Annotated in this window: 106 protein-coding genes, 5 tRNA genes and 1 other RNA gene (2 of these 112 only partly in view); 77 read left to right on the top strand and 35 right to left on the bottom strand. The window is 68.9% G+C overall.

Annotation, left to right across the window (positions count from 1 at the left end; all coding sequences use genetic code 11):
- Positions 1-833, top strand: partial view of an NAD(+) diphosphatase gene (nudC, locus tag CCK91_RS08660; protein WP_086473646.1) — the 3' portion only. It extends 106 nt beyond the left edge of the window; only the last 833 of its 939 coding nucleotides appear in the window; the start codon falls outside the window, past its left edge; its stop codon occupies positions 831-833.
- A 25-nt stretch (positions 834-858) separates the two neighbouring features.
- A complete protein-coding gene (locus CCK91_RS08655; RefSeq protein WP_086473645.1) occupies positions 859-2592 on the top strand; it encodes an ATP-dependent helicase in 1734 nt (577 codons plus the stop codon).
- Here CCK91_RS08655 and CCK91_RS08650 read toward each other — a convergent pair.
- Together CCK91_RS08650 and CCK91_RS08645 are read right to left on the bottom strand one after the other, a co-directional pair.
- Complete coding sequence (locus CCK91_RS08650) at positions 2480-3349, bottom strand: TOMM precursor leader peptide-binding protein (RefSeq protein WP_086473644.1); 870 nt, start codon at positions 3347-3349, stop codon at positions 2480-2482. The genes CCK91_RS08655 and CCK91_RS08650 overlap by 113 nt on opposite strands.
- Positions 3350-3436: 87 nt before the next feature.
- Positions 3437-4789, bottom strand: a complete 1353-nt coding sequence (locus tag CCK91_RS08645; RefSeq protein WP_086473835.1) for a zinc-dependent metalloprotease — start codon at positions 4787-4789, stop codon at positions 3437-3439.
- Positions 4790-4954: 165 nt separating this feature from the next.
- Here CCK91_RS08645 and CCK91_RS08640 point away from each other — a divergent pair, with 165 nt between their 5' ends.
- The 3 genes from CCK91_RS08640 to CCK91_RS08630 all read left to right on the top strand — a co-directional run bounded on the left by CCK91_RS08640 (position 4955) and on the right by CCK91_RS08630 (position 9299).
- On the top strand, positions 4955-6085 hold the full coding sequence (locus tag CCK91_RS08640; protein ID WP_086473643.1) for a YlbL family protein: 1131 nt from the start codon (positions 4955-4957) through the stop codon (positions 6083-6085).
- A 71-nt stretch (positions 6086-6156) separates the two neighbouring features.
- Positions 6157-9081 (top strand): UPF0182 family membrane protein, encoded by a 2925-nt coding sequence (locus CCK91_RS08635; protein ID WP_119863549.1) that lies wholly within the window; start codon positions 6157-6159, stop codon positions 9079-9081.
- A 144-nt stretch (positions 9082-9225) separates the two neighbouring features.
- Positions 9226-9299, top strand: a tRNA-Met gene (locus CCK91_RS08630).
- A gap of 83 nt (positions 9300-9382) precedes the next feature.
- Here CCK91_RS08630 and ald read toward each other — a convergent pair.
- The gene (gene ald, locus CCK91_RS08625; RefSeq protein WP_086473642.1) at positions 9383-10486 is read right to left on the bottom strand and encodes an alanine dehydrogenase; all 1104 of its coding nucleotides are present in this window, start codon (positions 10484-10486) and stop codon (positions 9383-9385) included.
- A 169-nt stretch (positions 10487-10655) separates the two neighbouring features.
- On the opposite strand from ald, the gene CCK91_RS08620 reads away from it, so the two are divergent.
- The 4 genes from CCK91_RS08620 (at position 10656) to CCK91_RS08605 (ending at position 14869) form a co-directional block, all read left to right on the top strand.
- A complete protein-coding gene (locus CCK91_RS08620; protein WP_079705560.1) occupies positions 10656-11138 on the top strand; it encodes an Lrp/AsnC family transcriptional regulator in 483 nt (160 codons plus the stop codon).
- 397 nt (positions 11139-11535) lie between these two features.
- Positions 11536-12897 carry a quaternary amine ABC transporter ATP-binding protein gene (locus CCK91_RS08615; protein WP_086473641.1) on the top strand — a complete coding sequence of 454 codons (1362 nt, stop codon included), beginning with the start codon at positions 11536-11538 and terminating at the stop codon, positions 12895-12897.
- Positions 12894-13901: an ABC transporter permease gene (locus CCK91_RS08610; protein ID WP_086473640.1), complete on the top strand. Its 1008-nt coding sequence runs from the start codon at positions 12894-12896 to the stop codon at positions 13899-13901. Before CCK91_RS08615 ends, CCK91_RS08610 begins: the two co-directional genes overlap by 4 nt.
- Positions 13902-13972: 71 nt before the next feature.
- On the top strand, positions 13973-14869 hold the full coding sequence (locus CCK91_RS08605; protein ID WP_079705563.1) for a glycine betaine ABC transporter substrate-binding protein: 897 nt from the start codon (positions 13973-13975) through the stop codon (positions 14867-14869).
- 62 nt (positions 14870-14931) lie between these two features.
- Here the strand turns inward: CCK91_RS08605 and CCK91_RS08600 are convergent, their stop codons facing one another.
- On the bottom strand, positions 14932-16128 hold the full coding sequence (locus tag CCK91_RS08600; protein WP_086473639.1) for an aminotransferase class I/II-fold pyridoxal phosphate-dependent enzyme: 1197 nt from the start codon (positions 16126-16128) through the stop codon (positions 14932-14934).
- Between the two features lie 158 nt (positions 16129-16286).
- On the opposite strand from CCK91_RS08600, the gene CCK91_RS08595 reads away from it, so the two are divergent.
- From CCK91_RS08595 to CCK91_RS08570, 6 genes are all read left to right on the top strand, one after another.
- A complete protein-coding gene (locus CCK91_RS08595; protein ID WP_086473638.1) occupies positions 16287-17948 on the top strand; it encodes a S1C family serine protease in 1662 nt (553 codons plus the stop codon).
- Between the two features lie 121 nt (positions 17949-18069).
- Entirely contained in the window at positions 18070-19137 is a 1068-nt protein-coding gene (locus CCK91_RS08590; protein ID WP_086473637.1) for a glycosyltransferase family 2 protein, read from the top strand.
- Complete coding sequence (locus tag CCK91_RS08585; protein WP_086473636.1) at positions 19138-19965, top strand: CDP-alcohol phosphatidyltransferase family protein; 828 nt, start codon at positions 19138-19140, stop codon at positions 19963-19965. It begins immediately after the preceding gene.
- Positions 19965-20849, top strand: a complete 885-nt coding sequence (locus CCK91_RS08580) for a glycosyltransferase family 2 protein (protein ID WP_086473635.1) — start codon at positions 19965-19967, stop codon at positions 20847-20849. The genes CCK91_RS08585 and CCK91_RS08580 overlap by 1 nt, the downstream gene beginning before the upstream one ends.
- A 68-nt stretch (positions 20850-20917) precedes the next feature.
- A complete protein-coding gene (locus CCK91_RS08575) occupies positions 20918-22234 on the top strand; it encodes a CDP-glycerol glycerophosphotransferase family protein (protein ID WP_086473634.1) in 1317 nt (438 codons plus the stop codon).
- 35 nt (positions 22235-22269) lie between these two features.
- Entirely contained in the window at positions 22270-23478 is a 1209-nt protein-coding gene (locus tag CCK91_RS08570; protein ID WP_086473633.1) for an acyltransferase family protein, read from the top strand.
- Here CCK91_RS08570 and CCK91_RS08565 read toward each other — a convergent pair.
- The 6 genes from CCK91_RS08565 to CCK91_RS19635 form a co-directional block, all read right to left on the bottom strand.
- On the bottom strand, positions 23399-24874 hold the full coding sequence (locus tag CCK91_RS08565) for a glycosyltransferase (protein WP_165767008.1): 1476 nt from the start codon (positions 24872-24874) through the stop codon (positions 23399-23401). The genes CCK91_RS08570 and CCK91_RS08565 overlap by 80 nt on opposite strands.
- Before the next feature lie 84 nt (positions 24875-24958).
- Positions 24959-25855 (bottom strand): hypothetical protein, encoded by an 897-nt coding sequence (locus CCK91_RS08560; protein WP_086473631.1) that lies wholly within the window; start codon positions 25853-25855, stop codon positions 24959-24961.
- A gap of 74 nt (positions 25856-25929) precedes the next feature.
- Positions 25930-26688 (bottom strand): ABC transporter ATP-binding protein, encoded by a 759-nt coding sequence (locus CCK91_RS08555; protein ID WP_086473630.1) that lies wholly within the window; start codon positions 26686-26688, stop codon positions 25930-25932.
- Positions 26688-27455, bottom strand: coding sequence for an ABC transporter permease (locus CCK91_RS08550; protein WP_085510553.1), 768 nt, complete (start codon positions 27453-27455; stop codon positions 26688-26690). The genes CCK91_RS08555 and CCK91_RS08550 overlap by 1 nt, the downstream gene beginning before the upstream one ends.
- 117 nt (positions 27456-27572) lie before the next feature.
- Positions 27573-28265, bottom strand: a complete 693-nt coding sequence (locus tag CCK91_RS08545) for a phosphocholine cytidylyltransferase family protein (protein ID WP_064296200.1) — start codon at positions 28263-28265, stop codon at positions 27573-27575.
- Between the two features lie 399 nt (positions 28266-28664).
- Positions 28665-29405 (bottom strand): hypothetical protein, encoded by a 741-nt coding sequence (locus CCK91_RS19635; protein WP_165766989.1) that lies wholly within the window; start codon positions 29403-29405, stop codon positions 28665-28667.
- Between CCK91_RS19635 and CCK91_RS08535 the strand changes: the two genes are divergently transcribed.
- The 3 genes from CCK91_RS08535 (at position 29353) to CCK91_RS08525 (ending at position 32184) form a co-directional block, all read left to right on the top strand.
- Positions 29353-30267: an ABC transporter ATP-binding protein gene (locus tag CCK91_RS08535; RefSeq protein ID WP_086473628.1), complete on the top strand. Its 915-nt coding sequence runs from the start codon at positions 29353-29355 to the stop codon at positions 30265-30267. The two genes, CCK91_RS19635 and CCK91_RS08535, sit on opposite strands and share 53 nt — an antisense overlap.
- On the top strand, positions 30243-31814 hold the full coding sequence (locus CCK91_RS08530; protein WP_086473627.1) for a hypothetical protein: 1572 nt from the start codon (positions 30243-30245) through the stop codon (positions 31812-31814). Before CCK91_RS08535 ends, CCK91_RS08530 begins: the two co-directional genes overlap by 25 nt.
- Positions 31815-31908: 94 nt before the next feature.
- Positions 31909-32184 (top strand): DUF3039 domain-containing protein, encoded by a 276-nt coding sequence (locus CCK91_RS08525; protein WP_086473833.1) that lies wholly within the window; start codon positions 31909-31911, stop codon positions 32182-32184.
- 43 nt (positions 32185-32227) lie between these two features.
- Here the strand turns inward: CCK91_RS08525 and CCK91_RS08520 are convergent, their stop codons facing one another.
- On the bottom strand, positions 32228-33556 hold the full coding sequence (locus CCK91_RS08520; RefSeq protein ID WP_079705576.1) for a nicotinate phosphoribosyltransferase: 1329 nt from the start codon (positions 33554-33556) through the stop codon (positions 32228-32230).
- Between the two features lie 87 nt (positions 33557-33643).
- Between CCK91_RS08520 and murI the strand changes: the two genes are divergently transcribed.
- The 4 genes from murI to CCK91_RS08500 all read left to right on the top strand — a co-directional run bounded on the left by murI (position 33644) and on the right by CCK91_RS08500 (position 36840).
- Positions 33644-34489, top strand: coding sequence for a glutamate racemase (gene murI / locus CCK91_RS08515; protein WP_071260977.1), 846 nt, complete (start codon positions 33644-33646; stop codon positions 34487-34489).
- On the top strand, positions 34482-35216 hold the full coding sequence (gene rph, locus CCK91_RS08510; protein WP_086473626.1) for a ribonuclease PH: 735 nt from the start codon (positions 34482-34484) through the stop codon (positions 35214-35216). Before murI ends, rph begins: the two co-directional genes overlap by 8 nt.
- Positions 35216-35851 carry an RdgB/HAM1 family non-canonical purine NTP pyrophosphatase gene (rdgB, locus tag CCK91_RS08505; RefSeq protein ID WP_086473625.1) on the top strand — a complete coding sequence of 212 codons (636 nt, stop codon included), beginning with the start codon at positions 35216-35218 and terminating at the stop codon, positions 35849-35851. Before rph ends, rdgB begins: the two co-directional genes overlap by 1 nt.
- Positions 35852-35928: 77 nt before the next feature.
- The gene (locus CCK91_RS08500; protein ID WP_086473624.1) at positions 35929-36840 is read left to right on the top strand and encodes a cation diffusion facilitator family transporter; all 912 of its coding nucleotides are present in this window, start codon (positions 35929-35931) and stop codon (positions 36838-36840) included.
- A gap of 53 nt (positions 36841-36893) precedes the next feature.
- Here the strand turns inward: CCK91_RS08500 and CCK91_RS08495 are convergent, their stop codons facing one another.
- Together CCK91_RS08495 and CCK91_RS08490 are read right to left on the bottom strand one after the other, a co-directional pair.
- Positions 36894-37640 carry a DedA family protein gene (locus tag CCK91_RS08495; protein WP_085510558.1) on the bottom strand — a complete coding sequence of 249 codons (747 nt, stop codon included), beginning with the start codon at positions 37638-37640 and terminating at the stop codon, positions 36894-36896.
- A 52-nt stretch (positions 37641-37692) separates the two neighbouring features.
- Positions 37693-37774 (bottom strand) — tRNA-Leu (locus CCK91_RS08490).
- 243 nt (positions 37775-38017) lie between these two features.
- On the opposite strand from CCK91_RS08490, the gene CCK91_RS08485 reads away from it, so the two are divergent.
- Positions 38018-39931: an anthranilate synthase family protein gene (locus CCK91_RS08485; RefSeq protein ID WP_086473623.1), complete on the top strand. Its 1914-nt coding sequence runs from the start codon at positions 38018-38020 to the stop codon at positions 39929-39931.
- Between the two features lie 68 nt (positions 39932-39999).
- Here CCK91_RS08485 and CCK91_RS08480 read toward each other — a convergent pair whose 3' ends face one another.
- Positions 40000-40743, bottom strand: coding sequence for an NAD(P)H-hydrate epimerase (locus CCK91_RS08480; protein WP_086473622.1), 744 nt, complete (start codon positions 40741-40743; stop codon positions 40000-40002).
- Between the two features lie 107 nt (positions 40744-40850).
- Here CCK91_RS08480 and CCK91_RS08475 point away from each other — a divergent pair, with 107 nt between their 5' ends.
- Positions 40851-41123: a DUF2277 domain-containing protein gene (locus CCK91_RS08475; RefSeq protein ID WP_086473621.1), complete on the top strand. Its 273-nt coding sequence runs from the start codon at positions 40851-40853 to the stop codon at positions 41121-41123.
- Between the two features lie 25 nt (positions 41124-41148).
- Here CCK91_RS08475 and CCK91_RS08470 read toward each other — a convergent pair whose 3' ends face one another.
- The gene (locus CCK91_RS08470; protein ID WP_119863548.1) at positions 41149-41541 is read right to left on the bottom strand and encodes a barstar family protein; all 393 of its coding nucleotides are present in this window, start codon (positions 41539-41541) and stop codon (positions 41149-41151) included.
- 96 nt (positions 41542-41637) lie between these two features.
- On the opposite strand from CCK91_RS08470, the gene CCK91_RS08465 reads away from it, so the two are divergent.
- From CCK91_RS08465 to CCK91_RS08435, 7 genes are read left to right on the top strand one after another with little or no spacing between them, the layout of a single operon-like run.
- Positions 41638-42867, top strand: coding sequence for a CpaF family protein (locus CCK91_RS08465; protein ID WP_086473620.1), 1230 nt, complete (start codon positions 41638-41640; stop codon positions 42865-42867).
- Complete coding sequence (locus CCK91_RS08460; RefSeq protein ID WP_086473619.1) at positions 42864-43733, top strand: type II secretion system F family protein; 870 nt, start codon at positions 42864-42866, stop codon at positions 43731-43733. The genes CCK91_RS08465 and CCK91_RS08460 overlap by 4 nt, the downstream gene beginning before the upstream one ends.
- The gene (locus tag CCK91_RS08455; RefSeq protein ID WP_086473618.1) at positions 43730-44668 is read left to right on the top strand and encodes a type II secretion system F family protein; all 939 of its coding nucleotides are present in this window, start codon (positions 43730-43732) and stop codon (positions 44666-44668) included. Before CCK91_RS08460 ends, CCK91_RS08455 begins: the two co-directional genes overlap by 4 nt.
- Positions 44669-44681: 13 nt before the next feature.
- Positions 44682-44876: a hypothetical protein gene (locus tag CCK91_RS08450; RefSeq protein WP_086473617.1), complete on the top strand. Its 195-nt coding sequence runs from the start codon at positions 44682-44684 to the stop codon at positions 44874-44876.
- Entirely contained in the window at positions 44860-45285 is a 426-nt protein-coding gene (locus CCK91_RS08445) for a TadE/TadG family type IV pilus assembly protein (RefSeq protein WP_242664466.1), read from the top strand. Before CCK91_RS08450 ends, CCK91_RS08445 begins: the two co-directional genes overlap by 17 nt.
- Positions 45260-45748 carry a hypothetical protein gene (locus tag CCK91_RS08440; protein WP_086473616.1) on the top strand — a complete coding sequence of 163 codons (489 nt, stop codon included), beginning with the start codon at positions 45260-45262 and terminating at the stop codon, positions 45746-45748. Before CCK91_RS08445 ends, CCK91_RS08440 begins: the two co-directional genes overlap by 26 nt.
- Before the next feature lie 53 nt (positions 45749-45801).
- Positions 45802-46206: a hypothetical protein gene (locus CCK91_RS08435; protein WP_133059958.1), complete on the top strand. Its 405-nt coding sequence runs from the start codon at positions 45802-45804 to the stop codon at positions 46204-46206.
- A 22-nt stretch (positions 46207-46228) separates the two neighbouring features.
- Here CCK91_RS08435 and CCK91_RS08430 read toward each other — a convergent pair whose 3' ends face one another.
- On the bottom strand, positions 46229-47497 hold the full coding sequence (locus tag CCK91_RS08430; protein ID WP_086473614.1) for an MFS transporter: 1269 nt from the start codon (positions 47495-47497) through the stop codon (positions 46229-46231).
- Positions 47498-47543: 46 nt separating this feature from the next.
- Between CCK91_RS08430 and prfB the strand changes: the two genes are divergently transcribed.
- The 12 genes from prfB to CCK91_RS08370 all read left to right on the top strand — a co-directional run bounded on the left by prfB (position 47544) and on the right by CCK91_RS08370 (position 58767).
- Positions 47544-48653, top strand: coding sequence for a peptide chain release factor 2 (gene prfB, locus CCK91_RS08425; RefSeq protein ID WP_079705593.1), 1110 nt, complete (start codon positions 47544-47546; stop codon positions 48651-48653).
- 99 nt (positions 48654-48752) lie between these two features.
- Positions 48753-50063: a cell division ATP-binding protein FtsE gene (gene ftsE / locus CCK91_RS08420; RefSeq protein WP_086473613.1), complete on the top strand. Its 1311-nt coding sequence runs from the start codon at positions 48753-48755 to the stop codon at positions 50061-50063.
- Positions 50060-50974 carry a permease-like cell division protein FtsX gene (gene ftsX, locus CCK91_RS08415; protein ID WP_064296231.1) on the top strand — a complete coding sequence of 305 codons (915 nt, stop codon included), beginning with the start codon at positions 50060-50062 and terminating at the stop codon, positions 50972-50974. Before ftsE ends, ftsX begins: the two co-directional genes overlap by 4 nt.
- Positions 50975-51085: 111 nt before the next feature.
- Positions 51086-51562, top strand: a complete 477-nt coding sequence (smpB, locus tag CCK91_RS08410) for an SsrA-binding protein SmpB (protein WP_056007115.1) — start codon at positions 51086-51088, stop codon at positions 51560-51562.
- 137 nt (positions 51563-51699) lie between these two features.
- Positions 51700-52068, top strand: a transfer-messenger RNA (tmRNA) gene (gene ssrA, locus CCK91_RS08405).
- Positions 52069-52205: 137 nt separating this feature from the next.
- Positions 52206-55136 carry a Na+/H+ antiporter subunit A gene (locus CCK91_RS08400; protein WP_086473612.1) on the top strand — a complete coding sequence of 977 codons (2931 nt, stop codon included), beginning with the start codon at positions 52206-52208 and terminating at the stop codon, positions 55134-55136.
- Positions 55133-55612, top strand: coding sequence for an NADH-quinone oxidoreductase subunit K (locus CCK91_RS08395; RefSeq protein ID WP_079705596.1), 480 nt, complete (start codon positions 55133-55135; stop codon positions 55610-55612). Before CCK91_RS08400 ends, CCK91_RS08395 begins: the two co-directional genes overlap by 4 nt.
- Positions 55609-57177 (top strand): Na+/H+ antiporter subunit D, encoded by a 1569-nt coding sequence (locus CCK91_RS08390; protein WP_079002188.1) that lies wholly within the window; start codon positions 55609-55611, stop codon positions 57175-57177. The genes CCK91_RS08395 and CCK91_RS08390 overlap by 4 nt, the downstream gene beginning before the upstream one ends.
- On the top strand, positions 57177-57746 hold the full coding sequence (locus CCK91_RS08385) for a Na+/H+ antiporter subunit E (RefSeq protein ID WP_086473611.1): 570 nt from the start codon (positions 57177-57179) through the stop codon (positions 57744-57746). Before CCK91_RS08390 ends, CCK91_RS08385 begins: the two co-directional genes overlap by 1 nt.
- A complete protein-coding gene (locus CCK91_RS08380) occupies positions 57746-58009 on the top strand; it encodes a monovalent cation/H+ antiporter complex subunit F (protein WP_064296237.1) in 264 nt (87 codons plus the stop codon). The genes CCK91_RS08385 and CCK91_RS08380 overlap by 1 nt, the downstream gene beginning before the upstream one ends.
- Positions 58006-58383, top strand: a complete 378-nt coding sequence (mnhG, locus tag CCK91_RS08375; RefSeq protein ID WP_086473610.1) for a monovalent cation/H(+) antiporter subunit G — start codon at positions 58006-58008, stop codon at positions 58381-58383. The genes CCK91_RS08380 and mnhG overlap by 4 nt, the downstream gene beginning before the upstream one ends.
- Before the next feature lie 15 nt (positions 58384-58398).
- Positions 58399-58767: a DUF7882 family protein gene (locus tag CCK91_RS08370; RefSeq protein WP_086473609.1), complete on the top strand. Its 369-nt coding sequence runs from the start codon at positions 58399-58401 to the stop codon at positions 58765-58767.
- Here CCK91_RS08370 and CCK91_RS08365 read toward each other — a convergent pair.
- Both CCK91_RS08365 and CCK91_RS08360 read right to left on the bottom strand, forming a co-directional pair.
- Positions 58764-59747, bottom strand: a complete 984-nt coding sequence (locus tag CCK91_RS08365; protein ID WP_086473608.1) for a DNA topoisomerase IB — start codon at positions 59745-59747, stop codon at positions 58764-58766. The genes CCK91_RS08370 and CCK91_RS08365 overlap by 4 nt on opposite strands.
- A gap of 63 nt (positions 59748-59810) precedes the next feature.
- Positions 59811-60614, bottom strand: coding sequence for an inositol monophosphatase family protein (locus CCK91_RS08360; protein ID WP_085510578.1), 804 nt, complete (start codon positions 60612-60614; stop codon positions 59811-59813).
- Positions 60615-60761: 147 nt separating this feature from the next.
- Here CCK91_RS08360 and CCK91_RS08355 point away from each other — a divergent pair.
- Positions 60762-60837 (top strand) — tRNA-Lys (locus CCK91_RS08355).
- Between the two features lie 381 nt (positions 60838-61218).
- On the opposite strand, the gene CCK91_RS08350 is transcribed toward CCK91_RS08355, so the two are convergent.
- The 3 genes from CCK91_RS08350 to CCK91_RS08340 form a co-directional block, all read right to left on the bottom strand.
- On the bottom strand, positions 61219-61788 hold the full coding sequence (locus tag CCK91_RS08350; RefSeq protein ID WP_086473607.1) for a hypothetical protein: 570 nt from the start codon (positions 61786-61788) through the stop codon (positions 61219-61221).
- Positions 61789-61936: 148 nt separating this feature from the next.
- Positions 61937-62125 (bottom strand): hypothetical protein, encoded by a 189-nt coding sequence (locus CCK91_RS08345; protein ID WP_079705603.1) that lies wholly within the window; start codon positions 62123-62125, stop codon positions 61937-61939.
- Positions 62126-62129: 4 nt separating this feature from the next.
- A complete protein-coding gene (locus CCK91_RS08340) occupies positions 62130-62963 on the bottom strand; it encodes a sugar phosphate isomerase/epimerase family protein (protein WP_242664463.1) in 834 nt (277 codons plus the stop codon).
- A 57-nt stretch (positions 62964-63020) separates the two neighbouring features.
- On the opposite strand from CCK91_RS08340, the gene otsA reads away from it, so the two are divergent.
- From otsA to ilvC, 6 genes are read left to right on the top strand one after another with little or no spacing between them, the layout of a single operon-like run.
- Positions 63021-64604, top strand: coding sequence for an alpha,alpha-trehalose-phosphate synthase (UDP-forming) (gene otsA, locus CCK91_RS08335; RefSeq protein ID WP_085510580.1), 1584 nt, complete (start codon positions 63021-63023; stop codon positions 64602-64604).
- Positions 64601-65422 carry a trehalose-phosphatase gene (gene otsB, locus CCK91_RS08330; RefSeq protein ID WP_079705605.1) on the top strand — a complete coding sequence of 274 codons (822 nt, stop codon included), beginning with the start codon at positions 64601-64603 and terminating at the stop codon, positions 65420-65422. The genes otsA and otsB overlap by 4 nt, the downstream gene beginning before the upstream one ends.
- A gap of 1 nt (position 65423) precedes the next feature.
- Positions 65424-67118 carry a dihydroxy-acid dehydratase gene (gene ilvD / locus CCK91_RS08325; RefSeq protein ID WP_086473606.1) on the top strand — a complete coding sequence of 565 codons (1695 nt, stop codon included), beginning with the start codon at positions 65424-65426 and terminating at the stop codon, positions 67116-67118.
- 42 nt (positions 67119-67160) lie between these two features.
- Positions 67161-68966, top strand: coding sequence for an acetolactate synthase large subunit (locus CCK91_RS08320; protein WP_086473605.1), 1806 nt, complete (start codon positions 67161-67163; stop codon positions 68964-68966).
- 2 nt (positions 68967-68968) lie between these two features.
- On the top strand, positions 68969-69478 hold the full coding sequence (gene ilvN, locus CCK91_RS08315) for an acetolactate synthase small subunit (protein WP_064296248.1): 510 nt from the start codon (positions 68969-68971) through the stop codon (positions 69476-69478).
- Positions 69479-69526: 48 nt separating this feature from the next.
- The gene (gene ilvC, locus CCK91_RS08310) at positions 69527-70555 is read left to right on the top strand and encodes a ketol-acid reductoisomerase (RefSeq protein WP_064296249.1); all 1029 of its coding nucleotides are present in this window, start codon (positions 69527-69529) and stop codon (positions 70553-70555) included.
- Between the two features lie 87 nt (positions 70556-70642).
- Here the strand turns inward: ilvC and CCK91_RS08305 are convergent, their stop codons facing one another.
- From CCK91_RS08305 to CCK91_RS08295, 3 genes are all read right to left on the bottom strand, one after another.
- Entirely contained in the window at positions 70643-71965 is a 1323-nt protein-coding gene (locus CCK91_RS08305) for an alpha-L-fucosidase (RefSeq protein WP_242664461.1), read from the bottom strand.
- Between the two features lie 124 nt (positions 71966-72089).
- On the bottom strand, positions 72090-73091 hold the full coding sequence (locus CCK91_RS08300) for a Gfo/Idh/MocA family protein (protein WP_086473604.1): 1002 nt from the start codon (positions 73089-73091) through the stop codon (positions 72090-72092).
- A complete protein-coding gene (locus CCK91_RS08295; RefSeq protein ID WP_207568201.1) occupies positions 73088-74116 on the bottom strand; it encodes an N-acetylglucosamine kinase in 1029 nt (342 codons plus the stop codon). Before CCK91_RS08295 ends, CCK91_RS08300 begins: the two co-directional genes overlap by 4 nt.
- A gap of 90 nt (positions 74117-74206) precedes the next feature.
- Here CCK91_RS08295 and CCK91_RS08290 point away from each other — a divergent pair, with 90 nt between their 5' ends.
- The 6 genes from CCK91_RS08290 (at position 74207) to CCK91_RS08265 (ending at position 80164) form a co-directional block, all read left to right on the top strand.
- Positions 74207-75154: a MurR/RpiR family transcriptional regulator gene (locus tag CCK91_RS08290; RefSeq protein ID WP_079002196.1), complete on the top strand. Its 948-nt coding sequence runs from the start codon at positions 74207-74209 to the stop codon at positions 75152-75154.
- A 10-nt stretch (positions 75155-75164) separates the two neighbouring features.
- A complete protein-coding gene (locus tag CCK91_RS08285) occupies positions 75165-75944 on the top strand; it encodes a sugar isomerase domain-containing protein (RefSeq protein WP_086473602.1) in 780 nt (259 codons plus the stop codon).
- 95 nt (positions 75945-76039) lie between these two features.
- Positions 76040-77446 (top strand): N-acetylglucosamine/diacetylchitobiose ABC transporter substrate-binding protein, encoded by a 1407-nt coding sequence (gene ngcE / locus CCK91_RS08280; RefSeq protein ID WP_079705609.1) that lies wholly within the window; start codon positions 76040-76042, stop codon positions 77444-77446.
- Positions 77443-78447 carry a carbohydrate ABC transporter permease gene (locus CCK91_RS08275; RefSeq protein ID WP_056007053.1) on the top strand — a complete coding sequence of 335 codons (1005 nt, stop codon included), beginning with the start codon at positions 77443-77445 and terminating at the stop codon, positions 78445-78447. The genes ngcE and CCK91_RS08275 overlap by 4 nt, the downstream gene beginning before the upstream one ends.
- Positions 78444-79355: a carbohydrate ABC transporter permease gene (locus tag CCK91_RS08270; protein WP_085510586.1), complete on the top strand. Its 912-nt coding sequence runs from the start codon at positions 78444-78446 to the stop codon at positions 79353-79355. Before CCK91_RS08275 ends, CCK91_RS08270 begins: the two co-directional genes overlap by 4 nt.
- A 53-nt stretch (positions 79356-79408) precedes the next feature.
- On the top strand, positions 79409-80164 hold the full coding sequence (locus tag CCK91_RS08265) for a copper homeostasis protein CutC (RefSeq protein WP_064296255.1): 756 nt from the start codon (positions 79409-79411) through the stop codon (positions 80162-80164).
- 45 nt (positions 80165-80209) lie between these two features.
- On the opposite strand, the gene CCK91_RS08260 is transcribed toward CCK91_RS08265, so the two are convergent.
- Entirely contained in the window at positions 80210-80596 is a 387-nt protein-coding gene (locus CCK91_RS08260; RefSeq protein ID WP_086473601.1) for a DoxX family protein, read from the bottom strand.
- 71 nt (positions 80597-80667) lie between these two features.
- Here CCK91_RS08260 and CCK91_RS08255 point away from each other — a divergent pair, with 71 nt between their 5' ends.
- From CCK91_RS08255 to serA, 3 genes are all read left to right on the top strand, one after another.
- Positions 80668-81216, top strand: a complete 549-nt coding sequence (locus CCK91_RS08255) for a hypothetical protein (RefSeq protein WP_086473600.1) — start codon at positions 80668-80670, stop codon at positions 81214-81216.
- 5 nt (positions 81217-81221) lie between these two features.
- The gene (locus CCK91_RS08250; protein WP_086473599.1) at positions 81222-81593 is read left to right on the top strand and encodes a hypothetical protein; all 372 of its coding nucleotides are present in this window, start codon (positions 81222-81224) and stop codon (positions 81591-81593) included.
- Between the two features lie 115 nt (positions 81594-81708).
- Positions 81709-83301: a phosphoglycerate dehydrogenase gene (serA, locus tag CCK91_RS08245; protein WP_086473598.1), complete on the top strand. Its 1593-nt coding sequence runs from the start codon at positions 81709-81711 to the stop codon at positions 83299-83301.
- A gap of 108 nt (positions 83302-83409) precedes the next feature.
- Here the strand turns inward: serA and CCK91_RS20045 are convergent, their stop codons facing one another.
- Positions 83410-83967, bottom strand: coding sequence for a TetR/AcrR family transcriptional regulator (locus tag CCK91_RS20045; RefSeq protein WP_086473597.1), 558 nt, complete (start codon positions 83965-83967; stop codon positions 83410-83412).
- A gap of 114 nt (positions 83968-84081) precedes the next feature.
- On the opposite strand from CCK91_RS20045, the gene CCK91_RS08235 reads away from it, so the two are divergent.
- The 4 genes from CCK91_RS08235 to CCK91_RS08220 all read left to right on the top strand — a co-directional run bounded on the left by CCK91_RS08235 (position 84082) and on the right by CCK91_RS08220 (position 88760).
- Complete coding sequence (locus CCK91_RS08235) at positions 84082-85605, top strand: MFS transporter (RefSeq protein WP_242664460.1); 1524 nt, start codon at positions 84082-84084, stop codon at positions 85603-85605.
- Positions 85606-85705: 100 nt separating this feature from the next.
- Positions 85706-86761: a 3-isopropylmalate dehydrogenase gene (locus CCK91_RS08230; protein ID WP_086473596.1), complete on the top strand. Its 1056-nt coding sequence runs from the start codon at positions 85706-85708 to the stop codon at positions 86759-86761.
- A gap of 40 nt (positions 86762-86801) precedes the next feature.
- The gene (locus CCK91_RS08225) at positions 86802-87917 is read left to right on the top strand and encodes a branched-chain amino acid aminotransferase (RefSeq protein WP_085510591.1); all 1116 of its coding nucleotides are present in this window, start codon (positions 86802-86804) and stop codon (positions 87915-87917) included.
- Positions 87918-87995: 78 nt separating this feature from the next.
- Positions 87996-88760 carry a fumarylacetoacetate hydrolase family protein gene (locus CCK91_RS08220; RefSeq protein ID WP_079705619.1) on the top strand — a complete coding sequence of 255 codons (765 nt, stop codon included), beginning with the start codon at positions 87996-87998 and terminating at the stop codon, positions 88758-88760.
- 6 nt (positions 88761-88766) lie between these two features.
- On the opposite strand, the gene CCK91_RS08215 is transcribed toward CCK91_RS08220, so the two are convergent.
- Positions 88767-89840, bottom strand: a complete 1074-nt coding sequence (locus tag CCK91_RS08215) for an aminotransferase class V-fold PLP-dependent enzyme (protein WP_086473595.1) — start codon at positions 89838-89840, stop codon at positions 88767-88769.
- Between the two features lie 81 nt (positions 89841-89921).
- Between CCK91_RS08215 and CCK91_RS08210 the strand changes: the two genes are divergently transcribed.
- From CCK91_RS08210 to CCK91_RS08195, 4 genes are all read left to right on the top strand, one after another.
- Positions 89922-90884: a LysR family transcriptional regulator gene (locus tag CCK91_RS08210; RefSeq protein ID WP_241160863.1), complete on the top strand. Its 963-nt coding sequence runs from the start codon at positions 89922-89924 to the stop codon at positions 90882-90884.
- Entirely contained in the window at positions 90877-92397 is a 1521-nt protein-coding gene (gene gltX, locus CCK91_RS08205; protein ID WP_086473593.1) for a glutamate--tRNA ligase, read from the top strand. The genes CCK91_RS08210 and gltX overlap by 8 nt, the downstream gene beginning before the upstream one ends.
- The gene (locus CCK91_RS08200; RefSeq protein ID WP_086473592.1) at positions 92394-93314 is read left to right on the top strand and encodes an NAD(P)/FAD-dependent oxidoreductase; all 921 of its coding nucleotides are present in this window, start codon (positions 92394-92396) and stop codon (positions 93312-93314) included. Before gltX ends, CCK91_RS08200 begins: the two co-directional genes overlap by 4 nt.
- 91 nt (positions 93315-93405) lie before the next feature.
- Positions 93406-93480, top strand: a tRNA-Gln gene (locus CCK91_RS08195).
- Positions 93481-93587: 107 nt separating this feature from the next.
- Here CCK91_RS08195 and CCK91_RS08190 read toward each other — a convergent pair.
- The 6 genes from CCK91_RS08190 to CCK91_RS08165 all read right to left on the bottom strand — a co-directional run bounded on the left by CCK91_RS08190 (position 93588) and on the right by CCK91_RS08165 (position 102135).
- Positions 93588-94199 carry an arsenate reductase/protein-tyrosine-phosphatase family protein gene (locus CCK91_RS08190; protein WP_086473591.1) on the bottom strand — a complete coding sequence of 204 codons (612 nt, stop codon included), beginning with the start codon at positions 94197-94199 and terminating at the stop codon, positions 93588-93590.
- Positions 94196-95602: a polysaccharide biosynthesis tyrosine autokinase gene (locus CCK91_RS08185; RefSeq protein ID WP_086473590.1), complete on the bottom strand. Its 1407-nt coding sequence runs from the start codon at positions 95600-95602 to the stop codon at positions 94196-94198. The genes CCK91_RS08190 and CCK91_RS08185 overlap by 4 nt, the downstream gene beginning before the upstream one ends.
- 105 nt (positions 95603-95707) lie before the next feature.
- Complete coding sequence (locus CCK91_RS08180; protein ID WP_086473589.1) at positions 95708-96184, bottom strand: DapH/DapD/GlmU-related protein; 477 nt, start codon at positions 96182-96184, stop codon at positions 95708-95710.
- 154 nt (positions 96185-96338) lie between these two features.
- On the bottom strand, positions 96339-99761 hold the full coding sequence (locus tag CCK91_RS08175) for an error-prone DNA polymerase (protein ID WP_086473588.1): 3423 nt from the start codon (positions 99759-99761) through the stop codon (positions 96339-96341).
- 44 nt (positions 99762-99805) lie between these two features.
- A complete protein-coding gene (locus CCK91_RS08170; protein ID WP_086473587.1) occupies positions 99806-101401 on the bottom strand; it encodes a DNA polymerase Y family protein in 1596 nt (531 codons plus the stop codon).
- On the bottom strand, positions 101398-102135 hold the full coding sequence (locus tag CCK91_RS08165) for a hypothetical protein (protein ID WP_207568200.1): 738 nt from the start codon (positions 102133-102135) through the stop codon (positions 101398-101400). The genes CCK91_RS08170 and CCK91_RS08165 overlap by 4 nt, the downstream gene beginning before the upstream one ends.
- Positions 102136-102276: 141 nt before the next feature.
- Between CCK91_RS08165 and CCK91_RS08160 the strand changes: the two genes are divergently transcribed.
- The gene (locus CCK91_RS08160; RefSeq protein WP_079705628.1) at positions 102277-102978 is read left to right on the top strand and encodes an SOS response-associated peptidase; all 702 of its coding nucleotides are present in this window, start codon (positions 102277-102279) and stop codon (positions 102976-102978) included.
- A 171-nt stretch (positions 102979-103149) separates the two neighbouring features.
- Here the strand turns inward: CCK91_RS08160 and CCK91_RS08155 are convergent, their stop codons facing one another.
- The gene (locus CCK91_RS08155; RefSeq protein ID WP_056006986.1) at positions 103150-103353 is read right to left on the bottom strand and encodes a cold-shock protein; all 204 of its coding nucleotides are present in this window, start codon (positions 103351-103353) and stop codon (positions 103150-103152) included.
- Positions 103354-103727: 374 nt separating this feature from the next.
- Here CCK91_RS08155 and CCK91_RS08150 point away from each other — a divergent pair, with 374 nt between their 5' ends.
- Complete coding sequence (locus tag CCK91_RS08150; RefSeq protein WP_085510601.1) at positions 103728-104822, top strand: fatty acid desaturase family protein; 1095 nt, start codon at positions 103728-103730, stop codon at positions 104820-104822.
- Between the two features lie 10 nt (positions 104823-104832).
- Here CCK91_RS08150 and CCK91_RS08145 read toward each other — a convergent pair whose 3' ends face one another.
- Positions 104833-105471, bottom strand: coding sequence for an MBL fold metallo-hydrolase (locus CCK91_RS08145; RefSeq protein ID WP_086473586.1), 639 nt, complete (start codon positions 105469-105471; stop codon positions 104833-104835).
- Positions 105472-105554: 83 nt separating this feature from the next.
- Between CCK91_RS08145 and CCK91_RS08140 the strand changes: the two genes are divergently transcribed.
- The 8 genes from CCK91_RS08140 to murA form a co-directional block, all read left to right on the top strand.
- Positions 105555-106457, top strand: coding sequence for a diacylglycerol/lipid kinase family protein (locus CCK91_RS08140; protein WP_086473585.1), 903 nt, complete (start codon positions 105555-105557; stop codon positions 106455-106457).
- A gap of 108 nt (positions 106458-106565) precedes the next feature.
- Positions 106566-106638: transfer RNA gene (locus CCK91_RS08135), tRNA-Glu, on the top strand.
- A gap of 164 nt (positions 106639-106802) precedes the next feature.
- A complete protein-coding gene (locus CCK91_RS08130) occupies positions 106803-107858 on the top strand; it encodes a trypsin-like serine peptidase (protein WP_071260909.1) in 1056 nt (351 codons plus the stop codon).
- Complete coding sequence (locus CCK91_RS08125) at positions 107855-108775, top strand: hypothetical protein (protein WP_086473584.1); 921 nt, start codon at positions 107855-107857, stop codon at positions 108773-108775. The genes CCK91_RS08130 and CCK91_RS08125 overlap by 4 nt, the downstream gene beginning before the upstream one ends.
- Positions 108776-109422: 647 nt before the next feature.
- A complete protein-coding gene (locus CCK91_RS08120; RefSeq protein ID WP_086473583.1) occupies positions 109423-109887 on the top strand; it encodes a DUF4333 domain-containing protein in 465 nt (154 codons plus the stop codon).
- 192 nt (positions 109888-110079) lie between these two features.
- Positions 110080-111576 (top strand): 3-isopropylmalate dehydratase large subunit, encoded by a 1497-nt coding sequence (leuC, locus tag CCK91_RS08115; protein WP_086473582.1) that lies wholly within the window; start codon positions 110080-110082, stop codon positions 111574-111576.
- On the top strand, positions 111576-112172 hold the full coding sequence (leuD, locus tag CCK91_RS08110; RefSeq protein ID WP_086473581.1) for a 3-isopropylmalate dehydratase small subunit: 597 nt from the start codon (positions 111576-111578) through the stop codon (positions 112170-112172). Before leuC ends, leuD begins: the two co-directional genes overlap by 1 nt.
- 19 nt (positions 112173-112191) lie before the next feature.
- Positions 112192-113300, top strand: the 5' portion of a protein-coding gene (gene murA, locus CCK91_RS08105; protein WP_064296294.1) for a UDP-N-acetylglucosamine 1-carboxyvinyltransferase. It continues 262 nt past the right edge of the window; the window shows 1109 of its 1371 coding nt (coding positions 1-1109); the start codon lies at positions 112192-112194; the stop codon falls past the right edge of the window.

Below are 113300 nucleotides of genomic sequence, written 5' to 3'. Positions count from 1 at the left end.
TCGATCCGAACACCCGAGCCGTCATCCTCCGCGGTCGGCGCGCACTCGTGACCGGCGACGCGCTCGACCTCCTGGATCCCTCGGAGCTGCCCGAGCCGGAGCTCATGGTCTACCTCGGAAGCACCACTGAGGACAGCCCGGGGACACCACCGGGCACCGACATCCTGCTGTGGGTCCTCGCCGAGGCCGATGCCGACGCGATCACCGAGGATGAGGACCGCTGGTTCGACCTCCGCCGGAGCGGACACCGGCTGTCCGACCGCGACGTCGGGATCCTGGCGACGTCGCTGGCGATCGCCGGTTGGCATCGCGCCGAGCCGTTCTGTGCGCACTGCGGCTCGCCGACCACCGTCCGCAACGCCGGCTGGGCACGGCACTGCCCGGTCGACGGCAACGAACTCTTCCCACGCATGGACCCCGCGGTCATCGTCGCGGTCGTCGATCCTCAGGGACGGATCCTGCTCGGGTCGAACGCGATGTGGGAGCACAACCGGTACTCACTGCTGGCCGGCTACGTCGATGCCGGCGAGTCCCTCGAGCAGGCCGTCGCCCGCGAGATCTTCGAGGAGTCGGGGATGCGTCTCGGCAAGCCCGTCTACCTCGGGTCGCAACCGTGGCCGTTCCCGCGCTCGCTCATGCTCGGCTTCGTCGCCCCGCTCGCGGAGGATCAGGATCCGGAGGCGCTCGTCCCGGACGGCCAGGAGATCCTCGACCTCCGGTGGTTCACGCGGGAGGAACTCGAGGACCCGGCCACCGACGTCATCCTCCCCGGACCGTCGTCGATCGCACGAGCCGTGATCGACGAGTGGCTTCGCGGATCCTGGTCTCGATGAGGCGCGGCACCACCGAGGGCCGCCGATGAGCAGTCCGGCCGAACTGCTGGCCGGACTCGACCCCGACCAGGCCGTCGCAGCGGAGGCGCTCCGCGGACCCGTGTGCATGCTCGCCGGCGCAGGCACCGGCAAGACCCGCGCGATCACCCATCGCATCGCCTACGGGGTCGCGACCGGGACGTACACGGCGTCGCGCGTCATGGCGCTCACCTTCACCAGCCGCGCCGCTGCGGAACTGCGTGGCCGGCTCCGGGCACTCGGAGCCGAGGGGGTCTCCGCCAGGACCTTCCACGCCTCCGCGCTCTCGCAGCTGAACTTCTTCTGGCCCCAGGTCGTCGGCGGACAGGTGCCTGCGCTCGTCGAGAGCAAGGGCCGGGTGCTCGGGCACGCGGCCGAACGGCTCCGGTTGCGGGTCGACACGGCGACCCTGCGCGATGTGGCGGGCGAGATCGAATGGCGCAAGGTGTCCGGCCTGACCCTCGAGCAATATGCGGCGTCGAACCGGCCGTTGCCGGCCAAGCTGTCCCTCGAGCAGGTCGTCTCGCTCCAGGAGACGTACGAGCAGCTGAAGGACGAGCGCCGGCGCATCGACTTCGAGGACGTCCTGCTCGCCTGCGCCGGCATGATCGAGACCGAGCCCGCCGTCGCCATGCAGGTGCACGAGCAGTACCGCTTCTTCGTCGTGGACGAGTACCAGGACGTCTCGCCGCTGCAGCACCGACTCCTCGAACTCTGGCTGGGCGGACGACGGGACGTGTGCGTCGTCGGCGATGCGAGTCAGACCATCTACTCCTTCGCCGGTGCCCGTTCCGACTACCTGCTCGACTTCCCGACCCGGTACCACGATGCCACGGTCGTCCGGCTCGAGCGCAACTACCGTTCCGCCCCGCCGGTCGTGGCCGCGGCGAACACCCTCATGCGGGGTCGCCCGGGGGCACTGCACCTCTCAGCGGCAACCGCACGAGACGACGAGGGCACCCAGACCGCACGGCCCGAGACGCCGGCGGTCGGCCTGCGGCAGTACCCGAACGAGCTGTCCGAGGCGAGAGGCGTGGCCTCGGAGATCCTCGTGCAGCTGCAGGCGGGCGTCCCGGCCTCGGAGATCGCCGTGCTCTACCGGATCAACGTCCAGGCGGCGGCGTTGGAGACGGCCCTCGGCGAAGCGGGCATCCCCTACGTCATGCACGGCTCCAAGCGCTTCTTCGAGCTGCCCGAGGTACGGCAGGCCCTGCTCCAGCTCCGCGCGGCCTCCGTCTCGATCAGCGGTGAGCCCCTGTTCAAGTCTGTGAGCGACGTGCTCCGGTCGCTCGGCTGGAGCCAGGACCCGCCCGACGGCGGCGGCGCGGTGCGCGACCGCTGGGAGTCGCTCAACGCGATCATGGGGCTCGTCGACCAGGCGCCGGAGGGGACCTCGTTCCGGGCCTTCACGGATGAGCTGCAACTCCGGCAGGCGGCGCAGCACGAGCCGACGGTCGAGGCGGTCACGCTGGCGACACTGCACTCGGCGAAGGGCCTCGAGTGGGAGGCGGTGCACCTCATCGGGCTCTCCGAGGGGTATCTGCCGATCTCCTACGCGAAACACTTCGAACAGGCGGACGAGGAGCGAAGGCTCCTCTACGTCGGCATCACGCGCGCCAAGCGGCTGCTCAACCTGTCCTGGTCCGAGACGCAGCAACGTGGGGGTCGACGCGAGCCGTCGCGATTCCTGGCAGAGCTCGGCATGCGCACCTCGAGTGCTCCCGGACGACGCGGCGCCTGACCCCACCGGTCGCGGCGTCGACCACCAGCTGGGTGCTCGCGAGGATGGGCTGGGACGCGTCGAGGTGTCGGAGCACCAAGCGGGTCACGCGGGTCGCGACCTCCGCGCCGAGGAGCTGGGTGTCGAGTGGTGAGCGGCGCCCGAGGAGCTGGGATGCGACGGCCGGCCAGGCCGGATCGTCGTCGGTGCGGTGCAGCTCGACGCAGTGCAGGCACGGCCCTGAACCGGGTGTCACGAACGGTCCGATCCGGACGACACGGTCGCTGAAGACGACCGGCAGGTGCGGGACGTCGTCGCGCAGCCAACGCGTGTACCGGCTCGGCGGGATGACGAAGTCGGCGAAGAGGACGGCGACGTCGACGTGGCCGCGCTGCGACCCGGTCGACGTCGACCCGGACTCCGGCGGCAGGAGTCCGACCGCCTCCTGCTCGGTGAGGAGGCGTCGGAGGAGCTCGGCCGCCGGGCTCGCGCCGTCCACGACGACCCGGTGCGTCACAGCGGGTCCGGAGGTGGGGCCGTCGTGCTCGATCACCGGGTCGAGCGTCGCGAGGACGCGATCGAACTCCTGGGCTGGGACGTCGAAGGCGTCCGGCAGTCGTCGTTCGACCAGAGCCGGGAAGCCGGCACGCAGTGCCGCGACGACCTGCTCGGTCTCGGTCCGGACGCTGTCGAGCACGACCGCTTCATCGACTCCCACCTGCAGGCTGTGCGGGGTTCGCCAGAGCAGTGGTCTCCTGGGATCGAGGCGCGTCGTCATCCATCGATGATGGCGGTTCGACGACCGGTCGCGTCGGCACTCTCCACAGCCCGCCCGGAAGGGCCGGCTGTGGAGCGTCGCTGTGGATCAGACCGGGGGACCGCCGGCACCGTTCGGGCCGGAGGGCTCCGAACCGGGCTCGTCGTCGTGCTGGTCGCCGCGTTCCTCGCCACGGAGGAGGTCTTCGAGCGCGAGATCCATCTCGTCCTGCTCGGGACGCTCGCCCCTGGCCTCCGCTTCGAGGCGCGCGATGAGCGCCTCCGGGGCGTCGATGTCGGCTGCGGTCGGCACGAGGTCGGGGTGCGACCACAGGGCGTCGCGCTGCGCGGTACCGACGGCGTCGGTGACCTGCTGCCACATCTGCGCAGCCTCGCGCAGGCGGCGGGGTCGCAGCTCGAGTCCCACGAGCGCGCCCAAGGCCTGTTCGGCCGGCCCACCGGCGGCGCGGCGTCGGCGGACGGTCTCCGCGATGGCCGCGGAGCGGGGGAGACGCTCGGTGGCTGCCGCGGTGACCACGTCGACCCAGCCCTCGATGAGGGCGAGCGTCGTCTCGAGTCGAGCGAGGCTCGCATCCTGCGCCTCGGTTCGGGCGGGGATGAGTGCCCCGCTCGTCATGGCCTCCCGGAGTTCCTCGGGGTTCGACGGATCGAAGCTCTCGGCGAGCTCCTCGAGTCGCTCGGTGTCGATCCGGATGCCGCGCGCGAAGTCGGTGATCGAGGAGATGAGGTGCAGGCGGAGCCAGCGGGCGTGGCGGAAGAGTCGTGCGTGGGCGAGTTCACGGACCGCCAGGTAGATCTGGACCTGATCCGCCGGGATGTCGAGGCCCTCGCCGAAGTCGGCGACGTTCTGGGGGACCAGGGCGGCCTCGTTGTCGTCGAGCAGCGGGATGCCGATGTCGCCGCCGGAGACGACCTCCTTGGAGAGCTGACCGACGACCTGTCCGAGCTGCATCGCGAAGAGCGTGCCGCCGATCCCGCGGACGAGCTGTCCAGCGTTCGCGATCATGCTCGACAGCTCCTCGGGCGCGCGTTCCGTGAGCACGCCGGTCAGGGCGTTCGCGATGTTCGTGGCCACCGGCTCGGCGAGCTGCGTCCAGAACGGCATCGTCTTCGTGGCCCAGCGCGTCCTCGTGTACAGGGCCGGTTCGCTCGACAGCTCGGCGACGTCGGTGACGTCGGCGAGCCACAGGGAGGCGATGTGGAACGCCTGCTCGAACGCCGCACGCTGCTCGGGCGTCGTGTCCTGGGCGCCGTCTCCGGCGATGGTCTTCGCCTGCTGGAGTGAGGTGTCCCAGTTGATGCCGTCGCCACTGGAGTGGAGTGCACCCTGGAGCTGCGACATGAGCGCAGCGAGACTGGCCGGATCGCTGGGGAGGCCGGCGGCGCCGGCGAGCTGGCTCGGGTCGAACGAACCGTTGCCGGAGAGGAGCTCGCGGAGCATGTCGCGGAACTCGTCCTCCGGACTCTTGTCGGAATCCTCTGGCACGTCAGCCGCCTCTCAGATAGCTCGGTGCTGGGCCTTCTACGCTAGTCGCACCTCGCTGAAGAATCGCCGGGGTATGGTTGGTCGGGTTTCCGCCCACCGCGAACACTCCGGAAGGCTTGCATGTCGCTCTTCGCCGATGAGGCTCCCACCGCTTCGGCGCCGACCGGTCAGGGTCGCAACCGTCGCGCCCGGTTCGGGTGGATCGTGCTCAGCCTCTCGCTCGTCCTCCTCGGCGTGCTGTCGGCGGTACCCGCGCCGTACGTCATCGAACAGCCGGGTCCCGTGTTCAACGTGCTGGGTACGACCGAGGGCGATGACGGCGACGTCCCGCTGATCGAGGTCCACGACGAGCAGACCTACGACACGGGCGGCACGCTCGACATGTTGACGGTCCAGCTGGTCGGGAATCCGCAACGGAGCCCGGGCTGGCTTGACATCGTCTCGGCCTGGTTCGACCCGAGCCGCGCCGTCGTGCCGATGGACCTCTACTTCCCGCCCGGAGTCACGACCGAGCAGCGCGACGAGCAGAACGCGACCCTCATGGTCGACTCGCAGCAGGACTCGGTCGCGGCGGCGCTGCGCGAGCTCGGGTACGAGGTTCCCGAGCACATCGTGGTGGCACAGATCGCGGAGGGTGCTCCCGCGCAGGGTGTACTGCGGCTCGACGACGAGATCGTCGCGGTCGACGGCACGCCGGTGACCGGCCTGGCCGGCCTGCGGGACGCGATCAACGCCAACGGCACGGACAAGCCGGTCACGCTCGACATCATGCGTGGGGGAGCGGCGAGCACCGTCGAGATCACGCCGACGACCGCGACCGCGTCCGACGGGACGACCTCGACCGTGATCGGCATCGGTACCAAGACCACCTACGACCTCCCCGTCGACATCACCATCCAGCTCGACAACGTCGGCGGCCCGAGCGCCGGCATGATGTTCGCACTCGGCATGATCGACCTGCTCACCCCGGGTGAGCTCAACGGCGGGAAGGACGTCGCCGGTACCGGGACGATCGACGCCGACGGGAACGTCGGCGCGATCGGCGGCATCCGGCAGAAGCTGTTCGGCGCGAAGGACGCCGGGGCCGAGTGGTTCCTGGCGCCGGAGAGCAACTGCGACGAGGTCGCCGGACACGTCCCGGACGGCTTGACGGTCTTCGCTGTGAAGACCCTCGACGATTCGATCGCGGCGCTCAAGGCCATCGCGGACGGAGCCGACACGAGCAAGCTGCCCACCTGCTCGGCCGGTTGACCACTTCGGGCGCTCTCCCAGCCCGGCCGCTTTAGGATGGGTGGGACGACCCCTATCTGAAGAGGCCACACGTGACATCCGCAGCAGCAGAGAAGCCCCTGTCCACTCAGCGCCGACGCGCCCCGATCGCGATCACGGTGGCGATCATCGCCGCGCTCCTCATCGGGTTCTTCATGTTCTCGGGGTTCTACGCCGACCTGCTGTGGTTCCAACAGCTCGGCTTCACCGAGGTCCTGACCACGCAGTGGATCGCGGCGATCGCCATGTTCCTCGTCGGATTCGTGGGGATGGCCCTCCCCGTCTGGTTGGCCATCGAGATCGCCTACCGGACCCGTCCGGTCTACGCGAAGCTCAGCTCGCAGGTCGACCGCTACCAGCAGGTGGTCGAGCCGCTCCGCCGACTCGCGACCTACGGGATCCCGGCGCTCTTCGGGCTCTTCGGCGGTGTCGCCGCGGCCTCGCGCTGGCAGCTGGTGCTGCTGTGGATGAACGGCACCCCGTCCGGCACCAAGGACCCGCAGTTCAACCTCGACGTGTCGTTCTACCTCTTCGACCTGCCGTTCTTCCAGGCCGTGGTCGCCTTCTCCTCGGCGGTCGTCCTGATCGCCCTCATCGCAACCGCCGTCGTCACCTACCTCTACGGAGGCATCCGGGTGGTCAGCCGCGAGGTCTGGATCTCCATGGCGGCCCGCGTGCAGATCTCGGTGCTCGCCGCGCTGTACCTGATCCTGCAGGCCGTCAGCCTCTGGCTCGACCAGTACACGACACTGAACGACACCGGCACGCTGATCACCGGCGCCTCGTACACCGACGTCGCCGCGACCATCCCCGGTCGCGTCATCCTCGCCGGGATCGCGCTCATGGTCGCCGTCCTGTTCGTCGTGACCGCGTTCACCGGCCGCTGGCGTCTGCCGCTCGTCGGTACCGCGCTGCTCATCGTCGCGTCCCTCATCGTCGGCAGCCTCTACCCGTGGATCGTCCAGCGTTTCCAGGTGGAGCCGAACGCGAAGAGCCTCGAGACGCCGTACATCAAGCGGAACATCGACATGACCCGTGACGCCTACGGTATCGCCGACGTCGAGGAGGAGGAGTACGCGGCCACCACCGACGCGACGCCCGGAGCGCTCCGTCAGGACGCCGAGACCACGGCGAACATCCGGATCATCGACCCGTCGCTCGTGAGCGCCTCGGTCGCGCAGCTCGAGCAGTTCAAGCAGTTCTACTCCTTCGACAAGCAGCTCGACGTCGACCGCTACAACATCGACGGCAAGACGCAGGACGCCGTCGTCGCGGTCCGCGAGCTGAACGTCGCCGGCCTCGACAACTCGCAGTCGTGGATCAACAACACGGTCGTGTACACCCACGGGTACGGTCTGGTCGCCGCGTACGGCAACCAGCGCTCGGCCTCCGGTGAGCCGGTCTTCCTCGAGTCGGGCATCCCCACCACCGGCGCGCTCGGCGACTTCGAACCGCGCGTGTACTTCGGTGAGCAGTCGCCCGACTACTCCATCGTCGGCGCTCCCAAGGGCGCGGACCCGGTGGAGCTCGACTACCCGTCGGGCACGCAGGGTGAGTCGCAGACCTACACGACCTTCGACGGCGATGGCGGGCCCAAGCTCGACAACGTCTTCAAGAAGCTCGTCTACGCGCTCAAGTTCCAGTCGGAGCAGATCTTCCTCTCCGACTCCGTGAACAGCCAGTCGCAGATCCTCTACGACCGCGACCCGCTCACCCGGGTCCAGAAGGTCGCTCCCTACCTGACGCTCGACTCCGACCCCTACCCGTCTGTGGTGGACGGTCAGATCGTCTGGATCGTCGACGGCTACACGACGAGCGCCAGCTACCCCTACTCGAAGACCGTGAGCCTGTCCGACACGATCTCCGACTCGGTCACGCCGGCGCAGAACTACGCGCTCGACGACGTCAACTACATCCGGAACTCGGTGAAGGCGACCGTCAACGCGTACGACGGCAAGGTGACGCTCTACAGCTGGGACGACCAGGATCCGATCCTCAAGACCTGGCAGAAGGTGTTCCCGTCGACGGTCAAGCCGATGTCGGACATGTCCGGCGATCTGATGAGCCACGTCCGGTACCCGGCCGACCTCTTCAAGGTCCAGCGTTCGGTGCTCGGCCAGTACCACGTCACCAACGCCGGTTCGTTCTACTCGAGCGAGGACGCGTGGGTCACCCCCAACGACCCGCAGTCGACCGACACGGAGAAGAAGTACCAGCCGCCGTACTACCTGACGATGCAGCTGCCCGAGCAGGACGCGCCGTCCTTCTCCCTGTACTCCACGTTCATCCCGCGTCAGGGCGGTGAGCAGTCGCGGAACGTGCTGACCGGCTACCTCGCGGTCGATGCGAACGCCGGCGCCGAGGACGGCAAGCGGAGCTCCGACTACGGCAAGATCAGACTCTTGACCCTGCCGAAGGACGACACCGTGCCGGGCCCCGGCCAGGTGCAGAACACCTTCGACTCCGATCCGAGCGTGTCGAGCCAGATCAACATCCTGAAGCAGGGCCAGACCGAGGTGCTGAACGGCAACCTGCTGACCGTGCCGGTCGGTGGCGGTCTGCTCTACGTGCAGCCGGTCTACGTGAAGTCCACCGGCGACACGAGCTTCCCGCTCCTGCAGAAGGTGCTCGTCGCCTTCGGCGACCAGATCGCCTTCGAAGACACGCTGGACGAGGCGCTCGACGTCCTGTTCGGCGGCGACTCGGGTGCGGATGCGGGTGACACCAACGTCCCCGGAGACAGCACGACGCCCCCGACGGACGGCACGGACACCGGCGGTGGAACCGACACCGGCTCGACCCCGAGCACGGGTGACCCGACGGTGGACGCGCAGATCAAGACGCTGCTCGACCAGGCGAAGGCCGCGATGGTCGAGAAGGACGCGGCCATGGCGAGCGGTGACTGGGCTGCCTACGGGGTGGCGGACAAGAAGATCTCCGACGCACTGGCGCAGGCGCTGGCACTGCTGAACGGCTGATTCCGAGCCTGCAATCCGAACGGCGTCGCCCTGACGGGCGGCGCCGTTCGGCGTTCCAGGAGGAGGGATTCGGCCGGAATCGGAGTGCTTGACGGCACGCGATTTGCGCGCCCTCAGAATGCATGCTAGGTTTATCTCTTGTGCCGCAGGGTGGAGCAGTTCGGTAGCTCGCTGGGCTCATAACCCAGAGGTCGTAGGTTCAAATCCTGCCCCTGCAACAGAAAAGATGAAATCCCGGTCTCCTCGAGACCGGGATTTCGTCGTTTCGGGGGATGGCCGCCCGCGGTCGGCGAGCGGTGGGTCAGCCCATCGTCGCGACGGGGAGGCCGAACGCCGCGGCCACGCCGGCGTTGGTGACCGCACCCGCGTGGATGTTGACGCCCGCGCGGAGCGCTGCGTCGGCCGCCACCGCTTCTCCCGTGCCCTGGTCGGCGATGGCGAGTGCGTACCGGAGGGTGGCGTTGGTCAGCGCGCGCGTCGAGGTCTCCGGGACGGCGCCGGGCATGTTGGCCACGCAGTAGTAGAGGCTGTCGTGGACACGGAACGTCGGGTCGTCGTGCGTCGTCGGCCGGGAGCCCTCGAAACATCCGCCCTGGTCGATCGCGATGTCGACGAGCACCGAGCCGGGCTTCATGTCCGCCACCATGGCGTCGGTGACGAGCTTCGGGGCCTGGGCCCCGGGGATGAGCACCGAGCCGATGACGAGGTCGGCGTCGCGGAGATGCTCCGCGATCTCGTACGCCGATGACGGCCTGGTCTGGATCTGTCCGCTGAAGCGGTTCTCCAGCTCGCGCAGGCGAGGGATGGAGATGTCGATGATCGTGACGTCCGCCTGCATGCCGAGCGCGTTGGCTGCGGCGTGCTCGCCAGCGACCCCGCCGCCGATGACGACGACCTTCGCCTTGGGGGTTCCGGGCACGCCGCCCAGCAGGATCCCGCGTCCACCGGTGGCGCGCATGAGGTGGTAGGCGCCGACCTGCGTCGACAATCGTCCTGCGACCTCGCTCATCGGCTGCAGGAGCGGCAGCGAGCGATTGGGGAGCTGCACGGTCTCATAGGCGATCGCGGTGGTCCCAGAGGCGAGCAGGGCGTCGGTGAGCGGGCGGTCCGCCGCGAGGTGGAGGTAGGTGAAGAGCGTCTGGTCGGCACGGAGGTAGCCGTACTCGGCGGCGACGGGCTCCTTCACCTTGAGCAGGAGGTCGCCTGCCGCCCAGACGGAGGCCGCGTCGGCGGCGATGGTCGCCCCAGCGGCGCGATACGCCTCGTCGTGATTGCCGGACCCGAGGCCGGCGCCCGCCTGGACGATGACCTCATGGCCGTGCCGGACGAGTTCGTGGACGCCGCCGGGTGTCGCGGCGACCCGGTTCTCGTTGTTCTTGATCTCCGTGGGGATGCCGATTCGCATGGCTGGTTCCTCTCGCAGGCTGGGCCAAGGCTCGGCTCTCCCGCTCGTCGGTGGACGGTGTGCGACTATTCTGAGGTTGCTGCGTTTCAGCCGGATGAACACCGCAGCTTTCGCGGAATTCATGTCTGTATTCGATGATGCTTCGGCTGAAGAGGAGAGTGGGCGCAGGATGACGAACAATCTGCACGGGCGGGCGGACCTCGACGACGTCGACCACGCACTGCTGCGGCTCCTGCAGGAGAACGCGCGCATGACGAACGCCCGCATGGCGGAGCTCGTCGGCATCGCCCCCTCGACGTGCGTCGCCCGGGTGCGGTCGCTCGTCGATCGCGGCGTGATCACGGGGTTCTCGGCGCGTATCGACCCGGTCGCGGTCGGGCTCGGTCTCGAGGCGCTCATCAGCGTCAACATCAGGGCAGGGGCTCGCGCCCGTATCGCCGAGTTCAGCGCCGGCATCCGACAGCTCCCGGAGGTCGTGCAGGTGTTCTTCCTCGGCGGCTCCGAGGACTTCGTCATCCATCTCGCGGCTCGGGACAGTGCCCACATCCGCGACTTCGTCGTCGAGCATCTGTCGGCCGATCCGACGGTCGCCTCGACCCGCACGAGCCTGGTCTTCGATCACTCGTTCATCGGCGTCGCGGTGGGGGAGTGAGGGCGATCCACGCCGGTACCGGCCGGGCGAAGGTCACGAACGCATAACGAAGGAGTTCGGCGGAAAACCCTGACCATGTTCGGTTTTGCCAGGGAGGCCGTGCGCGATGTCCGCCTTTTGGGGGATCCTCGATTAGCCAGCAGCTGTGAGTTTCGTTAGCGTTGTCGACGGCCCGCAAGGGCTGACCTACGTAACCGCGTCCCGCCCCCTGTCGCCCCGTGACGGCGTGCTGGACGTACGGTCGAACGCCACGCGGTAGCCGTTGTCGCCCCACGTGATCCGAGCCCGCGCGCTGTCCATCAGTGCGCCGATGGGGCGGATCGAGAGCCGTTCGACCCGGCCTGACGATCGACAGGAAGAGCGCACCGCGGTTCCGCGTGCGCTTCCAGGAGAACACATGACCGAAACGATTGCCGTCTCCGCGACGGGACTGTACAAGGTCTTCGGCAGGAAGCCGAAGGAAGCCGTGAAACGCCTGCAGGCCGGTGCCTCGCGTGACGAACTCGCCTCCGGCGGGACCACCGCAGCTGTCATCGACGCCTCGTTCGAGGTGAAACAGGGCGAGATCTTCGTCGTGATGGGCCTCTCCGGCTCGGGCAAGTCGACGCTGATCCGGATGCTCAACGGCCTGCTCGAACCGACGGCGGGCACCGTGACCATCGCCGGGAAGCCGATCTCGGGGGTGTCCTCGAAGCAGCTGCGTACGGTCCGACAGGACAACATCTCGATGGTCTTCCAGCACTTCGCCCTGCTGCCGCACCGCACGGTGCTCGAGAACGCCGCCTACGGACTCGAGGTGAAGGGTGTGCCGGCCGCTGAACGACGCGAGCGGGCCCAGGCCGTCGTCGAGCGCGTCGGGCTCGCAGGCTGGGAGGACAAGCTCCCGGGCCAGCTCTCGGGTGGGATGCAGCAGCGCGTCGGCCTCGCCCGCGCACTCGCCTCGGACACCGACATCCTCCTCATGGACGAGGCGTTCTCCGCGCTCGATCCCCTCATCCGCCGCGAGATGCAGGAGCAGCTCGTCGAGCTGCAGGCCGAGCTCGGCAAGACCATCGTGTTCATCACCCACGACCTCAACGAGGCGATGTTCCTCGGCGACCGGATCGCCGTCATGCGCGACGGCCGGATCGTCCAGGTCGGCACCCCGAACGACATCCTGACCGACCCGGCGAACGACTACGTCGCCCAGTTCGTGCAGGACGTCGACCGCGCCCGCGTCCTGACCGCCGGTGGTGTGATGGAACCCGCGCGCTCCGTCGTCTCCGCGTCCGCCGGACCTCGGGCCGCCCTGCGCATCATGCGCGACCTGCAGACCTCGACCGCCTTCGTGGTCGGTCCGGGTCGGCAGCTCCTCGGCGTCGTCCGCGACAAGGACGTGCTGCGCCTCGTCCGTGCGGGCGACCACGAGCTCGGCAGCGTCATCACCGCCGACCTCGCCACGGTCTCGCCGGAGGCGGCGCTCGTCGACCTCTTCGAGTCCGCCGTCGAGAGTGCCCTGCCCGTCGCCGTCGTGGACGAGCGGACGCGCCTGCTGGGCGTCGTCCCGCGGGTGACCCTGCTCGCCGCCGTCGGCAACGTCCCGACCAACACGGACGAGATCAGCCTCGTCGGGCCGCCGGCGACGGTGCCCGTCGAGCTCATCACGGCGACCCTGCGGTCGACCGCGGAGGACCCGCAGCACCCCGACGACGTGACCTCGTCGATCGAGACCAGCGCCGCCGAACCGGCAGCGAGCCTGCCGGAAGGGAGTGTCCGATGAACGGCATCCGTCTCCAGTCGTCCGGGTTCCTGGACGCCATCACCCGCCCCGAGATCGGTGCGTGGGTCGAAGCCTTCGTCGACTTCATCACCGACGTCTTCCAGCCCGTCTTCGACGTCATCCGGAGCGTCTTCCAGGGGCTGTACGACGGCGTCGACCTCGTGCTCAGTGGTCCGCCGTTCTGGGTGATCATCATCGTCGCCGCCCTGCTGGCCTTCGTCGCACGGGGCCCGGTGTTCGCCATCGGCTCCGCGGTCGGGCTGTTGATCATCGTCGGCGTCGAGCAGTGGGACAACGCGATGGACTCGCTTTCGCTCGTGCTTGTGGCCGGACTCATCGCCATCGTGATCGGGATCCCACTCGGCATCCTGGCGGCGCGCTCGAAGGTCGCGTCGTCGATCATCCGGCCGTTGCTCGACTTCATGCAGACGACTCCCGCGTTCGTCTACCTCATCCCCGCGCTCATCCTGTTCCGCATCGGCGTCGTCCCGGGCATCGTCGCGACGATCGTCTTCGCGCTGGCCCCGGCCGTCCGTCTCACGGAACTCGGGATCCGCAACGTCGACCGCGAGGTCGTCGAGGCCGGCAACGCGTTCGGCGCTTCCTCCTGGCGGATCCTCCGCCAGATCCAGCTGCCGCTCGCGATGCCGAACATCATGGCCGGTGTCAACCAGGTCATCATGCTCTCGCTCTCGATGGTCGTCATCGCCGGCATGGTGGGCGCCGGCGGCCTGGGTGGCGACGTCGTCAAGAGCCTCTCCCGGATCGACATCCAGCTCGGCTCCGAAGCGGGCCTGTCGGTCGTCATCCTGGCGATCTTCCTGGACCGTCTCACGGCTTCCCTCGGCGGCGGTCGCAAGCAGCGCGGGAAGCGCACGAAGGCTGCCCCGTCCTCGCCCGGCGGGATCCGACCGGCGCCTGCCTCGAGCACCACGACGACTGACAGCACCGCCTCCGGTGAGGAGCAGCGCACTCCCGCCGAGTCGCCGACCACCGTGCGGTGACCCACCGGCACACAGCTTCCATCCGACGACACCGATCCCCGCGTCACGCGGGACGAAAGGAATCATCGAACATGCAGTACCGCACGAAGATCGCAACCACCATCGCAGCGGGGGCGGCGGCGACGCTCGCCATCTCCGGCTGCTCCGCGGGCGCCTCGGACGAGACGCTCGAGAACGGCGACAAGCAGGCGGTGACCATCGCCGTGTTCAGCGGCTGGGACGAGGGCATCGCGGCCTCCGAGCTGTGGAAGGCCGTGCTCGAGGAGCAGGGCTACGACGTCACCCTCGAGGAGGCGGAGCCCGCCCCGGTGTTCTCCGGCCTCAGCACCGGTGACTACGACCTGACGCTCGACGTCTGGCTGCCGACCACGCACGCGAGCTACATCGAGAAGTTCGGTGACGACGTCGTCGACCTCGGCGCCTGGAACACCGACGCCAAGCTCACGATCGCCGTCAACGAGGACGCCCCTGTCGACTCGCTCGAGGACCTCGCGGCCAACGCGGACCTCTTCGACAGTCGCCTCGTCGGCATCGACCCCGGTGCCGGACTGACCGAGGCCACCCAGGACAAGGTCATCCCCGAGTACGGCCTCGACGACTGGGAGTTCCTGACCTCGGGCACTCCTGCCATGCTCTCGGAGCTGAAGGCCGCGACCGACGCCGGCGAGAACATCGCCGTCACGCTGTGGCGTCCGCACTGGGCCTACGACGCGTTCCCGATCAAGGACCTCGAGGACCCGAAGGGCGCCCTCGGAGATGCCGAAGGCATCCACAGCTTCGGCAAGGCCGACTTCGCGGACGAGTACCCGACGCTCGCCGGGTGGCTGAAGGACTTCGACTTCGACTCGGAGCGACTGTTCTCGCTCGAGAACGCGATGTTCAACGAGGGTGACTCGAAGGACTACGCGCCCGTCGTCAAGCAGTGGATCAGCGACAACCAGGAGTACGTGGACTCGCTCACCAAGTAGCGGATCGATGAGACGACGGGCACCGGAGCGATCCGGTGCCCGTTGTCTTGTGCATCAGGGCGTCAGCCGCGGAGTCGGGCGAGGCCGTCGACGGCCCGCTCCAGCACCTCGACGCGCTTGCAGAACGCGAACCGGACCAGTGACGCGTAGTCCGGGTCGTGCCGGTCGAGGCAGAACGCCGACATCGGCACCGCCACGACACCGGCGAGCTCGGGCAGTGCCCGGCAGAACGCTGCAGCATCGTCGAAGCCCAACGGGGTCGCATCGGCCACGATGAAGTAGGTACCGTCCGGTCGGAAGGTGTCGAAACCGGCGGCGGAGAGGCCCGCGCTCAGGAGGTCCCGTTTGCCGCGCAGGCCGTCGGCGATGGCCGTGAATGCGGCGTCGGGCAGTCGGAGTCCGGTCGCCATCGCCGGCTGGAACGGTGCGCCGTTGACGTAGCTGAGGTATTGCTTGACCGTCGTGACGGCCGTGACGAGTTCGCGGGGTCCGCTCAACCAGCCGATCTTCCAGCCGGTCGTGCTGAATGTCTTGCCACCGGACGAGATCGTGAGTGTGCGTCCGGCGGCACCCGGCAGGGTCGCGATGGGGACGTGCCGGACGTCGAAGGTCAGGTGCTCGTAGACCTCGTCGGTCACGATGATCGCATCGTGGCGCTCCGCCAACTCGGCGATCAGGTCGAGCGTCGCGCGGTCGAGGACGGTGCCGGTCGGGTTGTGCGGGGTGTTGACCAGGATGACCCTGGTCCGGTCGGTGACGGCGGCGCGGAGCTCGTCCGGGTCCGGCTGGAAGTCGGGTGCGCGCAGCTTGACCGTCCGGTGCCGGCCGCTGGCGAGGGCGATGAGTCCGCCGTACGCGTCGTAGAACGGCTCGAAGGTCACGACCTCGTCGCCGTGCTCGACGAGGGCGAGCAGGGTCGCGGCGAGCGCCTCGGTCGCTCCGGCGGTGACGAGCACCTCTCCCTGCGGGTCGGGCTGGAGACCGTAGAACCGTCGCTGGTGCTCGCTGATCGCGGTGCGGAGGTCGAGGGTGCCCGGGCCGGGTGGGTACTGGTTCTCGCCGCGCTCGATGGCCGCGACCGCCTCGGCGAGGACCGCCTCGGGTCCGTCCTCGTCGGGGAACCCCTGGCCGAGGTTGACGGCTCCGGTCTGCAGCGCGAGCGCGCTCATCTCCGCGAAGATCGTCGACGAGACGTGTCCGTCCTCGTCGACGAGGCCGGCGCCTTCGGCAGTGCGCCGCCAGGGTCCGTCAACCACCATGTCGATCTCCCTCCGTGGCCGCGGGCGCGGGCCGCTCCCAATCTAGGACACCGTGCGCAGGTCCTTGCGGCGAAGCCCTAGCCGGCGCACAGCGGGCGCGAATGAAACACTCAGCTCAGCACGGGAAGCTGACTGCGCTTGGAAGGAGCAGAATCGCCATGACCGACACCGCAGACGGACAGCAGCCCGCCGAACACCCCCAGTCCACCCCGAACGGTGAGACCGCGCCGCAGTCCGCACCCGCTGAGCAGGCGGGCGGCACAGTGCCTCCCGCGGGCGAGGCACGGCCGTCGACCTCAGGAGCGTACTTCCCGCCCCCGACCGCGATGCCACCGGCCGCACCGCCCGCCGGTCAGCCGACGCAGCAGCCCTACGGCGCGGCCCAGCAGGGCTCGCCGTATCAGCAGGCGCCGCAGCACCCGTCCGCAGCCTTCTCCCGTCAGCAGCAGCCGAACCCGTACGCCGCGTACCAGCAGCCCACCGGTCAGCAGCCCACGGTTCAGCCGCAGCCCGGTCAGCAGCACGGTCCCTACGGAGCGTCCCCCTACGCCCAGCAGCCGACCGGGCAGCACCCTGGCGTCCCGACGCCACCGGCAGCGCGGACGAAGAAGACCAACCGCCCGCTGGCCGGCATGGTCGCGATGCTCGCCGTCGGCGCCCTCATCGGAGGAGCGTCCGGCGCCGGGGCGACGCTCTGGGTCACGAACGCGACGAAGTCGAGCGTCTCGAGCAACGAGGCGGGCTCGAAGGCGTTCACCATCAACGACGACGCCGACGTCAGCCTGACCACGGCCATCGCCGCGACGGCCGGGCCGAGCGTCGTGACCCTCTCGGTCCAGGGCGGGCAGAGCGCCGGTACCGGCTCGGGGATCATCCTCAGCAAGGACGGTTACGTCCTGACGAACACGCACGTGGTGACCCTGGACGGCCAGGTCGCCGACCCGACCATCCGCGTCACCGATGCGAACGGCAAGCTGTACAACGCCAAGATCGTCGGCACGGACCCGATCTACGACCTGGCGGTCATCAAGCTCGAGGACGCCTCGGGTCTCAGCCCGATGGAGTTCGCGAACTCCGACAAGCTCAACGTCGGCGAGACGGCCGTCGCGATCGGTGCGCCGCTCGGACTGGCGGGGACCGTCACCGACGGCATCGTCAGCGCCCTCAACCGGAGCATCACCGTCGCCTCCTCCGCCGTTCCGGACTCCGGATCGAGCGACGACGGCGGGTCCGGCGACTCGAACGGCGACAACCAGAGCCCGTGGAACTTCGACGTGCCGGGGCAGACCACCCCGACCGCGCCGACCTCCTCGATCTCCATCGCGGTCATCCAGACCGACGCGGCGATCAACCCCGGCAACTCGGGTGGCGCACTCGTCGACGGCACCGGCAAGCTCATCGGGGTCAACGTCGCGATCGCGAGCGCCGGAAGCACCGACTCGTCGTCGCAGAGCGGCAGCATCGGTGTCGGCTTCGCCATCCCGGCGAACATCGCCAAGCGCGTCTCGGACGAGATCATCAAGACGGGCAAGGCGACCCACGGCCTGCTCGGCGCGACCGTGAAGGACGCCTCGAGCGACGCCAAGAGCACGGTCGCCGGCGCACTTGTCGACAAGGTCACCGACAACGGCGCCGCGCAGGCCGCGGGTCTGAAGTCCGGGGACATCGTCACCGAGTTCAACGGCGTCCCGGTCACGGGTGCGAACGACCTCACCGCTCAGGTGCGGGCGCTCGCGGCCGGGGCGACGGCGAAGCTCACCTTCACCCGCGGCAACGACTCGCAGACCGCCGACGTCACGCTCGGCGAACTCGCGCTCTGACACCCGGGGCGTCATGCCCCGGAGGACGCCCGCACGGCCACCGTGCGGGCGTCCTCCGCGTCCGGGCCACCCCGACGACCGGCTGCTAGGCTCGATCGAACGAAACACGGAGTGAACCCCCATGTCGAACGACACAGGCCAGGCCGACGCACCGTCGTCGCCCGGAGTCTCCTATGTGATGCCGGTGTTGAACGACGTCCGACACGTCCGGGCAGCCGTCGACAGCCTCCTGGCGCAGGACTACACCGGCGACGTGGAGATCACGATCGCCGTCGGACCGAGCATCGACGGCACGACCGAGCTCGTCCGAGAGCTCCAAGCGGCCGACCCGCGCATCCATGTGCTGGAGAACCGCGTCGGGTCGACCCCGGCCGGACTCAACCTGGCGATCGCCGCGTCGACGCATCCGATCGTCATCCGGGTCGACGCCCATTCCGAGCTGCCCGACGACTACGCGCGTCTCGCGGTCGAGACCATGCTCCGCACCGGGGCGCAGAACGTCGGCGGGATCATGGACGCCCAGGGGCGTACGAGCTTCGAGACGGCGGTGGCGCGGGCGTACGGCTCGCGCGTCGGACTCGGGGGCACACCCCACCACGTCGGCGGTCGAGAGGGGCCTGCCGACACGGTCTACCTCGGGGTCTTCGACCGCGAGATGCTCATGCGGGTGGGCATGTTCGACGAGCGCATCAAACGCGGACAGGACTGGGAGCTCAACCGCCGGATCAAGCAGGCCGGCGGCCTCGTCTGGTTCACGCCGGCGTTGCGCGTCGTCTACCGCCCGCGTGCGAGCATGCGGGCCCTGGCGCGACAGTTCTTCTCCACCGGGCTCTGGCGCGGCGAGCTCAGCCGGAGCTTCCCCACCCGCGGCACGCTCCGTTACTTCGCTCCGCCGGTCCTGGTGCTCGGCATCGTGCTCGGCACGCTGCTCGGGCTCGGAGGCCTGGTCCAGCTGGGTGTGGGAGCGACGCCGTGGCTGCTGCTCGGGTTCGCGGCCCCCATCGCCTACGCGGCCATCGTGCTGCTCGCGAGCATCGTCGTCACCGGGCGGGACGGGGTGCGGACGAGCCTCTGGATGCTCGCCGTCCTGCCGTGCATCCACTTCTGCTGGGGCACGGGGTTCGTGCTCGGCTACGGCTCGCTCGCGAAGGGCATCTCCGCGCTGCGCAATCCACCGAAGGCGGTCTAGATGTCGGATCCCAGTACGGCCGGAAGCGGGCCGAGGCTCACGCCCCCGCGGACGATCGCCGAACTCCGTGCCGTGGCGCAACCGCCGGAGGTCCGCGCGCGGAAGAACGCCGAGCACTGGACCGCCGACCTCTACCTGCGAGACCTGTCGCCGTACGTCACCTGGTTGCTGCTCCGGACGAGCATCAGCGCGAACGGCGTGACGGGTCTGATGATCCTGACCGGCTGGGCGACGGCCGCCGCGCTGCTCATCCCCGGGTTCGGAGGCGCGGCTCTCGCACTCGTGCTCGGCCAGACGCAGATGCTCGTCGACTGCTGCGACGGTGAGGTCGCGCGCTGGCGGCGGACGTCGAGTCCGGCTGGTGCGTTCCTGGACTCCGTCGGCCACTACTCCACGGAGTCGCTCATCGCGATCGCGCTCGGCATCCGTGCCGCCGCGTGGCCGGTCGATGCGCCCGAGGACCTCGTCTGGATCACCCTCGGATTCGCACTTGCGCTGTTCGTCGTGCTCAACAAGGCGCTGAACGACATGGTGCGGGTCGCCCGAGCCGGGTTCGGGGCGCCGAAGCTCACGTACTCGACCGAGGAGTCGGCGCCGCGCGGGGGACTGCTCGCGACGGCGCGGACGGTGGCGCGGTTCCTGCCGTTCCACCGGCTGTTCCACTCGGTCGAACTGACCATGGTGATCTTCGCCGCGTCCGTGGTCGGCCTGTTCGTCGGCGACGTGGAGGCGATGCGCTGGGTGCTCGCGATCCTCGTGCCGCTCGCGTTCCTGACGCTCGTCGGGCATTTCATCGCGATCGTCTCGTCGAAGCGGCTCCACGCGTGATGTCCGGCCCGATCCCGGTCACGCGCTCCGTCGGCGTCGTGGTCCTGACGCAGGGGAGCCGCCCGGTCGAGCTCACCGCAGCCGTGGAGAGCGTGCTCGCCCAGCAAGCGGTGGAGCTCGACGTGGTCGTGGTCGGCAACGGCTGGCAGCCGACCGGACTTCCGGACGGCGCTCGAGGCCTGGCCCTGTCGGAGAACCTCGGGATCCCGGCCGGCCGCAACCGTGGTGCCGACGCCGTGCAGGGGGAGTTCGTGTTCTTCCTCGACGACGACGCCACCATCCCGTCCACCACGTTCCTCCGCGACGCCATCGCGATGCTCGACGCGGACCGCTCCATCGGTCTCATCCAGCCCCGGCTCGCCGACGCGGACGGTGCAGCGACGCCGTCCCGCTGGGTGCCGCGCACCCGCGACAAGGACCCGGGGCATTCGAGCGCCGTGTTCTCCTGCCTCGAAGCGGCAGTCCTGCTGCCGCGGCCAGTGTTCGACGCCGTCGGCGGATGGGCCGACCCGTTCTTCTACGCGCATGAGGGCATCGAGCTCGCCTGGCGGGTCTGGGACCAGGGGAGGCGAGCCTGGTACGAGGCGTCCCTCGAAGCGAACCACCCGGTGACCGAACCGACGAGGCACACCGCCTACTACCGGCTCAACGCTCGGAACCGGGTCTGGCTCGCACGCCGGAACCTCCCGGTGCCGCTCATCCCGCTGTACGTGGGTTCGTGGACCGCGATCCAGGTGATCCGGTGGTGGCGGAAGCCGGACGCCCTCCGCCCCTGGTTCGGCGGCTGGCGCGAGGGCTGGCGCACGGACCCCGGCGAACGTCGCCCACTGCGTTGGCGGACGGTCTGGCGGATGACGCGCGCAGGGCGACCTCCGGTCATCTGAGCTGCGGACACCCGTCGTGATCCCACCGTGACCTGGCGTCGTTACGCTTGACGGATGCTGGAGCTGACATGGGACTGATCAGAGACGGTCGTCGTGCCATCACGCTCGCCAAGGACCTGCTCGCCAACCGCCGGGCCAGAGCCGTCCTCGCGGCGCAGATGCAGGCGGCTCCCGTGATCGAGCCGGGGCGCTACAAGGTGGCCGTGTATTTCGCGGACGGCGCGGTCAACATGTACCAGATCCGTCAGTGGTACCGCCCGCTCGCCGAGTTGTCCGAGCGGTGGCCCGTCCTGATCCTCAGCCGGGGAGCGACCGCAGCGGCGAAACTCTTCGAGGAGTCGCCGATCCCGACGGCCTATGTCCGGACGGTCGTCGCTCTCGAGCGCACGCTGGCCGAACAGGACATCCGGGTCGTGCTGTACGTCAACCAGAACGCCAAGAACTTCCAGATGTTCCGCTACGGCTCCCGTTGGCACGTCTTCGTCAACCACGGCGAGAGCGACAAGATGTACATGACCACCAACCAGTTCAAGGCCTACGACTACAGCCTCATCGCCGGCCAAGCGGCGAGGAACCGGCTGGAGCGGGTGCTCTGGGACTACGACTTCGACAAGCGCGCGATCATGATCGGCCGTCCGCAGGCCGACCACTATTCGGGCGAGCTGCCCTACACGCCTGATGAGCGGACCGTGGTCCTGTACGCGCCCACCTGGGAGGGCGACCGCGCGGCTGCGGCATACGGTTCGATCGCGAGCCACGGCGTGACCCTCGTCCGAGCACTCATCGCGACCGGGCGGCACCGCGTCGTGTACCGTCCGCACCCGAGGAGCGGTGTCATCGATCCGGCCTACGCGAATGCGAACCGCGAGATCATGGCTGCGCTCCACGAGGCGAACCGTGCGGACGCCTCCGCCCAGCACGTCGTCGACACGGGTGCCGACCTCGGTTGGCAGCTGGCGGCAGCGGACGCGGCCATCGTCGACATCTCCGCGATGGTCTACGACCGCCTCGCGAGCGGGAAGCCGCTCATGATCACCCGTCCCGTGAACCCGGAGGCCGAGATCGACACCGGCGGGTACCTCTCGGCGTGCGAATGGCTCGATGCGTCGGACGCCGCGGACATCGTCGACGGGGTCGACCGGCTCCTCGGTGATCCCGAGACGGTCGCTCGACTGCAGCACTGGGTCCAGTACTACTTCGGCGACACGACGCCCGGGGTGACGACGGCGAGGTTCCACAGCGCGATCGAACATCTGATGTCGGAGTGGGAACGGTTCGCCCTCGCGCACGCCGATGGCCGGCCTGAGCTCGACGAGCATGAGGACGACGAGGACGAAGACGAGGGCGACGACGAGGATCGCGCCCGAGGCACCACGAGCCGTTGAGTCCGCGCCCAGGAGAGCCGCGTAGGGTCGGGCAGGTGAATCCGTCCTCCGGGCGACTGGCCTCCCTCGACGGAGTCCGTGGTGTCGCCAGCGTCGTCGTGGTGCTGTACCACGTGTCGTTGCTCGCACGACCCTTCGCGACGGGCCGGATCTCAGAGCCCGCCTGGGACATCGCGACCGAGACACCACTCAAGCTGCTCTTCGCCGGCACCGAGGCCGTGCAGGTGTTCTTCGTCCTGAGCGGTCTCGTCGTCGCGCTTCCGCTGTTGCGAGGCGGTGCGAGCTGGCCAGGGTTCTTCGCCGCCCGATTCGTGCGCCTCTACCTCCCCGTCTGGGGCTCACTGCTGTTCGCCGCCGCACTCATCCTGCTGATCCCGAGGGATCCCGCCTCGGTGACCACGGGCGAGTGGATCGCGAACGCGAACGCGACGAGCGTCGACCCGCTGCACCTCCTGACGGAGGCCACCCTGACGCCGGTGAGCTATGACCTGGTGAACACCCTGTGGTCGCTGCGCTGGGAGCTGATCTTCACGCTCCTCCTCCCGTTCGCCGTCCTGCTCGCTCGGCTGCTGCGTCGCTGGGCGTGGCCGGTCGCCGCAGTGATGGCCGTGGTCATGGTGCTCGGGCGGGTCGCCGGGATGGACGCCGCCGTGTACCTGCCGGCCTTCTTCATCGGTACGCTGATCGCCGTCAGGCTCGACGACCTCCGCGCCTGGGCTGCGGACCGGTCCCGCCCGCTGCAGTGGGCGTTGCTCACGGGCGGGTCCGCGCTCCTGCTCGTCGCGAGCTGGCTCTCCCGACCATACGTCGAGTCCTCCTCCACGCTGGGTCAGGCGCTCTGGGGCCTGTCGGGCGTGGGCGCGGCCGGCCTCATCGTCGTCGCCATCGGAAGCCCGTTCGCCCGGCGGCTCCTCGAGACCCCGCCCGTCCTCTGGCTCGGCAAGGTGTCGTTCAGCCTGTACCTCGTGCATGCCCCCATCCTGGCCACGCTCGCCTTCATGTTCGGCGACGAGCGTTGGTGGCTGGTCGGCATCGTGGGCGTGCCACTCAGCCTGCTGATCGCCGCCGGGTTCTTCCAGCTCGTCGAGCGTCCGTCCCATGGCCTGGCGCGCCGCGTCGGCCGAGGGGTGCAGACGGGGGTCGCGGCGGTGCGCTCCCGGATGCTCAGCCGACGCGAGGGACGAGCGCGTTCCGCTTCTTCCGGCGAGCGGCCGAGTGCAACTCCTGAGCCCACCGACGGGTGACGGCTTCGTCGTCGTACTGCTCCGCGGTCGTTCTGGCGTGGCGACGCAGCGCGTCGACCTCGGCTTGAGGGAGGGCGAGCAGACGCTCGATGGCTGCCGACACGACGGCCGGCTCCGCGGACGGCACGAGGAACCCGTTCCAACCGTCGCGGACGATGTCGGCCGGCCCGTAGGGGACGTCGACCACGATGGGAAGACACCCGGCTGCCATCGCCTCGATGAGCACGAGCGGGAAGCCCTCCGAGGTCGAGGTCATGACGAGGAACGAACCGGAGCCGAGCTGCTGCCGGGCGGAGCGGTCGTAGCCGTGGAGGACGACCCGGTGCTCCGGGTCCTCGACGGCGAGGAGCGTCTGCAGCTCCTCGAGCAGTTCCCCGCCGCCGTAGACGTCGAGCGTCGGGGGAGGCCCATCCACTGAGGTGGTGGCGAGGACGGCGCGGATCGCGTTTGCCGGCCGCTTCCGGGCCGTGAGCGACCCGAGGAACATCCCGCGGCTGCGAGGCCGAGGTGCACGCGCGACGTCCGGTGCAACGAGTTCGCGCGAGTTCGGGATGACCGTGAGTGAGGAGTGCTCGCCGAGCATCGTCGTGACATCCGCGAGCTGGCGGTCGCTGAGCAGGGCGACGAGGTCGAAGTCGTCGAGCGCCTCGAACACCGCTCGCCGTGTCTCCCGCAATCGACCGTGTGGTCGTTCCGTGCCCTGGAGGTGCGAGGCGTGCACGACATGCGCGGTGACGACGTTACGCTTCCGGTAGCTCAGGACGAACGGGGCGATGGTCTTGCTGTCGACGATCATCCAGGCCGGAGCACCTGCGGTGAGCGTGTCGAACCAGGCGCGGTACAAGGACCAGATGCGCCCCCAGGATCGGACGGGACGGCCCTGATCGTCACAGAGGACCACGGACCGGCCGCCCTTGACGCCCCGCTCGCGCGTATCGCGGCGGTCGGACAGGAGCAGGGTGCCGTCGGTCCGATAGACGTCCACCTGCAGGATCTGACCGGACTCGTCGTGTCGCTCGCGGCTGAGGACCGCATCGCCGCGGCGTCGTTCTGTGCCGTCGTCCTCGAGGGGGAGCGGGGTGAACCCGTGGCGGGTGAGGTCGAGTGACCCACCCGCCAGCGGGTTGTCACGGAGCCAGTCCCAGAGGTTGACGACGCGGAGTCCGTCGATCAGGTCTCCGCGTGCGCGCAGCCGTGCCTCCAACTCGGGGTAGTCCGCGCGGTGGTCGAAGGTGAGGACGTCGACCGGGGTGTCAGCCAAACGGATGAACGCGCGCGAGCGCTGCAGCATCGCTTCCGTCATGCCGCCGAAGTCGTCGGACAGACCCCAGGTCACGGCGAAGTGGCGGCCTTCCGGGAAGGGCTTCTGGGGACGGCGCAGAAATGGAAGTCTCACCCTCCGACGGTACGCGATGGACCTGGAGGGATGCCGCATCCGGAGCGGCCCCGTCGGCGGTGACGCCGAGCGCGCCGCGGTCGGTCAGGGACGCTGCTCGGGCCCGTCTCCGCCCATCGGCTCGCCGCCGGCGGTCTCGCCGCCCGACTCGATGGCCAGGTGCTTCCGGCGACGGAACACCTGGTCGCGGATCTTCCCGAGGCCGGACCGGCCGGAGACGGCCCGCATCCGCGGCTCGAGGTCGAGGGGGACGACGAACGGCGCCGGTCCGAACGCCTGGCGGGCGGCACGGACGACCTGACGGCCGAGCATGTGGTTGCCGATACCGCCGACGGCCGCTCCGACGCCGAAGGGGAGCGCCTTGCCGATGACGCCGGCGCTGCCGCTCGCCGCGAAGTGCTTCACGAAGCGCACCCGCAACTGGTCGGCGACGGGGCCCACGATCATCGACGGCAGACCCTGGGTGATCGTCTGGCCCCAGAACGCCTGCCGCGGGACTCCCTTGCCTGCCGCCTGGGATCCGAAGTTGCGCAGGAGGTCGGTTCCGGCCTTGCCGAGCATCATGGTCATGACGAGCGCGCGGGATCGCATCGGATCCGCCAGGGCGATGCCATGGACCTCGGTGACCGACTGGGCGAACAGGGCGGTCGCCTCGAGGAACCCGGCCGTTTCGACACCGGAGAGCGCAAGGGTCGTCGCCGTCCCGATCGCCGGGACCACAGCGGTCGCGCCGACGGCGGCTCCCGTCGTCGTCACCGTCGTGAGGTATCGGCGTTCCAGGACGCGGATGAGCTGGTCGGCCGTCGCGTTCGGATACATGCGCCGGATCGACCGGATGTGCGCCACGACCACCGGTCGCTGGACCCAGAGCAGTCGGTCGAGCGCCCGCACCCATCCCGGCTCGGGCAGCACGGGCTGCTGTGCTGCGGTGGTGGGGAACTGGGCGGGACCCGGAACGGGTCCCTGCTGCGGTCCGGTCATGACGACCTCCTCGTGGGCGGGGCGGCCAGTCTACGTCGACCCACTGCGGGTCGACTGACGCTTGCTGGAGGGGCTCAGCTGTTGTAGTCGGCGTTGTAGCGGTCGAGCACGTCGTCGATCGGGGCGTCGAGCACGAGCGCTCCCTTGTCGAGGTAGAGCCCCCTCGTGCAGAACCGCCTGAGGTCCTTCTCATTGTGCGAGACGAAGAACAGGGTCCGCCCGCCCTCGAGGAGTTCCTCGATGCGCCGGTAGCACTTCTCGCGGAACGCCCGGTCGCCGACGGCGAGGACCTCGTCGACGAGGATGATCGGCTCCTCGAGCTGCGCGATCACCGCGAAGGCGATGCGCACCTTCATCCCGCTCGAGAGGTGCTTGTACGGGGTGTCGATGAAGTCGGCGATCTCGGCGAACGCGATGATGTCGTCGAAGCGTCCGTCGATCTCGCGGCGCGACATGCCGTGGAGGCCGGCCGTCAGGTACACGTTGTCGCGGACAGTCAGGTCGTTGACGAAGCCGCCGGTGATCTCGATGAGCGGCGCGACACCCTCGCGCACACCGATGGTGCCCTCATCGGGCAGGACGACGCCGGCGACGAGCTTGAGCAGCGTCGACTTGCCTTGACCGTTCCGACCGACGACGCCGATCGCCTCGCCGGGGGCGACATCGAAGGAGACGTGGCGGAGGGGCCAGAACTCGCCCGGCTTCGAGCGACGGTCGCGACCGGCGAAGAGGTCCTTGAAACTCCGCCGACCGCCACGGTTACGCCGGAACCGGATACCTGCGTCGGCGACCGAGATCGCCGGCCGTCCAGCGGTTGCGTTGCCTGTGGGCATCAGATCTCCTTCAGCACGGAGCGCTCGCAGCGCTTGAAGACGAGGAGACCGACCGCGAGGATCACTGCCGACATGGCGGCGGACACACCCACGAGGTGCCAGTTGAGCTCCTGCGGGAAGAATGCGGACCGGTACAGCGCGAAGATGCCGCTGAGCGGGTTGAACGCCGCGAAGGGCTCGATCTTGTCGGGCAGCGCCGTCGTGCTGTAGATGATCGGCGTCGCGTAGAACATGAACCGCAGGACGAGTTTGACGGCTCGCTCGAGGTCGCGGAAGAACACGACGAGCGGAGCGACGATCAGGCAGAGCCCGATGGTCAGGACGGCTTGGATGACGATGGCGAGTGGGAACAGCACGATGTCGAGGTTCACCTGGGCGCCACTGAAGATCGCGAAGGCCGCGAGGACCGGAAGCGCCGCGAGGAACTCGATGCCCTTCGACAACACGATCCGATTCACCCAGATCGTCCGGGGGATCGTCGTCGAACGGACGAGTTTCGCCTCGCGCAGGAAGGCGCGGGTGCTGTCGGACACGGATCCGGTGAACCACATCCACGGCAGCAGGGCGGCGAGGAGGAACACGATGTACGGTTCCTCGCCGACGTCGCGCCGGAACACCTGCGTGAAGACGAACCAGTAGATCCCGCTCATGACGAGGGGGTCGAGGATGGACCACACGTAGCCGAGCGCGCTCGTCGAGTAGCGCACACGCAGGTCTCGGACGGTCAGGATCCAGAGCGCGTGGCGATACCTCGCCGAACGCGACATCCTTGGCCGCGTCTCAGCAGAAGAACTCACGTGACCAACCTTATCGAGGCGACGCAGGAACGCCGCCCGCGACGCTCAGCGTCGGGACGGCGTTCGTGTGTGATGTGGACGGGACCCTCAGACGAAGAGGTTCGCGCGCTCGAGGTCTTCGGCGAAGTCGACCTCGACCGCGTAGAGGTCGGAGATGTCGACCGGCTCGACGAGCATGCCTTCGCGCTCGATGGCCAGCTCGATGCCGCGCTCGAAGTAGTCCTGGTCGCCGACCTTGGTCAGGTAGCGGTGCAGCATCGTCTTGTCCTGCGACGAGATGTAGTTGATGCCCACGGCCTCGCCCAGCCCGCCGACGACGGTCTTCGAGAGCTCCTTGATGTAGCCCTCGGCGCTCGTCGTGTACTTGACCTCTTCGTCGGACACCTTGGAGGTGTTGACGGTCACGAAGGAGCGGTCCTTGGCGATCATCGCGGCAGCGCGATCGAGGACGGCCGGGTCGAAGACGACGTCGCCGTTCATCCAGAGCACGCCGCCGGCCTGAGACGCCGCGAGGGCGCGCATGAGGCTCTTCGAGGTGTTGGTCTGGTCGTACTGCTCGTTGTAGACGAAGGACGCGTCGGGGAAGGCCTCGATGATGTGCTCGAGCTTGTAGCCGACGACGATGGTCACCTTGGCGCTCGCTCCGAACGCGTGGTGGATGTTGTCGAACTGCTGCTGCATGATGGTGCGGCCGTCGCTGAGCTCGGTCAGGGGCTTGGGAAGCGAGCGGCCGAGACGGCTGCCCATCCCTGCGGCAAGGATCACTACCTGGGTGGTCACGTTGTTCTCCTCAGTGTGGGTATGGAATCACGCGGTGCCACGATGCTGTGGACGATTCACCGAGGATTAACCAAGACGTGCATTGAAAGACACTCCGTTATGCCAAAATACAGGCTAGCCGCGGTGAACTCCGTCTGTCAGGGGTTCCCAGGGTCCGTTGTCGTTTTGTGATCGACCACCCGGCGTTTACACAGCTTGGGGGAGATGTGTCAACCGTTCATCCTGAGACTCCGCTGTCCGCTGCGGCCGCCGCTGTTGGTAGGTTTGCTTGGTGACTTCCACGACTCCGCCAGATCCCGCTCAGCAGCCCGCGCCTGCCGACGGCACGTCGACGAGTCCGGGCGCGCCGAACCCCGCCGACGCCGCTGGTGCACCTGCGCCGACGACCCCCTCCGACGATCAGGGCTCTGCGGCGCCGACGGCACCGAAGCGCGCACCCCGCTCGACGACGCCTCGGGCCACCGGAACGGCGAAGGCCCCGGCGAAGCGGCCGAGTACACCACGCACCCGCACCACATCGGCGAGCGAGACCTCGGGGGAGTCCGGGGACGCGACCACACCGGCACCCAAGACGACCACGGCACGCTCGACGACCACACGGACCTCAGCGGCGAAGACCACGGCCACCAAGTCGACGACGGCGCGCACCACCGCCGCGAAGCGCACGCCCGCGAAGTCGGCTGCTGCAGCCGGTACTGCGGAGAGCACTGAGTCGGCCGAGACGACCACCGCCCCGAAGACGCCCAGGTCGACGACGGCGCGCCCCGCAGCCGCGAAGCCGGCGACCAAGGCCGCGGGCGCCAAGACGACCACCGCCCGGACCTCGACGACGAAGTCCACGACGGCCCGGACGCCGGCCAAGCGCACACCGGCACGCACCAGCGCCGCAAAGCAGACCGAACAGACGGCCGCCGCGGTCGCCGGTGTCCTCGACGAGGTCAGCGCACCCGGATCGGTCGACCGGATCGCCGTCGACGAGCCTCGGGCCGACGACACGCAGAGCGAGACCCCGACGACCGCTTCGTCCACCGCCGAGAAGACCACGGACGACACGGCCCGCCAGACGACACCCGCGCCGTCGGAGTCCGTGTCGGTGACGCCTCCGCAGGAGGAGGTCGTCGCTCCGGCGGCAGCGCCCAAGCGTCCTGTCGGCCGTACCGCTTCGACCCGGCCGTCCGCCACCACCTCGTCGCCCGCAGCGACGACGCCGCAGCGCGGCGATGCAGCCGACGACGGCGCACATCCCGTCGTCCTGTCGATCTCAGGACTCGTCAAACAGTTCGGCGACACGGTCGCCGTCGACGGCGTCGATCTCGAGGTCCGCCGGGGCTCCTTCTACGGCATCGTCGGTCCCAACGGCGCCGGCAAGACCACCACGCTGTCCATGGTCACGGGTCTGCTCCGTCCCGACGCGGGTTCCATCACCGTCCAGGGCGTCGACGTCTGGCAGGATCCCGCCGAGGCCAAGCGGGCGATCGGTGTGCTGCCCGACCGGCTGCGGCTCTTCGACCGCCTGACCGGCAGCCAGCTCCTGTACTACTCCGGCGTCCTGCGCGGGCTCGACCCGGCGACCGTCAAGTCGCGGACCGCCGATCTGGCTCGTGCCTTCGGTCTCGACGACGCGCTCGGTCGTCTCGTCTCCGACTACTCGGCGGGCATGACGAAGAAGATCGCGCTGGCTGCCGCACTCATCCACTCGCCGCGTCTCCTCATCCTCGACGAGCCGTTCGAATCGGTCGACCCGGTCTCCGCGGCGAACGTCATCGAGATCCTCCAGCGGTACGTCGCCAACGGCGGAACCGTCGTGCTCTCGAGCCACGGCATGGACTTCATTCAGCGCGTGTGCGATCACGTGGCCATCATCGTGCAGGGCAAGGTGCTGGCCGCCGGGTCCGTCGACGAGGTGCGCGGAACGGGCACGCTCGAGGAGCGGTTCGTCGAGCTCGCCGGGGGCCGCAAGTCGGCAGAGGGAATGGAATGGTTGCACAGCTTCTCCGACTGAAACTGCAGCTGACGCTCAACGCGTTCCGCCGCAGCCCCTGGCGATTGGTCGGGCTCGTCCTCGCGATCGCGGTCGGCGTGTGGATCGTCGTGCTCGCGAGCACCGGTCTCGTCGCCCTGCGTGGTGGCGATCCGGAGGTCACCCGCAACCTGCTGGTGCTGGCCGGATCGGCCGTCGTCTTGGGGTTCGTCATCCTGCCGCTCGTCTTCGGCGTCGACGATCAGCTGGATCCGCGAGCGTTCTCCCTCTTCGGGTTGCCCAACCGCACCCTGTCGGCCGGCTTGCTCGTCGCAGCCCTCGTGTCGGTGCCGTCGCTCGTCCTCGCCGTCCTCGCGGCCTCGTCGGTGGTCACCTGGTCGCGGTCGCCGTTGCCCGCCGTCCTCGCCGTGGTCTCCGCCGTCCTGGGCGTGTTGCTCTGCGCACTCCTGGCCCGGATCGCGACCTCGATCTCCGCGAGCCTCCTCTCGACGCGTCGCGCCAAGGAGGTCATGGGTGTCCTCGGGCTGGTGCTCATCATCGCCGTGGCTCCGGCGATCATCGCCCTCACCACGGTGGACTGGAAGCGCGACGGATTCGCCGTCCTCGGACGGGTCGCGGACATCCTCAGCTGGACGCCGCTCGGCGCCGTCTGGTCGTTCCCCGGTGATGCCGCACTCGGCGGCATCGCACCGGCGGTCGTCAAGCTGCTGCTCACCGCGGCGACCATCGCCCTGCTCTGGTTCGCCTGGCAGGCGTTCGTCGCACGACTGCTCGTCGCACCCGAACGCCTCGGGACGGGCCGCGACAGCACCGGCCTGGGCTGGTTCGACCTGCTCCCCGGTTCGCCGTCCGGAGCCATCGCCGCTCGGAGCATGACCTACTGGCTGCGCGATCCGCGGTACCTCGTCTCCCTCGTGATCATCCCGATCGCGCCCTTCATCTTCTTCGTGCCCATGCTCGTCGCCGGCATCCCGATGAACGTCCTCGCACTCGTCCCCCTTCCGGTCGTGTGCTGGTTCCTCGGCTGGCTCCTGCACAACGACCTCGCCTTCGATTCGACCGCGGTCTGGTTGCACGTCGCCTCGGGGGTCCGCGGACGATCAGATCGGATCGGCCGGCTCTTCCCGGTGCTCCTCATCGGCATCCCGCTCATCGCGGTCGGGTCGACGCTGAGCATCCTGTTCTACGGCGACTGGGACGCCCTGCCGTCGATGATCGGGGTGAGCACGTGCCTCTTGTTCAGCGGTGCCGGGATCGCGAGCTTCGTGTCCGCGCGGTTCCCGTACCCGACGTCGCTTCCCGGCGACAGCCCGTTCCAGCAGCCGCAGGTCCCGGGCAGCAGCGGCATGTCCGCACAGTTCCTGAGCCTGCTCGGTACGGTGCTCCTCACGATCCCCGCCGGCTGGCTGGCCGTGCTCGGGCTCACCGGTGAGCCGAACTGGAACTTCGGGGCACTCGCGGTCGGTGCGGGTACGGGCATCCTGGTCCTCGCGATCGGGATCTTCGCCGGTGGTCGCGTCTTCGACCGCCGCAGCCCCGAGATCGTCGGCTTCGCCAGCTCGCACTGACCGACGTCGGCGACCGGATCGCCCCGCAGGAGATCCGGGTGCCGTCCGGCGGTACCATGGAGCCATGGCGCAGCATGACAGCACGAAGCAGCAGATGAGCACGATCGATCCCGGTGGCACGCCCGACGGTGGGAGCACGGCGATCATGGATCGTGAGCTCGAGGAGCTGATCGAGAGCGAGAACATCGAGCCGGGCGATCACGAGCGCTTCTCGCACTACGTCAAGAAGGAGAAGATCCTCGAGTCGGCGTTGAGCGGCAAGCCGGTGAAGGCGCTCTGCGGCAAGAAGTGGACGCCGGGTCGCGACCCCGAGAAGTTCCCGATCTGCCCGTCCTGCAAGGAGATCTACGAGAAGCTCCTCCGCGACTGACGCTGGAGCGCACCGCGGCCGATGCTGAGACGCGTCGCCGCAGTCAGCCCTCGAGGTAGACGGTCGGGAGCACGGGGTCGCCGCGGGTGAGGCTGACGGCCCGGGGCGGCAATTCCGCCACCGCCTGTGCCCGGTGTTCCCTGGCCTGACGCGTGCCTGCAGCACCAAGGTACTGCTCGTCCACGAGTCCGCCTTCGACGAGCTGGACCATCAACGGGCGTTCCGAAGCGGCGTCGGCCGCACCCTCGTGTTCGCCTGCCGGCCCGTCCCCGAGGTAGATGCGCTCCTCGCGGGCGACCCCGTGCCGGTCGTAGGCGCGGGCGGCGGTCTTGCGGCCGCCGACGGTCGCCTTCTCTGCCGACTTCTTCGCGACGCTGATCCAGTCGCCCTGGTCGTCGCGGTGCGCGACGAGCTTGTAGACCATGCCCATGGCGGGGGAGCCGGAGCCGGTGACCACTGAGGTGCCGACGCCGTAGGAGTCGACCGGGGACGCGGCCAGGGCCGCGACGGCGTGCTCGTCGAGGTCGTTGGTGACCGTGATGCGGGTCGACGTGGCGCCGAGCTCGTCGAGGAGGCGGCGGACCTGGTCGACGACGATCGGCAGATCACCGGAGTCGATGCGTACGGCTCCCAGTTCCGGGCCGGCGAGGCGTACGCCGAGTCGCACGGCCTCCTCGATGTCGTAGGTGTCGACGAGCAGCGTGGTCCCGGCGCCCATCGTGTCGATCTGGGCTCGGAAGGCGTCCTCTTCGGAGTCGTGCAGGAGCGTGAAGGAGTGCGCGGCCGTCCCCATCGTCGGTATGCCCCAGCTGCGTCCGGCCTCGAGGTTCGAGGTGGCGCTGAAGCCGGCGATGTACGCCGCCCGGGCTGCGGCGATCGCCGACCGCTCGCCCGTCCGACGGGAGCCCATCTCCGCCAGGGGGCGGCTGCCCGCCGCAGAGGTCATGCGCGCGGCGGCCGTGGCGACCGCGCTGTCGTAGTTGAACACGCTGAGCGCCAGGGTCTCGAGGATGACGGCTTCGGCGAACGTGCCCTCCACGACCAGGATCGGCGAACCGGGGAAGAAGGCCTCGCCCTCGCGGTAGCCCCAGATCGATCCCGAGAAGCGGTAGTCGGCGAGCCAGTCGAGCGCCGTCGTGCTGACGACGCCCTCGTCGCGCAGCCACTCGAGTTCCGATTCGCCGAAGCGGAAGTGCTTGAGCAGTTCGAGGAACCGGCCCGTGCCGGCAACGACGCCGTAGCGGCGGCCGCCGGAGAGGCGTCTGGCGAACAGCTCGAACAGACACTCCCGATCCGCGGTGCCGCGGTGGAGGGCGGCGTCCAGCATCGTGAGTTCGTATCGGTCGGTGAGGAGAGCTGAGGACTCGTGCACCCGTTCAGCCTAGCCGCGAGCGTGCTCGGAACGTGGTGATCGGTCGGTCAGCGACGTCCATCGGCAGGGGCGGTAGGCTGGGTCATCGTGAACGACGCACCCATCGGCATCTTCGACTCCGGCGTCGGCGGACTCACGGTGGCGAGAGCGGTCAGCGACCAGCTCCCCGCCGAGTCCGTGATCTACATCGGCGACACGGCCCACTCGCCCTACGGCCCGAAGCCCATCGCCGACGTGCGGCGCTACTCGCTCGAGGTCCTCGACTCGCTCGTCGATCAGGGCGTGAAGATGCTGGTGATCGCCTGCAACACCGCATCGGCGGCCATGCTCCGCGATGCCCGCGAACGCTACTCGGTCCCCGTGGTCGAGGTGATCCAGCCCGCTGTGCGGACCGCGGTCCGGAGCACGAGGAACGGGCGCATCGGCGTCATCGGGACCGAGGGCACGATCAACTCGCGGGCGTATCAAGACCTGTTCGAGGTCAATCCCGAGCTGACGGTGTTCGGCCAGGCCTGCCCCCGGTTCGTGGAGTTCGTGGAGGCCGGCGTCACGACCGGCCCCGACCTCCTCGAGGCCGCGGAGGAGTACCTGGCCCCGCTCCGGCACGCCGGCGTCGACACCGTCGTCCTCGGATGCACCCACTACCCCTTCCTCAAGGGAGCGATCAGCTACGTGATGGGTCCGCAGGTGTCGCTCGTCTCGAGCGACACCGAGACCGCGAACGACGTCTACCGCGTGCTCGTCACCCGTGACCTGCTGCGCGACAGCAGCGAACCTGCCACCCACCGGTACGAGGCGACCGGGAGCAGTGCCGACGACTTCATCGCCCTCGCCAACCGTCTGATGGGCCGGGAGATCTCCACCGTCTCGCTCGTCCAGACCGGCGTCATCGACCTTCCATCCCACCAGTTCGAGGAGCACATCCATGAGTGACATCGCGCGCGCCGACGGCCGCACCAACGACCAGCTGCGTCCCATCACGATCGAGCGCGGCTGGAGCGAGCAGGCCGAGGGTTCGGCACTCATCAGCTTCGGTCGGACGAAGGTGCTCTGCACGGCCTCGTTCACCAACGGCGTGCCGCGCTGGCTGAACGGCAAGGGTCGCGGTTGGGTCACCGCCGAGTACGCGATGCTGCCCCGTTCCACCAACGAGCGGATGGACCGTGAAGCGGTCAAGGGCAAGATCGGCGGTCGTACCCACGAGATCTCGCGACTCATCGGTCGGAGCCTCCGCGCCGTGATCGACACCAAGGCCCTCGGCGAGAACACGATCGTCATCGACTGCGACGTCCTGCAGGCGGACGGTGGCACCCGCACGGCGGCGATCACCGGCGCCTACGTCGCCCTCGCCGACGCGATCGAGTGGGCGCGCGGCAAGAAGTTCATCTCGCAGAAGGCATCGCCCCTCACCGACAGCGTCTCGGCCGTCTCGGTCGGCGTCATCGACGGCGTGCCCATGCTCGACCTCGCCTACGTCGAGGACGTGCGTGCCGAGACCGACATGAACGTCGTCGTCACCGGCGGCGGATCGTTCGTCGAAGTGCAGGGGACGGCCGAAGGCGCCCCGTTCGACCGCCGCGAACTCGACTCCCTGCTCGACCTCGCCGTCGGTGGCGCTGCGTCGCTCAAGGCCATCCAGTTCGAGGCCCTCGGACGCTGATGAGCGTCGAGATCGTCCTCGCGACGCACAACCAGCACAAGGTCGAGGAGTTCCAGCGGCTCGTCAGCCGCGACGTCCCCGGGATCACGGTCCTCGCCTACGACGGCCCGGAGCCCGTCGAGGACGGCACGACTTTCAGCGAGAACGCGTTGATCAAGGCGCGGGTCGCCGCCGCGCACACCGGCTCCATCGCGCTCGCCGACGACTCCGGCATCGGCGTCGAGATCCTGGGTGGATCACCGGGTATCTTCTCGGCGCGCTGGGCCGGCTCGCAGCACGACTCGACCGCGAACCTCGCCCTGCTCCTCGACCAGCTGCAGGACGTGCACGAGGAGCATCGTGCCGCCTGGTTCGCCTGCCACCTCGCCCTCGTGGTGCCACCGGGGATCGATGGGACGGAGCCGTTCGAGCACGTCGCCGTCGGCACCTGGCGCGGAGCACTCGCGACGGAGCCGAGCGGGACGAACGGCTTCGGATACGACCCGGCGTTCATCCCGGACGGCGAGCGGCGGACGGCGGCGGAACTGTCACCGGCTGAGAAGAACGAGCTGAGCCACCGCGCGCTCGCCTTCCGAGCACTCGTCCCGGTGCTGCAGCGGCTCGTGCCCGAGGGGCCCGCGTCGACCGCCAGCTGAGCATGATACTCAGGACCATTCCTATCTCGGCATGAACCCTTCCGCGGGCGCTGGGAAGCTCCTACGGTTGATGCATCATGGGTCACGATCACGCACACGCCGGCACCGCCAACCGCAGGAGACTCGCGGTGGCGATCGCCATCATCGCGACCGTCCTCGTGGTCGAACTCGTCGGCGCCTGGGTGAGCGGTTCGCTGTCCCTCCTCGCCGACGCCGGGCACATGCTGTCCGACCTCACCGGACTGATCATCGCACTCGTCGCCACGATCGTCGCCGCCCGACCGGCCACCGACCGCCAGACCTTCGGGTATCAGCGCGCGGAGGTGTTCGGCGCACTCATCAACGCGCTCATCCTGATCGCCGTCGCGGTGTCGGTCCTCATCGAGGGGGTGTCCCGCCTCGTCGAGCCGGCGGACGCGGAGGTCAAGAGCCTTCCGATGTTGATCGTCGCCGTCATCGGTCTCGTGGCGAACCTCGCCGCCCTCCAGGTGCTGCGCGGCGGCCGTGACACGTCGATCAACATGCGCGGTGCGTACCTCGAGGTCCTCGGCGACCTCCTCGGTTCGATCGCCGTGATCATCGCCGCGGTGGTCATCATGGTGACGGGTTTCGCTCAGGCCGATGCCATCGCGTCGCTCGCGATCGCCGCGATGATCGTGCCGCGGGCATGGTCGTTACTCCGCGACGTCGTCCACGTCCTCAGCGAGTCCGCACCGTCCGACACGGACGTGCAGGAGATCAGGGACCACCTGCTCGGCACCGACGGCGTCGTGGCCGTCCACGACGTCCACGTCTGGCAGATCACGTCCGGACAGCCCGTGTTCTCGGCACACGTCGTCGTCGAACAGGAGGTGTTCGCCGATGGTGGCACGGGGGAGCTGCTCGACCGTCTCGGTTCGTGCCTCCACGACCACTTCGACGTCGAGCACTCGACGTTCCAGCTGGAACCCGAGGAACACGCCTCGCACGAGGAGTCGCACCACCGCTGACGCGTGGGCGGTCCGGTTGTCGCAACCGCTCGTGCGAGCGTCGACACCGGTGATCAGACCGTGTCGTTCCCGCGGTCGCGCTTGAAGACGTCCTGGTCGGCGAGCTTCGAAGCCGCGGCCCGACGCTCCTCCTCGGTGATGGTGCCCTGCAGAGCCTTCGCCTTCCGGCTGGACTGGATGTAGTGCCAGGTGGTCGGGATGAGGGTGAGGACGACGGCCCCGATGAGGATGACGTCGATGTAGTTCTGCACGAAGGTGGCGACAGGGGGGATGTACCCGAGCAGGTAGCCGAAGAAGGTGAGCCCTGCGCCCCAGATGAGCGCGCCGATGAGGTTGTAGAGCGAGTACTTCTTGTAGTTCATGTGCCCGATGCCGGCCGCGACCGGGGCGAAGGTCCGGACGATCGGGACGAAGCGCGCCAGGATGACCGCGAGGGCGCCGAAGCGCTCGAAGAAGGCGTTCGTCCGCTCGACGTTCTTGATGCTGAAGAGGCCGGACTCCTTGCGTTCGAACACCTTCGGCCCGAGTTTGTGCCCGATGAGGTATCCGACCTCGCCGCCGAGGAACGCGGCGAACCCGATCGCGAGGCAGACCCACCAGATGTCGATCTCGATGACGCGGGCGGAGCCGAACGCGAGGAGACCGGTGATGACGAGCAGGGTGTCGCCGGGGAGCAGGAATCCGACGAGGAGACCGGTCTCGGCGAAGACGATCGCGCAGACGACGACGAGGGCCCAGGGACCGACGGCCGTGATGATGCCCTCCGGGTCGAGCCAGGGGATGAGGGCGGTGTGGACCATGCGGAGCTCCTGCTGTCGGGGGAGGGATGGAACGGCGTACGACGATGTCGCGTGCGGGAGAAGGGACTTGAACCCTCACGCTCGAAAGCACAGGAACCTAAATCCTGCGTGTCTGCCAATTCCACCACTCCCGCGGCCCGCTCAGTCTACGGGAGCGAGGTCGGGAACGTCCTGAGCTTCGGGGGAGGAGCCATGGACAGCGGAGCCCGGGTCGGCCCGTGTATGCTCGGCTCCATGCGAACGACGTGTGCAACGAGCTGGTGGCCCGCCTCCTAGGCGGACCGCGCACGTGCACACACGACGACTCGACCGCCTGACAGGGCGGTCGTTCTCGTTCGGAGGCCCTGTCGGATCGGTCCCAGCCTGAGGACACCACCATGACCACCCTGCTCCACCGCGTGCTGCACGCCGGCCCCGACTTCCCGTTCGCGGTGCTCCGCCGACACGGCAGCGACACCGTCGACCTCTACACGGGCGACGTCGTCGACGTCGAGTCGCTCGCCGACATCCCGCTCGGATCCACCGGCGACGACCACCAACCCGAGGTCCTCACCCTCGTGCCCTACCGCCAGGTGCGCGAGCGCGGCTTCGCGGCGATGGACGACGGCGCTCCGCTGCGCTGCCTCGTGGTGAGCGAGCGCGAGACGGTGACCCTCGACGAGGTGCTCGAACGACTCCCCGCAGACGCGGTCCCGCTGGTCGACGGCGGGTTCGACGTCTCCGACGAGGACTACGCGTCGATCGTGCGCCGCGTCATCGAGGATGAGATCGGACGCGGCGAGGGCGCCAACTTCGTCATCCGCCGCGAGTTCACCGCGACGACCGAGGTGCCGGCCGAGCGCGCCGTCCTCGCCTGGTTGCGGGCGCTCCTGTCGGGAGAGACCGGCGCCTACTGGACCTTCGCCGTGCACACGCCGGGCGTCTCGATGGCCGGTGCGACGCCCGAGCGTCACGTCGCGGTCGCCCGCGACGCGTCGACCGGTGAACGCACCGTCACCATGAACCCCATCAGCGGCACCTTCCGCCACCCGCGCTCCGGGGCGACCGGCGACGACTTCCGCGCGTTCCTCGGCGACGTCAAGGAGACGGAAGAGCTCTTCATGGTCGTCGACGAGGAGATGAAGATGATGAGCCGGGTGTGCGCCTCCGGTGGACGCATCCTCGGCCCCTACGTCAAGCAGATGTCGCGCCTCACCCACACCGAGTACCTGCTCGCCGGGACGAGCGAACTCGACGTCCGCGAGGTCCTGCGGTTGACGATGTTCGCACCGACGGTCACCGGCTCGCCCATGCAGAACGCGTGCTCGGTCATCGCCCGCCACGAGCGGAACGCGCGCGGCTACTACTCCGGCGTGCTCGCGCTGTTCACCCCGGTGGGCGACGGCGACTACGAACTCGACGCACCGATCCTCATCCGTACCGCCTATGTCGACGACACCGGCCTCGTCCGCGTTCCCGCCGGTGCGACGCTCGTCCGTCACTCGGACCCCGAGTCGGAGGTCGCCGAGACGGCCGCGAAGGCGGCAGGCGTGTTGACCGCGCTCGGCGTCATGGCACCCGCTGAACTCGGCCCGACCGTCGACCTCGCGGCGGAACCCGGAGTGCAGGACGCGCTCCGAGCGCGGAACGAGCGGTTGGCGTCCTTCTGGTTGCAGCCGCAGCACCCGGCGCCAGTCGGTTCGCTGTCGGGCCGTACCGCGGTCATCGTCGACGCCGAGGACGAGTTCACCGCGATGCTCGCCCACCAGCTGCGCCACTTCGGGATGACCGTCAGCGTGGAGCACTGGTCGGCGGTGACTGACGCGCTCGTGGACGTCGACCTCCTCGTCGCCGGTCCGGGTCCGGGCGACCCGCTCGACCTCGCCGATCCGCGTGTCCGTCGGATGCACGAGATCGTATCCGCGCGTCTCGCCGCCGGAGCGCCGCTGCTCGCCGTCTGCCTGAGCCATCAGGTGCTGGCGATCCAGCTCGGGCTGCCGATCGAACGCCTCGACGCGCCCCGACAGGGTTTGCAGCTCGACCTCGACCTCTTCGGCGAGGAATCGTTGATCGGGTTCTACAACACCTTCACCGCACGGCTGGCGGGTGAGGCTCCGGTCGGCGGGGTCGAGATCGCTGCCGATGCGGCGTCCGGCGACGTCTTCGCGATGCGTGGTCGCGGGTTCGCGTCGGTCCAGGGGCACCTCGAGTCGGTGCTGTCGCGCGACGGGCTCCGGACCCTCGGGTCGCTCGCGGGTCACGCGCTCGCGGGTGTCGCGTCCGGACGGTCGGCTGCTGTCGTCGGCTCCTGAACGTCATGCACCGCCTGGACGGTCGGTGATGCCGACCGCCCAGGTGGCGAACCGTGCGTGGCTGCTCGTCAGGCGTCCGCCTGGTCGAGCGTCGTGAACGGCGTGACGTCGGCCAGCTGCGGTCCGAGACCGATGTCGATGAGGCGGACGTCGCCGGCGTAGGCCGAGCCGGGTGGGATGAGGAGCCCGGCCTTCACCGCGCCGAAGGTGACCGTGACCTCCGCTGGCAGGACGGCACCCTCGGGGACGCTTCCCTCATCGGGGTCGATGCCGCTCGGGACGTCCACGGCGACGACGGTCGGTCCGCCGGAGTTCTGCACGACCGGGAGGACCGCCTCGACGATGGCCTTCGGCGCACCGCGCAGGGTGGGGTTCCGGCTTGCCCCGATGCCGAAGACCGCGTCGACGACGATCGCGGCGCCCTTGGCCTCGTCGGCGGTGTCGTCCGGTTCGGCGGGGGAGTTCATGAGGAAGCGGACACCGGCCTCGACCGCCGCGGCGTAGCCTGCCTCGTGCGCGTGGTCACCCGTCCTGGCCACGACGAGGTCGAGCGGGACGTCGTCCGGACCGGTCGTGCCGGCGAGGTCCGCCGCTGCGAAGAGGGCGTCGCCGCCGTTGTCGCCCGACCCGACGAGCAGCAGGATCTTCCAGACATCGGGTGCCTCGCCCTCGAGGCCCGCCGCGCGATCGGCGAGGACCGTCCGGAGTTCTTCGGCGAGGCCGTGGGCGGCTCGCGCCATGAGCGGTTCCCCGGCGTCCAAGAGTGGTGCCTCTGCGGCTCGGACCTGGTCTGCGGTGTAGCCGTTGATCATGGCGCCCACTCTTCCGGCTCGGGTCGACCGCCGCAAGCGGTTGCGGCGCGGCGCCAGCTCCCGAATCGCCTCTGGATCCTGGCGTGCGCCGGGGCTACCATGCCTGCATGTGCCGGAACATCCACACCCTTCACAATTTCGAGCCGGCCGCGACCGACGACGAGGTCGGGGCCGCGGCGCTCCAGTACGTGCGGAAGATCAGCGGGTCGACGAAGCCGTCCCAGGCGAACGCTGAGGCCTTCGACCGAGCGGTCGCGGAGATCGCCCACATCACCCGCCATCTGCTCGAAGACCTCGTGACGACCGCCCCGCCGAAGGACCGCGAGGTCGAGGCGCAGAAGGCGAAGGAGCGTTCGGCGAAGCGGTTCGCGACGGCCTGAGCGCGGGCGCCGGTTCCGCACCTGGTCAGGCGAGTTCGAGTCGGATGTCCGGGTGGCCGGCGAAGACCTCGAGGAGGAGGTCGAAGTAGGTCTTACCCCGGCCGGCGTCGAGGTCGTCGAGCTGCGCGGTGATCCGGGCCGTGTCGAACGGTACGCCCCGCTCGAGCTTCTCCTGCAACCAAGCGCGGGTGGCCGTGACGCCGAGTGCGGTGCGGCTCGCGTCGTGGTCCGTCCAGACGAAGTGCATGTCGTCGAGATCGCGGAGCGAGCCGATCCCGCCGTAGAGGACGTCGTCGAGGGCGTCGAGGCTGGGGCCGAGATCCCAGTCCTCGTCCTGCATCAGCAGCTCGTTCATCACCTCGTAGAACGAGGAGATGTCGTGGATGCGGGAGCCGTCGATGCGGAAGGTGGTCGGCACGGTCCCCGAGCCTAGTGACCGGTCGGTGACGCGTCGAGCGGGTGGTGCTGTGGATAACTTCTGCGGGGTGTGGCCGGTGTTCGTCAGGATGGCGGCATGGGGACAGCGGCAGAGATCATCACGGCGCGCGTGCGCGACCGGGTGCGTGAGGAGTTCGGAGAGCCTGGTCGGCGTGGGGGAGCGGGGCGGATCGCCCGTGAGGAGGTGCGTCGCTACAACGAGCGCGCGTTGAACGACACGACGCCGCTGATCGACGATGAGCACGGGATGACGAGCGAGGTGCTCGCCGCGGTGACGGGGTTCGGCGCGATCCAGCCGTTGCTCGACGACCCGGGTGTCGAGGAGATCTGGATCAACGAGCCGACGAAGGTGTTCGTCGCCCGCGGTGGGGTGTCGGAGCTCACGGACGTGGTCCTCGGCGAGGGCGACGTCCGCGACCTTGTGGAGCGGATGCTGCGCGCCACCGGTCGACGGGTCGACCTCGCGAACCCCTTCGTCGACGCCTCGCTTCCGGACGGCTCGCGGCTGCACGTCGTCATCCCAGACGTCACGCGTCGGCACATGTCCATCAACATCCGCAAGTTCTCCGCGCGGATCCGCGACCTCGGTCAGCTCGTGGCCGCAGGGTCGATCAGCTATCAGGCCGCCGAGTTCCTGCGCGCGAGCATGACCGCGGGGGCGAACCTGCTCGTGTCGGGCGCGACGCAGGCCGGCAAGACCACGATGCTCGGTGCCCTCATCGCCTCGTTGGACCCGGCCCTCCGCATCGTCACCGTCGAGGAGACCTTCGAGCTGGCGCCGGGCAACCGCGACGTCGTCGCGATGCAGTGCCGGCAGGCCAGTCTCGAGGGCACGGGAGAGATCACGCTGCGTCGGCTCATCAAGGAGGCGCTCCGGATGCGGCCGGACCGCATCGTCGTCGGCGAGGTCCGGGAGGCGGAGAGCCTCGACCTCCTGATCGCCCTCAACAGCGGATTGCCCGGGCTCTGCAGTATCCACGCGAACTCCGCGCGCGACGCGATCGGCAAGCTCTGCACGCTGCCATTGCTGGCGGGCCGGAACATCGACTCGGGGTTCGTGCGCCCGGCCGTCGCATCATGTGTCGACCTCGTCGTGCACTGCGAGCTCGACCGGTCCGGACGCCGACGTGTGGCGGAGATCATCGCGGTCGGCGGGAGCGGGGAGTCCCACACGATCGAGGCCTCCACCCTCTTCGAGCAGCGCGACGGAGAGCTCCGCGCCACCGGTCGCTTCCCGCTGAACGACGCGAAGTACCGTGCGGCCGGGATCTCGCTCGCGTCGATCCTCGCCGTCGGCGAGCGATGAGTCTCGTCGTCGGAGCGGTCCTCGCCGCAGGCCTCCTCCTCACCGTCGCACCCTGGTGGTGGCCGGACCCTGAGCCGCTGCGCGACACCCTGGAGCGGTGGAGGCCGGTCGCTGCGCTCCGCGAACTCCTGATCCTGGCCGGTCTGCCCGGTCGGTACTGGGCGGCCGCCATCGTGGTCTCCGTCCTCGCCGGACTCGTCGCCGGCGCGGTGGTCCAGGCGCTCTGCCGTGTCCTGCCGTTGAGCGCCGTCGTCGTCGTCGCCGGACTCGTCGCCCCGGTGATCGTGCTCCGAGCCCGCGCCACCTCTCGACGTCGCCTGCAGCGGGGACTGTGGCCGGATGTCGTGGACCATCTGTTGTCCGCGATCCGATCAGGGCTCTCGCTCCCGGATGCGGTGGCCGCGCTCGACACCGTCGGACCCGCACCGCTCCGTCCGGCGTTCGCCGCGTTCAGCGCCGACTACCGGGCTGCCGGCCGCTTCGCCGACTGCATCGACGACCTGAAGACCGCGCTCGCCGACCCGGTCGCGGACCGCATTCTCGAGACGGTGCGCATGGCCCGCGACGTGGGTGGCACGGAACTGCCGGCGGTGCTCCGAGCGCTGTCCGCGGGGCTGCGTGAGGAGTCGGCCATCCGAGCCGAGGCCGAGGCGCGGCAGTCCTGGGTGGTGAACGCCGCCAGGCTGGGCGTCGCGGCACCCTGGGCGATCCTCCTGCTCCTGTCGTCCCGGCCGGAGGCCTCGGCCGCCTACAACTCCCGTGAAGGAGCGGTCCTGATCATCGCCGGCGTCGTGGTCTCCGCTCTCGCCTACCAGGCGATGCTCCGTGTCGGACGGCTCCAGCCCGAACGACGGTGGTTCCGGTGAGTGCAGACGGAGCGTGGGCCCTCAGCCTCGGAGCGGTGCTCGGGGTCGGCCTCTGGGCGCTCGCGATGCTCCTGCCGGCACTCGGGCGACCACGGCTCGCGGACCGCATCGCCCCCTATGTCGCCGACCTCTCCAGCGACGCCCGCTCGCAAGCCGCGCGCCGCTCGACCGACCCGCTACCGGTCCTCGGGACCCTGCTGGTCCCGGTCCTCCGCGCGGTTCGATGGTCGCTCGGCCTGGTCGGCGCCGATCAGGAACTCGTCATCCGTCGATTGGGTCAAGCCGGGGGACCGACGTTGGAGCGGTACCGACTGCTGCAACTCCTCTGGGGGCTCGGCGGTTTCGCGGTCGCGGCGGCGCTCGCCGTGTTCTCCTTCAGCAACGGTCGGCTCCCGCTCCCGTTCGCCGCACCGCTTCCCGCGGTCGGGGCGGTGGCCGGAATCGTCCTCCGCGACCAGCTGCTGGCGCTCGCCGCCAGTCGCCGCCTCGCGCGGATCGAGGAGGAGTTGCCGACGGTGCTCGAGTTCCTCAGTCTGAGTCTCGCGGCGGGCGAGGCGATCACGGACGCGATGGACCGCGTTGCGCGCATCGGGTCCAGCGGGGAACTCGGCAGAGAGTTCCGCCGGGTGATGGCGGAGGTCTCCACCGGTATCCCGTTCGCCACCGCACTCCGGCAGTTCGAGGCCCGACTCGCGATGCCGATGCTGTCGCGATGCGTCGACCAGATCCTCGGTGCGCTCGAACGCGGCACACCGGTCGCAGCCGTGCTCCTCGACCACGCACACGACGGACGCGACACCGCCAAACGCCGTCTCCTCGAATCCGCCGGGAAGAAGGAGGTCGCGATGCTCGTGCCCCTCGTCTTCCTCATCCTGCCCCTGTCCATCATCATCGCCGTCTTCCCCGGAGCGTTCGTACTCCGGACCGGCTTCTGACGAAAGGTTCCACATGTCCTCCCCCTCCTTCCTCGATCGCGCGCTCCACCGGAGCCGCTCCCTCCTCGCCGAGGAGCGCGGCGACGTCCCCGGCTGGGTCCTCATCACGCTCATGACGGCCGGGCTCGTCCTCCTCATCTGGGGTGTCGCGGGCCCGGCGCTCACGCAGGTGTTCGAACAGGCCATCGACCGTGTCTCCGGCATCTGAGCCCGGGATCGGCGGATGGCGGACGCGACTGCTGCGCGGCGAGGATGGATCAGCCGTCGCCGAGTTCGTGTTCGTCGGAGCGATCCTCACCGTCCTGATGATGTCCGTGGTCCAGCTCGCGCTCGCCCTCCACGTCCGGAACACGCTCATCGACGCGGCGGCGGAGGGAGCCCGGTTCGGTGCACTGGCCGACACCGAACTGCTCGACGGCGCCGACCGGGCACGCCAGCTCATCGCCGTCGCCGTGGGGAACGGCTACACGGGTGACGTCAGCGCCACACTGGCCGATCATCGCGGAGCCGACATGGTCACCGTGACCGTCCGCGCGCCGCTCCCGATCGTGGGCTTGATCGGGCTGCCCGGCGTCTTGGAGGTGGAGGGTCATGCGGTCCTCGAGACGCTCGAGTGATGAGCTGCGTCACCGACCGACCGCACGGGACGACGACGGTTCGGCCTCCCTCGAGTTCATCACCGTCGGTCTGGTGCTCCTCGTGCCGATCGTCTATCTCATCGTCGCGCTCGCCGAGGTGCAGGCGGCGGTGCTCGCGGCCGGCGGGGCCGCGGCGCAGGCGGCGAAACTCTACGCGCGGGCCGACGACGACGCCACGGGTCGCGACCGCGTCGAGGACTCGCTCGCACTCGCGCTCGAGGACTTCGGGCTCGACCGGTCCCAGTCGTCCGTCACGCTCGACTGCGCACCAGCCGGTCTCCCGTGCGGGCAGCGCGGCGGTGCCGTCACCGTCACCGTCGACATCCTCGTCGTCCTGCCGCTGATGCCCGAGATCCTCGGCGTCCAGGCCGCGGTCCCCGTGACCGGCGCGGCGACGGCACCGATCTCCCGGTTCGACGACCGGTTCAGTGAGGCGGAATGAGGGTTCCGGGCGGACGCCGACGTCCGGACGTCGGCGAGGAGGACGGTTCCACCATGCTCCTGACGATTGGATTCGCCGTCGTGGCGCTCGCCGTGGTCCTCGTCGGGAGCGCCGCCACGTCCCTGTACGTGGAGCACAAGCGGCTCCTCGACCTCGCCGACCGCCTGGCCGCGACCGCCGCGGAGTCCTTCTCCATCGACGATGTCACAATGCAGCCCGACGGCACCGTCCGACCCGTCCTCGATGACGACTCGGTCCGTTCGAGTGCACGCGACGACCTCATCACTGGCGGTGCGGGTGCGCTCACCGGCGTCGAGATCGTCGCGGCGCGGACCCCGGACGGCCGGAGCGCAGAGGTCTCGCTGGCGTCGGACTGGCGACCGCCGATGCTGACGCTGTTCGTGCCGCAGGGCCTCCGGATCGAGGCGACCGCGAGTGCTCGCAGTGTCTTCTGGTGAGGGCGGACGGACCTGCCGACGATCAGGGGAACGGGCGCGTGCCGCGGTCGATGAAGCGGGGGATGAACCGGAAGAGGAGGAACGCGCCGATGAGCCCGACACCGCCGATGGTGCCGGCGGCGAGGGAGATCGACGCCGCTGCGGTGATCCCGGACATCGCCAGGGGAGCGGCGGCGGTGCCCGCGTCGCCCAGGAAGCGATAGGCGCCGAGGAACGGCGCGGGACGGTCCGGTGGCGCGAGGTCGGAGCCGAGGGTCATGAGGATGCCGCTACCGAGCCCATTGGACAGTGCCAGCACGAGCGCGACGGCGATGAACCAGACCCGCGCCTCGTCGAGGTCGTGCGTGAAGGCCAGGACGATGAACCCGGAGCCCAGCCCGATCATCGAGGGGACGGCGGTCCAGATCCGCCCCCAACGGTCCATCACCTGACCGCTGGCATAGAAAAGAGCGAACTCCACCGCGCCGACGACCCCGATGATGAGCGCCGTGTCCGTCTCCGAGACGCCGATGCTCACGGCCCACAGCGGGAGCAGGACCGCGCGGCACGAGCGCAGGGCGCCGACGAGTGCAGCGGTCGTCCCCATCCTGGCGAGCACCGCGCCGTGGGCTCGGATCGAAGCGATGAGGCCGCTCGACTCCTCGGACGCGAGCTCCTCGCCCTCGGTCCGCTCCTCGCCGTCGGCGGTGCGCGTCGACGGCGGTCGCCCGAACATTTCCGCCGGGTCGGGGAGGACGAGCAGGGTGATCGCGGAGCCAGCGCAGCAGATGACCATCACCCAGAACGCCGCCTGCGACGTCCCGGTGAGGTGGATGACGCCTGCGGCCAGGAACGGTCCGATGAACGTGCCGGCGCGGAAGACACCGCCGAGGGAGGAGAGCGCCCTCGCCCGGTACCGCATCGGCACGTACGTCGTCATGAACGCGTGCCGGGCCAGCCCGAACACGGCGGTCGCGAGCCCGATGCAGAAGATGCCCACGGCGAGGACGAACGGGTTGGGGGAGATGGCAGCCGTCGCGACCCCGACGACCGCGAGCAGCGCCGCCCACATCATCGCGAAGCGTTCGCCGATCCGACTGACGATCCACCCGGACGGGACGTCGCCGACGAGTTCGCCGAGCATGATGAGCGAGGAGATGACGCCTGCGACGGCGAGCGTCGCCCCCAGGTTCCCGGCGACGGCCGGGATGATCGGGATGATGGCGCCTTCACCGATCGAGAACAACAGTGTGGGGAGGAAGACCGAGACGGCCACGGAGCGCAGCTGGAACGGGCGTTCGTCGGAAGTCATCCCCTCGATCGTACGCCCGCGGCCCTGCGCGGTAGGCTGAAGCCAAATGTTTGACTTGGACCTCTCCACACAGATCAGTACCCTCCGCTCGACCTTCGACGACATCCGCACCGTCGTCGACGTCGACCGTCTCGAAGCCGAGATCGCGACGCTGAGCGAGCAGGCGGGTGCCCAGGATCTCTGGGACGACACGACGAACGCGCAGAAGGTGACGAGCGCCCTCAGCCACCGTCAGTCCGAGCTCGCCCGCATCACCAGCATCGCGAACCGGCTCGACGACCTCGAGGTGCTCATCGAACTCGCGACCGACGCCCAGGACGAGGAGTCGGCCGAAGAGGCCCGCCAGGAGCTCATCAGCCTGCAGAAGGTGCTCGGCGACCTCGAGGTGCAGACGCTGCTGAGCGGCGAGTACGACCCGCGCCCCGCCGTCGTCACCATCCGCGCCGGTGCCGGCGGTGTGGACGCCGCCGACTTCGCCGACATGCTGTTCCGCATGTACCTGCGGTGGGCCGAGCAGCACAAGTACCCGGTCACCGTCATGGACACGAGCTACGCGGAGGAGGCCGGCATCAAGTCGGCCACCTTCGAGGTCGACGCACCGTACGCCTTCGGCACGCTGAGCGTCGAGGCGGGCACGCACCGCCTGGTGCGCATGAGCCCCTTCGGTGCCGCCGGCAAGCGACAGACGAGCTTCGCCGCCGTCGAGGTCATCCCGCTCATGGAGGAGACGGAGATCGTCGAGATCCCCGAGTCGGACATCCGTGTCGACGTCTTCCGGTCCAGCGGCCCTGGCGGCCAGTCGGTCAACACCACCGACTCCGCCGTTCGCATCACCCACCTGCCGACCGGCACGGTCGTCTCGATGCAGAACGAGAAGAGCCAGATCCAGAACCGCGCCGCGGCCATGCGCGTGCTCCAGTCGCGACTCCTCCTCATCCAGAAGGAGCAGGAGGCCGCGACGAAGAAGGAGCTGGCCGGCACCATCACGGCGAGCTGGGGCGACCAGATGCGCTCCTACGTGCTCGCGCCGTACCAGATGGTCAAGGACCTGCGGACGGAGCACGAGCAGGGGAACCCCGCAGCGGTGTTCGACGGCGATCTCGACGGGTTCATCGCCGCGGGCATCCGCTGGCGGTCGATGTCGAAGCCGGAGTAGCGCAGCGCGGCATAGTGTTCGCCCAGCCCTCGTACAGGGTACGGATCGCGGGCGTGTCCTGCCCGTAATCGGCAGGTCGCTCCTTAAGCTCAAGGAGCCATGATTCGGTTTGATCACATCTCCAAGAAGTATCCGGGAACCTCGCGTCCCGCACTCAACGACGTCGATTTCGAGATCCTCCGGGGAGAGTTCATCTTCCTCGTCGGTGCCTCGGGGTCGGGGAAGTCGAGCTGCCTCCGCCTGATGCTCAAGGAGGACAAGCCGAGCAAGGGCAAGATCCATGTGCTCGGCCACGACCTCGGTTCCATCTCGAACCGCAAGGTGCCGTACTTCCGGCGCAGCCTCGGGGTCGTGTTCCAGGACTTCCGACTGCTGCCGAGCAAGACGGTCTACCAGAACGTCGCCTTCACCCTCCAGGTGATCGGCAAGTCGCGCGGCTTCGTCCAGGAGGCCGTCCCCGACGTCCTCAAGATGGTCGGACTCGACGGCAAGGCGCAGCGCCTGCCGCACGAGCTGTCCGGCGGTGAGCAGCAGCGCGTCGCCATCGCCCGCGCGATCGTCAACAAGCCGCAGATCCTGCTGGCCGACGAACCGACCGGTAACCTCGACCCCGCCACCAGCGCCGGCATCATGCAGTTGCTGGAGCGCATCAACGCAGGTGGGACGACGGTCGTCATGGCCACGCACGAGGCCGGCTTCGTCGATCAGATGCAGCGCCGGGTGATCGAGCTGCAGGACGGTCAGATCGTCCGTGACGAACGCCACGGTGGATACGGCACGACCGCGGCCATCCCGGGTCTCGTCAGAGGATCCTCCAAGGCTGCCGCCCCGGCGGCACAGACCGCTCCCGCAACGGCCTCGACCCCGGTCGCTCCCGCCGTCGAGACCTCTTCGGTTCCGGTGACGACCACGACCTCATCCGTCGCTGCCAGCTCCGAGCCCACGACGAGTGCCGTGGCCGCAGCCGCGGTCGCCGCCACCGCGGTCACGACGACAGCTCCAGCCGCACCGACCGCGCCCGCCGCGGCCTCACGCGAGACCACGCCGCAGGCCGACACCGACGAGGTCGTCACCCGCGTGTCCGGCTCGACGCCGATCCAGGAATCGGCCGCGGCTCCCGTCGCCGAGCCTGAGACCCCGGCGACGCGGGTCGAGGAATCGACCCCGGAAGCACCCGAGGCCGAGCCGACGACGCCGGAAGCGGAGCCCGCCGTGCCACCGGCGGCTGCGGTCCCGGAGGTCGCGCCTCCACAACGCCTGAGCAACGCCACGGGCCCCATCGGGCTCCCGGCACGCAACGAGATCGACCCCATCGAGGTCGAACACCTGTCGCTCGCTGAGCGACTCGGCCTGCGTGCCGCGGCACGCGGCACTGAAGACGGAGAGCAGAACGTGGGGCCCACCAAGTGAGACTCGCACTGATCTGGTCCGAGGTCTGGAACGGCCTGCGTCGCAACGTCTCGATGGTCGTCTCCGTCGTGCTCGTGACGTTCATCTCGCTCACCTTCGTCGGCACGGCCGTCCTGCTGCAGATGCAGATCGGCCAGATGAAGAACTACTGGTACGACCGCGCGCAGGTCGCGATCTACCTCTGCACCGCCGACAGCGCGGGCGACACCTGCGCCGCCGGCGCCGCGACCGAAGAGCAGCGCGCCGCCGTCCAGAGCGCCCTGGAGTCGTCGACCCTCGCGCCCTTCGTGGACAAGTTCTACTTCGAGGACCAGGCGCAGGCGTTCACGAACTTCCAAGAGCAGTTCAAGGGCAACGACATCGCACAGTTCGTCACGGCGGACCAGCTGCCCGAGACCTTCTGGGTGAACATGAAAGACGCTTCGCAGTCCGACGTGCTCGTCGAGGCGTTCTCCGGCGTCGCGGGCGTGGAGCAGGTGACTGATCAACGCCAGTACCTCGACCAGATCTTCTCGGTCCTGAACATCGCCAGTTACACGGCGATCGGGATCGCGGCACTCATGCTGGTCGCCGCAGCCCTGCTGATCGCGACGACCATCCGATTGTCGGCTTATTCGAGACGCCGGGAACTCGGCATCATGCGATTGGTCGGTGCATCGAACCGGTTCATCCAGACACCCTTCATCCTCGAGGGTGTGTTCGCCGCGCTCATCGGCTCCATCCTCGCGGCCGGGGCGGTGATCACCATCGTCCAGGTGTTCGTCCAGGGATACCTGGCGGACCGCATGCGGTACGTCAACTTCGTCGATCTCGGTGACGCCTTCGTGGTCCTCCCGATCCTGCTGCTCGTCGGCGTGCTGTTGGCGGCGATCTCGGCCAACTTCGCGATCTCGCGGTACCTCAAGGTCTAGCGGGGAGGCAGTGCGGCCACCGCACCGCTCGCTCTGCGTTAGACTGACAGGCTGCCGCGATCGCGGCCGGTCCGTTCCGATGGATCCGAACCAGAACGTCAGGAGTACACCGTGCCGAGGGAACGGGGCGAGAACGTCGTGGCCACGAACCGCAAGGCCCGCCACGACTACACGATCGAGGACACCTACGAGGCCGGCATGGTCTTGACGGGTACCGAGGTGAAGTCGCTGCGAGCCGGGCGGGCGTCGCTCGTGGACGGGTACGCTTTCATCGACCGCCGTGAGGCGTGGCTCGACGCGGTGCACATCCCCGAGTACGGCCAGGGCACGTGGACGAACCACCCGCCGCGGCGCAAGCGCAAGCTGCTGCTGCACCGCGAGCAGATCGACAAGATCGCCCACAAGATCGCCCCCGGCGGTTTCACCCTCGTGCCGTTGAAGATCTACTTCAAGGACGGCAAGGCCAAGGTGGAGATCGCCGTGGCGAAGGGTAAGAAGGAATACGACAAGCGGCATGCCCTGCGCGAGAAGCAGGACACCCGTGAGGCGGCGCGTGCGATGGCCACCAGGAACCGTCTCGGCGAATAGGTGACAGGCGCCACCTCGGCGCGGTACACTTGAAAGCTGCACCGCAAGGTGCTCGTCCGCCGCTCGCGGTGGATTGACAATTCGACAGCGTGTGACAACGACCCTCTTCGCCTCGTTCTCCGAGGCGCTGAGTCCATGGGGATGATCGGTTTCGACATTGCCTGCGAAACTGCGAGAAGCGGGTCGAGGATGCAGGGTTATCTCGTTAACGATCTCTGCAAAACAACAAGTGCCAACTCTAAGCGCACTGACTTCGCCCTCGCTGCTTAAGCGAGCCCGATAGTCCGTCAGACCGAGCGTGTCCCCGTCTCGGATCCTGGCGTCATCTAGGGGACTTGCTGGATGACGGAGCCGCGACGTCATCCGGGACTTTTCTTCGGCTGGGCCCGTCGACCAAGATGCCCTTGTCAATGGTCGGGGCCGAGTAGAACGTGTCAAGGGATACGCCCGTAGAAGGCGCAGAATCACAGCAGTGGACGGGGGTTCAATTCCCCCCATCTCCACTCAGGACGTTGTCACACGCTGCCGAGTCGACGACAGGCCCTCGCTCCGGTGGGGGCCTGTCGTCGTTCCTGGGGTCGGACGGGTACCCACGGGCTGCTAACCTGGGAGTCCAGAGGCCGCCACCACCCGGGAGACCTGCATGGCGACAATCCTGCTTGTTTTTGCTGCGATCGCCGTCGCCACGCCCACACTCACTCGAGTGCTGTCGACGAAGGTCTTCTACGTCATCGCGTGTATGCCCGCGGCGGCATTCGTCTGGACACTCTTCCAAACGGGCACGGTCACGTCCGGCGGTACGGTCGTCGAGACGATCGAGTGGATCCCGCAACTGAGCATCGCGCTCTCGTTCCGGATGGACACGCTCGCCTGGCTGCTATCCCTCGTCGTCACCGGCGTCGGTGCCCTCGTGCTGCTCTACTGCGGCCGCTACTTCTCCTCGACCGAGCCCGGCCTCGGTCGCTTCGCCGCGCTCCTCTTCACCTTCGCCGGCACCATGTTCGGCCTCGTGACCGCCGACGACATCATCGTCATGTTCATGTTCTGGGAGATCACGAGTGTGCTCTCCTACCTGCTGATCGGGCACTACACCGATCGCAAGGAGAGTCGCGGTGCCGCGCTCCAGGCGCTCCTGGTGACCACCTTCGGCGGGCTCGTCATGCTCGTGGGCGTCATCATGATCTCCGTGCAGGCGCAGAGCACCTCGCTCGTCTCGATCGTCGAGCAGGGTCTGACCGGCCCCGCGACCACCGTCGCCATCCTCCTCATCCTCGTCGGCGCGATCTCGAAGTCCGCGCTCGTGCCGTTCCACTTCTGGCTGCCCGCGGCGATGGCCGCACCGACGCCCGTGAGCGCCTATCTGCACGCTGCGGCGATGGTGAAGGCCGGGATCTACCTCGTCGCGAGACTCGCACCCGGCTACGCCGACACCCCGGGTTGGGACGCGATGCTCGTCGGCCTGGGCGTCCTCACCATGGTCGCCGGTGCCTGGCGGTCGCTGCGTCAGTACGACCTCAAGCTGGTCCTGGCCTACGGGACGGTGAGTCAGCTCGGCTTCCTGATGGTCATCTCGGGGTACGGCACCCGCGATTCGGCCCTGGCCGCCGTCGCGCTCCTGCTCGCCCACGCCATCTACAAGGCGGCACTCTTCCTCGTCGTCGGCATCATCGACCACCGCGCTGGGACGCGTGACTGGCGGCACCTCTCCGGTCTGGGGCGTCAGACTCCGGTGCTCGCCGTCATCGCGGCGATCGCGGTCGCGTCGATGGCCGGCATCCCACCGCTCTTCGGGTTCGTCGCGAAGGAGGCCGTCTTCACCTCGCTGCTGGAGGGCGCGCTCGAGGGCGACGTGTGGGGATGGGTCGCGATCATCGGGACCGCGGTCGGGTCCGTGTTGACCGTCGCGTACAGCGCCCGGTTCCTCTGGGGCGCCTTCGGAGACCGACGCGGCGCCGCGCCGACCGAACTGCATGCCGAATCCGGAACGATCATGATCGCGCCGGGCATCCTCGCCGTCGCGACCATCGCTCTCGGCTTCGCGACGAAGCCCATCGACACGGTGCTCGCGCCCTACGCGGACTCCGTGGGGGAGGGCGACTACCACCTCGCGCTCTGGCACGGCCTCGAGCCGGCGCTCGGCATCTCGGCCGTCGTCGTACTGCTCGGTCTGCTGCTCTTCCGCTGGAGGCTCCCGGTCGCCCGTCTCCAGGACCGCCTGCCACCCCTCATCGACTCCTCGAAGGGGTACTGGTCGGCGACCCAGGGCATCGATCGTCTCTCCGCGAAGGTCACCCTGTTCGCCCAGCGCGGCGGGCTCGTCCAGTACCTGTCCACCATCCTCGTGGTCTTCGTGCTCACCCTCGGCACGATCGCCCTCCTCGGGCGCGCCTGGCCGAGTGAGATCCGGCTGTGGGATTACCCCGCCCAGGTGGCCATCGCCTTCATCATGGCGACCGCGGCGATCGCGGCCGCCCGGGCGAAGCAGCGCATGGCCGCCGTGCTGCTCGTCGGCGTCACCGGCTTCGGGCTCGTCGCCCTGTTCGCCCTGCACGGCGCTCCCGACCTCGCGCTGACCCAGGCCCTCGTCGAGACGATCACGATCGTGGTGTTCGTCCTCGTGCTCCGCCGGCTCCCGGCCAAGATCGCCCAGCGCAACGCGCCGGTCCACCGCGTCCGTCGGGTCGTCATCGGCACGCTGACCGGCCTGGTCATGGGGCTCATCGGGGTCATCGCCCTGGGCGCGCGACAGGCAGAGAGCATCGCGACCGAGCTGCCACGGCTCGCCGTCGAGGAGGGCCACGGCAAGAACATCGTCAACGTCATGCTCGTCGACATCCGAGCCTGGGACACCATGGGCGAGATCTCCGTGCTCGTCGTGGTGGCCACCGGTATCGCGAGCCTGCTCTTCGTCTCACAGCGGGGCGCCGAGGTCCCGCGCCTCAGCGGTGCGCGGCGTCGACGGATCCCGGGCCTCCGATCCCAGGTCGTGTCGGACCCCCACCTCGCGGACAGCGAGATGGAAGCACCTCGCGACGCGGTGGGGCGGCACACATGGCTCATCGGTGGCCGGGCGATCGCCGAGGCGAACCGTTCGATCCTCCTCGAGGTCCTCGTACGGCTCCTCTTCCACCCCGCGATCGTCGTCTCCGTCTTCCTCCTCTTCGTCGGACACAATGAGCCGGGCGGCGGTTTCGCGGGCGGTTTGCTCGCCGGCCTCGCGCTGGTGATGCGGTATCTCGCCGGCGGGCGCTACGAGCTCGGCGAAGCCGTGCCGATCGACGCGGGCAAGGTGCTCGGCGTCGGACTGCTGCTCGCGGTGGGCACGGCCGTCGGTTCCCTGTTCTTCGGCGGTGAGGCGCTCCAGTCCGCGTACTTCTCGGCCGACGTCCCGATCCTCGGGCACCTCTCGTTCGGCACGTCCAGCATCTTCGACATCGGCGTATACCTCGTCGTCGTCGGGCTGGCGCTCGACATCCTGCGCAGTCTCGGGGCCGAAGTCGACCGTCAACAGGAGGAAGCCGACATCGACGAGCAGAGTACGGACGAGTTCTCGGCGAGTGAGGCTGAACAATGAGCGCCTCACTGACCCTCGTCGTCCTGATGGCCGTCATGTACGGCACCGGGGTGTACGTCATGCTCGAGCGGAGCCTCACGCGGTTCCTCATCGGGTTCGTGCTCGTCGGTAACGCGACGAACCTCCTCATCCTGATCATGAGCGGCCCGAGCGGCACCGCACCGCTCGTCACGGGCACCGCGTCCGACGACCGCATGGTCGATCCGGTGCCACAGGTGCTCATGCTGACGGCCATCGTCATCAACTTCGGTGTGACCGCCTTCATCCTGGCGCTCATCTACCGGACCTGGTGGTTGGCACAGCTCGGCGACGAGGGCGACACCCTCAGCGACGAGCACGCCGACGACACGGAGGCGGCGACGGAAGCGGTCTTCAACCAGGTCGACCTGGACGACGAGGCCATCCAACGGGTCCTCGACGAGAGCAACGAGCACGGCGACGACAGCCACACGACCAGGAAGGGGGCAGGCGAATGAACGCACTCGTCCCGCTCGTGGTCATGATCCCGCTGATCGGCTCGGCGATCGCGCTCATGTTCCGCAACCGCCGCAAGACGCAGGTGGCGATCAGCGTCATCGCGCTCACCGCGGTGACGGTGATCAGCGCGATCCTGCTCGCGGCCGTCGACCAGAGCGGCACGATCGTCGTCGAGCTGGGCGGCTGGTCCCCGCCGTGGGGGATCGTGCTCGTCGTGGACCGGCTGTCCGCGATCATGCTGCTCGTCGCCGCCTTGATGCTGCTGGGCGTCCTCATCTTCGCCATCGGTCAGGGCATCGTCGACGGCGATCGCGAGACGCCGGTGTCGATCTTCCACCCGACCTACCTGGTCCTGGCGGCGGGGCTGTTCGACGCCTTCGTCGCGGGCGACCTCTTCAACATGTACGTCGGCTTCGAGATGCTGCTCGCCTCCAGCTACGTCCTCCTCACCCTGGGCGGCACCGGAGCGCGGATCCGCGCCGGCGTCACGTACATCGTCATCAGCCTCATGTCGTCGCTGCTCTTCGTCGCCGCGATCGCCCTCATCTACGGCGCGACGGGCACGGTGACGATCGCCCTCGTGGCGGACCGCGTGCGCGACCTGCCGATGGAGGTGCAGGCGATCCTCTGCGCCGCACTGCTGCTGGGCTTCGCGGTCAAGGCTGCGGTGTTCCCGCTGTCGTTCTGGCTGCCCGACTCCTACCCGACCGCGCCGGCACCGGTCACGGCGGTGTTCGCAGGCCTGCTGACGAAGGTGGGTGTGTACGCGATCATCCGGACCGACACGCTCATCTTCAAGGACGTGCCGCTGGCGACGCCGTTGATGGTCATCGCGTTCCTGACCCTGCTCATCGGCATCTTCGGCGCGGTCGCCCAGGCCGACATCAAACGACTGTTGTCGTTCACCCTCGTGAGCCATATCGGCTACATGATCTTCGGCATCGCCGTCGGCGGGGTCGCCGGGACCGCAGCGACGATCTACTACATCGTCCACCACATCGTCGTCCAGACCACGCTGTTCCTCACCACCGGTCTCGTCGAGCGGATCGGCGGGACGACGTCCATCTCCCGGCTCGGCGGGATCCTGAAGGCCTCGCCGATCGTCGGCGTGCTGTTCTTCATCGGAGCCATGAACCTCGGCGGCATCCCGCCGTTCTCGGGCTTCCTCGGCAAGATCGGGCTGTTCCAGGCAGGTGTCGCCCTGGGGGACCCGCTGTCGTACATCCTCATCGCCGCCGGAGCCGCGACCTCGCTCCTGACGCTCTACGCCCTGGCGCGCGTGTGGAACATGGGCTTCTGGCGGGGGAAGGACGAGGTCGCCGGATACTCCTCGCCGTTGCTCGACCAGCTCGCGGAGAGCCCCGAGGACTCGGGCTCGGTCGACACCAAGACCATCTCGCGCCCGATGATCGGCGCCACGACCGGCATGGTCGCGTTGACGCTCGCCCTGACGGTCTTCGCGGGGCCGCTCTTCGGACTGGCCACGCGGGCGGCTGAGAACATCGAGGACCCGGACAACTACATCACCGCGGTCTTCCCCGACGGAACGGAGCACCTGAAGTAATGCAACCGTCACGTCGTCGCGCACTGTTCAGCCAGGCCCTCCTCTTGGCCGGGCTCATCCTGCTCTGGTGTCTCCTCTGGGGCATGTTCGACCTGCTCACCCTCGTGACCGGCCTCGGGGTCGCGTTGCTGGTGTCGTTCCTGTTCTACCTGCCGGCCGTCGAGCTGAGCGGCCGCATCAACCTCTGGCGGACAGCGATCTTCCTGGGCAAGCTCCTCGTCGACATCGTGCGGGCGAGTGCGGAGATCGCGTGGCTCGTCCTCAAGCCGAGGTTCCGCTCCAGTAACGCGGTGATCGCGGTCCGTCTGCGCACGACCTCCGACCTCATCATGAGTTGGACGGCCGAGGCGGTCTCGATCGTCCCCGGCTCGATCGTGGTCGACCTCGACCGCACGGCCTCGACGCTCTACCTGCACGCGCTGAACGTGCATGACGACACCGACATCGACGAGGTCGTCGCCGAGGTCCTCGGAACGGAGCGACGGCTCATCCTCGCGATCGGTTCCCGCGCCGAGGCGGACGCCCTCCGCCACGACCATGACCACGTCTCGATCGGAAGGGGGCAGTGATGCTCGTCGTGATCATCATCGTCTCCGTGCTGTTCGGTGCCGCGGCCCTCGCAGCGGTCTACCGGATCATCCGCGGGCCGAGCCTCCTCGACCGCGTGATCGCCTCCGACGTGCTCGTCGCCACCGTCATGTGCGCGATCGGGGCCGAGATGGCGATCAACCGTCACACGGACGGACTGCCGGTCCTCCTGGCGCTCGCGATGTTCGCGATCGTCGGCTCGGTCAGCGTCGCCCGCTTCATGTCGAAGCAGGACGACGCATGACCGGCGAGCTGATCCGCGACATCGTCACCGGTGCGCTCGTGCTCGTCGGGGCGATCATGTGCTTTGCCGCCGGCGTCGGGCTCCTGCGCTTCCCCGACGTGTTGTCCCGCCTGCACGCGGCCACCAAGCCGCAGATCCTCGGGGTCATCGCGATCATGGCGGACGTCGCCGTCTCGAGCCCGACGGTCGGGACCATCACGATCGCGATCGCGATCATCGTCTTCCAGAGTCTCACCGCGCCGATCTCCGCGCACATGGTCGCCCGGGCGGCGTACCGGAGCGGCAACTTCGACGCGGCCATCCTCGTCCGCGACGAGCTCGCGGGACGCGAAGAACTCGGCGAGGAACGACATCCCGGCCACACGCCCGAATAGCGGCACAATGTCCCCATGGGAATGCTCATCTACGGGTCTGGCGACGAGTACGAGATCGAAGACCGCGCGCTCGCGCACCTGAAGGCCGTCATCGGGGCGAAGCTGCGCCGACAGGAGAGTTTCTTCCTCAGCTGGGCGAACGATCCCGAACACGGTTCGGGACGACGCTCGCTCTGGTTGTCCCCGAGCATCCCGCTGCAGTTCCGTTTCTTCGGGAGCCGCCCGCCGGAACTCAACCGCGCGTGGCTCGAGGTCCTCTCGGATTCATCGCACACCCCGCGAGGGCTGCAGCTCATCCCGGAGTCCGAGGTCGAGGGGCACCTCGCGGGGAACGGGGCGTCGCGCGATGCGGGCACCGAGTCCCACGACCAGGACCACGACTAGGACGGGTCGTCCGTCCCCACGAGCAGGACACGGAGCGCCGTCTCCGGTGAGCCGCGACCGTCCGGTGGGATCGTCTCGCCGTGCGTGTAGCGATCGACGACCCGCGGGTCGACGTAGCTGGACTTCGCGATCGCCGGGGTGTTGCCGAGGACCGCTGCGGCGTCGCGCATGGCCTGTGTGAGTGCCTTCGAGCGTGCCGTCTTGCTCTGCACGGGTCCGGCCTTCGCCAGGCTCTCCGCGGCCGCCACGGTGCCGTGCAGCGTCCGGAAGTCCTTCGCGGTGAACTCACCGTTCGTCTGCGCCCGGACGTAGTCGTTGATCTGGCTCGCCTGGAGGTGGCGCCACCGGTTCCCGTCCTTCCAGGCCAGGAGGCGGGCGTGCGGTCCACGGCGCTTCAAGGAGCGGATGAGTGAGGCCAGGTCGGCGTCGACGATGTCGGACTCCCAGGGCTGTCCGCTCTTCGCCGGGAACTTCAGCGCGACGGTGTCGCCGCTCACGCGAGCGTGCGCACCCTCGAGGGTCGACAGGCCGTGACTGCCGTTGGCCTCCGCATATTGCTCACCGCCGACGCGCAGGGAGCCGGTGTCGAGCATGCGGAACGCGCCGGCTGACACCCGTGCGAGCGGGTAGCCCTCGAGCCGGAGGTCCCGCGTGACCCGACCTCGCGCGGCGGGGAGTGCCTCGGCGAGGGCCAGGGCGCGGTCGAACTTGCTCCGGTCCTGACGCTCGCGCCAGGACGGGTGGTAGAGGTACTGCCGTCGCCCGGCCGCATCGATCCCGGTCGCCTGGATGTGCCCGTTCGCGTAGGGGGTGATCCAGACCTCGTTCCACGCGGGAGGGACCACCAGGCCGTCGATCCGGGCTCGGATCTCCTGATCGTCGAGGAGCGAGCCGTCCGGCAACCGGTAGCTGAAACCGCGCCCGGATCGAACCCGTCGGATGCCCTGTCCGTTCACGTCGCTGCGCCTCAGTCGTACCATCCGCCCAGCGTACGACGCGGCCGGATCCCGTTCGGCGGGCTTGCGCCGTGCCGTGCGCTCGTGTCAGCCGACGGGTGGCAACTCGGCGAGGAAGGCGTCGTGCAGGCGCCCGTTCGTCGCGAGGGAGCTCCGCGTGGAGATGGTCTCGATGCCGTCGATGTCCGTGAAGCGACCGCCGGCCTCGAGGACGATCGGCACGTGGGCGCCCAGGTCGTACTCCTGCACGCCGAATTCGGCCACGGCGTCGATCGAGCCCTCTGCGAGGAGCATATAGGGCCACATGTCACCGATGGCCCGATCGCGCCACAGGGAGCCGCACAGGGCCAGCAGCTGGGGGATCCGCCCGACCGAGGCCCACTGCGCGATGCTCTGGAAGCTGAAGGACGCGTCGGCGAGGTCGGAGACCCCCGAGACGGACAGCCGACGCGGGGTGGTCTCGCCGAACCTGACGCCCCACGCACCGTGCCCGATGGCACCCCACCAGCGGGCGTGCATGGCGGGTGCGCTCACGACGCCGACGACCGGCACGCCGTCGACGGCGAGGGAGATGAGCGTCGCCCAGTTCGAGACACCGCGGAGGAAGTTCGCCGTCCCGTCGATCGGGTCGATGATCCACTGGCGATCCGTGGGTCCCTGCGCGCCGTACTCCTCGCCGAACACGCCGTCGTCCGGGCGCTCGGTCTCGAGGATGCCGCGGATGGCGCGTTCGACGGCGAGGTCGGCATCGGTGACGTGCGAGCGGTCCGGTTTGGTGGACACTTCGAGGTCGCGAGCCTCGAAGCGGTCCATCGCGATGCGGTCGGCCGCGTCGGCGAGCCGGAGCGCGAGATCGAGGTCGGCGGGGGAGACGGTCACGGGTTCGGTCACCTCTCCAGGATAGGGTCGCGCGGGCCTGATCGAACGACGCTCGAGGGCCCGCAGACGTGCCTCCGCGACACGCCGACCGGCTCGATTTCGCACCCGGGCCAGTTGGGTGCTAGTGTCATATCTCGGTTCGGAACACTCCGAAACCACGCACCTCTAGCTCAATTGGCAGAGCAACTGACTCTTAATCAGTGGGTTCCCGGTTCAAGTCCGGGGGGGTGCACCACACCAGCAACGGCCTCGTCTTCGGACGGGGCCGTTCTGCGTTTCGGCTCGACTCGCGCGAGCCTGCGGCCCGACGAAACGCTCCAGGGACGTTTCGCGACAGCTCCCGTCCGATTCGCGTCATCGGGGCGGAGCAGGCCTCAGGCATGAGACCCTGGAAGGGTCGGCAGCATGGCGGGATCGGGTCCTGCCGTTGCCGGCGGAAGCCTTCGCGTGGTCACCCCACCGCGCGGAGCAGAGCGACGGTCGGGCATTCGTGCCCACCAGCGCCGTGACGCCTCATCGATTCGGGTTCGATGAGGCGTCATGCCCGCTCAGCGGCCTGGTACGACGAAACGGCCGCCCACCGGAGTGGACGGCCGTTCTCGATGTGCGTCGTCGGTCAGGCGACCGAGCTGCGGCGGGCCGGCATCGGGTTGACGAGACTCGCGTCGATGAACTCGGGTTCGGCCCAGACGGTGATGGGGTAGTGCTGCGGCTCGAGGAGGGTCCGCTCGACGAGCGTCGGCTCGGTGTCGTCTGCCGCCGCCTCGGACCGGTCGTCATCGGCCAGCGCCTCGGACGGGGCGGCGATCGCCTCGGTGATGGCGGCAGGTTCCTCGGCGACGGTCGGCTCGATGACCTCGACCGCTTCGACCTCGTCGGCGGCGTCGACGGCGGTTTCCTCCTGGCCGCGAGACCAGAGGCGCCATCCACGGGGCGGAGCGGTTTCGGCACGGACCGTCACCGCAGCCTGCTCGAGGTCGATGTCCGTCGCGATGTCGTGGGCGAGCTGCTGGGCGTAGACCTCGTGGAAGATCTCGTCGCCGGAGCTCGGGGTGCGGCGCGACAGCACCCAGGCGCCGTTGGCGCCGAGCTCGCTCGCCAGTCGAGCGTGGACGAGGTCGAACAGCTGCTTCTCGGTCAGCTTCGATGCGGAGACTGGTGCTGCGTGGCGTCGGCGACCGAACATGGCGGGCCCTTCATCGAAAGCGGATCATCCGTGAGGCTGGACTGCCCTCATTGTCGATCACGAGGCGCGGAACGACGCGGAGACACGCGGGCGAGCGCCCCAATTCTCGGGTTTTCCGGGCGGTCGTGGTAGCGCGGGTGGCGCGACCTCAGCGGCCGATCTCAGCCTGCTTGCTGTCGTCGAGCACCGAGCTGATCGCGAGGGCCAGCGAGATGCCCCAGCTCACCCAGAGGAGGGCGAGCTTCCAGTCCCGTGGTCCCTGTCGGGTCGCCTGGAGGGCGGAGATCCCGCCGAAGACCGTGGAGATCATGCTGCCGTTGAAGAGGAATTTGCGCATGACTTCACGCTAGCCGGTAGGGGAGGCCCCCCGCATCCGGGCTTTCCTTCGGGTTCTCGCCTGTGCTAGCGAACGCGCGCTTCGCGAAGGCCAGTGAGGCGCGCAGCTGGGTGAGGCGGAGCGCGTCGCCACCCGTCGCGGGCAGGTGCACCTCCGCGACGATGCTTCCCGACCAGTCCGCCGCGCGCAGCAGCTCGAGGACCTCGGCGACCGGCTGCTCACCGTCGCCCGGGAGGAGGTGCTCGTCGAGGAAGGCACCCCGCGGCGACGGCGCGGTCCCGTCGCACAGGTGCACGTGTCGGAGTCGGTCGCCGTAGCGGGTCGCGATCTCGAGCGAGTCCTCACCCGCGAGGGCCGCGTGGGAGAAGTCGAGCGTCAGAGCGGCGCAGGCGAGTGGGGCCGGGTCGTACCCGAAGGCGAACGGCTGCACCCGCAGCCCGCGGCTCTGGAAGCACGCCATGTTCTCGACGGCCAGCTCGAGTCCGTGCGTCTCGGTCAGCTCCGCGACGAGGTCGACGAAGGCGTTGGCATAGCGCCGCTGCCACCGGAACGGCGGGTGGACGACGACGGTCGACGCCCCGACGGCGACGGCGAGCTCAGCCGAGCGGCGGAGCTTCTCCCGATGGTCGCGGCCCCAGACGAACGCGGTCCGGGTCAGGACCGGCGCGTGGATCGAGAGGATGTCCAGCCCGGTCTCGGCGGCGAGGGCGCGGAGGGCGTCGGCGTCCTGCGTCACGCGGTCCTGGGTGACCATGACCTCGACGCCGTCGTAGCCGGCTTCGGCGGCCAACTCGAACGCGCGCCGGGTTCCCAGCGGGTAGACGCAGGACGTGCTCATGCCATGGCGGATCATCAGCGCAAGCATATGCTCGCCGTCTGAACACGCGGTTTCGCCATGCGGAACGCTGCTAGCCTGAACAGCGAACCCGAGTACCCCGGGAGGGCCATCATCACCAGATATTCCGCGCCTGACGGCGGATCAGCGTCGACCTTCGACTTCATCGTGGTATCCAACCGGCTGCCGGTCGACCGCGTCGTCGATGCAGACGGTGCCGAGAGCTGGCGGACCTCACCCGGTGGACTCGTGACCGCCCTCGAACCCGTGATGCGCGGTGCCGACGGCGCCTGGATCGGATGGGCCGGCTCGGCCGACCTCGAGATCGAGCCGTTCGACAACGACGACATGTGGATCATCCCGGTCCCACTGTCCGAGGACGAGATCGCCCGCTACTACGAGGGCTTCTCGAACGACACCATCTGGCCGCTCTACCACGACGTCATCGCTCCGCCGAGCTACCACCGCGAGTGGTGGGACTCCTACGTCGCCGTGAACCGACGGTTCGCGGAGGCGGCCGCAGCGGCCGCGTCCGACGGCGCGACGGTCTGGGTGCAGGACTACCAGCTGCAGCTCGTGCCGAAGATCCTGCGTGAGCTGCGACCCGATCTCACGATCGGCTTCTTCAACCACATCCCCTTCCCGGCCTACGGCATCTACTCGCAGCTCCCGTGGCGACGCCAGATCATCGAGGGACTGCTCGGCGCCGACGTCATCGGCTTCCAGCGCGTCGCGGACGCGGGCAACTTCTCCCGGGCGGTCCGCCGCCTGTTCGGGTACGAGACGAAGGGGGCCGCGATCCAGGTCCCGCTCGATGCGGCACTCGTGTCGGTCACGACGGACGCGGCTCCGGTCGCCTCGAAGCGCGGCGCCCCGTACCGCACGGTGATCGCCCGGCACTTCCCGATCTCGATCGACAGCAAGGGGTACCAGGCCCTCGCGCAGCGCCCCGAGATCATCGCCCGTGCCAAGCAGATCCGCGAGGAGCTCGGCAACCCGGAGACGATCATGCTCGGCGTCGACCGCCTCGACTACACCAAGGGCATCGGGCACCGACTCAAGGCCTTCGGCGAACTCCTCGCACAGGGCAAGCTCGCGGTCGAGGACGTCACCCTCGTCCAGGTCGCCAGCCCCAGCCGCGAACGCGTCGAGACGTACCGTCAGCTCCGCGACGACATCGAGCAGACGGTCGGCCGGATCAACGGCGACTTCGGCACCATCGGCCACACCGCGATCCAGTACCTGCACCACGGGTACCCCCGCGAGGAGATGGCTGCCCTCTACCTCGCTGCCGACGTCATGCTCGTCACGGCCCTGCGCGACGGCATGAACCTCGTCGCGAAGGAGTACGTCGCCGCTCGCTACGACAACGACGGCGTCCTCGTGCTGAGCGAGTTCGCCGGCGCGTCCGACGAGCTGAAGCAGGCACTCAAGATCAACCCGCACGACATCGAGGGGATGAAGTCGGCGATCCTCCAGGCCGTGCACATGACGAAGGCCGAGCGTGGTCGGCGCATGCGGGCGCTGCGCAAGCGCGTCATGGAGTACGACGTCGCGCGGTGGTCGGCGTCCTTCCTCGACGAGTTGCAGCGTGTGCGCGACCAGTCACCGACCATCGAGCAGGGGAGCACCACCCAGTCATGAGCACCACCGACGAGCCCACCGACACCCTCGGGGGGCTTCCCCTCGGACTGCGTGCGGAACTCCGCCGCCTGGCCGACGTCCCGAAGCTCCTGGTGGCCCTGGACTTCGACGGCACGCTGGCACCCGAGGTCGACGACCCGGACCAGGCGCGCGCGCTGCCCGCGGCTCGCAAGGCCGTGTTGGCGCTGATGGACCTGCCAGGGACGCGCGTCGCACTCGTGTCCGGGCGCGCGATCGACAGTCTCGTGGCGGTGGCCGAGCTGCCCGACCACGCCCTGTTCGCCGGCTCGCACGGCGTCGAAATCCGTCTCGACAACCCCGACGACGCCCTCGCCCTCGACGACGAGGAACGCGAACAGCGGGAGACCCTCCAACGGATCCTCCAGGACGTCGCGGAGGGTTACGATAATGTCTGGATCGAGCGGAAGCCGGCAGGGTTCGCCCTGCACACGAGGCTCGCCAGTGAAGAAGACTCCAGGATCGCCCACCTCGAAGCACTCGCCCACACCAAGGACGAGTTCGGCGCCCTGACGGTTCGAGAGGGCAAGAACGTCCTCGAGTTCTCGCTCAGGAGCGCGACCAAGGGCGAAGCCGTCGAACACCTCCGGCGGTACACCAAAGCAGATGCCGTGTTCTACGCGGGCGACGACGTCACGGACGAGGACGCGTTCGGAGCACTCGGCCCCGGCGACCTCGGGGTGAAGAGCGGCACCGGCGTGACCGCCGCCGACTTCAGGGTCGAAGGACCCTCCGAGATCGCGCGCGTCCTCGGCATGCTCGCGGAATATCGAAGCAACAAGGAAGCCGTAGACTCTTAAAATGCCAGAGATCGACATCAAACCACGCAGTCGTGCCGTCACCGACGGGATCGAGGCGACCACTTCGCGCGGCATGCTCCGCGCCGTCGGCATGGGCGACGAGGACTGGGACAAGCCCCAGATCGGCATCGCGAGCTCGTGGAACGAGATCACGCCCTGCAACCTCTCGCTCGACCGCCTCGCGCAGGGGGCCAAGGAGGGCGTGCACTCGGGTGGGGGATACCCGCTGCAGTTCGGCACCATCTCCGTCTCCGACGGCATCTCCATGGGCCACGAGGGCATGCACTTCTCGCTCGTCTCGCGCGAGGTCATCGCCGACAGCGTCGAGACCGTGGTCATGGCCGAGCGCCTCGACGGCACGGTCCTGCTCGCCGGCTGCGACAAGTCGCTGCCGGGCATGCTCATGGCCGCCGCGCGGCTCGACCTCTCCTCGGTCTTCCTCTACGCCGGATCGATCGCGCCGGGTTGGGTCAAGCTCTCCGACGGTACCGAGAAGGAGGTCACGATCATCGACTCCTTCGAGGCGGTCGGGGCCTGCAAGGCCGGCAACATGAGCGAAGAGGACCTGAAGCGCATCGAGTGCGCCATCGCCCCGGGCGAGGGTGCCTGCGGCGGGATGTACACGGCCAACACGATGGCGTCGGTCGCCGAGGCGCTCGGCATGAGCCTCCCGGGTTCGGCATCGCCGCCCTCGGCCGACCGCCGTCGCGACTACTTCGCGCACCGCTCGGGCGAAGCCGTGGTCAACATGCTCCGACTCGGTATCACCGCTCGCGACATCCTGACGAAGGAGGCGTTCGAGAACGCCATCGCCGTCGCGATGGCATTCGGCGGATCGACGAACGTGGTCCTGCACCTGCTCGCGATCGCCCGTGAGGCCGAGGTCGACCTCACGCTCGACGACTTCAACCGCATCGGCGACAAGGTGCCGCACATCGGCGACCTGAAGCCGTTCGGCCAGTACGTCATGAACGACGTCGACCGTCACGGCGGCGTCCCCGTCGTCATGAAGGCGCTGCTCGACGCCGGTCTGCTGCACGGTGACTGCCTCACGGTCACCGGCAAGACGGTCGCCGAGAACCTCGCCGACATCAACCCCGACCCGATCGACGGCACGGTCATCCGCACGCTCGACAACCCGATCCACGCGACCGGCGGCATCACGATCCTCAAGGGGTCGTTCGCGCCCGAGGGCGCCGTCGTGAAGACGGCAGGCTTCGACGCCGAGGTCTTCGAAGGACCGGCGCGGGTCTTCGAACGTGAACGCGGAGCCATGGACGCGCTCACCGAGGGCAAGATCAACAAGGGCGACGTCGTCATCATCCGCTACGAGGGCCCGAAGGGTGGGCCGGGAATGCGCGAGATGCTCGCGATCACGGCCGCCATCAAGGGCGCCGGACTCGGCAAGGATGTACTACTGTTGACGGACGGTCGATTCTCAGGCGGCACAACCGGACTGTGCATCGGCCACATAGCACCCGAAGCGGTGGACGCAGGTCCACTCGCCTTCGTGCGCGATGGTGATCTGATACGGGTCGATATCGCTGGCCGCTCGCTCGACCTACTCGTCGACGAAGCAGAGCTGGAAGCCCGCCGCGACGGCTGGGCGCCTCTTCCCCCGCGCTATACCCGTGGCGTTCTCGCAAAGTACTCTCGTCTCGTGCACTCCGCAGCGGAGGGCGCGATCACGGGATAACCGAGCATCTCGTTCGTGCATCTCATCGCTGAAGGAATCATCATGCCCACGGAATCCCAACCCGTGCCTCATCCCAGAACACCTGCGGCCCCGGCCGCACCGGAGATCCTGACGGGAGCCCAGGCGATCGTCCGATCGCTCGAGCTCCTCGGGGTCACCGACATCTTCGGTCTGCCCGGCGGCGCGATCCTGCCGACCTACGACCCGCTGATGGACTCGACGAAGCTCCGTCACATCCTGGTCCGACACGAGCAGGGCGCCGGCCACGCCGCCGAAGGATACGCGGCCGCCGGCGGCGGGATCGGCGTGTGCATCGCGACGTCCGGCCCCGGCGCGACGAACCTCGTCACCGCCATCGCCGACGCCTACATGGACTCGGTGCCGATGGTCGCGATCACCGGTCAGGTGTTCTCGACCCTCATGGGCACGGACGCGTTCCAGGAAGCGGACATCGTCGGCATCACCATGCCGATCACGAAGCACTCCTTCCTCGTCAAGACCCCGGAGGAGGTCCCGGCGGCCATCGCCGCGGCCTACGAGATCGCGGGTACCGGCCGTCCCGGACCGGTGCTGGTCGACATCACGAAGGACGCCCAGCAGGCTGAAGCGCCGTTCATCTGGCCGCCGAAGGTCGACCTGCCCGGCTACCGCCCGGTGACGAAGGCGCACGGCAAGCAGATCCAGGCCGCTGCGCAGCTGCTCGTCAACGCCAAGAAGCCGGTGCTGTACGTCGGCGGCGGCGTGATCCGCTCCAAGGCTTCCGAGGAACTGCTCGCGCTGGCCGAGGCGACCGGAGCTCCGGTCGTGACGACGCTCATGGCTCGCGGGGCGTTCCCCGACTCGCACACGCAGCACCTCGGCATGCCCGGCATGCACGGCACGGTTCCGGCGGTGCTCGCGTTGCAGGAGGCCGACCTGCTCGTGTCGCTCGGTGCCCGGTTCGACGACCGCGTGACCGGCAAGGCCTCGCTCTTCGCGCCGAACGCCAAGGTCGTCCACGTGGACGTCGACCCGGCCGAGATCTCGAAGATCCGCATCGCGGACGTCCCCATCGTGGGCGACGCGAAGGACGTCATCGTCGACCTCCAGTCGGCGTTCGAGGCAGCCGCCCGCGAGGTCACCCCCGACATCGCCGAGTGGTGGTCCTACCTCGACGGTCTCCGCGACGAGTTCCCGCTGGGCTACGCCGAGCCGACCGACGGTCTGCTCTCGCCACAGCACGTGATCTCCCGCATCGGCGAGATCACCGGTCCGGAGGGCGTCTTCGCGTCGGGCGTCGGCCAGCACCAAATGTGGGCGGCGCAGTTCATCAAGTACGAGCGTCCGAACTCCTGGCTGAACTCCGGCGGTGCCGGGACCATGGGCTACTCGGTCCCCGCGGCCATGGGCGCCAAGGTGGCCCAGCCCGATCGCCACGTGTGGGCGATCGACGGCGACGGCTGCTTCCAGATGACCAACCAGGAACTCGCGACCTGCACGATCAACAACATCCCGATCAAGGTCGCGATCATCAACAACTCCTCGCTGGGCATGGTCCGCCAGTGGCAGACGCTCTTCTACGACGGTCGCTACTCGAACACCGACCTGAACACCGGGCACGACACCATCCGGATCCCCGACTTCGTCAAGCTGGCCGAGGCCTACGGTTGCCTCGCGATCCGCGTGACGAAGGAGGAGGAGGTCGACGCCGCCATCAAGCTCGCCCTGGAGACGAACGACCGTCCGGTCGTCATCGACTTCGTCGTGAGTGCCGACGCGATGGTGTGGCCGATGGTGCCGCAGGGTGTCAGCAACAGCTACGTCCAGTACGCCAAGGACCACAGTCCGTCGTTCGATGAGGAGGCCTGAGCATGAGCAGCCACGTCCTGAGCCTCCTCGTCGAGGACAAGCCCGGTCTGCTGACCCGCGTCGCCGGGTTGTTCGCCCGCCGGGGCTTCAACATCGAGAGCCTCGCGGTCGGCCACAGCGAGATCGAGGGTCTGTCCCGGATCACGGTCGTCGTCGACGTCGAGGAACTCCCGCTCGAGCAGGTGACGAAGCAGCTGAACAAGCTCATCAACGTCATCAAGATCGTCGAGCTGGATCCGGCGCAGTCCGTCCAGCGCGAGCACCTGCTCATCAAGGTCCGCGTCGACAACTCCACCCGTTCCCAGGTGTTGGAAGCCGTCAACCTGTTCCGGGCCCGCGTCGTCGACGTGGCGACCGATGCCCTCGTGATCGAGGTCACGGGCGACTCCGGAAAGACGACCGCGCTCCTCAAGGTGCTCGAGCCCTACGGCATCAAGGAGATCGCCCAATCGGGTCTCCTCGCCATCGGGCGCGGCTCGAAGTCCATCACCGAACGCGTCTTCAAGAACTAGTCGCATCTGCGACATATTGCGAAACCACAACCAAGGAGAGAACCACCAGTGACTGAGATTTTCTACGACCAGGACGCAGACCTGTCGCTCATCCAGGGCAAGAAGGTTGCCGTTATCGGCTACGGCTCGCAGGGCCACGCACACGCGCTCAACCTCCGCGACTCCGGTGTCGAGGTCGTCGTCGGCCTGAAGGACGGCTCGAAGTCGATCGCGAAGGCCGAGGAGCAGGGCTTCACCGTCAAGAACGTCGCCGACGCCTCCGCATGGGCCGACGTCATCGTCATCCTCGCTCCGGACCAGCACCAGCGCACGATCTTCGCCGAGTCCATCAAGGACCAGCTCGCTCCGGGCAAGGCGCTCGTCTTCGGCCACGGCTTCAACATCCGCTTCGGCTACATCGAGGCTCCTGAGGGCGTCGACATCTTCATGGTCGCCCCGAAGGGCCCGGGCCACACCGTCCGTCGCGAGTACGAGGCCGGCCGCGGCGTCCCCGTCATCGTCGCCGTCGAGAAGGACGAGACCGGTGGCGCTTGGGCGCTCGCCTGGTCCTACGCCAAGGCGATCGGTGGCCTCCGTGCCGGTGGCATCAAGACCACCTTCACCGAGGAGACCGAGACCGACCTCTTCGGCGAGCAGGCCGTCCTGTGCGGTGGCGTCTCGCAGCTGATCCAGTACGGCTTCGAGACCCTCACCGAGGCCGGGTACCAGCCGCAGATCGCCTACTTCGAGGTGCTCCACGAGCTGAAGCTCATCGTCGACCTCATCTGGGAGGGTGGCATCGCCAAGCAGCGTTGGAGCGTCTCCGACACGGCTGAGTACGGCGACTACGTCTCCGGCCCGCGCGTCATCGACCCGAGCGTCAAGACCAACATGCAGGCGGTCCTCAAGGACATCCAGGACGGCACCTTCGCCAAGCGCTTCATCGACGACCAGGACGCCGGCGCGCCCGAGTTCCTCGAGCTGCGCAAGAAGGGCGAGGACCACCCGATCGAGGCCACCGGTCGCGAGCTGCGCAAGCTCTTCGCGTGGAACGCTTCGAACGACGACGACTACGTCGACGGCAGCGTCGCCCGCTAGTCTCCGCTCGTCCAGCCGCTCAGCGGCACCGAGCCGGAACGCCCGCCCCGATCCGTCGGGGCGGGCGTTCCGCCGTCTGCGGGAGCCTCAGGCCGTCGCTGCTCCGGTCGTGCCCGGCTCGAGGAAGATCTCGATGACCGGGATCGGGGTGCCGGGCTCACCGATCGGCAGATGCAGGGTCACCGTGTCGGGACCGAGTCCCTTCGGCTGGGTGTGCTGGTTCGGGAGATCGTGCTCCGGGCGATGCACCTGGAACGGCACCTCGGAGCCGTCCGACAACAGCTGCGCGTAGCGCACCCGGCCGCCGAGACCGGGCAGGTGCAGGTGCACGAACGGCCAGGCGAAGACGTGCACGTAGAGGCGGTCGCCCCGTTGCGTGTACCGGACGTCGCTCGGACTGCTGAACTCCGACGGGCCGCACCCTCGGATCGCCCGCTCGTGGAGCGCGAACCAGTCGGCGAGGACCTCGAGTCGTTCGATCGCCCGCGGATCGATCGTCCCGCGCGCGGTGGGCCCGATGTTCAGCAGCATGTTGCCGTTCTTCGAGACCGAATCGATGAGCATCCGCAGGAGCAGCTCCGGCGACTTGTAGTCGAGGTTGTCGCGGTCGTACCCCCAGCTGCCGTTCAGGGTCTGGCAGGCCTCCCACCGGAGGGGTTCGCCGTCGGTACCGACCGGCGTCACCACGGGCTGGTACTGCTCCGGGGTGGTGACGTCGCCCGGGAGTTCGAGGCGGTCGTTGATGAGGATCTCCGGCTGCAACCCGCGGATCATCTCGACGAGTTCCTCCGAGCCCCAGTCGGCGGCGCCCTTGCCCGGCAGACCTTCGACGCCCTGCGAATAGCTGAAGTCGAAGAAGAGGTAGTCGATCGGCCCGTAACCGGTGAGCAGCTCGCGCACCTGGCCGTGCAGGTAGCCCCGGTAGCGGGACGAGTCCCGGTCGGCGTTCGCTGCGAGCGCCTCGGGGTCGTCGCGTCGCGGGTGGATGCCGTCGACCGTGAAGTCGGGGTGATGCCAGTCGATGAGCGAGTGGTAGAAGCCGATCCGGAGCCCCTCGGCGCGGAACGCCTCCACGAACTCCGCCACGAGGTCACGGCCGGCGGGCGTGTGCATGGACGTGAAGTCGGTGAGTGCCGAGTCCCACAGGCAGAATCCGTCGTGGTGCTTCGTCGTGAGGACCGCGTACCGGAAGCCGGCCGCCTTGGCCTGCTTGGCCCAGGCGCGGGGGTCGAACCGGTCGGGGTCGAAGTGCTCGCGGTAGCGCTCGTAATGTTCGGCCGAGAGGTGTTCCCGCGTCTGCACCCACTCATGGCGTGCGGGGAGGGCGTAGAGGCCCCAGTGCAGGAACAATCCGAATCTCGCCTCGTCGAACCAGGCGGTGTCGGGTCGGGGGATGGTGGTCTCGGTCACGGCGGCCCTTCGATCGTCGAGTGGGTTCACGGCGGTGCGGGGGCAGGCTAACACGAAAGGTCAGATGTCTGCTGTCCGGTGGTCCGGCGTGGTCAGGACGTCGGACCTGCTGCGCGTCGACGGATCAGGCGTCGTGGGGTTCGAAGACCTGCACGGGCACGCCGGTGTCCAGTGACACCTTCGCCGCCAACGCGACCGTCAGGGCGGCGATGGCACTCCGGCCGGTCACTCGGAACGGTTGGACGTCTCGCTCCGCGCAGTCGAGGAAGGAGGCCATCTGTCGTCGGTAGGGATCGGTCTCGTCGAGATCGTAGGGGCCGTGCGCGGCGGCCGATCCCAGCGCGTCGACCGCGAGCGGCGGTGCGTGGGTCGGGGACGCGCCGACGAATCGGTGGGCGATGAGCCCGGTGCTGCCGAGCACCTCGATGGCCGAGCTGAATCCGAAGTCCGGCGGGAGCTCCATGGAGGTGAGGACGCGCCCGATGCCGCCGTCGGCGTAGTCGACCGTGGTCTCGATCGGGCGACCGGTGCCGGTGCGTCGCGCTGACACGGATCGCGGCTGACCGAGGAGCTGGTTCAGCTGGTCGAAGTCGTGGATCGCGAAGTCGACGAGGGGGCCGCCGGATCGTCGCTCGTCCTGCCACCACGGTGACGGGGCGGCGGGGGAGCTCAGCCGTTCGGCCGTGACGGCGAGGGGTATGCCGACAGCCCCGGCCCGCACCGCGTCGTCGATCGCTTCGTACCCGCCGAAGAACCTGACGACGTGCGCGACCATGAACGTCCGGCCGGACCCGTCGGCGGCCCGCAGGATCGCGTGGGCGTCGGCGAGCGTCAGGGCGATCGGTTTCTCCAGTAGGACGTGTTTGCCGGCACGGAGCGCCCTGACGGCGAGATCCCGATGGGTGTCGGTCGGCGAGCAGATGACGACGATCCCCACGGAGGCATCCAGGAGCACCTCGTCGACCGAGGTGGTGAGTCGTGCGGCCGGCGCCTCCGCCATGGCTCTCGGCGACCGGGCCGAGCACAGGTAGGCGATCCGGTCCGCCGCACCGAGTCCGGCGAGCGCGCGGACGTGCGCCAGCCCCATGGCACCGGTGCCGATGACGGCGATCCGGTCCGCCGTCACCGCGTCGCCCTAGCAGCGAGGTCCACGCGCAGGCGGCTGAGGGTCGCGTCGTCGACGTCCCCGCCCAGCATCCTGATGCCCAGGGCGGCGGCTCCGACGAGGCCGTCGGCGACCGGGACGAGCCGGGCCCCGGCGGCAGCCGATGACAGGCGCTCCGCGGCCGAGGGGACGGAGGGGAGGAGTCCGTCGACGAGCACGCTGCCGCCGACGACGAGCGTGCTCTCTCGGTGATCCGAATCCGGAGCCAGCACCCGTTCCACGAGGACCGCCAAGCGGTCGACGGCAGCGTCGAGGATGGACCGCGCGACCTCGTCGTCCGCGGCTTGGAAGGCGAGCGGCGCCAGTCGGGCGATGGCGATGGGAGGACCGTCGTTCACCGACCGGATGAGTGTGTCGAGCGCCGGGGACCGGCGGTGGTCCGCGTCACCGGATGAGGACGGGTCCGGAGTGAACCCGACCGCCTGGGAGAGCAGCGGGGTGAGCCCCGTGCGGGGTCCGATGCCGTCGAGGTCGGCGGCGACCGCGCGGATCACGCGTCGGGCGATCCAGAACCCGGAGCCGCCATCGCCGAGGAGCCAGCCGGCACCGCCGACCTCCCGGACGACGAGACGGTCCCTGATCCGTCCCGCGACGCTCCCCGTCCCCGCGACGAGCACGACGCCGTCCGGCGACGCCGAGCCGGAGCCGTACATGCCGAGCAGATCCGGCTCGATCACGACCGGTCCGAGTCCGAGCGGTACGAGGTGCGCATCCAGGGCGCGTCGGTAGGCGTCGGAGACCTGCCCCGCCTGCGTGATCACCACGGGCGACCCGGACGGGAGGGGCGGTGTGGACGACGTCGTCTTGGCCTGGTCGAGTGCGGCACGAGCCGCGAGCGCGATCTGCGTGGCAGCGCTGTCCACGCCGGACGAGGTCGGATTCCCGCCGCCCGCGCGCCCGGAACCGAGGCGACGTCCGGAGGCGTCGACGAGCACCGCGCGGGACGAGGTGCCGCCGGCGTCGACCGCCAGAGTTGTTTTCATCATCGTCATCATCTCGAAACATGTTGCCGTGGGCCACAACGTACTGTAAGAATCAGTTTCGCGTCACTCCAACGAAGGAGAAAAGGAATTTCCATGACTGTTTCCATCCGCACCGACCCACCGGTCGAGCACGCCACCGGCGTGACCAACCGGATTCGGTCGCGGATGCCGGAGATGTCCGGAGTCATGCTGCGTATCGCGGACTACCTGTTGGAGAACCCCGACGCGCCCCTCACCCTCACGATCGGTGAGCTCGCGGCCGATTCGGGCGTCTCGGCGGCGACCATCACCCGCTTCTGCCGGATCATCGGATACACCGGCTACGCACCGTTCCGGGTCGACCTCGCCAAGGACTTCGGTCGCAGCACCGCTCGCGACTCCTGGCAGACCGACATCGGCCGGGCGTTCGGCCCCGACGACTCGGCTCCGGACGTCCTGAGCACGCTGCTCAACGCCCACACGCGGACGCTGCGCGAGACCGCCGACGTGATCGACCTCGAGGTCATGCTCGAGATCGCCGCCGCCATCGCGCGCAGCCGGAACGTCGACATCTACGGTGTCGGCGGCAGCGCGATGCTCGCCGACGAGATGCAGGCCAGGCTGTACCGGATCGGCATCAGCACGCACGCCTGGTCGGAGGTCCACGCGGGCCTCACGAGCGCGGCGATCCAGGGCCCCGACTCGGTCGCCCTGGGGATCAGCAACACCGGGCGCACCGAGGAGACCATCCAGATGCTCCGCCAGGCGGGTCGCGCGGGCGCGCTCACCGTGGCGATCAGCAACAACCCGGACTCCCCGCTCGTCGCCGCATCGACGCTGGCCATCATCACCTCGGCCCATGAGCGGTTCCTGCAGCCCGACGACCTCTCCGCCAAGCACGGTCAGCTGTTCGTCCTGGATCTGTTGTACCTGTTCGTCGCGCAGCAGAACTTCGAGCGCACGACCAAGCGCCTCGCGGCCTCCGCCCTCGCGGTCGCCCCGCACCGCCGGCCCACCAAGGCCGGAGCCCTGTCCGAGACCGCCTCGCCCGTGGGCGTCTGAGAGGAACCGAATGAGCACCACATCCACCACCACCTGGACCGATCACGTCGATCGGTACACCGATGAGGTCACCTCGCGCCTCGCGGACATCACCCAGGCGGCACGGGCCGGCGAACTCGACCCCGCGATCGACCTGCTGGTCGCGGCCCTCGAACGCGGTGCGGTCATCCAGGCCTTCGGCACCGGCCACTCGGAGGCGTTCGCGATGGAGATCGCAGGCCGCGCAGGCGGGCTGATCCCGACGAACAAGATCGCCCTTCGGGACGTCGTCCTCCGCGGCGGACGGTCCGTCGACGACCTCGGCGGTGCCGCGCTGGAGCGCAGTGGCGACGTCGCGGCGGAACTCTTCGCGATCTCACCGGTGGGGGAGGACGACGTGTTCATCATCGCGTCGAACTCCGGCGTCAACGGGTCGATCGTGGGACTCGCCCTGATCGCCAAGGAGCACGGCCACCCCGTCATCGCCGTGACCTCGCTCGAGCACACCTCGCGCGTCGAGCCGAAGCACCCGAGCGGGCTGCGGCTCTCCGAGGTGGCCGACGTGGTGCTCGACAACCGTGCTCCGTTCGGCGACGCGACCATCGAGGTCCAGGACGGCGTCCCGGTCGGCGCGGTGTCCTCGATCACAGCGGCCTACCTCGCGCAGCTCCTCACCATCGGCGTCGCGGCAAGGATCGCGGCGACCGGCGAGACCCCACCGCTCTACATCTCGGCCAACATCCCGGGCGGCGACGAGCACAACAGTGTGCTCGAGGACCGCTACCGAGGCCGGATCAGACGTGACGCCTGAACCCGAGGCGTCGCACCACCCGCACCACATACCCGACACCACCACCCCGACAGCACCACACCCGGGCAACACTCGAATCACTGGAAGGTAGACCGATGGACAAGCAGCCAGCAACGCTCCAACGCCGCGATTTCCTGCGAGGAGCACTCGCGACCGCGATCCTCCTCCCGCTGGGCGGGACGCTCGCGTCCTGTGTCGGCGGCGGAGGCGGGGCCACCACCACCGGCGGGCCGGTCTCGGCCGACAACCCGTTCGGCATGGCCGCCAACTCGACGGTCGACGCCGTCATCTTCAAGGGCGGGTACGGCATCGAGTACACCGAGTTCGCCGGGAAGCTCGTCGAGAAGCAGCAGGCGGGCTCGACCGTCAAGGTCACGGCCGCGACGAACATCGCGCAGACCCTCCAGCCGCGGTTCGTCGCCGGCAACCCGCCGGACGTCATCGACAACAGCGGCGCCGGCCTCATCGGCATCAACACCATCCGCGAGCAGCTCGCCGACCTGACGGACGTCATCGAGGCGAAGAACTACGAGGGCAAGGTCATCAAGGACACCCTCTACCCGGGTGTCGTCGAGCCGGGCACCTTCGACGGCAAGTTCGTGCAGCTGAACTACGTGCTGACGGTCTACGCGGTCTGGTACTCGGCTGCGCTCTTCGAGGCGAACGGCTGGACGCCCCCGAAGACCTGGGCCGAGGCGCTCGATCTCGGTGCGAAGGCCAAGGCGCAGGGCAAGTACCTGTTCGGCTGGGGCACCGAGGCGGCCACCTACTACCTGACGATGGCGATCGCGTCCGCGATCAAGGAGGGTGGCGACGAGGTCCGTCTGGCGCTCGAGAACCTCGAGGCGGACTGCTGGTCGAAGCCGGCCGTCCAGGACGTGCTCAAGGGTCTCAAGGCGATCATCGACGCCGGGTACGTCAAGCCCGGTGGCGCCGGAACGCAGTTCACCGCTGCGCAGGCGCAGTGGAGCAACTCGGAGGACTTCATCCTCTACCCCTCGGGCGGCTGGATCGAGAACGAGATGAAGACCCAGACGAAGGACGGCTTCAAGATGACCGGCGCGCCCGAGCCGACGGTCTCCGCCGACTCCGCCCTGCCGTACTCGGCGCTCCACAGCACCGCGGGTGAAGGCTTCATCGTCCCGTCGCAGGGCAAGAACGTCGGCGGTGGCAAGGAGTTCCTGCGGGCCATGCTGTCGAACGACGCCGCGGTGAACTTCGCCAAGACGACCTTCTCGTCGACGATCGTCAAGGACACGATCCCCGAGGACGGCTTCGGCTCGACGGCGCTCGTGTCCCAGGTGAAGATGTTGAACGACGCGGGCACCGATGTGTTCTCGTGGAGCTTCATCGACCTGTACGGGCTCAACACGGACCTCCTCGTCCTCTGGAACACGTTCCTGCAGGGTGGTTCCGACGTCGCCACGCTCACCAAGGGCATGCAGGACATCTCCGACAAGGTCCGTAACGACGACTCCGTGGACAAGGTCACCGTCAAATGACGGCGGTCGGCACGCCGATCGGGAAGGTGGGAGGGGCTACCCCTCCCGCCGCCCGGCGGTTGCGCCGCCGGGACTTCACGTTCGACCGGGTCTCGTTCTTCCTGGTCTTCCTGATCGTGCCGGTGGTGGGGTACGTCGTCTTCGTTGTCTCGCCGTTCGCGCAAGCGGCGTACTACTCGTTGACGAACTGGTCCGGGTTCTCCCCGGGCATGGACTTCGTCGGGTTCTCGAACTACACGAAGCTCTTCCAGGACCAGACCTTCCTCCAGTCCATGGGCAACAGCGTCGCGCTCGCGATCGTCCTGCCGCTCGTGACCCTCGGGATCGCGTTCCTCTTCGCCTCCCTCATCACGATCGGCGGGCCGAGCAACGGTCCGATCCGTGGCCTCCGCAACTCAAGCGTGTACCGCGTGATCACCTTCTTCCCGTATGTCGTGCCGGCCATCGTCATCGGCCTCATCTGGAAGCAGATCTACGACCCGTCGTCCGGGCTGCTGAACGGCTTCCTGACCGGCATCGGGCTCGACCAGTTCGCCTCCTTCGCCTGGCTCGGTTCACCGGACACGGCGATGATCGCGACCATGTTCGTCATCGTCTGGGGGCTCATCGGGTTCTACACGGTGCTCTTCATCGCGGCGATCAAGGGCGTGCCGGCCGAGGTGTACGAGGCGGCACGGATCGACGGTGCGGGTCGCCTGCGGACCGCGCTCACGATCACGATCCCGCTGATCCGGGACAACATCCAGACGGCGTACATCTACATGGGCATCCTCGCCCTCGACGCGTTCGTGTACATGGCCGCGTTGAATCCCGGCGGCGGCCCGTCCAACACGACGCTCGTGATGTCGCAGCAACTGTTCACGACGGCGTTCACCAAGGGCCAGTTCGGCTACGCCTGCGCGATGGGGGTCGTGCTCGCGCTCGTCACCCTGATGTTCGCGGGCGTCGTCTTCCTGGTCAGCCGACTCACCGGCGGCAACGATGAAGGGGTGGCGGAATGACCGTCCAGACCACGGCGACGACCGCGAACCCGGCGGTCGTCGGAACCGGCACGCGCACACCGGCCAGTCGCAAGCCGACCACGGGCGACCGCGTCGTCGGGACGGCATCGCACACGGTGCTCATCATCTGGTCGATCGTGGTCGTCGTCCCGCTGCTCTGGACGGTCATGTCGTCGTTCAAGACGAGCTCCGAGATCTTCGCCTCGCCGTTCTCGCTGCCGTCGAAGTGGAGCTTCGACAACTACGTGAACGCGTGGACGACCGCCGGTATCGGGAGCTTCTTCCTGAACTCGATCGTGGTGGTGTTCGGCGCCCTCATCGTGACCATGCTGTTCGGCTCGATGTGTGCGTACGTGCTGGCGCGGTTCCGCTTCTTCGGGAGCCGGGCCATCTACTACCTGATGCTCGCCGGCCTCACGTTCCCCGTGTTCCTCGCGATCGTGCCGTTGTTCTTCGTGCTGCAGAGCCTCGGGTTGCTCAACTCGCTCCCGGGACTCATCCTCACGTACGCGGCGTTCGCCTTCCCGTTCACGGTGTTCTTCCTGTTCTCGTTCTTCAAGTCGCTGCCGGTCTCCATCGCGGAGGCGGCCGCGATCGACGGAGCAGGGGAGTGGCGGACCTTCTTCCAGGTGATGCTGCCCATGGCGAGGCCGGGGCTCGCGACCGTCGCGATCCTCAACTTCGTGGGGCTGTGGAACCAGTTCCTGCTGCCGGTGGCACTCAACTCGAACCCGCAGAACTACGTCCTGACGCAGGGGATGGCGTCGTTCGCCGCCCAGGCCGGGTACTCGGTGGACTTCGGTGCGCTCTTCGCGGCGTCCGTGATCACCGTGGTCCCCGTGCTCATCGTGTACCTGATCTTCCAGCGCCAGCTGCAGGGTTCGGTGTCGCAGGGCACGGACAAGTAGCGCAGCGGCGTGCGCGTCCTCGGCCCGAGCGGATCACTGGAACAATGGGTCCAATGAGCCTCCAGTCGCCAATCGCCGTCGAGATCGCCGTCCAGGACGTGGAGGGGGTCCGCATCGCCATCCGCGAGGGAGCCCAGCGGGTCGAATTGTGCCAGGCCCTCGGCACCGGTGGGCTCACCCCCTCCATCGGACTGGTCATGGCGGCGGTCCGCGCTGCGGACGAAGCCGGGCTCAGCGACTTCGTGCACGTCCTCGTGCGGCCGCGAGAGGGTGGTTTCGTCTACTCGCCCGCGGAGATCGACGTCATGTCCGGCGACATCCTCGCGCTCGAGGCCGCGGGTGCTGCTGGCATCGTCGTCGGTGCCCTCCGGTCCGATCGGACGATCGACCTGGAGGCGCTGGCGCAGCTGCGTCAGGCTGCGGGCTCGCTCGCGGTGACCTTCCATCGGGCCGTCGACGCGACGACCGACCCCGTCCGGTCCGCCGACCAGCTGCGCGACGCCGGTGTGGACCGTCTGCTGACGTCCGGCGGCGCGCGGGCGAGCATCGACGGCGCGGAGAAGCTCGCGCAGATGGCCTCGAGGGGCGACAGCTCGATGCAGATCATGGCTGGTGGCGGCGTCACGATCGATGCGATCCCCGCCCTCGCTCGGGCAGGTGTCGACGCGGTGCACCTCTCCGCTCGTCGTCGTGCCGGCCGGGTCACCGAGACCGGCCCCGGCGGAGGTTCGCCGAGCTACGACATCACGGACGCGACGACCGTCGCGCGCGCGGTGGCCGCGGCCCGGCGCGCTGCCGTCGCCGTCTGAGATCCGTCGGCACCGACGGGATCGTCGACCGGTCCGGTTGGGTGATCAGAGCGCCACGATGACGAGGGCGAGGATCAGCACGAGCTGACCGATGAGTCGTGGGACGAACGGCACGGCGAGGCGACCGAACCGCTCGGGCTGGCGCGCGGCCGCGGCGTTCGCCGGGAACACCGCGACGAGGAACACGATCAGGCAGACGACTGCGGCGAGCCTGGCGGGTGGGACGAGCAGGCCGACGCCGCCCGCGATCTCGCACACACCGGTGAAGACGACGAGCATCCGCGGTGTGATGACGTTGCCCCGCAGGGGTCCCGGGATCATCGCGGCCATGGTCCTCGCCGGTCCCGGGAGGAAGTGGAGGACTCCCATGCCGATGAACATGATCGCAAGGACGACGGTCAGGATGGACTGCAGGAGCGGGAACGGGTTCACCAGGCAATTCTGCTCCGTCGCGTCCGGATCGCCGCACTCGGTGGTCGGCCCGGCGGCGATAGGCTGGCGGTATGACTGAGCCGCGGGACGAAGACGCGCTGAGCTGGGCGGGCGACGACGATCCGACGCTCGACGCCTCGGCTTCCGGCGACCGGACCACGCTCGATCCCGCGTCGCAGGAGCCGATCACGCGTGGTCGGGCGACCTCGTCGGTCCAGCCGGCCGTGGGGTCTGCCGGTCCGGTCGCGGAACCGATGACTCCTCCTGTCGAGGTCGATGTCGCGAAGCCGACCGACCGGGTCACGGACGAGGCTGCCGCCGGCGAGCGCGAGCAGATGAGTTCGGTCATGCTCGTCACGCTCGGCATCTTCGGTGGGGTCTTCCTGCTGTACAGCGTCGGTTGGCTGATCTCTGCGTTCCGTCCTGACGCGGCCGTCCCGAGCGACGCGGTCGGCCGGTTCATGTTCGATCTCGGACAGGGGCTCGCGGTCGCCGCGGGACCCGTGTGGATGGCCGCGACGCTCTGGTTGACGCGTGGCGGCAGACCGGTGGTCAGGATCGCGATGCTCCTGCTCGGTGTCGTGCTCATCCTGCCCTGGCCGTTCCTCCGAGGAGTGTGACCCCGATGCCCTCCACCACCGCGGACCCCGTGTCGAAGCCCGCCGCCGAGCGCCCGGGCTGGATCAGCTGGTCCATCGCCGTCCTCTTCGGGCTGTTCTTCGCCTATGACGTCTTCGAAGCCGTCGGCAACCTCGTCGGCATCGTCGGAACGGCGAACGGCCTCGCCGTGCCGGTCCTGCCGCTCGGCTGGGTCGTCCTCATCGGCGGCCTGCTCCTGCCGATCGTGGCTTTCGCGATCGCCTTCTGGACCGGTCGCGACCGGTCACTCGGCGAGCAGGCTGTGCGCTACCTCGTCGCCCTGTGCGTCGTCGCGGCGATCTCGCTGTCGGTCCTCGCGATGTTCGGCGCCCAGCAGTTGATCGACCTCTCCGCCTGACCCGGCCGCCGCCTCGTCACACGACGAACCGCCCGGTGCGCCTCCGATAGGCTTGCGATGGCCGCCGGACACCGACGCGCTGCCCACCCCACTGCTACTGCGAAGGAACCGTTCCGTGTCGAAACCGGTCGTACTGATCGCCGAAGAACTCTCACCAGCAACCGTCGACGCCCTCGGGCCCGACTTCGACGTGCGCTCCGTCGACGGGACGGACCGCCCGGCTCTGCTCGCGGCGATCGCCGACGCCGACGCCATCCTGGTCCGATCCGCGACCAAGGTCGACGCGGAGGCCATCCAGGCGGCCACCCGGTTGAAGGTCGTCGCGCGCGCGGGTGTCGGTCTCGACAACGTCGACATCAAGGCCGCCACGACGGCCGGGGTCATGGTCGTCAACGCTCCCACGTCGAACATCATCTCCGCGGCCGAACTCACCGTCGGGCACATCCTGAGCCTCGCCCGTCACATCCCGGCCGCGCACGCCGCGCTCGCCCAGGGGCAGTGGAAGCGGTCCAAGTACACGGGTACCGAGCTGTACGAGAAGACCATCGGCATCATCGGCCTCGGCCGTATCGGTGCCCTCATCACTGCTCGTCTGCAGGCGTTCGGCACGAACGTCATCGCGTACGACCCCTACATCACGTCCGCTCGTGCACAGCAGCTCGGGGTGCAGCTGGTCACGCTCGACGAGCTGCTGGCGCAGTCCGACTTCATCACCATCCACATGCCGAAGACGCCGGAGACGACGGGCATGATCGCCGGTCCGCAGTTCGCGCTCATGAAGCCGACGGCCTACGTCGTCAACGTCGCCCGCGGCGGCCTGATCGACGAGGACGCGCTGTACGAGGCGCTGTCCAACAACGTCATCGCCGGTGCCGGCCTCGACGTCTTCGTCAGCGAGCCGCCCACCGACACGAAGCTCCTCGGGCTCGAGAACGTCATCGTGACGCCGCACCTCGGTGCATCCACGGACGAGGCGCAGGAGAAAGCCGGCGTCTCGGTCGCCAAGTCCGTGCGCCTCGCGCTCGGCGGCGAACTCGTCCCGGACGCGGTCAACGTCGCCGGCGGCGTGATCGACCCCTACGTCCGTCCCGGCATCCCGCTCGTCGAGAAGCTCGGGCAGGTGTTCGCCGCGCTGTCGACCTCGTCGCTCACCAGCGTCGACGTCGAGGTCCACGGCGAGCTGAGCGGCTACGACGTCAGCGTGCTGAAGCTGGCCGCGCTCAAGGGGATCTTCACGAACATCGTCAGCGAGACGGTCTCGTACGTGAACGCCCCGCTGCTCGCCGAACAGCGCGGTGTCGTCACGCGCCTGCTCACGGACGAGGTGAGCGAGGAGTACCGCAACGTCATCACGCTGCGTGGAGCCCTCAGCGACGGATCGCAGATCTCGGTGTCGGGCACGCTGACGGGAACGAAGCAGACCGAGAAGATCGTCGAGATCAACGGCTACGACGTCGAGGTGCCGTTCGCGAAGCACCACATCGTGATGGTCTACACCGACCGGCCCGGCATCGTGGCCGTCTACGGCCAGCGGTTCGGCGAGGCGGGCATCAACATCGCGGGCATGCAGATCGCCCGTCACGAGGCCGGTGGCCCGGCGCTCAGTGTGCTGACGGTCGACTCGCCGGTCGCCGATGACGTCCTCGAGGTCATCCGCGAGACGATCGACGCGACGCTGCTCCGCGAGATCGACATCACCGAGCAGTAGCCCGACCCCTGCTCCGACCCGATGCCCCGCGCCGACCGGTGCGGGGCATCGTCGTCTGCAGGCCGAGACGCCGAGGCTGTTCCGGAGCGCCCGGCGGGGTGTCTCGGCTCAGCGCCCGTCGGCGGGGAGCAATCGCGCGATGACGGCGAGGAGCCGCTCGATCGACTCGTCGCTGCCCTCATCGGGATCGCTGACCCCCATGCCGAGCTGCCCCGTGTTGGCGTAGAGACCGTCGCACATCAGCACGATGGCGCGGGCGGTGTCCGGGTCGCCGACGGCATCCTCCACCGTGCGCAACCAGCTCCGGCGGATGTCCGCCATCGCGCCGCTCGCCTGGGCGTGCTGCCCCTGCGCCAGCCGCGCGACGGCGATGATCGTCCGGTCGAACGGGGTGCCGCAGTCGACGGAGGTGCGCACGAAGTACTCGACGACGCCCTCCGGGGCCGCCAGCATCCGCGCCGTGTCGGCCTCGCTCATCTCCGAGAGCCGGTCGATGAGGCCGTCGACGAGCGCCTCCTTGCTGCCGAAGTGGTAGAGCAGTCCGCCCTTGGAGACGCCGGCCGCCGCGGCGACGGCGTCGAGGGTGGCGGCGCGTTCGCCCTCTTCGATGAGGAGTTCGGCGAAGGCGTCGAGGACGCGTTCTCGGGCTGCGGTCTGCTTCGCCATGGCTCCATCGTATTCGGGTCGTCGGATTCGGATTGATACTATACCGGCTGGACGGTATAGTCGAGCGGGCGGCGCCCGACCGGCGCCGTTCTCCACGTTTTGAAAGAGGTCACCGTGTCCACCGCCACCGAACCCACCGCCGTCGCCGCTCCCCGTGCCGGTCGGCGAGCCTGGTTCGCGCTCGCCGTCCTCATGCTCCCCGTCCTGTTGGTGTCGGTCGACAACACGGTCCTCAACTTCGCGTTGCCCGCGATCTCGAGCGCGCTCACCCCGACCGGGACGCAGCTGCTCTGGATCGTCGACATCTACCCGCTGGTGCTCGCCGGCCTGCTCGTGTCGATGGGTAGCCTCGGCGACCGCATCGGTCGTCGTCGCCTCCTGCTCATCGGCTCCATCGGATTCGGTGTCGTCTCCGTCGCCGCGGCGTTCGCGCCCAGCGCCGAGCTCCTGATCGCGGCGCGGGCGGCGCTCGGGTTCTTCGGAGCGATGCTCATGCCGTCGACGCTCTCGCTGCTGCGGAACATCTTCCTCGACCGCGACCAGCGACGGTTCGCCATCGCCGTCTGGGCCAGCGGGTTCGCCGCCGGCAGTGCGCTCGGGCCGATCGTCGGTGGGATCATCCTCGAGCACTTCGCCTGGGGCGCGGTGTTCCTGCTCGCCGTCCCGGTCCTCCTGCCGCTCGTCGTCCTGGCGCCCTTCCTCATCCCGGAGTCGAAGGACCCGAACCCGGGACGCATCGACGTCCCGAGCATCCTGCTCATCCTCTTGACGATGACGCCACTCGTGTTCAGCATCAAGCACCTGGCGGAAGCCGGCTTCGACGTCCTCACGGTCGTCTCGATGGTCGTCGGCGTGGTCAGTGGCGTCCTGTTCATCCGCCGTCAGCTCCGCCTCGAGCACCCGCTGCTCGACCTGAGCCTGTTCCGGCGGGCCTCGTTCAGCGGCGCCGTGGTCATCAACCTGTTGAGCGTGACGGCGCTCGTCGGTGGGCTGTTCTTCGTGTCGCAGCACCTGCAGCTGGTGCTGGGCCTGCAGCCGCTCGACGCCGGGCTCGTCCTGCTCCCCGGGCTCATCGTGATGATCATCGCCGGCCTCGTGATCGTGCCCATCTCCAAGCGGGTCCGTCCGGGCATCGTGGTCCCGATCGCACTCGTCGTCTCCGCCGTCGGCTACGCCTCCATCGCGATCACCGGGGGAGACGTGTCTGCCCTCGGGATCGGCCTCGCGTTCGTCGCCCTCGGGCTCGGCATCGGCTCCGCCGAGACGGTGTCGAACGAGCTCGTGATCGCGAGTGCGCCGCCGGAGAAGGCCGGTGCGGCGTCCGGTGTCTCCGAGACCGCCTACGAGCTGGGCGCTGTGCTCGGCACGGCGACGCTCGGCACCGTGCTCACCGCGTCCTACCGTTCCTCGGTCGTCCTGCCGGACGGACTGACCGCTGCGCAGCAGCAGGCGGCGGGGGAGACCCTGGGTGGTGCGGCGAACGTCGCCCAGCAGCTGCCCGGCGACCTCGCGGGTGCACTCATGGACTCCGCGCGGCACGCCTTCGACAGCGGTGTCGGTGTCGCAGCGTGGATCGGCGTCGGCCTCATCGTGGCCGCCATGCTCGTCGCAGCGATCGGTCTGCGCCGGGTCCGGTAGGGCTCCGTCGATCGTGCCACCCGGGGACGGGTGGCACGATCCGCCCGAGGTCGGAGGCGTTAAGCTGGGCGCACACCGTCGTCGCATCCTCAGGAGTCGTATGTCCCGCACCGTCAAGCTCGCAGTCATCCCCGGCGACGGGATCGGTCCCGAGGTCGTCGGCGAGGCGCTCAAGGTCCTCGATGCGGCGGTGCAGGGCGGCGGCGTCCGGTTCGAGCAGACGCCCTTCTCGCTCGGTGCCGCACGGTTCCTCGAGACGGGCGACGTGCTGACCGACGCGGACCTCGCCGCGATCGCCTCGCACGACGCCATCCTCCTCGGAGCGGTCGGCGGCGTGCCCGGCGACCCCCGGCTCGCGAACGCGAACATCGAGCGTGGGCTGCTCCTCAAACTCCGGTTCAGCCTCGACCACTACGTCAACCTGCGCCCGACCGTGGTGTACCCGGGCGTACCGAGCCCGCTGAGCGAGCCCGGCGACGTGGACTTCGTCGTCGTCCGTGAGGGCACGGAGGGGCCGTACGTCGGCAACGGCGGAGCGATCCGCCAGGGCACGCCGCACGAGATCGCGAACGAGGTGTCGGTCAACACCGCCTACGGGGTGGAGCGGGTCGTGCGCTACGCGTTCGCCGCCGCGGCGGCGCGTCGGGGGAAGCTCACCCTCGTCCACAAGACCAACGTCCTGGTCTTCGCCGGGTCGCTCTGGAAGCGCGTCGTCGACGCGGTGTCCGCGGAGTTCCCCGACGTCGCCGTCGACTACCTGCACGTCGACGCGGCCACCATCTTCCTCGTCACGGATCCTGCTAGATTTGACGTCATCGTCACGGACAACCTCTTCGGCGACATCCTCACCGATCTGGCCGGCGCGATCAGCGGCGGCATCGGACTCGCGGCCTCGGGAAACATCAACCCGGACGGCACGTACCCGAGCATGTTCGAGCCCGTCCACGGATCGGCGCCCGACATCGCCGGGAAGCAGCTGGCCGACCCGACCGCCGCCATCCTCTCCGTCTCCCTGATGCTGTCGCATCTCGGCCTCGAGACGGAGGCGGCGCGAGTCGCCACTGCCGTCACCGCCGACATCGCCGCCCGCACCGGCGCAGCACGCACGACGACCGAGGTCGGCGATGCGATCGCGGCCCTCGCGGCGAACCGGTAGACGCCCACCAGACACGCAGATCACGACGGAAGACACCATCATGACGATCAACCTCCCCATGGCGCAGCGCGAACTCGCCTTCACCGTGACCCCCAACGAGCAGCCCGTCCCCGCCGCCGAGCGCGACGCGATCCTCGCCGATCCGGGCTTCGGGCAGCACTTCACCGACCACATGGTCGACATCTGCTGGTCCGAGCGCGGTGGATGGCACCGCCCACGGGTCCAGGCGTACGGTCCGATCTCGCTCGACCCGGCCGCCGCAGTCCTCCACTACGCCCAGGAGATCTTCGAAGGACTGAAGGCGTATCGTCACGCCGACGGCTCCATCTGGTCGTTCCGCCCCGACGCCAACGGTCGCCGCCTGCAGCGCTCGGCCAAGCGGCTCGCGCTGCCGGAGCTCCCGGTCGAGTACTTCGTCGAGTCGATCAAGCAGCTCATCGCCGTCGACGGCTCCTGGGTGCCATCCGCGCCGGAGACCAGCCTGTACCTGCGGCCGTTCATGTTCGCCAAGGAGGCCTTCCTCGGCGTCCGCCCGGCGAAGAAGGTCAACTACTACGTCATCGCCAGCCCGGCCGGCGCCTACTTCACCGGCGGCGTCACCCCCGTGTCCATCTGGCTGTCCACCGACTACAGCCGCGCGGGCAAGGGCGGCACCGGGGCGGCGAAGACCGGCGGCAACTACGCGTCCTCCCTGCTCCCGCAGGCTGAGGCGTACGAGCACGGCTGCGCCCAGGTGCTCTTCCTGGACGCCCAGGAGGCCACCTACATCGAGGAGCTCGGCGGGATGAACGTCGTCCTCGTCAAGCGCGACGGCACGCTCGTCACGCCGGAGTCGGACTCGATCCTCGAGGGCATCACCCGCGACAGCATCCTGCAGCTCGCGGAGGACCGCGGACACCGGGTGGAGCGCCGCCGGGTCACGATCGACGAATGGCGCGAAGGCGTCGAGAGCGGCGACATCGTCGAGGTGTTCGCCTGCGGGACGGCTGCGGTCGTCACGCCGATCGCGCAGCTGAAGGCCAAGGACTTCACCGTGGGCGACGCCGACGCTCCGGCGGGCGAACTGACGATGTCGCTGCGTCAGGAACTGACCGACATCCAGTACGGCCGTCTGCCCGACCGTCACGGTTGGATGACGCGTCTCGACGCCGAGTAGCCTCCGAGCAGCCTGGGAAGCCCCGCACCTCGTGCGGGGCTTCCGTGTCGTCGGGGCACCTCGGGATAGGCTGGCCTGGTGAAAATCGCTCGCTTCAGTCACGATCAGGCCATCCGCTACGGCATCATCGACGATGCGGATCTCGTCGTCCTCGACGGCGATCCGCTCTACTCGGGCTTCGAACCGACGGGGGAGCGCGTCCCGCTCGCGGATGCGGTCCTGCTCGCGCCGGTCATCCCTCGTTCCAAGGTCGTCGCCGTCGGCAAGAACTACCGCGACCACGCCGCCGAGATGGGCGGAGAGGCTCCCACCGAGCCGCTGCTCTTCCTGAAGCCCAACACCTCCGTGGTCGGGCCGGGAGACGCCGTCGTCTTCCCGAAGCAGTCCGAGCGCATCGACTTCGAGGGTGAGCTCGCCATCGTGATCGGTGGCGTCGCCAAGAACGTCAGCGCGGAGCGTGCCGACGAGGTCATCTTCGGCTACACGATCGCGAACGACGTCACGGCGCGCGACCTCCAGGAGTCCGACGGCCAATGGGCCCGGGCGAAGGGCTTCGACACGTTCTGCCCGCTCGGCCCCTACATCGAGACGGAGTTCTCCTTCGACGGCGCGACGATCGAGACCCGCGTCGACGGTGAGGTCCGGCAGCACGCCCCGCTCTCCGACATGGTGCACTCCATCGGCGCGATCGTCGAGTACGCGTCCGCCGTCTGGACGCTCCTTCCCGGCGACGTCATCCTGACCGGGACGCCCGCCGGCGTCGGACCCTTCACCGACGGCCAGGTCGTCGAGGTCGAGGTCTCGGGCATCGGCATCCTCCGGAACACCGGCCGCCGACCCTGACCCGCTTCAGCTGCGCCGGCCGAGAGCGGTCAGCGCAGCTGCGACGTCGTCGTCGGTGTTCCAGAGGTGGAACGCGACCCTCGCCCGGCCTGCGCGACCCGATGCCGTGATCCCGGCCGACTGCAGCGCCCGGAGGTCGTGTCCATCGGGATCCGTCCACGTCACGATGGCCGAGGCCGTTCCGGTCAGGAGTGACCGGCTCTCGCCGATGCCCGCGCGGAGCGCCGCGGCGAGCCGGGTGTCGTGCTCGTACACGGCGACGGTGTCGACCGCCGCGAAGAGGGCGATGGCGGGCTCGGCGCCGACCCAGGCCTGCCAGGCGGGGGAGACGTCGAACCGTCGTGCGCTCTCGGCGAGATGCAACGACGGGCCGTAACAGGACGACCAGACGTCGTCACCCGAGTACCAACCGGCCTGGCTCGGCCGGAGGTGGTCCATCACCTCGTCGCGCACCGTCATGAACGCCACGCCTCGTGGCGCGCAGAGCCACTTGTAGGCGTGGCACACGGTGATGTCGTCGGCCGAGGCGTCGACGGGGAGCCACCCGGCCGCCTGTGTGAGGTCGTTGAGCGTCAGCGCGCCGTGCACAGCCGCCGCCTCCCGGATCGCGACCACGTCGGCGACCGCGCCGGTCGCGGACTGCACTGCGGAGTAGGCGACGAGCCAGGTCGAGGCGTCGATATGGGCGGCGAGTTCGGTGAGCGGCGCGTGGCGGACACGGACACCGCGGTGCGCCTGCATGAGGAACGGGGCGACGAGCGAGCTGAAGTCGCCCTCGACGCACAGGACCTCGGCGCCGTCCGGCACCGACGCCGCGACCATGGCGACCATGGCGGAGGTCTGGGATCCGATCGCGACCGAGCGGACCGGTACGTGGACCAGCTCGGCGAAGGAGCCGCGCACCCGCTCGACGACTGCGCCGTAGGCGGCTGCATCGGTTCGAGCCGCCTGCCAGGCGGAGAGGTCGGCCATGATGGCGTCCGTCGTGCCGATCGTCGGCAGTCCCAGCGTGCAGGCGGCCAGGTAGCCGGGTGCGGATGGGAAGGATCCGCTGGCTTCCTGGAGGCTGAGGGTGCTCATGCATCCAGTCTCTTCACCGGGTATCCATACGACAAGGACCGACTCTCGATGAGAATCATAATGAGGGATTATGCTTCGAGCGTGTCCACCCTCTCACCGCAGCCCTCGTCATCGGCCCTCGACGCCGGTTCCCTCCTCGTCGTCGGCGCCATCGCCTCGACCGGGTCGATCACGGCCGCCGCGCACGCGCTCGGCTCGAGTCAACCGGCGGTGAGCCAGCATCTCCGCCGGCTCGAGCGTCGGCTCGGCATGCCGGTCGTCGAGCGCGTCGGTCGCGGCGTCCGCCTCACCGAGGCCGGTGCGATCCTCGCCGGACACGCGGTGGCGGTGGACCGAGCGGTGCGTGCGGCCTCCGAGGAGGTCGCGGCACTCGCGGGATTGCGGAGTGGGCGGGTGCGCCTCGTCGCCTTCCCTTCGGCGTCGTCGATGCTCGTGCCGCAGCTCCTCGCTCGCCTGGCCGACGAGCATCCGGGGATCGGGGTCTCCTTCGTCGAGGCCGAACCGCCGGAGGCCGTCGCCGCGGTCCGTGCCGGTGAAGCCGACGTCGCGATCACCTTCAGCTACCCGGACGATCCGGACGACCCGCATCGGGAGAGCGCGGCCGGACTCCGCGTGCGCCGGTTCGGAACCGACCCGATGCGTCTCGTGCTCCCGGTCGGCCACGCTCGAGCCGGTGATCGACAGGTCGACCTCGCGGCCCTCGCCGGTGAGCGTTGGATCGCGGGTTGTCCGCGCTGCCGAGGTCATCTCCTCGGTCTCTGCCGGTCGAGCGGCTTCGAGCCCGTCATCGCCCACGAGACCGACAATGCGATCGCGGTCACCGCCCTGGTGGCGGCCGGGCTCGGCGTCGCCCTGCTACCGACCCTCGCGCTCGCGGCCGCGCAGCTGCCGACCGAGGTGGTCGTGCTGCCGACGCGCAACGACGACGACCGGGCGCTCCACCTCGTCAGCGCCGAGCACGCGGACCGTATCCCCGCCGTCGCGGCACTCCTGCGGATCGCCGCGTCCCTGGGCGGCGCGACTAAGATGACAGGCGATGTCTGACACGATTACGCACCCCTTCTCCACGGCTTCCGGCACCGACGTCCGCGTCCGGTTCTGCCCGTCGCCGACCGGCACGCCGCACGTCGGTCTCGTCCGCACGGCGCTGTTCAACTGGGCGTACGCCCGGCACACGGGGGGCAAGCTCGTCTTCCGGATCGAGGACACCGATGCCGCTCGTGACAGCGAGGAGAGCTACGAGCAGCTCGTCGACGCGCTCACGTGGCTGCGGCTCGACTGGGACGAGGGCGTCGGCGTCGGCGGACCCCACGCGCCGTACCGGCAGTCGGAGCGGAGCGACATCTACGCCGACGTGATCGCGCGGCTGACGGCTGCCGGGCACCTCTACGAGAGCTTCTCGAACGCCGACGAGATCGACGCGCGCAACGAGGCGGCCGGCCGGCCGAAGCAGTTCGGCTACGACAACTTCGACCGCGACCTCACCGACGAGCAGCGCGCCGCGTACCGAGCCGAGGGCCGCGAGCCGGCGCTCCGTCTCCGGGTCCCCGACGACGACCTCAGCTTCGACGACCTCGTGCGCGGCGAGATCACCTTCCCGGCCGGGTCGTTCACGGACTTCGTCCTCGTGCGCCCGAACGGCAAGCCGCTCTACACGCTCGTGAACCCCGTCGACGACGCCATCATGCAGATCACCCACGTCCTCCGCGGCGAGGACCTGCTGCCGTCGACGCCGCGGCAGATCGCGCTGTACCACGCGCTCATCGACATCGGCCTCACGACCTTCGTCCCACGGTTCGGTCACCTGCCGTACGTCATGGGCGAGGGCAACAAGAAGCTCTCGAAGCGCGACCCCGAGGCGAACCTCTTCCACCACCGCGACCGCGGCTTCGTGCCGGAGGGGCTCATCAACTACCTCGCGCTGCTCGGATGGTCGCTGAGCGGCGACCGCGACGTCTTCTCGATCGACGAGATGATCGCCGCGTTCGACGTCGTCGACGTCAACCCGAACCCGGCGCGCTTCGACCTCAAGAAGGCGGAGTCGATCAACGGCGACCACATCCGACTGCTGGAGCCGGCCGACTTCCTCGGCCGCATCACGCCGTACCTCGTCGAGGCCGGTGTGGTGAGCGAGCCCGTCACCGAGGCGCAGCGGGCCGTGCTCGAGCAGGCCGCCCCACTCGTCCAGGAGCGCATCGCGCTGCTCGGCGAGGTCCCCGCGCTCCTCGGCTTCCTGTTCCGCGGTGCCGCGGAGCTCGAGTACCAGGAGGACGCGCTGAAGGGTCTTCCGGCGAACGCGGGCGAGGTGCTCGCCGCGTCCATCGGCGCGCTCGAGCTCGTCCCCGAGTCGGAGTGGACGGCTGGTTCGATCCAGGACGCGCTTGCCGGCGCGCTCATCGAGGGCCTCGGGCTGAAGCCCCGTATCGCCTACGGTCCGCTCCGCGTCGCGGCGTCCGGGCGTCGGATCTCCCCGCCGCTCTTCGAGTCGCTCGAGATCCTCGGGAAGACGGAATCGATCACGCGACTCGATCGGCTCTCCGCGCACCTCGCGTCATGAGCGACTCGTACGACGTCGTCGTCGTCGGCGGGGGACCCGCGGGACTCTCGGCCGCGCTGAACCTGGCGCGCGCGCGTCGGCGCATCCTCGTGCTCGACGGCAATCGACCACGGCACGCTGCGACGCTGCGCTCGCACGGCTTCCTCACCCGCGACGGCATCGCTCCGCTGGATCTCCGGCGAATGGGGCGCGAGGAGGTCGCCGCGTACGCGAACGCGGAGGTCCAGTTCGCGTCCGTACAGTCGATCGAGCCGACTACTGACGGCTTCCACGTCGTCGCCCAGGGGGTCCGCGGCGAGCCGGATCGCGACGTCGTGACCCGGACGGTCGTCGTCGCGAGCGGCCTCACGGAGACGCTGCCGAAGGTCACGAACCTGCGGGCCTTCTACGGAACGGATCTGCACAGCTGCGTCGAGTGCGACGGGTACGAGAAGGCCGACGCGCCGCTCGCGCTCATCGGCGAGACGACGGACCTGGCGGAATGGGCGATCCTCATCGCACAGTGGTCGTCGGACCTCATCGTCTTCACGAACGGTACCGACACCGTCACCGGCCCCGAGGAGGCCGCGCTCGCCTCCGCGGGCATCCGGGTCGAGCGCGGTGCGATCGCGGAGCTCGAGGGTGGCCGCGACGGCTTCACCGGTGTCCGCCTCGCCGACGGTGCACTCATCCCGCGCTCCGGGGGCTTCGTGCGGCCGCGGTGGGCCGTGCCGCTCGGATATCTGGAACAGCTCGCGCTCGATCGCGACACGGACGGCTATGTCGTGGTCGATGCCTGGGGTCGCACGTCCGTGCCTGGCGTGTACGCCGCCGGGGACATCACGCCTCCCGGTCCGCAGCAGCTCATCGTCGCAGCAGGGAACGGCGCTCGGGTGTCCAGAGCACTCAACCGTGACCTCGCGGGCGTCCCCAGCTGAGCCAGCCGCGACGCGCCCGGGACACTTCGATTTGAGACGGCCGGCTCCGTAGGCTAGTGTTGTTCTTCGGTCGGGGCTTCGGTTCTGACAGTGGGGTATGGTGTAATTGGCAACACGACTGATTCTGGTTCAGTTGTTCTTGGTTCGAGTCCAGGTACCCCAGCCAGACAGCAACATCACGACGAAGGCCCGCGATCACCTCGCGGGCCTTCGTCGTTTGCGGCGCGATCGGCCCGTCAGCGGGACGGTGGACACGGTGCCACACCGACGTCCTCACCGGGGACCCGAATCCTCCTCGGCGGCCGTGCGCTCGAACGCGATGATGCGCTCGACCGCCGGGACGATCTGCGACGACATCCGACGGAAGACCTCTGGGCCCTGACCGAACGGGTCGACGACGTCGTCCTGGGTCGGATCGAGGAGTCGGGCGCTCGTCCGGTTGGCCGCCAGCTCGGGTGCAAGACGCATCCAGCGCGCTGCTCGCGCGCGGGGGAGTCGTCCCGAGTCGACGGTGTCGAGGAGCCGGGCGAACTCACGCAAGGAGAAGGTCCGACGCAGCGCCTCCGGGCACGATCTGAGGACGGCGCTGCGATGTTCCCGCGTCATGGTCAGGACGACGTCCTGTTGCCTGACGAGGCCGGCGGTGAGCTGCGTCGCGGTGAAGCCGGCTGCCGTCGTGTCGAGTGGACCGAGCAACGCCGCGCTCGAGGCGTCGATCGGGTGGCCGCGCAGCGCGCCTGTCCCGGCGCTCCGCACCTCGAAGCCGGATGCGTCGACCTCCGACAGCCCGCCGCCGAGGAGGAACTCGGCATACGGGGATCGACAGATGTTGCCGGTGCAGACGATCAGGATCCGGGTCGGAGGCGGATCGAGCGGGGTGCTCATACCGTGGTCCGTCCTGGTCGACGCGTCGGATCGGTCCGGTGGTAGTAGGCGTAGGACGACGACTGCTCTCCCCGAGCGACCTCGACACGGTTGAGGACGACCCCGAGGAGCTTCGCCTGGACGAAGCTGAGGTTCTCGAGTGACTGCCGGAGCTGGTCGCGGTGCAGCCGCCCGTCGGCCGATGCCACGAGCAGGACGCCGCTCGCAAGGGTCGACAGGGCTGTCGGGTCCGAGACGTTGATGAGCGGGGGTGTGTCGATGACCACCACGTCGTACGCGCGTTCCATCTCCGAGAGCGCGCGCTCCATCGCCGCTGATCCGAGGAGTTCGCTCGGATTCGGCGGCAGCTCGCCGGAGGTGAGGACAGCGAGACGCCCCGCCCCGTTGACCGCTTGCGCGGCATCGCCGAGGCTGATCCTGCCGGTGAGCACGGTCGTGAGCCCGACCGCATCCTCGAGACCGAACAGCTCGTGCTGGCGGGGTCGGCGCAGATCCGCATCGACGAGGAGGACGGAGTTCCCCGCTTCTGCGAGGACGAGCGCGAGGTTCGCCGAGGTGGTGCTCTTCCCCTCGCCCGGGACCGAGGACGTGACCATCACACTGCGGAGTCCGCCGTCGATGGAGGCGAACTGGAGGTGCGTCCGAAGCTGCCGGAAGCTCTCGGCGCGCCGGCTGTAGCTCTCCGTCGATCCGAGGATGAGTTGGGCCGCGTCAGTGGGTTCCGTGTGGAAGGCGCCGAGGATGCTCGTGTCCGTGAGCTTCTCGATCGCCGAGCGACCGCGGAGGCGGGTGTCGAGGACCTCGATGAGCAGTGTGATCCCGACGCCCAGAGCGAGGCCGGTGAGGATGCCCACCGCGAGGTTCTGCAGCACGTTCGGCGCGACGGGGGACTGGGGTGGAGAGGCCTCTTCCACGATCGTCAGCCCGACCGGGGCCGGATCACCCAGCGCACCGGTGGAGCCCACCTCGTTGGCGCTCTCGACGTCGTCGACGAGGTCGACGAGCACCTGGGCTGCGGTGTTCGCGATGCGGGCTGCCGCAACCGGATCGCTGTCGACGGCGGAGATGTTGATCAGGACCGACTGCGCGGGATTGGACGCTGAGATCGTCCCGATGAGCGACGCGGGGTCGAGGTCGAGGCGCTCCGCCACCGTGGACCGCACGGTCGAACCGGTGGCGAGGATCACGTACGAGGCGACGCGGCTCTGGGCGAAGGCGTTGCCCTGATTGAGGTCGCCCACGGAGTCGCCGCCGGTGACGGCGACGAACAGCTGGCCCGTCGACTGGTATACGGGCTGGGTGATGAGGGTGTACCCGTGGGCGAGCGCCGCTGCTCCCGCGGTGATCGCGATGATGAGCAGCCAGCGATGGCGGAGGATGCGCAGGTAGTCCTTCAGGTCCATCCTGATATGTTAGTCGTCTGACATGTGCGTCTTGCACGACGGAGACGACGCAGGGCCCGGACTCTCGAGTCCGGGCCCTGCGTGCGATGGTGGGTGGTCCGCTGGTCAGGCGGCCTTCCCGAACCGGTCGGTGCCGTTCGCACGAGGTCGGCGCGGTGCGCGGTTCGTCTGACGGACCGTCGGTTCGGTCATGACCGGGCGTTCATTGCCGACCACGGTGCGGTCTGCGACCCTGGCGTCCCGATCGACGCTCGCGCCGTGGGCGACCTGGACGTCGGCACCGAGGCGGGCGTCGCTTCCGACCCGCGCTCCGCGTCCGATCACACAGCGTTCTCCGATGTGGACGTTCGCGCCGATGAAGGCGCCTTCACCGATCACCGCGGACCGGTCGATCCAGGTTCCGGCACCGATCCAGGCGTTGGCACGGATGTCCGCGTCAGCCTCCACGAACGTGGTGCGTTCGATGAACGCCGACGGATCGATCAGTGCACGAGCTGCGACCATGCCCTTGCCGTTCGGGTGGTGACGGTACCGCTCCACCTCGCCGGTCCGGCCTTCGATCTCTTCGTACACTCTCGCCATGGGTGACCCCCTTCTGGTCTACTCAACACTGGGGACAACGCCGGGTGGCTCCCGGTCATTCCTTCCCGGGGCCTGCCTGGGAATCCCATGAGTCTCGTGCTGTGCTGTAGAGGGTGTTCGGAGGAGGCGCCCGCCGCGGTTTGGTCGTGACCGGTCATTGGAAGTCGCGCGAACGGGTGTTCGCCCCGATCCGGAGCGCTTCCAACCGATCCGCCACCAGATTGACGATGCCCTCCGGTGATCGCTCCAGCATGCCGCGGACCACCATCGCCGGGGCTTCCCTGGCCACGCGGCGATACCGGTTCCAGACGCCGACGCTACAGATCACGTTGACGAGTCCCGCTTCGTCCTCGAGGTTCATGAAGGTGATGCCGCTCGCCGTCGCCGGCCGCTGCCGATGCGTCACGACACCCCCGACCTCCACGCGACGGTCCGTCTGCGCCGTCAGGAGTTCGTCGGACCGCAGCGCACCTCGTCGTGTGAGTTCGGCACGGACGTGGCGGATGGGGTGGTCATCGGTCGACATCCCGGTCGACCAGATGTCGGAGATGAGTTGTTCGGCGGCCGTCGGAACCGGGAGCAACGGCGGCTGCACGGTCGTGAACGTCCCCTCGAGCTGGTCGGGACGATGCCGACTGGCCTGCGCTGCGCCCCACATCGCCTCACGACGGGTGAGGCCGAATCCGTCGAAGGCGCCCGCCGCCGACAGTGACTCCAACTGCGAGGAGCTCAGGCCGATCCGTCTGGCCAGGTCGGCCTGGCTGGTGAACAGCCCTCCGGACTCCCGTTCGGCGACGATCCGCTTCGCGAGCTCCTCACCGATCCCCTGGACGGAGGAGAGTCCCAGCCGGACGGCGAGTGCGCCGTCGCGCCGGTGTCCTGCTGAATCGTCGGGAAGGAGCGGATCGAAGAGCCCGGTCGGTCCCTGCTCGTGTTCGAGGCAACGCGTGCGCCCGCCGGGAGCGACCGGGGCACCGGGGGCGGCCTCCGGGTCGAGCGCTTCGAGGCCGGCCTGTGCGCCGGAGCGATGCAGATCGGGACGCAGGACGGAGACGCCATGTCGGCGGGCGTCGGCGACGAGGGTCATCGGCGAGTAGAACCCCATGGGCTGTGCCCGGAGCAGGGCCGCGAGGAAGGCCCCCGGGTAGTGCAGGCGCAGCCAGGCGCTCACGTAGACGAGGAGGGCGAAGCTCAGGGAGTGGCTCTCGGCGAAACCGAAGTTGGCGAAGGCCTGGATCTTGGCGTACACGGCATCGGCGTCTGCACCGACGATGCCGTTACCGGCCATGCCGAGGTACAGCGTGTCCTTGAGGCTCTCGATCTTCTCCTCGCCGCGCTTCGATCCCATCGCCCGGCGCAGGAGGTCAGCATCCTCGGCCGAGCACCCACCGACGGCCATCGCCATCTGCATGAGCTGCTCCTGGAACAGCGGCACGCCGAGCGTGCGTTCGAGGACCGGTTCGAGACTCGGGTGGAGGTAGGTGATGGGCTCCTGGCCGGTCTTCCGGCGCAGGTAGGGGTGCACCGCGCCGCCCTGGATGGGCCCCGGGCGGATCATGGCGACCTCGATGACGAGATCGTAGAACCGGCGGGGGAGCAGACGCGGCAGCATGCCCATCTGCGCGCGACTCTCCACCTGGAAGACCCCGATGGTGTCGGCCCGGCAGAGCTGGTCGTAGACGCCTGCTTCGTCCTTCGGAATGGTCTCGAGGGTCCAGCGCTCTCCGGTGTGCTCGGCCACGAGGTCGAAGCAGTACTGGATGGCCGAGAGCATGCCGAGACCCAGGAGGTCGAACTTGACGAGACCCATCCAGGCGCAGTCGTCCTTGTCCCATTGGAGGACCGTGCGACCGTCCATGCGTCCGTGCTCGATCGGGCAGACCTCGCCGACCGGGCGATCGGTCAGCACCATGCCGCCCGAGTGGATGCCCAGATGCCGGGGCAGGGTGAGCATCTGCTGCGCGAGGCCGACGACGCGCTCGGGGATGTCGTGGTCGGTACTCGACATGACCCCGCCCCAGCGCTCGACCTGTTTCGACCAGGCGTCCTGCTGACCGGGGCTGTATCCGAGCGCCTTGGCGGTGTCGCGGACGGCGAACTTCGGCCGATAGCTGATGATGTTCGCGACCTGAGCGGCGTTGCGGCGTCCGTAGGTCTCGTAGACGTACTGGATGGCCTCCTCGCGCCGGTCGGAGTCGAAGTCGACGTCGATGTCGGGCTCCTCCTCCCGCATGCTGGAGAGGAACCGTTCGAACGGCAGCTCGTAGAAGATCGAGTCGACGGCGGTGATCCCGAGCAGGTAGCAGACGGCCGAGTTCGCGGCGGAACCGCGTCCCTGGCAGAGGATGCCCCGGCCGCGGGCGAAGCTGACGATGTCGTGCACGATCAGGAAGTACCCGGGGAAGTCCTTCTGCTCGATGACCTCGAGCTCCCGTTCGATGCGTCGGAGGTGTTCGGGAGTGGCGTCGGGGTACTTGACGGGGACGGCTTCGAGCACGAGATGCCGAAGCCAGCTCATGGGCGTATGGCCCTCCGGGACGCGCTGTCGCGGGAGCTTCGGGCGGACCGCCCGCAGGCTGAAGGCGAGTTCGTCGGCCAGCTCGACGCTCCGTGCCACCGCTCCGGGGTATCTGGCGAACCGGTCCGCCATCTCGGCTCCGCTCCGCAGGTGCGCGGTTCCGGCGGCGGGAAGCCATCCGTCGAGCTCGTCGAGGCTGCGTCGCGCTCGGACGGCCGCCAGCGCGGTCTGGAGTCGATGCTGCTCGGGCGTGGCGTAATGGACGTTGCCCGTGGCGACGACGGTGAGGTCGAGCAACGCCGCGATCTCGGCGAGTGCATCGTTCTCCGCCGAATCCTCCGGGTGGCCGTGGTCGCTCAACTCGACGACGACGTGCTCCGGACCGAACAGGGCGACGAGTCGGTCGACCGCAGCGGCGGCGGCCTCCAGACCGTTCTCACGGAGCGCGGTGCGGACGAACCCCTTGCGGCACCCGGTGAGCACGGTGACGTGGCCGGCGACGGAGGCGGCGAGCCGCTCGAGGTCGTAGATCGGGTGGCCCTTCTCGGCACCGTCGGCGAGTTGTGCGTCCGTGATCGCGCCGGCCAGACGGTGATACCCCTCTGCTCGACGGGCGAGCAGGAGCAGATGATGCCCGACAGGGTCGGGGACGCCGTTCTGCGGCCGGTCCAGGCCGATGGACAGTTCGGCACCGTAGACCGTCCGGAGGTCGGGGAACCGTTCCGCCGCCTCGGCCATCCGGACGACGCCGTAGAAACCGTCGTGGTCGGTGAGCGCGAGCGCGTGCAGGCCGAGTGCCGCAGCCTCTTCGACGAGCCGCTCCGGCGGGCTCGCGCCGTCGAGGAAGCTGAAGCTCGAGTGCGCGTGGAGTTCCGCATAGGGGACCCGCGTCGTCGGCGGGCGCTGCTCTGGTGGTTCGGGGACATACGGTTGACGCTTCCGCGACCAGGCCGGGCTGTCCCCGCCGTCGGCTCCCAGCGGCAGGGTGGCCGGTCGGCTCGCGTCGGACAGACGGCGCTCGAACTCCGACCATGAGACCGGGGGGTTGTTCCATCCCATGCTGGGCTCCTTCGTCATGCGGTGCGGTGCGGACGTGATGCGGTTCAGTCGTAGCGGGCCTCGGCCCTCCAGTGCTGCTCCTCCAACAGGAGCAGCCAGGCCTCACCCGAGTCGTCGAGGACCTGGAGACGGTGGACGCGATGGTGGCCGTCGTCGTCCCACCAGCGTTCGTCGATGCTCCAGGGGCCGGCCCAGCCGTCGATGACGTGCCAGTCCGAGAGGGCGAAGAACCGTGTGGGCGCCGCGCTCACGGTGCTGCGCTCGTCGACCGTCACGGCCAGCCCCGTCGCGTCGACGACCTCGACCGGCACGGCGGTGTCGAAGACGGTCGACGGAGCCGCTCCCGGGATGGTCCCGGGCCAGGGTCGGTTCCGGCGTTCGGCCACGGCCGCCTCACCACCCGGTGGAACACTGCCCCAGGGGACGAGGATGCGGCGGTCGAGGAGGAGGCGTCCGCCGGACGGCACCGCGGTCACGACGCCGTCGTGACCGAGCATGCTCTGGACGCGGGCGAGTCCGCTGTGGATGCGTTCGTCCGGTCCGCTGCCCCAGAGCCCCTCCTCGTGTTCCGCGGCGTCGTCGAGGGTCTCCGGAACGACCTCGACGAGTTCGACGGGGGAGGCGAGTCCGTGATCGATGTTGGACGCGCCCTGCAACTGCCAACGCACGCGATCGAGGACGTCGCCGGCGGTGAACCAGCGTGGGTGGAGCCAGGTGCGGGTGGAGCGCTCCCCGCGCTCACTCCGCATGCTGATCGTGATCGCGGTGGTCACGAGGCCGGCCTCTGCCAGGCCCGAGATGAACCGTTCCGCGGACTGTCGGAACCCGAAGGTCAGCTGGTCGATGCGGTCGAGCGGGGGCTCGAAGGCTATCGACACGGCCAGCTCGGTGGGTGGCACGCGAGGGACGACGCTTCGGGCGTCCGCGCCGGCTGCGAGGCGGTGCGCTCGGGCGCCGTCGGGGCCGAAGCGGTCGCGGACCTCGGTCGCGGGCAGTGCGCCGAACGCTCCCAGGGTGCTGATCCCGAGCCGGTGGAGCAGTGAGCTGAGTTCGGGGCGCCCGAGGGTGGACAGGGGGAGCGGGGCCAGGAAGGCGGGAGAGGCTCCGGAGGGGATGACGATGATCCGGGAACCGTCCTGCTGGAACGCGGTGGACCTCGCAGCCTGCTCCGCGGCGAACGGGCCGTCGGCGATGCCGATCCGTGCATCGGGGACACCGAGCTCGTCGAGACGGGCCAGGAGCACCTCCGCCGCAGCCGACTCGCCGCCGTAGTATCTGCTCGGTCCTCGGGATCGGATGGCGCAGAGCCCGGCCCGGAAGGGCTGGACGCCCGGCATGAGTTCCTCGATGCCGAGGAGGATCGGCTCGAAGGCGCGGGTGTCGACGACCGGGTCGTAGTCGGCGGTCGCCAGTTCCGGACAGCGGGCCTCAGCCTCGCGGACACGGAGTCCTCGCCGCACTCCTGCTCGACGTGCGCTGGCGTCGCAGGCCAGGACCTCACCATGCTCGACCAGGGCCAGCGGAGCGTCGGTCGTGTCCTCGGACAGCGTCCCGGAGAGTCGTGCCGCCACGATCGGCCAGTCGGGGCACCAGAGGACCATGGTGCGCTCGACCGGTCCCGCAGGCGGTTCGGTCGTCATCGGTTCACGACCATCGGGAGCCGGACGACCGTGTCGTCGTCGATGAGGCCGGAGCCGGCGAGCTGCGTGGTGCGATCCTCGATCGATCCCAGGGGCAGCGTCAGGTGCGCGGTCCGGGGCCGACCAGCGGCCCCCTGGCCGAGCATCGAGCTGACGGTGAGCCGCCGATGCCGGAGATGTCCGTGCCCCGCCCCGAGGCCGCTCCAGGAGCTCTCGGTCACGCGCAACGTCGCATCGCTCTGCGGCCAGGAACCGAGGACGATCAGTGCGGCTTCGCGCTGCCGGAGGCGAGCCGCGAGTCTGGCGGCGTCGCTCGGGGCGATCCGTCCGGGAGGCGCGGTGATGAGCACGCCGGCGACGTCGGCCATGGCCGCGGTGACCGTGAGCCAGTCCGGACCGGGCTGGGGGACGAGGACGAGCCGTTCGAGGTCGATGCCCATGGAGGCCGCCGCCTCCACGCCGAACGACGGGAGACCGATGACGGCGCACCACGTCCCTGCTGCGGACGGCCCGGCCATGAGCGACATGGCGAGTGCCGTGGAGCCGAGGACGGAGTAGCTGCCTCCGGCCTGGAGAGCGCCACCGGGCAGGAGCCGGGAGAGCTCAGGAGCGGTCGGCAGGGACCGGGTGTCGAGGCGCGTCCCCTGCATCCGCTTGATGCGCCCCTGGAGTTCGTGCAGCTCGGTCGCGGTGTCCGCCCTGACGGGGGAGTCGACGAGTGCGCGGAGGGCCATGGCTCAATATTCGAACATATCTTCGAACAAGTCAACCGGCTCGATCCGGTCTCGACGACGACTGACGGATGACTCGACCATGGTCCCGCATCCCACCGACACGCGGTCCGCGGTGTCAGTGGCGCCCGGTACGCTGGGCCCATGTGCGGACGTTTCGTCGTGACCGAATCCACCGAGGAACTCATCGAGCTCTTCGACATCGACCACGCGGCTGCCGAGCTGCCCGGGCCCTCGTACAACGTGCGCCCGACCGAGCAGATCCCGATCATCCTCGACTCGGTGAAGACGGGGCCGGTGGTCCGCCGGCTCGAATCGGCGCGGTGGTCACTCGTGCCGTCGTTCGCCACCGAGCTGAAGAGTCAGTACCCGACCTTCAACGCTCGCGCGGAGGAGGTCACCACCAAGCCCACGTTCGCGCCATCGGTCAAACAGAAGCGCGCGTTGGTGCCTGCCGCCGGGTACTACGAGTGGCACACCGAGGGTGCGACGAAGACCCCGTACTACGTGCAGACCGCGGGTGGTGAACCGATCGTCTTCGCGGCCCTCTACTCGTGGTGGCGCGACCGCTCGCTACCGGACGACGACCCGCGCCGTTGGGTGCTGAGCGCGACCATCCTCACGCGGCCGGCGGTCGGTCCCTTGCAGGAGCTGCACCCACGGACGCCGGTGACGCTGCCTCCGGAATGCTGGGACGCCTGGCTCGATCCGCACCACGAGGCCGATCAGGACGAGGTCGACGAGATGGTGTCCGCAGCGACCGACGTCGCGGAGCAGCTCGTCTTCCACCGGGTGGCGCCGTTGCAGGGTGATGGACCGGAGCTCATCCTCCCCGTCCAGGAGTAGCCGCAGGAGGAGCGTCGCCCGGAGGCACCGAACTGCCCCGGGGATACCGGGGGCTGGCCCGAAAACACAGAACCGCCCCTGACGCGAACGTCAGGGGCGGTTCTCGGTGTCTCAGACGCGAGGGCTGGAATGACCGGCCGCTCGGATCGTCAGCTCCGACTGATCAGAGAATCAGAGGGGGCGGATGTTCTCGGCCTGCAGGCCCTTGGGGCCCTGGTTGGTCTCGAACTCGACCTTCTGGTTCTCCTCGAGCGAGCGGTAGCCGCTCGTCGCGATGGCGGAGAAGTGTGCGAAGACGTCGGCGCTGCCGTCGTCAGGAGTGATGAATCCGAAGCCCTTTTCGGCGTTGAACCACTTCACAGTTCCAGTTGACATGTATTTCCTCTTTCATGAGTGACCGTTCCCGACTTTCGGGCCCGTTCGTCGCGGTGTTCTTTGCTCGCTCCTCAGAAAAGCAGCGTATCCATCGGTGGAAACGCGGCTTGAAATACCTGCGCAACACAACAACTTCGATCCACGTTAGCCCATCTCGGCTCGAAACGGCAGCCGAACACGTAACGGATTGGCCAATTCTGCGTCTTTTCTCGACATCTGGCGGGTAAGCGGCCTGATCTGGGGTCGGATGTCGTGATGTGGGGTGATTCTTCAGACACCGACCGTAGGCTGTGGCCATCTGCAGAGCTCGCGCTCGTCCGAGCATCCGCTCATCGCCCCGGCTGGGAAGTCGACACGATTCCTCCGGAGTGCCCATGTCAACTGAAGCCATCCTCGGCCCGGTTCGTGCCACGAGCCCCCGCAAGCCCGGCGCTGCGAACGTCACCAGCTCCTACTCGTCGCTGTTGAAGACGGTTCGCGAAGCGGGGCTCCTCCGCCGCCACCGCACGTTCTACATCCTCACGTTCTCGTTCCTCGTGATCGCGCTCCTCGGCTGCGTCACCGGGTTCGTCCTACTCCGCGAGTCCTGGTTCCAGTTGCTCATCGCCGGCGCGCTCGGCATCATCCTCACCCAGTTCGCCTTCCTCGCCCACGAGGCCTCGCACCGTCAGGTCTTCGAGTCGGGCCGCGCGAACGACCGCGCCGGACGCTTCCTCGCGGCGGGCATCGTCGGTATCAGCTACTCGTGGTGGATGACGAAGCACACGCGCCACCACGCGAACCCGAACCAGGTCACCAAGGACCCCGACATCGAGATCGACACGATCTCCTTCATCGAGGAGGACGCGGCGAAGGCCAAGGGCCTGCAGGCGCTGATCACCCGCAAGCAGGGCTACCTCTTCTTCCCCCTCCTCATGTTGGAGGGCATCAACCTCCACGCGCTGTCCTTCAAGACCCTCTTCGGTCCGGGCAAGGTGGACGGCCGCGCCGCCGAGATCAGCATGATCGTCGCCCGCGTCGGTCTGTACCTGGCAGCGATCTTCCTCTTCCTGCCCGTCGGCATGGCGTTCGCGTTCCTCGGCGTCCAACTCGCGGTCTTCGGCGTCTACATGGGGGCGTCCTTCGCGCCGAACCACAAGGGCATGCCGATCATCCCGGCCGACATGAAGCTCGACTTCCTCCGCAAGCAGGTGCTGACCTCGCGCAACGTCCGCGGCTTCGGCATGGCCACCTTCATGGGCGGCCTCAACTACCAGATCGAGCACCACCTGTTCCCGAGCATGCCTCGCCCTGCTCTGGCCCGTGCTCGCGTCATCGTGCGGGAGCACTGCGAGACCCAGCAGGTGCCGTACACGGAGACGACCCTGCTGCAGTCCTACGCCATCGTCATCGAGTACCTCAACCGGGTCGGCCTCTCAGCCCGCGACCCGTTCGACTGCCCGGCGGCGGCGAACTTCCGCCGCCGGTAGTCGACCGGTCTCAGACCTCGAGCGTGTCGAGCGGGGCGAGCGGGTAGTAGGTCCCGCCGCCCTGTTCGGTCGCCCACTGCAGGCGGTCGTGCGACATGCTCTGCCCCGGCCCGGAGAGCACCATCTCGTGCGTCCCGAACGCGCGCTTCGGTGCGACGGCGGTGACGAAGTCCATGCCCTCGGAGATCTTCATCCACGGTGCACCCGCCGGCGCGGCCAGGAGGTCGACGTCGACGCCCTCCGGGACGGTGAAGGAATCGCCGGGGTAGTAGACGAGGTCGTTGATGAGGACGCCGACGTTGTCGATCACCGGGATCGACGAGTGGATGACCGCGTGGGTCCCGCCGAAGAAGCGGAGCGTGAACGGCCCGGCTTCGACCACGTCTCCCGGGGCGACGACGGTGATGTCATAGCCGTCCGCGGCGGCGGCGACACCGGCCGGTCCGTAGAGGACGGCCTCCGGGCTCGCGGCGAGGATGCGGTCGAGGTGCTCCGCGGTCCAGTGGTCGGGGTGCAGGTGCGTGATCAGGACCGCCGCGGTGTGCTCCACATCGGAGATCGGGGACGTGAACGCACCCGGGTCGACGATCAGCTTGGCGCCGTCCGTCTCGAGGAGGAATGCTGCATGTTCGAACTTCGTGAGTCTCATAGGACGAGTGAATACCGTGGGAGCGCCGGGGGCAACCCGGTGGTCCGGGTGTCCACCCGCTGTAGGCCTGTCAGAATCGGCAGGTGACCACGCAGCCCCGACGCATCGGCGTCGCCATCAACCCGACCGCGTCGTTCGGATCGACCCGAGCCGTGGGCCCGATGGTGCTCGACGCCCTCGAGCAGGCCGGGCACCGCGCCGTCCGCCTGCAGGAGCAGACGGTCGGGCAGCTCCGGAGCGCGGTGCAGACTGCGATCGAGGCAGGCTTGGACGCGCTCGTCGTCGTCGGAGGCGACGGCATGGTGAGTCTGGCCGTCGAGGCGGTACGCGACTCGGGCCTGCCCTTCGGCGTGGTCCCGTCCGGTACGGGCAATGACATCGCCAGGGGACTCGGGATCCCGTTGGGTGATCCCGCGGCCGCGATCGCGTCCCTGCTCCGTGCGCTCGAGGGCGAGCCGCGCGTGATCGACGCCGGCACGGTGACGGACGGCGAGCGGACGACCTGGTTCGTCGGTGCGGTGTCCGCAGGCTTCGACGCCCTCGTGAACGAGCGGGCGAACCGCATGCGACGTCCGCGCGGGCGCAGCCGGTACACGATCGCGATCCTCCGGGAGCTCCTGGCCCTGAGGTCTCGCCGGTACGAGCTGACCGTGGACGGGGCGCCGGAGACGGTCGATGCCGTCCTCCTCGCCGTCGCGAACAACACCTCGATCGGTGGTGGCATGCTCATCGCGCCGCAGGCGGACCTCGCCGACGGCCGATTCGACCTGCTCATCGTCGCACCCGTGTCACGGTTCCGGTTCCTCCGGCTGTTCCCCAAGGTCTTCTCTGGTGCCCACACGGATCTCGACATCGTGCGACTGTCTCGGGTCCGTTCGGTCTCGATCGCCGCGGACGGTGTCACCGCCTATGCCGACGGGGAGCGGATCGGTCCGCCGCCGGTCACGATCGACGTGGTCCCGGGTGCCCTCCGCGTGCTCGCCTGAGCCGGTTCGCCCGACCGCGGCCACCGCGCGACACGCCCGTCGGATGCCGCTGGTGGCCTCGATTTGTACGGCTCGAAATCGTATGGCATACTCATATCCGTTGCTTACGGCCCCATCGTTTAGCGGCCTAGGACACCGCCCTCTCACGGCGGCAGCACGGGTTCAAATCCCGTTGGGGTCACAACACCGAACGAAGCCCCGCTCTCCTGAGTCATCAGGGAGCGGGGCTTCGTTCATTTGGCGGCTCGAGCGTGCCCCGGGAGGTCCACGCAGGCTCTCCGGGATGCGCGGAAGGCAGGGCCCGCACCGATCTCGCCGAGTGCCGCTGCGTGCTAGCTTGGCCGGGTGACCGTGAAGCAGAAGCGCCGCGCTCCGGCGACAGCCGCAGTCCTGATCCTCGCCGCCCTGCTGACAGGGTGCTCCATCCCGGTGACGGGGGAGCCCGTAGCCGGCGGTGCCGGCCCCGTCGTCGACGTCGCCGGCGGCACCGACGACACCCTGCGCAAGGACTTCGACGCGAGTCCCCAGGAGGTCAACGACTACTGGACCGACGACAAGTTCGGGGGAGCGACCGCACCGGACCTGAAGCCGGGCGAGGACACGCTCACGGGCGACCAGGCCACCGGCGTGGTCGTGCACCCGAGTACCGGCGTCGGTCCCGACGTCGACGTCAAGGCCATCGCTCCGACAGCGGCGGGCGACCCGTACCCGGCGACCGGGCTGGCGGCGGCCACGCAGGGACGTCTGTACTTCTCCATCGGCGGCGCCACCTACGTCTGTTCCGCGAGCGTCGTCAATGCCCCGACCATGGACCTCGTCTTGACGGCAGGCCACTGCGTCTGGGACACGTACGGCAAACAGCTCGCAGAGAACATCATCTTCATCCCGGCCGACGCGGCCAACGGCCAGACCCAGCCCTACGGGCAGTGGGCCGGGGTCAGCACCTACGTCCCCGACGAGTTCACGAGTGAGGCGACCTCGGACGCCAGCGGTGCGACGAGCGGCAACGGTTGGGCCTACGACTTCGCCTTCATCCGCCTCGCCCCGAACGCTGCAGGCCAGAAGATCCAGGAGGTGACCGGCGGTCAGGGCATCTCCTTCGGTACCCCGCCTGAGGGCATCACCGTGATCGGCTACCCGTCCGCCGCCCCGTTCGACGGACAGTCGCAGCGCTACTGCGCGAGCCAGGCCGCCACCAAGGGCTATGCCGGATACCGGGTCGACTGCCTCATGACCCCGGGTTGCTCGGGCGGCGGCTGGCTCACCCGGCTGGATCCCGCCACCGGTGCCGGGTACGTCACCTCGGTCACTTCGCGCGGCGACGGTTCCTGGCTCGAGGGCCCCGTCCTCGGACAGCGGGCGCTCACGCTGTACAACGACGCTCTGGCGGAGGGGTCATGACCGCCCGCACCAGCATGACGCGACGGCGGATCGGTGCCCTGGCTCTGGCCGGGAGCGCCGCGCTCGTCTTGAGCGCCTGCACGACGCCAGGATCGGCGTTCCCCGACGCCGCCGCCCAGCAGAGCTACATGCAGGATCTCGCCGAGGCGAGGTTCGAGTTGCTGTCGGCCCAGATCGGCCAGGCGCCGGACGTGATCGGGTCGGCATACGTCCACGCCGTCTCGGGAGACCTCGAGTCGCACGAGAACGACTCGGTGGTCCTCTTCGGCGACCCGACCGCCTCGTTCAGCCAGGACAAGGGCTCCGCCGACGGCGACACCGTCGACATCTATCACCAGGCGGGGGTCGACTACGACCTCCTGCTGCTCGGCGGTGAACTCAAGGAGCTCGCGCCGACGGAGTGGGTGGCCGTCCAGACGCAGTACGTGGCCGAGGAGGACGCCGAGGGCTCACTCGGACCCGCCTGCGTCTACCCGGGCATCTCCATCGCCTGCGACATCTACACCGCGGTCGAAACGACACGCAGCTCGGGGGACGGCGCGCTCAGCAGCGTCGTGGTCTCGATGCGGAACGACGGCTCCTCACAGATCTCGACAAGCGCGAGCCTCGAGAGCGTGCTGGCCGTCGGGACGCTCTTCGACCTCCCGGACGACCTCGTGTCGTCGTTCAGCGAGGACGACCTGGCGACCCTCCTGCCGGTGACGATCTTCCAGAACGCCGAAGGTGGCCTCGTGAAGATGGAGTTGAGCGGGACGGTCGAGAGCGAGACCAAGCTGCAGCTGCAGGCCGGCTTCGAGGTGTCGGGCACGTCGACGCTCGAAGACCTGCCGACCGCACCATCAGGATTCGACGTGACGGTGATCCCGGCGGCCGATCAGGCCGCGTTCTGGGATCGGATCGAGGAGTTGAGGAAATGACCGACGACCAGAAACCCGAGGACCTCGGAAAGCCCCCGGTCGGCGGCCCCCTGCGCCCCGACCAGCAGCCGCCGGGATTCCCCGACCCGGACGCACCCCGCCTGGAGTTCGGACCGGGCAGCCCGCAGCGTCAGACGCCGCCGCAGAACGGTGCACCCCAGAACGGCGCTCCGCAGGGTCAGAACGGAGCACCGCAGGGCGTCCTGTCACAGAGCGGTCCGTCTCAGCCGTCCGCGCCTGGTCAGACCGGTGGAGGGCCCCGTCCGCAGGGAAGCACCCCAGGGCAGCAGTCCAACGGCCCTGCGCCGCAATCGCACCCCCAGCCCGGAGCGCCGTTCGCCGGCGCGCCCGGTGGGCAGCCGTGGGCGCAGCAGCAGCGGCCCTCGAACGCAGGTCCGAACCAGCAGCAGCAGGGGCGGCCAGGCGGTCCGGACGGGTTCCGGCCCCCGACATCGAATGGTCAGCCCGGTCACGCGCCCGGGGGTCCTCAGCAGAGTCAGGCCCCTGGCCAGGCTCCACAGGGACGCCCGCTCGGCGCGCCTCAGGGCCGACCTCAGGGCCAGCCGCAGGGGCCGCAGGGTCAGCCGCCCTACGGTCAGGCACGCCCGACCGGGCCACAGCCCTTCGGCCCGGGACAGGCGCAGCACTTGAACGGCCCGTTCCAGCCAGGCCCACAGCAGCATGGATCGCAGTCCGGTCCACAGCAGACCGGTCCGTTCCGTCCCGGACCCGAGTACGGCGTCGCGGGCAAGCAGCCTGATGCGAGCCGGAAACCCGCCCGGAAGCCGCTCGGGCGCAAGCTCTGGATCGGCGTGCTCATCGGTGCGGTCGCCGCATCGCTCATCGCCGTCCCGCTCACCCTCCTCTCGGTCGGTCGCCTGTTCACGCCGATGCTCGACCGCGGCTCGGTGCAGACCGGTGTGGCCGAGGTGCTCAAGCAGGACTTCGGCCTCGCAGACGTCGAGAAGGTCGAGTGCCCGAGTGACCAGCCGGCCACGACCGGGACCCAGTTCGAGTGCACGTTCTCGTACAACGCGAAGAGCTACCCGGTGGCCGTCGAGGTCATCAACGACCAGGGGCAGTACCGCGTCGGGATCGACGCGCCGAAGTAGCTGGGATGTCGGCACCGGCGTCCCCGCGAGCGACGACGGTGCCGACGTCTCCGCCACGGACCGGGTGGTACGCTGGGCGAATGTTGTCCGGGCTGCTCCTCCTTCCCAGCCGCGACGAGGCCTAGTTCCAGGCTCCCTCGTCGCGGAGGTCGCTGACGCCTGACCACTCATCGTTTGAAGGAATTCCACGACATGTCGCAGCTGAACGCCGATCCGTCCGTCCCGAGCATTCCCGAGCACCCGCGCACGCTCGCCGAGAAGGTCTGGGACGACCACCTCGTCGTCAAGGGTGAGGACGGCACGCCCGACCTCATCTACATCGACCTGCACCTCGTCCACGAGGTGACGAGCCCGCAAGCCTTCGACGGTCTGCGCCTGGCCGACCGGCCGCTGCGTCGCGTCGACCTGACGATCGCGACCGAGGACCACAACACCCCGACGCTCGCGATCGACAAGCCGATCGCCGACCTCACGAGCCGCACGCAGATCGAGACCCTCCGTCGCAACGCCGCCGAGTTCGGGGTGCGCATCCACTCCCTCGGCGACCTCGATCAGGGGATCGTGCACGTCGTCGGGCCGCAGCTCGGCCTCACGATGCCCGGGATCACGGTTGTCTGCGGTGACTCGCACACCTCGACCCACGGCGCCTTCGGGGCCATGGCCTTCGGCATCGGCACGAGCGAGGTCGAGCACGTCATGGCGACGCAGACGCTCCCGCTGAAGCCGTTCAAGACCATGGCGATCACCGTCGAGGGCATGCTGCGGCCGGGCGTGACCGCGAAGGACATCATCCTCGCCGTCATCGCGAAGATCGGCACCGGCGGCGGGCAGGGCTACGTCCTCGAGTACCGTGGCTCGGCGATCCGTGCGCTCTCCATGGAGGGCCGCATGACGATCTGCAACATGTCGATCGAGGCCGGGGCCCGGGCCGGCATGGTCGCCCCTGACCAGGTCACCTACGACTACCTGCAGGGTCGCCCGCACGCTCCGACCGGAGCCGACTGGGACGAGGCCGTCGCCTACTGGGACACCCTCGCGACCGATGAAGGGGCCGCCTTCGACGCCGAGGTCTTCCTCGACGCCGACACGCTGGAACCCTTCGTCACCTGGGGCACCAACCCTGGCCAGGGCGTCTCGCTGAGTGAGAACGTGCCCGACCCCGCGGCCATCACCGACCCGAACGAGCGGTCCGCCGCCGAGCGTGCCCTGGAGTACATGGCACTCGAAGCCGGCACCCCGATGAAGGAGATCCCGGTGGACGCGGTCTTCATGGGCTCCTGCACGAACAGCCGGATCGAAGACCTGCGGGCGTTCGCATCCGTCATCGAGGGCCGCACGAAGGCCGAGGGTGTGCGGGTCATGGTGGTCCCGGGTTCCGCCCGGGTTCGGATCGAGGCGGAGGCCGAAGGGCTCGACAAGATCATCACCGACTTCGGTGCGGAGTGGCGGTTCGCCGGATGCTCCATGTGCCTCGGGATGAACCCCGACCAGCTCGCTCCGGGGGAGCGCTGCGCCTCGACGTCGAACCGCAACTTCGAGGGTCGCCAGGGCAAGGGTGGCCGCACGCACCTCGTCTCACCGCTCGTCGCCGCGGCGACGGCCATCCGCGGAACGCTCTCGAGCCCGGCGGACCTCGAGGTCGAGCCCGGCAGACACGCGGCCACCGAGCAGGAAGGCGTACACGCCTGATGGACAAGTTCACGACCGTCACGGGCGTCGCCGCTCCGATGCGGCGCTCCAACGTCGACACCGACCAGATCATCCCCGCCGTCTACCTGAAGCGGGTCACGAAGACCGGCTTCGAGGACGCGCTCTTCGCGGGATGGCGTCAGGACCCCGATTTCGTCCTGAACCAGCCCGTCTACCAGGGTGCCAGCATCCTCGTCGCGGGGCACGACTTCGGCACCGGCTCGTCGCGTGAGCACGCCGTGTGGGCCTTGCGCGACTTCGGGTTCAAGGTCGTCGTGTCGTCCCGCTTCGGCGACATCTTCCGCGGGAACTCCGGGAAGCAGGGTCTCCTCGCCGCCCAGGTCAGCGAGGAGGAGCTCGAGCAGCTCTGGGCTGCGATCGAGGCCGCTCCCGGGTCCGATTCCGTCGTCGACCTCATCGCCCGCACCATCACGGTCGGCGATCTCACGGTTTCGTTCCAGGTCGACGATTACACTCGGTGGCGGCTCATCGAAGGACTCGATGACATCGGGCTGACGCTCCGTAGCGAAGAGCAGATCACCGCGTTCGAGGCCCGGCGGCCGACCTGGCTGCCCCGCACCATTCCCGTCAAGTAGCAAGGCAGTAGGTACCGGTTTGAATTCACTCGTCCAGGCGTCACAGGCGGCAGGCTCGTCGGTCGGACTCGATGTCGACCGCATCACGATCAACGGCGGTATCCCGCTCAGAGGCCGCATCGAGGTCAAGGGTGCCAAGAACCTCGTGACCAAGGCGATGGTGGCGTCGCTGCTCGGCGAGAACGTCAGCGTCCTGCGCAACGTGCCGAACATCAGCGACGTCCGGGTCGTCCGCTCCCTGCTCGAGATCCACGGCGTGGACGTGACGGAGGGCGAGAACCCGAACGAGCTCCGCCTCGACCCGACCAACGTCGAGTCCGCCCACATGGAGGAAATCGACGCGCACGCCGGCTTCTCCCGGATCCCGATCCTGTTCTGCGGGCCGCTGCTCCACCGCCTCGGGGCGGCGTTCATCCCCGACCTCGGAGGTTGCCGCATCGGCGACCGCCCCATCGACTTCCACCTCGACGCGCTCCGCAAGTTCGGCGCGGTCGTGGAGAAGCTCCCGCAGGGCATCCGTCTCTCGGCTCCGAACGGTCTCCACGGGACGACCGTGCATCTGCCGTACCCGAGCGTCGGCGCCACGGAGCAGGTCCTGCTCACGGCGGTCCGTGCCAAGGGCACCACGGAGCTCAAGGGTGCGGCGATCGAGCCGGAGATCATGGATCTCATCGCCGTCCTCCAGAAGATGGGCGCGATCATCTCCTATGAGCCGAACCGCGTGATCCTCATCGAGGGCGTGGACAAGCTCGAGGGGTACGACCACACGGCCATCGGCGACCGCAACGAGGCCGCGAGCTGGGCGTCGGCCGCGCTCGCGACCGACGGCGACGTCTTCGTCGGCGGGGCGAAGCAGCAGGACATGATGACGTTCCTCAACATCTTCCGTAAGGCCGGTGGCGGGTTCGACATCACCGACGACGGCATCCGGTTCTACCGCAAGGAGGAGCTGAAGCCCGTGGTCATCGAGACCGACGTGCACCCCGGCTTCATGACGGACTGGCAGCAGCCCCTCATCGTCGCGCTGACACAGGCGACGGGCGAGTCGATCGTCCACGAGACCGTCTACGAGAACCGGTTCGGCTTCACGGACGCGCTCAACACCATGGGCGCGAACATCGTCGTGCA

The organism is Plantibacter elymi (nom. nud.) (genome assembly GCF_900177795.1).
GTDB lineage: Bacteria > Actinomycetota > Actinomycetes > Actinomycetales > Microbacteriaceae > Plantibacter > Plantibacter elymi.
The sequence above is the reverse complement of the archived record's forward strand: the minus strand, read 5'-3'. Positions and strand labels throughout refer to the sequence as shown.

Coding starts and splice junctions, on each gene's coding strand:
- CCK91_RS08655 (WP_086473645.1), top strand. CDS start 859: ATGAGCAGTCCGGCCGAACTGCTGGCCGGACTCGACCCCGACCAGGCC.
- CCK91_RS08650 (WP_086473644.1), bottom strand. CDS start 3,349: ATGACGACGCGCCTCGATCCCAGGAGACCACTGCTCTGGCGAACCCCG.
- CCK91_RS08645 (WP_086473835.1), bottom strand. CDS start 4,789: ATGCTCCGCGAGCTCCTCTCCGGCAACGGTTCGTTCGACCCGAGCCAG.
- CCK91_RS08640 (WP_086473643.1), top strand. CDS start 4,955: ATGTCGCTCTTCGCCGATGAGGCTCCCACCGCTTCGGCGCCGACCGGT.
- ald (WP_086473642.1), bottom strand. CDS start 10,486: ATGCGAATCGGCATCCCCACGGAGATCAAGAACAACGAGAACCGGGTC.
- CCK91_RS08620 (WP_079705560.1), top strand. CDS start 10,656: ATGACGAACAATCTGCACGGGCGGGCGGACCTCGACGACGTCGACCAC.
- CCK91_RS08615 (WP_086473641.1), top strand. CDS start 11,536: ATGACCGAAACGATTGCCGTCTCCGCGACGGGACTGTACAAGGTCTTC.
- CCK91_RS08610 (WP_086473640.1), top strand. CDS start 12,894: ATGAACGGCATCCGTCTCCAGTCGTCCGGGTTCCTGGACGCCATCACC.
- CCK91_RS08605 (WP_079705563.1), top strand. CDS start 13,973: ATGCAGTACCGCACGAAGATCGCAACCACCATCGCAGCGGGGGCGGCG.
- CCK91_RS08600 (WP_086473639.1), bottom strand. CDS start 16,128: ATGGTGGTTGACGGACCCTGGCGGCGCACTGCCGAAGGCGCCGGCCTC.
- CCK91_RS08595 (WP_086473638.1), top strand. CDS start 16,287: ATGACCGACACCGCAGACGGACAGCAGCCCGCCGAACACCCCCAGTCC.
- CCK91_RS08590 (WP_086473637.1), top strand. CDS start 18,070: ATGTCGAACGACACAGGCCAGGCCGACGCACCGTCGTCGCCCGGAGTC.
- CCK91_RS08585 (WP_086473636.1), top strand. CDS start 19,138: ATGTCGGATCCCAGTACGGCCGGAAGCGGGCCGAGGCTCACGCCCCCG.
- CCK91_RS08580 (WP_086473635.1), top strand. CDS start 19,965: ATGTCCGGCCCGATCCCGGTCACGCGCTCCGTCGGCGTCGTGGTCCTG.
- CCK91_RS08575 (WP_086473634.1), top strand. CDS start 20,918: ATGGGACTGATCAGAGACGGTCGTCGTGCCATCACGCTCGCCAAGGAC.
- CCK91_RS08560 (WP_086473631.1), bottom strand. CDS start 25,855: ATGACCGGACCGCAGCAGGGACCCGTTCCGGGTCCCGCCCAGTTCCCC.
- CCK91_RS08555 (WP_086473630.1), bottom strand. CDS start 26,688: ATGCCCACAGGCAACGCAACCGCTGGACGGCCGGCGATCTCGGTCGCC.
- CCK91_RS08550 (WP_085510553.1), bottom strand. CDS start 27,455: ATGTCGCGTTCGGCGAGGTATCGCCACGCGCTCTGGATCCTGACCGTC.
- CCK91_RS08530 (WP_086473627.1), top strand. CDS start 30,243: ATGGTTGCACAGCTTCTCCGACTGAAACTGCAGCTGACGCTCAACGCG.
- CCK91_RS08525 (WP_086473833.1), top strand. CDS start 31,909: ATGAGCACGATCGATCCCGGTGGCACGCCCGACGGTGGGAGCACGGCG.
- rph (WP_086473626.1), top strand. CDS start 34,482: ATGAGTGACATCGCGCGCGCCGACGGCCGCACCAACGACCAGCTGCGT.
- rdgB (WP_086473625.1), top strand. CDS start 35,216: ATGAGCGTCGAGATCGTCCTCGCGACGCACAACCAGCACAAGGTCGAG.
- CCK91_RS08500 (WP_086473624.1), top strand. CDS start 35,929: ATGGGTCACGATCACGCACACGCCGGCACCGCCAACCGCAGGAGACTC.
- CCK91_RS08495 (WP_085510558.1), bottom strand. CDS start 37,640: ATGGTCCACACCGCCCTCATCCCCTGGCTCGACCCGGAGGGCATCATC.
- CCK91_RS08485 (WP_086473623.1), top strand. CDS start 38,018: ATGACCACCCTGCTCCACCGCGTGCTGCACGCCGGCCCCGACTTCCCG.
- CCK91_RS08480 (WP_086473622.1), bottom strand. CDS start 40,743: ATGATCAACGGCTACACCGCAGACCAGGTCCGAGCCGCAGAGGCACCA.
- CCK91_RS08475 (WP_086473621.1), top strand. CDS start 40,851: ATGTGCCGGAACATCCACACCCTTCACAATTTCGAGCCGGCCGCGACC.
- CCK91_RS08465 (WP_086473620.1), top strand. CDS start 41,638: ATGGGGACAGCGGCAGAGATCATCACGGCGCGCGTGCGCGACCGGGTG.
- CCK91_RS08460 (WP_086473619.1), top strand. CDS start 42,864: ATGAGTCTCGTCGTCGGAGCGGTCCTCGCCGCAGGCCTCCTCCTCACC.
- CCK91_RS08450 (WP_086473617.1), top strand. CDS start 44,682: ATGTCCTCCCCCTCCTTCCTCGATCGCGCGCTCCACCGGAGCCGCTCC.
- CCK91_RS08440 (WP_086473616.1), top strand. CDS start 45,260: ATGCGGTCCTCGAGACGCTCGAGTGATGAGCTGCGTCACCGACCGACC.
- CCK91_RS08435 (WP_133059958.1), top strand. CDS start 45,802: ATGCTCCTGACGATTGGATTCGCCGTCGTGGCGCTCGCCGTGGTCCTC.
- CCK91_RS08430 (WP_086473614.1), bottom strand. CDS start 47,497: ATGACTTCCGACGAACGCCCGTTCCAGCTGCGCTCCGTGGCCGTCTCG.
- prfB (WP_079705593.1), top strand. CDS start 47,544: ATGTTTGACTTGGACCTCTCCACACAGATCAGTACCCTCCGCTCGACC.
- ftsE (WP_086473613.1), top strand. CDS start 48,753: ATGATTCGGTTTGATCACATCTCCAAGAAGTATCCGGGAACCTCGCGT.
- CCK91_RS08400 (WP_086473612.1), top strand. CDS start 52,206: ATGGCGACAATCCTGCTTGTTTTTGCTGCGATCGCCGTCGCCACGCCC.
- CCK91_RS08395 (WP_079705596.1), top strand. CDS start 55,133: ATGAGCGCCTCACTGACCCTCGTCGTCCTGATGGCCGTCATGTACGGC.
- CCK91_RS08390 (WP_079002188.1), top strand. CDS start 55,609: ATGAACGCACTCGTCCCGCTCGTGGTCATGATCCCGCTGATCGGCTCG.
- CCK91_RS08385 (WP_086473611.1), top strand. CDS start 57,177: ATGCAACCGTCACGTCGTCGCGCACTGTTCAGCCAGGCCCTCCTCTTG.
- CCK91_RS08380 (WP_064296237.1), top strand. CDS start 57,746: ATGCTCGTCGTGATCATCATCGTCTCCGTGCTGTTCGGTGCCGCGGCC.
- mnhG (WP_086473610.1), top strand. CDS start 58,006: ATGACCGGCGAGCTGATCCGCGACATCGTCACCGGTGCGCTCGTGCTC.
- CCK91_RS08370 (WP_086473609.1), top strand. CDS start 58,399: ATGGGAATGCTCATCTACGGGTCTGGCGACGAGTACGAGATCGAAGAC.
- CCK91_RS08365 (WP_086473608.1), bottom strand. CDS start 59,747: ATGGTACGACTGAGGCGCAGCGACGTGAACGGACAGGGCATCCGACGG.
- CCK91_RS08350 (WP_086473607.1), bottom strand. CDS start 61,788: ATGTTCGGTCGCCGACGCCACGCAGCACCAGTCTCCGCATCGAAGCTG.
- CCK91_RS08345 (WP_079705603.1), bottom strand. CDS start 62,125: ATGCGCAAATTCCTCTTCAACGGCAGCATGATCTCCACGGTCTTCGGC.
- CCK91_RS08340 (WP_242664463.1), bottom strand. CDS start 62,963: ATGAGCACGTCCTGCGTCTACCCGCTGGGAACCCGGCGCGCGTTCGAG.
- otsA (WP_085510580.1), top strand. CDS start 63,021: ATGCGGAACGCTGCTAGCCTGAACAGCGAACCCGAGTACCCCGGGAGG.
- otsB (WP_079705605.1), top strand. CDS start 64,601: ATGAGCACCACCGACGAGCCCACCGACACCCTCGGGGGGCTTCCCCTC.
- ilvD (WP_086473606.1), top strand. CDS start 65,424: ATGCCAGAGATCGACATCAAACCACGCAGTCGTGCCGTCACCGACGGG.
- CCK91_RS08320 (WP_086473605.1), top strand. CDS start 67,161: ATGCCCACGGAATCCCAACCCGTGCCTCATCCCAGAACACCTGCGGCC.
- ilvN (WP_064296248.1), top strand. CDS start 68,969: ATGAGCAGCCACGTCCTGAGCCTCCTCGTCGAGGACAAGCCCGGTCTG.
- CCK91_RS08295 (WP_207568201.1), bottom strand. CDS start 74,116: ATGATGAAAACAACTCTGGCGGTCGACGCCGGCGGCACCTCGTCCCGC.
- CCK91_RS08290 (WP_079002196.1), top strand. CDS start 74,207: ATGACTGTTTCCATCCGCACCGACCCACCGGTCGAGCACGCCACCGGC.
- CCK91_RS08285 (WP_086473602.1), top strand. CDS start 75,165: ATGAGCACCACATCCACCACCACCTGGACCGATCACGTCGATCGGTAC.
- ngcE (WP_079705609.1), top strand. CDS start 76,040: ATGGACAAGCAGCCAGCAACGCTCCAACGCCGCGATTTCCTGCGAGGA.
- CCK91_RS08275 (WP_056007053.1), top strand. CDS start 77,443: ATGACGGCGGTCGGCACGCCGATCGGGAAGGTGGGAGGGGCTACCCCT.
- CCK91_RS08270 (WP_085510586.1), top strand. CDS start 78,444: ATGACCGTCCAGACCACGGCGACGACCGCGAACCCGGCGGTCGTCGGA.
- CCK91_RS08265 (WP_064296255.1), top strand. CDS start 79,409: ATGAGCCTCCAGTCGCCAATCGCCGTCGAGATCGCCGTCCAGGACGTG.
- CCK91_RS08255 (WP_086473600.1), top strand. CDS start 80,668: ATGACTGAGCCGCGGGACGAAGACGCGCTGAGCTGGGCGGGCGACGAC.
- CCK91_RS08250 (WP_086473599.1), top strand. CDS start 81,222: ATGCCCTCCACCACCGCGGACCCCGTGTCGAAGCCCGCCGCCGAGCGC.
- CCK91_RS20045 (WP_086473597.1), bottom strand. CDS start 83,967: ATGGCGAAGCAGACCGCAGCCCGAGAACGCGTCCTCGACGCCTTCGCC.
- CCK91_RS08230 (WP_086473596.1), top strand. CDS start 85,706: ATGTCCCGCACCGTCAAGCTCGCAGTCATCCCCGGCGACGGGATCGGT.
- CCK91_RS08225 (WP_085510591.1), top strand. CDS start 86,802: ATGACGATCAACCTCCCCATGGCGCAGCGCGAACTCGCCTTCACCGTG.
- CCK91_RS08215 (WP_086473595.1), bottom strand. CDS start 89,840: ATGAGCACCCTCAGCCTCCAGGAAGCCAGCGGATCCTTCCCATCCGCA.
- gltX (WP_086473593.1), top strand. CDS start 90,877: ATGTCTGACACGATTACGCACCCCTTCTCCACGGCTTCCGGCACCGAC.
- CCK91_RS08200 (WP_086473592.1), top strand. CDS start 92,394: ATGAGCGACTCGTACGACGTCGTCGTCGTCGGCGGGGGACCCGCGGGA.
- CCK91_RS08190 (WP_086473591.1), bottom strand. CDS start 94,199: ATGAGCACCCCGCTCGATCCGCCTCCGACCCGGATCCTGATCGTCTGC.
- CCK91_RS08185 (WP_086473590.1), bottom strand. CDS start 95,602: ATGGACCTGAAGGACTACCTGCGCATCCTCCGCCATCGCTGGCTGCTC.
- CCK91_RS08180 (WP_086473589.1), bottom strand. CDS start 96,184: ATGGCGAGAGTGTACGAAGAGATCGAAGGCCGGACCGGCGAGGTGGAG.
- CCK91_RS08175 (WP_086473588.1), bottom strand. CDS start 99,761: ATGGGATGGAACAACCCCCCGGTCTCATGGTCGGAGTTCGAGCGCCGT.
- CCK91_RS08170 (WP_086473587.1), bottom strand. CDS start 101,401: ATGACGACCGAACCGCCTGCGGGACCGGTCGAGCGCACCATGGTCCTC.
- CCK91_RS08165 (WP_207568200.1), bottom strand. CDS start 102,135: ATGGCCCTCCGCGCACTCGTCGACTCCCCCGTCAGGGCGGACACCGCG.
- CCK91_RS08160 (WP_079705628.1), top strand. CDS start 102,277: ATGTGCGGACGTTTCGTCGTGACCGAATCCACCGAGGAACTCATCGAG.
- CCK91_RS08155 (WP_056006986.1), bottom strand. CDS start 103,353: ATGTCAACTGGAACTGTGAAGTGGTTCAACGCCGAAAAGGGCTTCGGA.
- CCK91_RS08150 (WP_085510601.1), top strand. CDS start 103,728: ATGTCAACTGAAGCCATCCTCGGCCCGGTTCGTGCCACGAGCCCCCGC.
- CCK91_RS08145 (WP_086473586.1), bottom strand. CDS start 105,471: ATGAGACTCACGAAGTTCGAACATGCAGCATTCCTCCTCGAGACGGAC.
- CCK91_RS08125 (WP_086473584.1), top strand. CDS start 107,855: ATGACCGCCCGCACCAGCATGACGCGACGGCGGATCGGTGCCCTGGCT.
- leuC (WP_086473582.1), top strand. CDS start 110,080: ATGTCGCAGCTGAACGCCGATCCGTCCGTCCCGAGCATTCCCGAGCAC.
- leuD (WP_086473581.1), top strand. CDS start 111,576: ATGGACAAGTTCACGACCGTCACGGGCGTCGCCGCTCCGATGCGGCGC.